The sequence below is a fragment of the Pasteurella sp. WM03 genome, assembly GCF_004570945.1.
Classification (GTDB): Bacteria; Pseudomonadota; Gammaproteobacteria; order Enterobacterales; family Pasteurellaceae; genus Rodentibacter.
Window position 1 is genome coordinate 1 of the sequence record NZ_SPPO01000010.1, and the last position, 88,440, is coordinate 88,440.

At 39.6% G+C, this 88,440-nt stretch carries 76 protein-coding genes, 1 tRNA gene, 1 other RNA gene and 2 pseudogenes; 48 read left to right on the forward strand and 32 right to left on the reverse strand.

From position 1 onward, the window contains the following. Positions 1-188 precede the first annotated feature (188 nt). The 6 genes from E4T92_RS09375 (at position 189) to E4T92_RS09405 (ending at position 6,540) form a co-directional block, all read left to right on the forward strand. The gene (locus tag E4T92_RS09375; protein ID WP_135094413.1) at positions 189-782 is read left to right on the forward strand and encodes a phage tail protein; all 594 of its coding nucleotides are present in this window, start codon (positions 189-191) and stop codon (positions 780-782) included. Further along, entirely contained in the window at positions 767-1,228 is a 462-nt protein-coding gene (locus tag E4T92_RS09380; RefSeq protein WP_135094415.1) for an enoyl-CoA hydratase, read from the forward strand. The genes E4T92_RS09375 and E4T92_RS09380 overlap by 16 nt, the downstream gene beginning before the upstream one ends. 302 nt (positions 1,229-1,530) lie before the next feature. After that, positions 1,531-2,292 carry a DNA methyltransferase gene (locus tag E4T92_RS09390; RefSeq protein WP_209307351.1) on the forward strand — a complete coding sequence of 254 codons (762 nt, stop codon included), beginning with the start codon at positions 1,531-1,533 and terminating at the stop codon, positions 2,290-2,292. Beyond that, positions 2,270-3,115 carry a hypothetical protein gene (locus E4T92_RS09395; RefSeq protein ID WP_135094417.1) on the forward strand — a complete coding sequence of 282 codons (846 nt, stop codon included), beginning with the start codon at positions 2,270-2,272 and terminating at the stop codon, positions 3,113-3,115. Before E4T92_RS09390 ends, E4T92_RS09395 begins: the two co-directional genes overlap by 23 nt. Before the next feature lie 140 nt (positions 3,116-3,255). Beyond that, positions 3,256-4,389, forward strand: a complete 1,134-nt coding sequence (gene melB, locus E4T92_RS09400) for a melibiose:sodium transporter MelB (RefSeq protein WP_245232449.1) — start codon at positions 3,256-3,258, stop codon at positions 4,387-4,389. 12 nt (positions 4,390-4,401) lie between these two features. Next, the gene (locus E4T92_RS09405) at positions 4,402-6,540 is read left to right on the forward strand and encodes an alpha-galactosidase (RefSeq protein WP_135094419.1); all 2,139 of its coding nucleotides are present in this window, start codon (positions 4,402-4,404) and stop codon (positions 6,538-6,540) included. Between the two features lie 52 nt (positions 6,541-6,592). Here E4T92_RS09405 and yedF read toward each other — a convergent pair whose 3' ends face one another. The 18 genes from yedF to E4T92_RS09495 form a co-directional block, all read right to left on the reverse strand. Then, positions 6,593-6,862 carry a sulfurtransferase-like selenium metabolism protein YedF gene (gene yedF / locus E4T92_RS09410; protein WP_005696304.1) on the reverse strand — a complete coding sequence of 90 codons (270 nt, stop codon included), beginning with the start codon at positions 6,860-6,862 and terminating at the stop codon, positions 6,593-6,595. 32 nt (positions 6,863-6,894) lie between these two features. Then, complete coding sequence (gene yedE / locus E4T92_RS09415) at positions 6,895-8,118, reverse strand: selenium metabolism membrane protein YedE/FdhT (protein ID WP_135094421.1); 1,224 nt, start codon at positions 8,116-8,118, stop codon at positions 6,895-6,897. Between the two features lie 357 nt (positions 8,119-8,475). Next, on the reverse strand, positions 8,476-9,051 hold the full coding sequence (locus tag E4T92_RS09420; protein ID WP_135094423.1) for a lipoprotein HlpB: 576 nt from the start codon (positions 9,049-9,051) through the stop codon (positions 8,476-8,478). Between the two features lie 109 nt (positions 9,052-9,160). After that, positions 9,161-9,478: a c-type cytochrome gene (locus tag E4T92_RS09425; protein ID WP_135094425.1), complete on the reverse strand. Its 318-nt coding sequence runs from the start codon at positions 9,476-9,478 to the stop codon at positions 9,161-9,163. 18 nt (positions 9,479-9,496) lie between these two features. Further along, a complete protein-coding gene (locus E4T92_RS09430; RefSeq protein WP_135094427.1) occupies positions 9,497-9,979 on the reverse strand; it encodes a TlpA disulfide reductase family protein in 483 nt (160 codons plus the stop codon). After that, the gene (locus tag E4T92_RS09435) at positions 9,969-10,640 is read right to left on the reverse strand and encodes an ABC transporter ATP-binding protein (RefSeq protein WP_059365300.1); all 672 of its coding nucleotides are present in this window, start codon (positions 10,638-10,640) and stop codon (positions 9,969-9,971) included. Before E4T92_RS09435 ends, E4T92_RS09430 begins: the two co-directional genes overlap by 11 nt. A 52-nt stretch (positions 10,641-10,692) precedes the next feature. Further along, complete coding sequence (locus tag E4T92_RS09440; protein ID WP_135094429.1) at positions 10,693-11,826, reverse strand: FtsX-like permease family protein; 1,134 nt, start codon at positions 11,824-11,826, stop codon at positions 10,693-10,695. After that, positions 11,816-13,144 carry an ABC transporter permease gene (locus E4T92_RS09445; protein ID WP_135094431.1) on the reverse strand — a complete coding sequence of 443 codons (1,329 nt, stop codon included), beginning with the start codon at positions 13,142-13,144 and terminating at the stop codon, positions 11,816-11,818. Before E4T92_RS09445 ends, E4T92_RS09440 begins: the two co-directional genes overlap by 11 nt. A gap of 2 nt (positions 13,145-13,146) precedes the next feature. Further along, positions 13,147-14,553: a Fe-S-containing protein gene (locus tag E4T92_RS09450; protein ID WP_135094433.1), complete on the reverse strand. Its 1,407-nt coding sequence runs from the start codon at positions 14,551-14,553 to the stop codon at positions 13,147-13,149. Positions 14,554-14,668: 115 nt separating this feature from the next. Then, entirely contained in the window at positions 14,669-15,187 is a 519-nt protein-coding gene (locus tag E4T92_RS09455) for an iron transporter (protein WP_077541969.1), read from the reverse strand. A gap of 23 nt (positions 15,188-15,210) precedes the next feature. After that, the gene (locus E4T92_RS09460; RefSeq protein ID WP_135094435.1) at positions 15,211-17,106 is read right to left on the reverse strand and encodes an FTR1 family protein; all 1,896 of its coding nucleotides are present in this window, start codon (positions 17,104-17,106) and stop codon (positions 15,211-15,213) included. Between the two features lie 161 nt (positions 17,107-17,267). Further along, the gene (locus E4T92_RS09465) at positions 17,268-18,215 is read right to left on the reverse strand and encodes a ribose-phosphate pyrophosphokinase (RefSeq protein WP_077541971.1); all 948 of its coding nucleotides are present in this window, start codon (positions 18,213-18,215) and stop codon (positions 17,268-17,270) included. A gap of 17 nt (positions 18,216-18,232) precedes the next feature. After that, on the reverse strand, positions 18,233-19,150 hold the full coding sequence (gene ispE / locus E4T92_RS09470) for a 4-(cytidine 5'-diphospho)-2-C-methyl-D-erythritol kinase (protein ID WP_135094437.1): 918 nt from the start codon (positions 19,148-19,150) through the stop codon (positions 18,233-18,235). Then, positions 19,150-19,770 carry a lipoprotein insertase outer membrane protein LolB gene (gene lolB / locus E4T92_RS09475; RefSeq protein ID WP_135094439.1) on the reverse strand — a complete coding sequence of 207 codons (621 nt, stop codon included), beginning with the start codon at positions 19,768-19,770 and terminating at the stop codon, positions 19,150-19,152. The genes ispE and lolB overlap by 1 nt, the downstream gene beginning before the upstream one ends. Positions 19,771-19,836: 66 nt before the next feature. Next, positions 19,837-21,087: a multifunctional CCA addition/repair protein gene (locus tag E4T92_RS09480; RefSeq protein ID WP_135094441.1), complete on the reverse strand. Its 1,251-nt coding sequence runs from the start codon at positions 21,085-21,087 to the stop codon at positions 19,837-19,839. Between the two features lie 48 nt (positions 21,088-21,135). After that, a complete protein-coding gene (locus E4T92_RS09485; protein WP_077541975.1) occupies positions 21,136-21,759 on the reverse strand; it encodes a TIGR04211 family SH3 domain-containing protein in 624 nt (207 codons plus the stop codon). A 208-nt stretch (positions 21,760-21,967) separates the two neighbouring features. Beyond that, positions 21,968-23,230, reverse strand: coding sequence for an inorganic phosphate transporter (locus E4T92_RS09490; protein ID WP_077541976.1), 1,263 nt, complete (start codon positions 23,228-23,230; stop codon positions 21,968-21,970). A 25-nt stretch (positions 23,231-23,255) separates the two neighbouring features. Continuing rightward, positions 23,256-23,936: a TIGR00153 family protein gene (locus E4T92_RS09495; RefSeq protein ID WP_077541977.1), complete on the reverse strand. Its 681-nt coding sequence runs from the start codon at positions 23,934-23,936 to the stop codon at positions 23,256-23,258. A 295-nt stretch (positions 23,937-24,231) separates the two neighbouring features. Between E4T92_RS09495 and E4T92_RS09500 the strand changes: the two genes are divergently transcribed. From E4T92_RS09500 to E4T92_RS09525, 6 genes are all read left to right on the forward strand, one after another. Further along, entirely contained in the window at positions 24,232-25,305 is a 1,074-nt protein-coding gene (locus tag E4T92_RS09500; protein ID WP_135094443.1) for an inorganic triphosphatase, read from the forward strand. Positions 25,306-25,363: 58 nt separating this feature from the next. Further along, positions 25,364-26,740, forward strand: coding sequence for a DNA repair protein RadA (radA, locus tag E4T92_RS09505; protein ID WP_135094445.1), 1,377 nt, complete (start codon positions 25,364-25,366; stop codon positions 26,738-26,740). 247 nt (positions 26,741-26,987) lie between these two features. Then, entirely contained in the window at positions 26,988-27,461 is a 474-nt protein-coding gene (lrp, locus tag E4T92_RS09510) for a leucine-responsive transcriptional regulator Lrp (protein ID WP_135094447.1), read from the forward strand. A 3-nt stretch (positions 27,462-27,464) separates the two neighbouring features. Continuing rightward, the gene (locus E4T92_RS09515; RefSeq protein ID WP_135094449.1) at positions 27,465-30,272 is read left to right on the forward strand and encodes a DNA translocase FtsK; all 2,808 of its coding nucleotides are present in this window, start codon (positions 27,465-27,467) and stop codon (positions 30,270-30,272) included. 160 nt (positions 30,273-30,432) lie between these two features. Further along, positions 30,433-31,011: an outer membrane lipoprotein chaperone LolA gene (lolA, locus tag E4T92_RS09520; RefSeq protein WP_245232450.1), complete on the forward strand. Its 579-nt coding sequence runs from the start codon at positions 30,433-30,435 to the stop codon at positions 31,009-31,011. A 62-nt stretch (positions 31,012-31,073) separates the two neighbouring features. Beyond that, a complete protein-coding gene (locus E4T92_RS09525; RefSeq protein WP_135094453.1) occupies positions 31,074-32,414 on the forward strand; it encodes a replication-associated recombination protein A in 1,341 nt (446 codons plus the stop codon). A gap of 28 nt (positions 32,415-32,442) precedes the next feature. Here the strand turns inward: E4T92_RS09525 and E4T92_RS09530 are convergent, their stop codons facing one another. Next, positions 32,443-32,883: an ester cyclase gene (locus tag E4T92_RS09530; protein WP_077541984.1), complete on the reverse strand. Its 441-nt coding sequence runs from the start codon at positions 32,881-32,883 to the stop codon at positions 32,443-32,445. Between the two features lie 324 nt (positions 32,884-33,207). Here E4T92_RS09530 and E4T92_RS09535 point away from each other — a divergent pair, with 324 nt between their 5' ends. Continuing rightward, positions 33,208-34,104 (forward strand): DMT family transporter, encoded by an 897-nt coding sequence (locus E4T92_RS09535; protein ID WP_135094455.1) that lies wholly within the window; start codon positions 33,208-33,210, stop codon positions 34,102-34,104. A gap of 281 nt (positions 34,105-34,385) precedes the next feature. Here the strand turns inward: E4T92_RS09535 and E4T92_RS09540 are convergent, their stop codons facing one another. The 3 genes from E4T92_RS09540 to E4T92_RS09550 all read right to left on the reverse strand — a co-directional run bounded on the left by E4T92_RS09540 (position 34,386) and on the right by E4T92_RS09550 (position 40,083). Beyond that, complete coding sequence (locus tag E4T92_RS09540) at positions 34,386-36,146, reverse strand: ABC transporter ATP-binding protein/permease (RefSeq protein WP_135094457.1); 1,761 nt, start codon at positions 36,144-36,146, stop codon at positions 34,386-34,388. 57 nt (positions 36,147-36,203) lie between these two features. Further along, positions 36,204-38,378 (reverse strand): TonB-dependent receptor, encoded by a 2,175-nt coding sequence (locus E4T92_RS09545; RefSeq protein ID WP_135094459.1) that lies wholly within the window; start codon positions 38,376-38,378, stop codon positions 36,204-36,206. A gap of 310 nt (positions 38,379-38,688) precedes the next feature. Then, positions 38,689-40,083 (reverse strand): MATE family efflux transporter, encoded by a 1,395-nt coding sequence (locus tag E4T92_RS09550; RefSeq protein WP_135094461.1) that lies wholly within the window; start codon positions 40,081-40,083, stop codon positions 38,689-38,691. Positions 40,084-40,125: 42 nt separating this feature from the next. Between E4T92_RS09550 and E4T92_RS09555 the strand changes: the two genes are divergently transcribed. Further along, positions 40,126-40,737 (forward strand): riboflavin synthase subunit alpha, encoded by a 612-nt coding sequence (locus E4T92_RS09555; RefSeq protein ID WP_135094463.1) that lies wholly within the window; start codon positions 40,126-40,128, stop codon positions 40,735-40,737. 117 nt (positions 40,738-40,854) lie between these two features. Here the strand turns inward: E4T92_RS09555 and E4T92_RS09560 are convergent, their stop codons facing one another. Next, positions 40,855-41,460, reverse strand: coding sequence for a DedA family protein (locus E4T92_RS09560; protein ID WP_077541990.1), 606 nt, complete (start codon positions 41,458-41,460; stop codon positions 40,855-40,857). Positions 41,461-41,670: 210 nt separating this feature from the next. Between E4T92_RS09560 and rplY the strand changes: the two genes are divergently transcribed. After that, on the forward strand, positions 41,671-41,958 hold the full coding sequence (gene rplY / locus E4T92_RS09565) for a 50S ribosomal protein L25 (protein ID WP_077541991.1): 288 nt from the start codon (positions 41,671-41,673) through the stop codon (positions 41,956-41,958). Between the two features lie 148 nt (positions 41,959-42,106). On the opposite strand, the gene ssrA is transcribed toward rplY, so the two are convergent. Then, positions 42,107-42,471: a transfer-messenger RNA gene (gene ssrA, locus E4T92_RS09570) on the reverse strand. A 108-nt stretch (positions 42,472-42,579) separates the two neighbouring features. Here ssrA and E4T92_RS09575 point away from each other — a divergent pair. From E4T92_RS09575 to E4T92_RS09665, 19 genes and pseudogenes are all read left to right on the forward strand, one after another. Next, positions 42,580-43,074: a hypothetical protein gene (locus E4T92_RS09575; protein ID WP_135094465.1), complete on the forward strand. Its 495-nt coding sequence runs from the start codon at positions 42,580-42,582 to the stop codon at positions 43,072-43,074. A 115-nt stretch (positions 43,075-43,189) separates the two neighbouring features. After that, a pseudogene (gene dinB, locus E4T92_RS09580) lies at positions 43,190-44,257 on the forward strand (DNA polymerase IV). Positions 44,258-44,298: 41 nt separating this feature from the next. Further along, positions 44,299-44,835, forward strand: a complete 537-nt coding sequence (locus E4T92_RS09585; RefSeq protein ID WP_135094467.1) for an elongation factor P hydroxylase — start codon at positions 44,299-44,301, stop codon at positions 44,833-44,835. A gap of 160 nt (positions 44,836-44,995) precedes the next feature. Beyond that, entirely contained in the window at positions 44,996-46,078 is a 1,083-nt protein-coding gene (gene prfA / locus E4T92_RS09590) for a peptide chain release factor 1 (protein ID WP_135094469.1), read from the forward strand. A 53-nt stretch (positions 46,079-46,131) separates the two neighbouring features. After that, positions 46,132-46,587, forward strand: a complete 456-nt coding sequence (locus tag E4T92_RS09595; RefSeq protein ID WP_135094471.1) for an RDD family protein — start codon at positions 46,132-46,134, stop codon at positions 46,585-46,587. Further along, positions 46,587-47,477, forward strand: coding sequence for a peptide chain release factor N(5)-glutamine methyltransferase (prmC, locus tag E4T92_RS09600; protein WP_135094473.1), 891 nt, complete (start codon positions 46,587-46,589; stop codon positions 47,475-47,477). The genes E4T92_RS09595 and prmC overlap by 1 nt, the downstream gene beginning before the upstream one ends. Next, positions 47,464-48,267 carry a SirB1 family protein gene (locus E4T92_RS09605; protein ID WP_135094475.1) on the forward strand — a complete coding sequence of 268 codons (804 nt, stop codon included), beginning with the start codon at positions 47,464-47,466 and terminating at the stop codon, positions 48,265-48,267. Before prmC ends, E4T92_RS09605 begins: the two co-directional genes overlap by 14 nt. 12 nt (positions 48,268-48,279) lie before the next feature. Continuing rightward, positions 48,280-49,134: a 3-deoxy-8-phosphooctulonate synthase gene (gene kdsA, locus E4T92_RS09610; protein ID WP_135094477.1), complete on the forward strand. Its 855-nt coding sequence runs from the start codon at positions 48,280-48,282 to the stop codon at positions 49,132-49,134. 186 nt (positions 49,135-49,320) lie between these two features. Continuing rightward, positions 49,321-50,268 carry a 2-hydroxyacid dehydrogenase gene (locus tag E4T92_RS09615; protein ID WP_135094479.1) on the forward strand — a complete coding sequence of 316 codons (948 nt, stop codon included), beginning with the start codon at positions 49,321-49,323 and terminating at the stop codon, positions 50,266-50,268. 1 nt (position 50,269) lies between these two features. Next, positions 50,270-51,451, forward strand: a complete 1,182-nt coding sequence (locus E4T92_RS09620) for a lipoprotein-releasing ABC transporter permease subunit (protein WP_135094481.1) — start codon at positions 50,270-50,272, stop codon at positions 51,449-51,451. Positions 51,452-51,454: 3 nt separating this feature from the next. Next, positions 51,455-52,141, forward strand: a complete 687-nt coding sequence (lolD, locus tag E4T92_RS09625) for a lipoprotein-releasing ABC transporter ATP-binding protein LolD (protein ID WP_135094483.1) — start codon at positions 51,455-51,457, stop codon at positions 52,139-52,141. Further along, positions 52,138-53,388: a lipoprotein-releasing ABC transporter permease subunit LolE gene (gene lolE, locus E4T92_RS09630; protein WP_135094485.1), complete on the forward strand. Its 1,251-nt coding sequence runs from the start codon at positions 52,138-52,140 to the stop codon at positions 53,386-53,388. Before lolD ends, lolE begins: the two co-directional genes overlap by 4 nt. Before the next feature lie 106 nt (positions 53,389-53,494). Next, positions 53,495-54,580, forward strand: a complete 1,086-nt coding sequence (gene aroG / locus E4T92_RS09635) for a 3-deoxy-7-phosphoheptulonate synthase AroG (protein ID WP_135094487.1) — start codon at positions 53,495-53,497, stop codon at positions 54,578-54,580. 193 nt (positions 54,581-54,773) lie between these two features. After that, a complete protein-coding gene (araC, locus tag E4T92_RS09640; protein WP_077544060.1) occupies positions 54,774-55,631 on the forward strand; it encodes an arabinose operon transcriptional regulator AraC in 858 nt (285 codons plus the stop codon). A 148-nt stretch (positions 55,632-55,779) separates the two neighbouring features. Beyond that, positions 55,780-56,754, forward strand: coding sequence for a substrate-binding domain-containing protein (locus E4T92_RS09645; protein WP_135094490.1), 975 nt, complete (start codon positions 55,780-55,782; stop codon positions 56,752-56,754). A gap of 51 nt (positions 56,755-56,805) precedes the next feature. Next, entirely contained in the window at positions 56,806-58,299 is a 1,494-nt protein-coding gene (locus E4T92_RS09650; protein WP_135094492.1) for a sugar ABC transporter ATP-binding protein, read from the forward strand. Then, positions 58,280-59,230, forward strand: coding sequence for an ABC transporter permease (locus tag E4T92_RS09655; RefSeq protein WP_135094494.1), 951 nt, complete (start codon positions 58,280-58,282; stop codon positions 59,228-59,230). The genes E4T92_RS09650 and E4T92_RS09655 overlap by 20 nt, the downstream gene beginning before the upstream one ends. 10 nt (positions 59,231-59,240) lie before the next feature. After that, positions 59,241-60,182: an ABC transporter permease gene (locus tag E4T92_RS09660; RefSeq protein WP_135094496.1), complete on the forward strand. Its 942-nt coding sequence runs from the start codon at positions 59,241-59,243 to the stop codon at positions 60,180-60,182. A 14-nt stretch (positions 60,183-60,196) separates the two neighbouring features. Continuing rightward, positions 60,197-61,795 (forward strand): FGGY-family carbohydrate kinase, encoded by a 1,599-nt coding sequence (locus E4T92_RS09665; RefSeq protein ID WP_135094498.1) that lies wholly within the window; start codon positions 60,197-60,199, stop codon positions 61,793-61,795. A gap of 315 nt (positions 61,796-62,110) precedes the next feature. Here E4T92_RS09665 and E4T92_RS09670 read toward each other — a convergent pair. Further along, positions 62,111-62,187 (reverse strand) — tRNA-Val (locus tag E4T92_RS09670). 227 nt (positions 62,188-62,414) lie between these two features. On the opposite strand from E4T92_RS09670, the gene pyk reads away from it, so the two are divergent. The 5 genes from pyk to malT all read left to right on the forward strand — a co-directional run bounded on the left by pyk (position 62,415) and on the right by malT (position 71,159). Next, complete coding sequence (gene pyk / locus E4T92_RS09675) at positions 62,415-63,851, forward strand: pyruvate kinase (protein ID WP_077542027.1); 1,437 nt, start codon at positions 62,415-62,417, stop codon at positions 63,849-63,851. A gap of 175 nt (positions 63,852-64,026) precedes the next feature. After that, positions 64,027-65,433 (forward strand): replicative DNA helicase, encoded by a 1,407-nt coding sequence (locus tag E4T92_RS09680; RefSeq protein WP_077542028.1) that lies wholly within the window; start codon positions 64,027-64,029, stop codon positions 65,431-65,433. A gap of 9 nt (positions 65,434-65,442) precedes the next feature. Beyond that, positions 65,443-66,525: an alanine racemase gene (gene alr / locus E4T92_RS09685; protein WP_135094500.1), complete on the forward strand. Its 1,083-nt coding sequence runs from the start codon at positions 65,443-65,445 to the stop codon at positions 66,523-66,525. A gap of 33 nt (positions 66,526-66,558) precedes the next feature. After that, complete coding sequence (gene pgi / locus E4T92_RS09690) at positions 66,559-68,208, forward strand: glucose-6-phosphate isomerase (protein ID WP_135094502.1); 1,650 nt, start codon at positions 66,559-66,561, stop codon at positions 68,206-68,208. 254 nt (positions 68,209-68,462) lie between these two features. Continuing rightward, positions 68,463-71,159 carry an HTH-type transcriptional regulator MalT gene (malT, locus tag E4T92_RS09695; RefSeq protein ID WP_135094504.1) on the forward strand — a complete coding sequence of 899 codons (2,697 nt, stop codon included), beginning with the start codon at positions 68,463-68,465 and terminating at the stop codon, positions 71,157-71,159. A gap of 169 nt (positions 71,160-71,328) precedes the next feature. On the opposite strand, the gene malM is transcribed toward malT, so the two are convergent. The 3 genes from malM to malK all read right to left on the reverse strand — a co-directional run bounded on the left by malM (position 71,329) and on the right by malK (position 74,761). Further along, entirely contained in the window at positions 71,329-72,213 is an 885-nt protein-coding gene (malM, locus tag E4T92_RS09700; RefSeq protein ID WP_077542032.1) for a maltose operon protein MalM, read from the reverse strand. 61 nt (positions 72,214-72,274) lie between these two features. Further along, positions 72,275-73,546, reverse strand: coding sequence for a maltoporin (locus E4T92_RS09705; RefSeq protein ID WP_135094506.1), 1,272 nt, complete (start codon positions 73,544-73,546; stop codon positions 72,275-72,277). Positions 73,547-73,618: 72 nt separating this feature from the next. Next, positions 73,619-74,761: a maltose/maltodextrin ABC transporter ATP-binding protein MalK gene (gene malK / locus E4T92_RS09710; protein ID WP_135094508.1), complete on the reverse strand. Its 1,143-nt coding sequence runs from the start codon at positions 74,759-74,761 to the stop codon at positions 73,619-73,621. A gap of 383 nt (positions 74,762-75,144) precedes the next feature. On the opposite strand from malK, the gene malE reads away from it, so the two are divergent. The 3 genes from malE to malG all read left to right on the forward strand — a co-directional run bounded on the left by malE (position 75,145) and on the right by malG (position 78,944). Beyond that, entirely contained in the window at positions 75,145-76,332 is a 1,188-nt protein-coding gene (gene malE / locus E4T92_RS09715; protein ID WP_135094510.1) for a maltose/maltodextrin ABC transporter substrate-binding protein MalE, read from the forward strand. Positions 76,333-76,492: 160 nt separating this feature from the next. Beyond that, complete coding sequence (malF, locus tag E4T92_RS09720; protein ID WP_135094512.1) at positions 76,493-78,043, forward strand: maltose ABC transporter permease MalF; 1,551 nt, start codon at positions 76,493-76,495, stop codon at positions 78,041-78,043. Positions 78,044-78,053: 10 nt separating this feature from the next. After that, entirely contained in the window at positions 78,054-78,944 is an 891-nt protein-coding gene (gene malG / locus E4T92_RS09725) for a maltose ABC transporter permease MalG (protein ID WP_135094514.1), read from the forward strand. 107 nt (positions 78,945-79,051) lie between these two features. On the opposite strand, the gene E4T92_RS09730 is transcribed toward malG, so the two are convergent. Genes E4T92_RS09730 through E4T92_RS09740 form a run of 3 tightly spaced genes read right to left on the reverse strand, consistent with a single transcriptional unit; the run spans position 79,052 to position 82,271 of the window. Next, on the reverse strand, positions 79,052-79,795 hold the full coding sequence (locus tag E4T92_RS09730; RefSeq protein ID WP_135094516.1) for a YdcF family protein: 744 nt from the start codon (positions 79,793-79,795) through the stop codon (positions 79,052-79,054). Further along, on the reverse strand, positions 79,792-80,751 hold the full coding sequence (locus tag E4T92_RS09735) for a polysaccharide pyruvyl transferase family protein (protein ID WP_135094518.1): 960 nt from the start codon (positions 80,749-80,751) through the stop codon (positions 79,792-79,794). Before E4T92_RS09735 ends, E4T92_RS09730 begins: the two co-directional genes overlap by 4 nt. Next, positions 80,748-82,271, reverse strand: a complete 1,524-nt coding sequence (locus E4T92_RS09740) for a polysaccharide biosynthesis protein (protein ID WP_135094520.1) — start codon at positions 82,269-82,271, stop codon at positions 80,748-80,750. The genes E4T92_RS09735 and E4T92_RS09740 overlap by 4 nt, the downstream gene beginning before the upstream one ends. Before the next feature lie 115 nt (positions 82,272-82,386). On the opposite strand from E4T92_RS09740, the gene E4T92_RS09745 reads away from it, so the two are divergent. From E4T92_RS09745 to E4T92_RS09770, 6 genes and pseudogenes are all read left to right on the forward strand, one after another. Continuing rightward, a complete protein-coding gene (locus E4T92_RS09745; RefSeq protein ID WP_167754052.1) occupies positions 82,387-83,160 on the forward strand; it encodes a glycosyltransferase family 25 protein in 774 nt (257 codons plus the stop codon). After that, positions 83,161-84,357: a hypothetical protein gene (locus tag E4T92_RS09750; protein ID WP_135094522.1), complete on the forward strand. Its 1,197-nt coding sequence runs from the start codon at positions 83,161-83,163 to the stop codon at positions 84,355-84,357. After that, positions 84,350-85,231, forward strand: coding sequence for a glycosyltransferase family 2 protein (locus tag E4T92_RS09755; protein ID WP_135094524.1), 882 nt, complete (start codon positions 84,350-84,352; stop codon positions 85,229-85,231). The genes E4T92_RS09750 and E4T92_RS09755 overlap by 8 nt, the downstream gene beginning before the upstream one ends. Before the next feature lie 14 nt (positions 85,232-85,245). Further along, positions 85,246-86,049 carry a glycosyltransferase gene (locus E4T92_RS09760; protein ID WP_167754054.1) on the forward strand — a complete coding sequence of 268 codons (804 nt, stop codon included), beginning with the start codon at positions 85,246-85,248 and terminating at the stop codon, positions 86,047-86,049. A 17-nt stretch (positions 86,050-86,066) separates the two neighbouring features. Next, positions 86,067-87,170: a lytic murein transglycosylase gene (locus E4T92_RS09765; RefSeq protein WP_228063596.1), complete on the forward strand. Its 1,104-nt coding sequence runs from the start codon at positions 86,067-86,069 to the stop codon at positions 87,168-87,170. Positions 87,171-87,374: 204 nt separating this feature from the next. Beyond that, positions 87,375-88,131, forward strand: a pseudogene (locus tag E4T92_RS09770) (POTRA domain-containing protein); the annotation flags it as partial. Positions 88,132-88,142: 11 nt separating this feature from the next. Here E4T92_RS09770 and E4T92_RS09775 read toward each other — a convergent pair. Then, a partial coding sequence (locus E4T92_RS09775; protein ID WP_135094528.1) for an IS1595 family transposase occupies positions 88,143-88,440 on the reverse strand: 298 nt, incomplete at its 5' end.

The window sequence follows — 88,440 nt, forward strand, 5'->3', positions numbered from 1 at the left end:
GTTGGGTCAATTTCCCGATTGCTTTTCCGAATAGCTGCTTTTCCGTTGTGGGGACACAAGGTGAGGGAAGAAATTACGAGCCATATATCATCACCAATATTAGCAACACCAAGTTTTATCACAAAGGGAAATTTGAGGGCGATGCCCAAAATGCGCACTGGATTGCGATTGGACGATAAGGAGGATTTATGTATTTTTTTGACGACACTCTCAATGCATTTTTAGTTGAGGGTATCCACAACATCCCTGAAAGTGCGGTAGCAGTGTCAGAGGCAGAATATGACGACCTCATCACTAAACGTGATGCCGGTTGCGAGCTTTACATTTCAGACGGCAAAGTTAAATCCACCCCGCCACGTCCGTCTGCTGAATATGATTGGGATGGTAAAAACTGGGAGATTTCAGCGGAAAAACTGACCGCACTTTTAACCGACCGAAAAACAGCGTTATTGCAACACATTGCGGATAAAACCGACCAATTAAAAGCACAGTATTTGCAGGGCTATTCCCAAGCTGAAATTGATAGTTTTTATCGGCAGGAACGTGAGGCACGGGGCGAATTACCGTTAATGTTGTTGACCGAACTATTCGAGGGGCGGGACGATTTAGCCAATATCGAGCAACTCAAGGAAAAAGTTATCGAAAAAGCGGATTTGTTTGCAATCATTATGGGAAAAACCTTTGCCATTAAGCAGAATTTTGAAACCCATATCGAACAAGCCCAAACCTTAGAAGATCTGGAAAACATTAGTAAGGAGATTGACCAATGGCAATCTATTTAGCCCTTTACAAAGGCAAAGCAAAAAATCGCTTTGAACGCTTGCAAGACAGTATTATTCGTTTTTTCACAAAAGGTGAATATTCGCACTGTGAATTGGTCGTTGAGCGACAAGAACAATGGGGGCAATACGATTACCGCCCTGTTTATGATTGTTACAGTTCAAGCCCACGTGACGGCGGAGTGCGTTGCAAGCGAATCAATGTAGCAGACAGCACCAAGTGGGATTTAATCCCGCTAGATAACATCACCGAGCCCCAAATCAACGCCTATTTTGACCGCACTTCGGGCGCAAAATACGATTGGTGGGGCGTGTTGGGGATTGTGTTTGGGATTAAACAAAAACGCTCAAAATATTTTTGCTCGGAATGGTGTTTTAATGCGATTAAAAACAGTAACAATGGATGGAGGTTTAGCCCAAATGACTTAGCAATTATTTTCAAAAAGTGAAGACGGCGACACAGTGGGTGCAGCAACACCCATTGTGCCGGCTACGCAATCCTAGCTTGCATATAGCCATCTGCCGCCTGCCTCGCGAGGCGTGCGGATTTTAACAAAACCATAAAAAGTGGGAAATGCTGATATGCAAAAATTAAAAGAAATCCGGTGCAAGTGCTGTAAAAAACTACTAGCACGAGCAGAAAATGTACAACGCCTAGAAATTAAATGCGTGCGTTGTAAAACCTTAAACCAATTTTAACTAATTTGAGTATCGGAGCACCCGGAGTGCCGGAATGCCATAGGAGAAAACTATGGCAAAGAAAAAAATAATTGTTTGGGCTTTGTTTGATAGTGGTAACGGGTGTTATACCCAAGCGGCTAAAGCCTTCCCTCAAATGCGAATTTATCCCATTGGCATTGATATTAAGCGAAAAAATCAGCATTTTATCTCGCTTAACTTAGCTGATTATTCCCGTTTATTCGGCAATCACACCTTATTTAAAACATTAGACCGGCTACCAAAACCGGATGTCATTCTAGCTAGTCCGCCTTGTGAGAGTTGGTCACTTGCCAGCGGAATGAAAAACGGTAATGCCTGTTGGCGACAGATAAAACCTACACCAAGTCATTTTCGCATCAGAAAGCGTGCCGATTACACCAAAGCCCGATTTAATTACGACCGCTCTTTTTTAAATCGGATAAATGGTGAACTGTGTATTTATAACACCATTGAAATTATCAAGCGTTATCAACCCAAGATTTATATTATCGAAAATCCCGCTTTCGGTCGAATATGGGATTACATTGAGCATATTCTAGGCTTTGGTATCCCCTTTGATAACCTGACTTATTACAGCGACTATGGCTACATTGTGAAAAAGCCAACCAAGTTTAAAAGCAACATTTCATTGCGATTAAGCCGTCAGGGATTTCCTTCTAAAGTGACATGGGAAATGTTTAGAGGGGATTATAACGAGCGTTCTAACATCCCTCTTGCCCTATTAAAAGAAATCTATCCACAGATTATTCAATATTTACAGGACAGTACAAATGACACAAAAGAAATTATTTAAACAAGCCCCTCTCCCGTTTGTCGGTCAAAAACGGATGTTTTTGAAACATGTTGAACAAATCCTAAATGAAAATATCTCCGATGATGGAGAAGGCTGGACAATTATTGATACGTTCGGCGGCAGTGGTTTACTTAGCCATACCGCAAAATGCCTCAAACCTAAAGCGAGGGTGATTTACAATGACTTTGATGGCTATGCAGAAAGATTAGCGCATATTGATGACATCAACGCCTTGCGCGCCCAACTTTTCGACACAGTTGATAATGTTACGCCTAAAAATAAGCGAATGCCTAAGGAAGTGAAAGCAGAATGCATCAAAATCATTCAAGATTTTGAGGGCTATAAAGACTTAAATAGCCTATCAAGTTGGTTGTTGTTTAGCGGCAATCAAGTCAGCACACTGGATGAGCTATTTAGTAAAGACTTTTGGTACCGCATTCGGCAAAGTGATTATCCAAAGGCTGACGGTTATTTAGACGGCGTGGAGGTGATTAGAGAATCATTTCATACACTACTTCCTAAGTATTCAGATAATCCGAAAGCTCTGTTTGTGTTAGATCCACCGTATCTTTGCACAAAGCAAGAAAGCTATAAGCAAGCGGCTTATTTTGACTTGATTGACTTCTTGTGGTTAATACATCTGACCCGCCCACCGTATCTCTTTTTTAGCTCAACGAAAAGCGAGTTTACCCGATTTATTGATGCAATGATTGAGGATAAATGGCAAAACTGGCAGGCATTTGAAGATTATGAACGAATAACGTTACAGACAAGAACGAGCCACAACGGCAAATATGAGGACAATTTGGTTTATAAGTTTTAGTCTTTAAAATTTAAACGCCCTTTAATGATGATTTAAAGGGCGTTTTTGTTTCTCATTTTTAGTGAATTTTAACCACTAAAAATGAGAAATTTACAAGGCTTTAAATTTCCCATTCTTAGTGGTCAAGTTTCCCAAAATTCGTGAGCGGCAACAACTCTATTTCACTTTTTTCTCTTTTTTGCGCGGACTATTTCTCTGGAACGGCACTTGTTGTTTACATTGCGGTTACCTATATTCTTTGGGGGATGACATATACCCTGATGGATATTCCGTTTTGGTCTCTTACACCGACTTTAACCCTCGATCAGCGGGAACGTGAAGAACTTGTACCTTATCCGCGTTTCTTTGCCAGCCTTGCCGGTTTTGTGACTGCCGGTGTGTGTATGCCGTTTGTGGATGCCGTTGGGGGAGATGACAAAGGTTTTGGTTTTAGAATGTTCACGTTAGTGATTATTGCCTTCTTCGTAGCTTCAACGATTATTACCCTCATTAATGTCAAAGAAAAATATTCTTCCGATAACATTGAAGATGCCGGTTCACAGGAAAAAGTCCCGCTTAAAACGTTGGTATCGCTTATTCCACGCAACGATCAACTTTCAAGTTTGCTTATCATGGCACTTTGCTACAACATCGCAGGTAATATAATTTCAGGCTTCGCTATTTATTATTTCACCTATGTGGTAGGTGATAAAGAAATGTTCCCATACTATATGTCTTATGCAGGCATTGCGAATCTCGCCATCATAATTTTATTCGCCCGTTTGGCAAAATTTTTCTCACGCCGAACTTTATGGATCACCATTTCAGTCAGCTCCATTATTAGTTGTGCTATTTTGGCTTATACCGGTCTTGCTAATTATCACAGTATTTTCTTGATTATCCTTGCCGGTATTTTTATGCAAATCGGTAGTGCATTGTTCTGGACATTACAAGTGATTATGGTGGCGGATACCGTAGATTACGGCGAGTTCAAACTCGGTATCCGTTCTGAAAGTATTGCCTATGCCGTACAAACCATGGTGGTGAAAGCCGGCTCTGCTGTTTCCGCTTTCTTAATCGGTGTGTTATTGACGGCAATTGATTATGTGCCGAATGAAGCTCAAAGCGAATCAACCTTGTTTTATATGAAAGTGATTATGATAGGGTTACCAATTTTCTTCTATCTCATTAAATTATTCGTCTATTTCCGTTATTACAAACTGCACGGTGACTTACTCGCTAAAGTCAATATCACCTTGTTAGACAAATATCGCAAAGTTGAAACAAAATACTAAGAGGTGCATTTTATGTGTTCACAATTCGTTCGCTTACAAAGCAAAGACACAGACTTGATTTTACGTACAGAACCGGCGGAGATCCTCTATTTTGGCAAACGCCTTGAATTGAATGAAATTACCGAATCCGATCTAATAACCATTGAACGTGGTGTAGCAAACGGTAGTCTTGATGTGGATATTCCTATTACTCTAGCGGCAGAAAATGGCAGGGGTTATTTCGGTGTTTCAGGTATAGAAGGGCATCGTAATGGTTATGATTGGGCGCCGGTGTTTATTACTAAAAAGATCACAAAAACCGACCGCTCTTTAGTGTTGGAAATGGAAGATCGCATTGCAAAACTAGGCTTTAAAGCAGAGATTGAAACCGATGAAAATGGCGTGTTTAAATTCCGTCATATCTTAACCAACTTAGGGGAAGGTGAATTTACCTTAAACCGCTTCGCCGTTACCTTACCGGTGCCTGAATATGCTGATGAAGTACTCAGTTTCTATGGTCGCTGGTGTCGCGAATTACACGAGAATCGTATTTCACTCAAACATGGTGCCTTTACCCAAGAAAATCGTCACGGACGTACCTCCCATGAATACGCGCCGAATCTGATTTTGGGAACACCACACTTTAATCAACAGCAGGGGAAAGTATGGGGATTCCATCTTGCTTGGTCGGGAAATCATCGTATTCGCGCCGATGTATTGATCGATGGTCGCCGTTTCGCTCAATTGGAAAATCTTTATTTTCCGGGAGAAATTCAGCTTAAACAAGGTGAAAGCCATAGCACGCCTTGGCTCTATGCCGTGTATTCGGATGAAGGACTAAACGGGATGTCCCGCCAATTTCACGATCACGTTCGCCAACATATTTTACATTTTTCTAATCCTGTTCGTCCGGTACATTTGAATATCTGGGAAGGTGTAACTTTTGATCACCATCCAAAACATATTATTGCAATGGCGGAGAAAGCGGCGGAAATGGGCGTGGAGCGTTTCATCATTGATGATGGTTGGTTTATTGGGCGCAATGATGATTTCGGAGGTTTAGGCGATTGGTATCTAGACGAAGAAAAATATCCGAACGGTTTAAATGAAGTCATTAATGCCGTGAAAAAACTCGGTATGCAATTTGGTATTTGGGTGGAATTGGAAATGATCAACAAACCGACCAAACTTTACCAAGCACATCCGGATTGGTTATTACAATTAGAGGGGTATGAGCAACCGGAAGAACGCCATCAATATGTATTGGATCTCACTAAACAGGAAGTCTTTGATTATTTGTTAGAGCGTATGGATTGGTTACTTGGTAATCACGAGATTGATTACATCAAATGGGATCACAACCGCCGTCTTGTTCAACCGGGGAGCGAAGGTCAAGCCGCAGTGGTGGCGCAAACCAAAGCCGCTTATCGTTTATTTGATGAATTACAAAAACGCTATCCACACGTTGAAATCGAAAGTTGTTCATCGGGTGGGGCACGTATTGACTATGAAATCTTAAAACGTTCACAACGTTTTTGGTCATCGGATAACATTGACGCTTACACCCGCCAACAGATTCACCGTGGTATGAGCTATTTTTATCCACCTGAAGTCATGGGGGCACACATTGGCGGTTCGCCTTGCCAAACGACGCATCGCCGTTTTTCTATTGATTATCGTGGTTTGACGGCATTATTTGGGCATATGGGGGTAGAGCTTGATCCGGTGAAAGAAAGCCAGGAAGAACGAGCCGGTTTTGCGAAATATATCGCTTTACATAAGCAGCTTCGCCCATTACTACATAGTGGTGATGGATTCCGTCTTGATTATCATGATGATAAGACCCTAATTCATGGTGTGGTGGCAAAAGATAAATCACAAGCCGTAGTCCTTGTAAGCCAACTTGATATGCCGGATTACAAACAGATGGGTAAACTTCGCTTACCATATTTGCAAGGTAATGCAACTTATCAAGTAAATGTGCTCGCGATTCCCGATTATATTCGTGAGGGAAAAGCGGGACATTTAATGAAAGTTTTCCCACAATGGTTGCGTGATTGTTTTGATAGTAAAACCGTCACTATCCGCACTGAATGGCTTGCAAATGCAGGTTTAACCATTCCGGTGTTAGATCCGCAAAGTGCGATGTTATTGGAGTTTAAAAAGTTATAGATAACGAAAGTGCGGTCGATTTTGACCGCACTTTTTATGTTTCGGGAATTTATTATCTCTGAATTAAATATCTCAACTTTGTGCCATCTTGTTCAACGCTAAGGAGTGTATAACCATGGTTTTTGGTATCCACCGGAATATTGTTGATGGATTGGGCACAATCACTTAATAATTCCAGAATCTCGCCTTTTTGTAATTGTGGCATGGTTTCAAGCATCACAATTGCCGGATAAGGGCAAGGCTCGCCTAAGGTGTCAAGGGTGTAATCCGGAGTGATGTCTTTCGGATCTTTATCTAATTTTTGAACAACGGTAAATGCCATAATAATTCCTTTTGTTGATGAATGAATAAGAATTAACAACCACAAGATGGTTGTGTCGTTGCTGCAATTTTTGCCTTGGCTTTTGCGAGGAAACGGCGTTCCCACCAAACCACGGCAATTAAGCAAAGGATCAATAGAGCATAGTTTACTAATAATCCGCCTACCGGGCCGAAAGATTTAAGTAGGTTCAATTTTTCGTAATCTAAGGCAAGAGCAAGGGCTATGTCATCCCAAGCATAGGCAAGATAAGTGGAACCGATGACATTGCCTAGCCCTACCCACATAAAGTGAACTTGCCCTTCCATTGAACGATACATCCAACCGGTTTCGCAGCCGCCGGCTAGTACAATACCAAAGCCGAATAATAATCCACCGATAATCGCATTTGGGCCAGCCCACATGATTTTGGGTGAAACCCCTAATTGGATATAAGAGAAAACACCAATTGTTCCCACCATAATGCCGAAAATAATCGCTTTTGCCATATAAGCACGGCCGGTTACCCATAAATCACGGAAAGCGGAGGTAAAGCAAATTTGTGCGCGTTCAATTAATAAACCGAATGCTAAGCCGCAAAACATAGCGAAACCTAATTTTATGGAGTGGGTCATTACATAAAGTGAGGCGATGAGATAGGCAAAGAAAATCACCATACCTATCCAAAAACGGCGGGAAGCTTGCTTGGGATCGGTTTCTTTTAATTTTGTTGCCCCTTTCTTGAGTTCTAGTTTGACACGAAATATTGGGAGTAAGGTGAATTTTACGCCAAAATAAGTGCCAATTGCTGTGGCGATAGTGAAGAACCAAGCATGAACAGAAAATTGAGGAATACCGGTGAAAAGTGAGGCAAGGTTACAGCCCATGGCAAGACGTGCACCGAAGCCGGCTAATGCACCGCCGATTAGGGCTTGAACAATACGGCGTTTATGGGGTTGATTGCGCCATTTTACGTTATTTGCCCATAGCGCAGCGGAAATACAGCCGGCGAACATTCCTAGAATCATCACACCGTCAATACGGCTAAAAATGGTTCCTTCCATTCCGATAATTTTATAATAGCTCCATTCGCTCACATCTACTCCTAGGGCTTGTAAGGCGTGTCCACCCCAGCGAGTGAATTCTCCCGTTACCGCCCAGTAAGTACCTGTTATACCGAAATAATAGGCTGAAAGTAAACCTGCTGCGATCACGGCTGCGACAGGATTCCAATATTTAATAAGATAGTTTTGTTTGAATTGTTGCCAAATCTCTAACATAAGTTCTTAAATCCTTAAGAAAGTTAATGATTTGCAAGCAAAGGTATATGATGAAAAATAGAATTGAGGATCCAATCAGATTTGTTCATTTCCTATACACAAACTTGCGATATATAAATGAATATGCTGTTAAAGCGCTGAGAGTATAAACAAAAACATGAGGGAAAACAATGTGCCGGATGAGTTATATTCGAATGAATCGGAAAACACCATTTGGCATATTTAGAAACTCATATGATTTATTGAATAAACAAAGAATGACTTCAATATTAGACCGACAGTAATGTAAGTTGGAATTTAAAATACTGTCGGTAGAATGCGTGAGAAAATTAATTTTCGTTACCTGAGTAAGTAAGATTATTTTGCAGCCGGTGCTTCTGTGCTAGAGGCATCTGGTTGAACAGGAGCTGGATTAAATTTAGCTTCAATTTGTGCGCCAAGTTCCGCTAAAGATTGCATTTTGTTTTGCAATTCCACCGCTTTTTCAGCGTAGGCTTTTTGATCCGCTTCGGTTTTCACGTTTGCTTGAGCAACCAATAATTGGCTCGCAAGTGTCAATACTTCTTTGGTTTGATTTTTTGCGTTGCCAATTAAATCAGATTTCACATCAAGCGCATCTAAACTCGCAATGCTGGCTTGAACATTTTTATTAAACGCTTCAATGGCGGCTTTGGCTTTATTTTCATCTTTCGTTTCAGCGGCAGCATTTAATTCCTGTTGCAGTTTTTGCTGATTTTGAGCTTGTACTGCACCTTGTTCTTGGTTCCAGGCAATTAATTTTTCGTAATCTGCTTTTTCTTGCGCTTCCACACTCATCGCCGGTGCTGTTGTTTCAGCCGGTTTAGGGGTATCTGCCGTTTTGTCTGCCTTATCACAAGCAGTTAAAAATAAAGCAAATAACGCAGTTGCAGTAATTTTTGCTAATTTGTTCATAAAAAATAATCCTTTAAGTTGAAGATTAAAAAGTATTTCTTGGATAATAAAATCCACGAATCCCTGAGACTGTTTATTTTCAGATTAGTTTAAAAAATTTTCAAGAAATTTATTTTAGTGTAGGGACAAACTCAGATAAGCCTTTGATTTCTTCTTCGGTTAAACGCTGTTTTGCCGGATTGCCGGCGCCGATAATATTTCCCTTTTTACGCTCAAAAAGTGCGGTTGAAATTTCCTCTGTTTTTAATTGATTGATGATTTTCGATTCGCCCATTGCCGCTTTCTCGCCTTTTTTCCCGTGACAAGTGGCGCAGGAGCGTTTGTAAATTTTTTCTGCTTTGATGAAAACCGGATGATTAGCGGTCTCGGCTTGAGCAAAAAAAGTAATACAGAGCAAGCCTACGAGAAATAAATGAAGCCCTTTCATTGATGATCCTTTTAACTGTTATTTTTTGAATAATTTATCCAATTCTTCCTGTGGAATTTTACCTTCAAATTTAGCTTGAATATAGCCTTTATCATCAATGATAAAAGAAGTCGGCGTACCCACTAATTGATATCGCTCGGCGGTGATTTTCATTTGATCTTTAATCACCGATTGGGTGAGTTGATGTTTGGCAACTACGGCATTGGTGTCCATATTTTCACCATCAACATTGATGGCGATGAGTTGGACTTTATTTGGATAGGCTTCATTAAGCTGCTCGAATGTTTTTAGTTCCGCCATACAATGACCGCAGGTTTCCGACCAAAAGGTGAGTAATCGGGTGCCTTGCCAATCTTTTAAGTTTACTTGCTTACCTTGTAGATCATAGGCGGCAAGTTCCGGTGCAGCGTTACCGAGAGTTGCTTTTTCTTCTTTACAAGAAACGGTGCTGAAAATGACCGCACTTAAGCAGAGTGATTTGAGTAAAAGTTTAATGTTCATTTCGTTCTTCCCGTAAAAACTTACCGTGTTGAAGATAAATGGTACGATCAGTGAGTTCGCCCAGTTCCGGATTATGGGTCACCATGACAATGGTTCTCCCTTGGCGGTTTAATTCTTGTAATAAGTCTAAGATTAATGCCTCATTTTTTTCGTCCAAATTACCGGTGGGTTCATCGGCAAAAATAACAGGAGGCTGATTGACAAGGGCACGGGCAATGCAAACGCGTTGCTGTTCGCCGCCGGAAAGTTGGCTTGGTCGGTGATCCATACGATGTCCTAATCCTACTTGTTCTAACACCGCTTTTGCCGCCGCTTCGTCAATGACACTGTGATAATGTTGGGCGAGCATCACATTTTCAAGGGCGGTTAAATAGGGAATTAAATGGAATTGTTGGAACACCAAGCCGATTTTCTCCGCACGAAAACGTTGACGACCTATTTCATCTAATTGAGCGGCATCAATACCGGCTAAAATAACGTTTCCTTCACTGGCGGTATCCAGACCGGTGAGAATGTTCATCAAGGTCGTTTTACCTGAGCCGGAGGCGCCCATAATAGCAACAAATTCGCCCTGTTTAATTTGAATATTAATATCTTCAAGTGCGGTCACTTGACCGAAGCGTTTATATAAATGTTTTGTTTCGATAACAAATTGAGTCATAGTTTTCTCTTTCATTTTGTTAGGCGATTTTTTCTCAACCCATGCCTTAGATTTATTCACCTTTTAATACATTCGCTGTCTGAATACTTAATGCACGACGTGTTGGTAGGATAACGGCGATAAATGCGACCAACAAGGAGAGCATAATAGTGATAGGGAAGACAGGTAAACGCATATCAATGTAAGATTTAAAGACCGTTAAGCCTAAAATCTGAGCGAGTAAATAACCAAATATTAACCCGACTAAAATGGCACAAACGGCAATAATAAGAATTTCTGTACAGATTTGCTTAATAATATCCGACTGTTTTGCCCCTAATGCTTTTTGTAGGGCAAATTCTTTGGCACGTTCGCCGACAATCGCGATCAAGGTGGTGTTCACACAAAGTGTAGCCAACACTAAAATCACTAAAGATATGAGTCCCATTAGCCCTTTGATTTTATCTAAAATTTGCCCTTCCGAGGCGGAAACTTTACGGATCGGGCGGGCAGTGAGATCTTGATATTGTTGCATAATATTTTCTGCAAACTGATCGACCTGACCCAGTTCATTTCTGACATTGAGTAGCGCATTGTTAGCAAGCCCTTCTTTTTCCAACCAATTCTGCGCAAAATCAAGATTGACGATGAGCATATTATCTGTGGCATCACCGGCTTCTACAATGGCTTTAATGGTGAATTGATGTTTTTCTACCGCATTTTTTGACAGTTGTAGTTTATCGCCGATTTTTAAATTGAGACGTTCGGCAAGAGTTTTACCAATCATGGCATTGCGATCATCAAAATTCACATTAATGGCAGAACCACTAATTTGCCAATAAGGGGCTAAAACCCGCATATCTTCAAATCGAACGCCCACAATAACGATTTTTTCCAATTCACTGCGTGTTACGCCGTAAAGATAGGGGCTGGCGGCGGTGATTAATCCCTGTGGCGCTTGTTGTAAAATATCATCAATTTGACTCACAGAAATCATCTCGCCTTTTGTCGAACCGATATAGAAATTGGCACCAAAGGTACGAAGTTCTTGGCTCATTTTGGTGTTGATATCGAAATAAACGGCCGCCATGGCGGTAACAATGCCTGCTCCCACCGTTAAGGCAGTGAAAATAATCATTACCCGTTGTACACGCAGACGCAGTGCACGGAAAATTAATCGCCAAAACATATTGTTATTATCTGCCATAAAGCACCTCAACGGGATAAAGTTTGGCAATACGATGAGCTGGGAACCAAGTACCTATAAGGGCAATCAATATTGACAGTACCAGTACGCAAGGGATCACGATCCAAGCAAAACTGAGCGGTACGCCAAAGAGTGTGAAACCAATAAATTTTGCCAAGCCCCAACCGGCTAAACATCCCAAGATACCGCCAATCAATGCACTTAATACGGCTTCGCAATAAAACAGCAGAACGATCTGCCATTGGTAAGCGCCCAAGGCTTTCATTAAACCGATTTCTTTGCTTCGTTCAATGATGCTGGAACTCATCAGCGAGGCTATGCCCATTGCCGCTGCAATTAATGCCGCAAGCGTGACGACTGAGAGTAATAACTGAATTTTGCTGATGACCACACCCTCGGAGGCGGCAACTTGCCAGATAGGACGCACAATCGCACCGGAAATGGCTTCTTCCAGTTGATGGGAGATCGAAGAGACATAGGCGGTGCAGTACCAACGGTCATACTCTTCCGCATCAAGGGCATCGGTATTGGCGCGCGCTTTACGGGAGAGGGTATTTTCCGGTACGGTGAGGGCGGACACTTTCACCGATTGGACTTTTCCTTCCAAACCCAGTAGGGCTTGGGCTGCACTTAACGGCATAATAAGCTGATTATCTTCCGTTCCGCCTGTGGTTAAAATACCTTGAATTTTGACTGCACGTTGAGCGGAAAACTCTTTTTCTTGATAGCTTAAATGAAGTGTATCGCCAATTTTCCAGTCGTTCATTTTGGCAAGCTGCGTGCCTACAAGAACAGGAATGATTTCACCGAAATTGTCATTTTCATCATTTACCCAGTTGCCTTGCACCTGCCAATAGGGGCTGATAATACGTTGCCCGGTGTGATAATCTTCTTCATCGGGAATCGCAATGTTGTGATCGAAAAAGGTGCCTAGAATTGAAACGGAGTCCGAAAGTGCGGTCGATTTTTCTGCTGTTTTTATTACATTAACAGTTGCCGTTAATTGAGGGGCAAAGCCGACAATATTATTACGCCAGAAAATATCTTTAATGTTTGGCAGCTCTTTTTCATCAATAAAATCTTGACCGGAAAGGGCGATATTCGTATTGAGTTCATCCGGTAAGGCAGCATTACTTGCCGGTTCAATCAAAATATTCGCGCCGTAAGATTTTAGTTCTTTTGCCATTTTATCGCCAATATCTATAGAAACGGCGAGTAAGGCGGAGACTAAACCGGCTGCTAAGAAAATGGTGACAATGGCTAATAATTTTCGCTTAATACCAAAACGCCAAGATTGAAATAACATTCTCACTAACATTGTTATTCCTCTTCTCCATTTTCATTGCTGAGGTATTTTTCAGGGTTATTGCGGAACAGTTCAAGATTTTCTTCATTTTCAAAGAAATAAGTACGGTTCTCAAAGCTGTATTTATGTTCCGTTTGGGTGTTTTTTAATTTTTTGCCACTAATCGGATCTTGCACCTCGATTTCTACGATAGTGCTGAATAAATTAAGCCCGTCTTCCAATGACGCGCGGCGAATAATAAGCTCATTTTCTGTTTGTTGCCAATCTTCAATCGGTACGGGATTACATCCCCCCGGTTTGCCAATAGACGGAATGAACATATGTACGCCACAGCCCACACAGACTACCTGATTTCCCTGCATTACATAGCCTTGATCACCGCATAATAAACAGGCATCAAAGACGGCGGCAAGACTGAGTTTATTCGGTTGACGATTAATAATAAAAAAGCGTACGGCTTTGCCGTCATCAGCAATCCAGACAAAACGATGGAGTTTTCCGTCTTTCACTTGCTCAATAGGAATACGTACTTGCTGGGCTTGATCGAGTGTAACAGGAATGGCTTCGGACAGCTGTGGTGGGCGTGAAGCAACTTGTTCCCAATAAATCTGAGCCGTTGCGATGAGTATCATCGCCAATGTCCCCCAATAGATAAGACGTTTTGATACTTGCGCTAATGCCAATTTTTTGCGTTTTTCTATGGGATCTTGTTCAATTTTGGCTTGGAAAGTCCGTTTAACATGAGTTTGAAAGATGAAAATGCTTAGGTTTATGAACATAACCGCAAGGCAGATAACATTAAGCCAAGTCGTGACAGCCCCTGATTTTGCGGCAAAACTTAACCGCACTTTGGTGAGCTCAATGAGCTGTAATTTCATGAAAATAAGTAATAATTCGCCCGCCAGTGGTATCACTAAGGCGAACCAAAGCATAAAACTCAGCGAAAAAAGTGCGGTGGATTTTCCTTTTGTTTTTTGCTGTTGTTTAAGTAAGAAGTAGAGCCATGTTGATACGGCAAAAGATAAAATGACACCAAAAATAACCGCACTGAGATTCAAAATAAAATCGGTATTAATAATATCCGTATTGGTAAGCGCGGTGATATTGGGATCTTTTGCCCAAGTCGCACCTGCAATCAGCATTAAGATAAATTGCCAACAAAGGGCTAGTTTGGTTGAATTTGTCCATTGACTGAGGGCAAAAAGTAAGAAGGAGATTATAAAAATAATGGTAAGAACAAGATTGGCTACTTGGCTATTTGGCAGCCCAAGACGCAGTATAACACCGCTTATTAATCCAAAAAGACTCAGCCAAATGCTCGTTTTTACAGAGGGTACAGCGGGTTTTATTGCCCAAGAGGCGCCGAGTAAAATTGAAATAGGTAAGAGCGATTGAAGCAGAAAAACGAAAAAGTAAGTCATAAGTTAAAAAATATCATCGTGATAAAATATGTTGGCACAACATATTATTTTGTTAAATATCTATGAAGCATAGATTTGTGCGTGAATATAAACTATTCACGCACGTTGCAAAGGATTATTTAATCCCTGTGAATTTGAATTCATAATTCACATCGAAAGGTTTCCACCAACGACCTACGCCGGTTTCACTATCTGTGTGACGGTGTAAACCTGCTTTTGATGGTGGATCAATATGATAGGTTAATTTGTAGTTACCCACACCCATCATTTTTACGTTTGCACCATAATGTGGGCCGTCACCGGCAACCATTGGCATAAATGTCCCTTCTTGTTTTTCGCCCGTATCGGTATTAACTAAGGTGTAATTGATAGTAAGATAAGGCATCCATTCGCCGTCACCAAATCCGTTTTTATTCCCTTTCACTGCGTGGATATCCGCTTCTAAGTGAATGTCGGATTTTGCAGCTGGTAAGCCCATGCCACGAGGTTCCATATCAATGGGTTTCAGATAAACGGCAGCAATTTCCATATCATTCATTGTCACGGCTTCGCCGATTGGATATTCGGTAAAGGCTTGTGCGCTTGCGGCAAATAAACCGGCGGTAAGTGCGGTCGCAATCAGTACTTTTTTCATATTAGATCTCCTGAGATTAAAGATTATGCTGATTTTTTACTTTGGTATTTCATAACTACTAAAGCAAAAAGAGCAGCGATGATTAAAATGCCTTGTGGAATGAGGGTTTCTAGATAAGGGTAAATACCCAACCACGAAATTTCCGGTATGCCGTTCATTAATGTTGGCTCAAATAATTTCCCTTCAATTAGTTCCAAGACCGATTTGCCGGCAAAGACAAATGCCATCGCATACAGAAATGTGCCGGTGAACATAAAAAATGGTTTAAGGGGAAGTTTTACCACGCTATAACGCATAATGAAATAGCAAATTGCCAGTAGCAATACACCGATGAGGAACCCGGCAAAAAGATAAGCTAAACCGACCGCACTTTTGGCATCACTTGCCAAAGCGTAATAGAACAAGACGGTTTCCGCCCCTTCGCGATAAACTGCTAAAAAGCTGGTGAGCCATAAACCGGCTAAAGAGCCAGCGGTTAATGCCGTAGAAAGTTTGCCTTCTAAATAACGCTTCCAATTTTGCGCTTCGACTTTGGAAAGCAGCCAGTAACTCATCATAAAAAGCATCACAACGGCAATCATCATTGTAAAACCTTCTAACAGCTCCCTGTTTTGACCGGAATTTTCAAAAATAAGTTGGAAAATAAAGGCGGTGACAACACTTGCGCCCAAGGCGGCATAGATAGACTGGCGAATTATCGGCAATTTGTCTTGATGATTATTTTTGACGAGGTATGCCACAATAGCAGCGACAATGAGTAAGGCTTCCAAGCCTTCACGTAGAATGATTAACAGACTGTATAAGAATAATGACCAATCACTTTGTTCTCCGCCTTGCAACATTCCAACGGCTTTGGATAAATTTTGGGCTAAGCCCTCTGCTTGGGGTGGTAATTTGTCTCCTTGATTGGCTTTCATTAAGCTGACCATTCGTGTGAAATAGCCTTCAATTTCCGCTTTGAAATTACTATCACGAGAGCCGATTTTATTTTCCATTCCACTGTTTTCAAACACATCAAAATAGGTATCTTGCACGGCAAGAATAGCTTTTTTCTGTTCACCTTTTTCATAAAGTGAAATAGCTTGTTGAATACCTTGATTGACTTGATCAGCAATTTTTTGCCAATCTTGTTGTATATTTTCCGCTGATTGTGCCGTATTATCTTGTTGATTTTGTTCTTCACGGGTGGTTGGTAACGCTGGCAATAATTCCTCAATATCTTGTAGAAGGTTCGTACTTTGATAGGCGATTTCCGTCATTTGATCCGTTTGTTCGCTTAAACGAATTAAATTGTAGAATTGTTGATTGATGGCGGCGGATTGTTCGGAAGAACGATGAGTGCGTACCGCCATTTCCATTTCTGAATTTTTATAGCCGTCATATTGTGCTTGCTGAAAGGATTGTTTAGCTTTGGCGAAATTGCCTTGTTCATAAGCCTCAATGGCTTGCGCTACTAAATCATCAATGGTTTTAAAACTTTGTTGCCAGTAAGGCAAAATCTGATCATTTTGATAGACGCTGTGTTGTCCGTCTGCATTAAGTTGATGACCTTCTGCTAGGGCGGGTAATACCTCCTGTAACGCCTGTTTTAACCCGTTAATTTTGGCTTGAATTTCATCTAGGGACTTACCTTCTCCAATCATTTTACGAATTTCGCCAAAGGTGGATTCCATTTGATAGCTTTTTTGAGCGGAAAAATTAATACGAATCGGGCCTTCTAAATTTTCAAAGACTTCAAAATACGCCATCTGAACTTCAGTACGAGCATCATCAGGATTATTTTGTTGAAGGAGTGCGGTTGTTTTGTCTAACCGTGTTGTAATATCCGCCACCCATTGTTGATAGTTATCTTGTGCTAAAACGAGTTGAGAAAAGAAAAAAGTAAATAATACTGCGCCACAACGCACAATACGCAACATTGAAATCTCCAAATGCAATTCATTCTTATTTCTGAGTATTATCCTATAATAAGAAAAAATCTCAACTGTGATTTTATTATTTTGTGATGTCGGTCAAGTTTGGGACAGAGGTGAAAACGAAAAGTGCGGTCAATTTTGACCGCACTTCCATTGATAGATTATTAACTAAACATTGCAGAGATGGATTCTTCGTTGCTGATACGACGAATAGCCTCGGCAAGCATTGAAGATAGGGTGAGAATACGCACTTTTCCAAGGGCTTTCATTTCGGCTGAAAGTGGAATAGTATCGGTAACCACAATTTCATCAATAGCGTCACTTGCCAAATTTTTCGCAGCCGAGCCGGAGAAAACAGCATGGGTTGCATAAGCAAATACGCGTTTTGCACCACGTTCTTTGAGGGCTTCCGCCGCTTTGCATAATGTACCGCCGGTATCAATCATATCATCTACAAGAATACAATCACGTCCTGCAACATCCCCAATAATATGCATAACTTGTGCGACATTTGCATGAGGACGACGTTTATCAATAATTGCCATATCGGTATCGTTTAATAATTTCGCTACCGCACGGGCACGTACCACACCACCGATATCCGGAGAAACGACAATTGGATTTTCAAGATCGGTCTTTTTCAAAATATCGTGAATCAGCACCGGTGAGCCGAACACGTTATCAACCGGCACATCAAAGAAACCTTGGATTTGTTCTGCGTGTAAATCGCAGGTGAGGACTCGGTCGATTCCCACCGTGGAAAGCATATCTGCCACCACTTTAGCGGTGATAGGTACACGGGCTGAACGTACACGACGATCTTGACGTGCATAACCGAAATAAGGAATCACAGCAGTGATACGGCCAGCAGAAGCACGGCGTAAAGCATCCACCATCACGATTAATTCCATTAAATTATCGTTGGTTGGCGCACAGGTTGATTGGATGATAAATACATCTGCCCCCCGTACATTTTCATTGATTTGAACTTGAATTTCACCATCGCTGAAACGACCGACTGTCGCATCGCCAAGAGAAATGTATAAACGTTCTGAAATACGTTTTGCAAGTTCAGGTGTTGCATTACCCGCGAAGAGTTTAATGTCTGGCATTTTGTTATGACCTCAGGTTAAATTGTAGATGAGTAAGGGAGATTGTAGTGTTTCAACAGTTGATGTAACGGCGAAACATTGAGTCCTTTCGCAACAAAACCGAATAGTTCTTTTGGTTTTTGTTGAAAGCATGCTTGAGCATCTGCTTCGTTATCAAATTCAGCGAATACGCAAGCACCGGTTCCAGTTAATCTTGCCGGCGCATATTGTAGCAACCAGTTCAGGGCTTTTTCAACGTCTGAATAGTGATTTAGCACAATTTTTTGGCAATCGTTTTCGTAGGGCGAATGGAGTAGGCTGTCTAAAGTTCTTTTAGGTGTGTTGCGCGGTAAATTAGGATCACTGAAAATTACAGCGGTAGAAATTGAACTTTCCGGTTTTAATATTACAAACCATTTTTCGGCAGGGGAGCAGTAAGTGATTTTTTCGCCTACACCTTCAGCAAAAGCAGCGTGACCATGTACAAAAATAGGCACATCCGCCCCCAAGTTCAATCCTATTTCAGCCAGTTTATCAAGAGATAAATTGGCACCCCAAAGATAATTTAAGGCAACCAGTGTGGTTGCTGCATTGGAAGAACCGCCACCGACACCGCCTCCAATAGGAAGAATTTTATCTAGATGAATGCTGGCACCCTTTGTGATGTTAGCTTCTTCTTGTAAACGTTTTGCTGCTCGGTAAATTAAATTATCTTCGGGTTTTAAATGGGGAATATCCGGTGTGATAATAATGTCGCTATGTTGTTCACAAACTTCAATTTCAAGCCAATCGCCGAAATCAAGAAATTGGAATAGAGTTTGCAGTTCGTGATAACCGTTTGGGAGTTTAGCGTTGATGTAAAGGAATAAATTAAGCTTTGCTGGACTTGGAAAACGTTGAGGTTTTCCAAGTAAAGGTTGTGAAGAAAGTGCGGTCGAAAATTGATATGTTTTCATTAAAATATCCACTCGTCCACGCGAATTTTTAGAGTTTGAGCGGTGTTTTGGTTTTTTAGTAAAATATTTTCCGGCATGGAATTTTCAGCATGATAAGTTAAATAATCCGCTGTCCAAATCGAACCCTCAAGGGGATAGCTAAATGCACCAAGTCGATGATTCATCCCGACTTTATAATCGGCATTGGCGGCAGGTTGTCCTTTCAGCCAATAAGCGAGATGTTCTAAGGGAATATCCATACCGATCATTTCTTGTAACAATAATTTTGCATTGCGTGCGGATTGTCGATTGCCATTGTTATCCGAAATCGTCATTCCTTTTGCATTCATTTCAATTAATAATGTAGATTTGCTAATTAAAGAATAGAGTTTGAGTGTATAGGATTGTGGATTTTGATATTGCCATTCAAAACGACTGGAAAAACGTTCTGTTGGGCTAATATAACCAATTTGCCCCTTGGCACGATATTGTTGGATTTTTTCTATTTTTTGCAAATGTTGTTGCCATGTCACATCAGTTTTATCAAGGTACTGCACATTGGTGGGGCGTTCAGCATCTAATGTGCAGGCAGTTAGAATCGTTGTGATAAAAAGTGCGGTTAAAAATTTTAATGATTTCATAGATTATGTTTAGTCAAAAAATTGTGGCTATTGTAAGAGCTCATCTCTATTTAGTAAAGCCTGTTTTTATTGAGTTTGATAGGCTTTTTTCATCTCTCTGATTACGTCGATTCGACGACGATTTAATTCATCCCGAATCCCTTGTTTTTCAAATCCGTCTGCAATCACTTGTTGTACATCCACTTTTTCAGACGCTTTTAATAAGGCGTTGATATAATCCCGTTGTGGGTATTCCCGCATTTCAAAACCGGTTCTCCCTCTTGTATCGGCAAGGCAAACTAACAGGAATTCTTGGAAACGTTGCGGTTTTCGCCATACATCAAAACGGTTAAACAGTTTCATCAGCGTTTCCGGACGAAGTTCAAAGGCTTTGTGAATATGAGTGTGATATTCACAAGTGAGTTCAGCAAGTTCTTGATAGTAATTGGGTACTTTTAACCGTTTACAAAGGCTGCGGGTTGGTTTTATGCCTGCTGATTCATGTCCATAATGATGAGGAAGGATTTCTTTGGGCGTGAGGGCTTTGCCCAGATCATGACAAACAGCTGCAAAACGAACCGCACTTTGATTGAGTTCAGGATTATTTTCTGTGAGTTTTACCGCTTGTTGCAACACTAACATTGTATGTACAAAGCTATCAATTTCCGGATGATGTTGTGGTGGATTGGGTATGCCGTAAAGGGCATTAAGTTCAGGGAAAAGGATTGTCAAAGCATCAATTTGATGTAGCACGTCAAAATAAATTTCAGGGTGCTTTTCATTTAATGCCTTTTCTGTTTCAAGCCAAACACGTTCTGCCGTTAAATGTGATAGTTCGCCACTTTGTGTCAGATTTTTCATCAATCGGAGGGTTTCCGGTGCAATTTTAAATCCCAACTGATGGAAACGTGCGGCGAAACGGGCGACACGTAAAACCCGTAAAGGATCTTCTGCAAATGCCGGAGAAATATGACGCAAGATCCGTTTCTCTAAATCCTGTTTACCATGATAGGGATCGTGAAGATTGCCTTGTTTATCCTGTGCCATAGCATTAATGGTGAGATCTCGGCGAATAAGATCTTGTTCTAGCGTGATATTTTCTGAAAAATCACAGATGAATCCGGTATAACCATTGCCTGATTTTCGTTCTGTTCGAGCAAGAGCATATTCCTCTTTAGTTTTGGGATTGAGAAAAACAGGGAAGTCTTTACCAACTTGTTGATAGCCTTGTGTCAATAAGTGGTCGGGGGTAGCGCCCACAATCACCCAATCGCGATCTTTTACCGGTAAACCGAGTAATTGATCTCGAACCGCACCGCCAACTAAATAGATTTTCATTGATTTTCCTCAAAAAGAAGCACCGAACTTGTGCTCGGTGCTATCAAATTATGCCCAACCGTCACGACGTTTACGTCTTGGTAAAATATGAGGGATAATTAGGCCGAGTAATAAGCCTACACCAAGCACAGAACCGCCATAAATAAACCATTGGATAGCGATTTCACGTTTTCCGACATCAAGCATGGCTTCAAGGTCACGATTTTTATTTTTGACGATCTCTAATTCGCGTTTGAGTTGGGAATTTTGTTCTAATAATTCGCTACTTTGTTGCTCCGATTGTTTGGTACGACGTTGCATTTCCACTGTACGTTGTTGCCAATCATTGTCTAGGTGATTGAGTTTTAATGTTAATTCTTGAATTTGTGCTTTTAATTTGGGATTTTCTAATTTGCTGCTTGGGGTATTGCTTAATTCAGCGGTTAAAATCCAAGCTTCACGATTTTTGCTATCACGAATGAGGCTGTATTTACCTTGTCGTTCTAGCACATTAACCTGTTCTCCCGATTGAATCGCACCGGCAATTTTAAATTGATCGCCGGCACCACGGCGAAGATAGGTATTTAGATTTTCTGTGACATATTGGGTTTCGGCATAGGCGGAATTGATTGCTGCGCCGAGCAAAACAGTTGAGAGTAAAAATTGAGTTAGTATTGAGGAGATTTTTGGCATAGTTATCCTTTAATTGTTTTAATTCACTTTGGTACAGACATTAATTAAGAAGGAAAGTGCGGTTAAATTTCACCACACTTTTTATTAGTACGGAATGATGTAATTGTTACACAAACCTGATTTCATGACTATTGACAGGGATACATATAATGTATCCCTACATTTCGTTGAAATTCCTAATTTTGTGTATTTGTTACATCATACCCTATTAGTGAAAAATTGCCCGTAAGATATAGAAAATCACGATAGCAAAGAAAGCCCCTGCCGGTAGGGTAACAATCCATGAGCTAATGATATTACGAATTACCGTCAAGTTTAAGGCGGCAATACCGCGGGCAAAACCGATACCTAAAATTGCGCCGACAAGCGTTTGTGTGGTAGAGATTGGTAAACCCGTACCGGAAGCGACAACTACGGTCATTGCGGTAGCAAACTGAGCCGCGAAACCACGACTTGGCGTTAAATCTGTAATACCTGATCCTACCGTAGCCATTACTTTTTGCCCCATGGAAATTAATCCCACTGCAATACCTAATGCGCCTAATGGGAGTATCCACCACGCTAATGTACCACCAGAAACGATTTTGCCCCCTTCATCAACAATGGAGACAACGGCTGAAAGTGGCCCGATTGCGTTTGCCACATCGTTAGAACCGTGAGCGAATGCCATTGCACAGGCGGTTAGGAGCATTAAAATACTAAATACTTTTTCAACGGCGCCGAATGTACCTTTTGTTGCTGATTGAGCGAAGGTTTTACTACGGAAATAGAAGTGGAAGAAAATCATACCGACGAGGCTGATAGCCAATGAAATTGCTAAGGTTTCACCGTTAGAAAGATGTAATCCAACATGTTTTAAACCTTTTTTCATTGTCACGATACAGAGCACAAAGATGGTGACACCCATGTAGTAAGGCCCATATTTTTGTGCGTTTTTAAGGGGTTGGTCAGTATCAAAGATGAGTTTTTGTGTGCTAGCAAAAATCGCATAAGCTAAAACCCCGGCAATCACAGGCGTAACAAACCAACTTCCGACAATGCTACCGATGGTTGACCAATCCACTGAGCCCGGGCCGATAGTCACACAAGCAAAGCCGAGAATAGCACCGATAATGGTATGTGTGCCGGAAACCGGCCATCCCATTTTAGTTGCGATAAATAACCATGCGCCGGAAGCAAAGAGTGCGGAGATCATCCCGAGGGCGAGAATGTCCGGTGTATCGACAAATTGCATAGGATCAATCACACCACTTTTAATGGTCTCTGTCACTTCACCACCGGCAAGATAGGCACCTGCTGACTCAAAAATTAATGCGATAATAATCGCTTGTTTTGCGGTAATCGTGCCTGAACCTACTGAGGTTCCCATAGAATTTGACACATCATTGGCGCCAATACCAAACGCCATAAAAAATCCAAACACAGCGGTGATCAACACCAACCATGTACCATACTGATTAATTATTTCCATAGTCTTTTTCCTATGTATATGAGTTTTATGAACGCGCTAACATTAATTCAATACGTGAACCGACACGTTGTGCTTGGTCGGCAAGGACACCTACCCACTCAATAATTTTATATAAGAACATTACATCAATCGGATTGTAACGGCTTTCAATGGTATAAAGCATTTTTCGTAGTTTAATTTGCATTTGATCGGTATCGTCTTCAATGCTATCCAATTCCTGAATCATATTGTTGACTAACTGTAACTCACGACCTTTAAAGCCGGTTTCTAATAATTTATCCATTTCTTCAATCACCAAATGGGCTTGATGAATGGAATCTAAACTACGGCGAACATAGTTCAAAAAATCTTCTTGCATTTCTTCCGGGATACCAAACTGGCGACCAATCATCCGACCGGCAATATCTTTGGCGAAGTTTGCAAGTTTGTCTTGTTGTGTGACTAATTCCAATAAATCGGTACGATCGATGGGTAAGAATAAACCACGCGGTAATTTCAAACGAATTTCACGTTTGAGACTATCCGCTTCACGTTCGCGTTGAGAAATTTCTAAACGCACGCTTTCTGCATTTTCCCAATCTTTTGAGAAGGTTTTTTCAAAAAAAGGAATCAAAAGATCGCAACATTCTGTCACTTTGTCGGAATGTTTCTGCAAAGGTTTTAATGGTGAGTGGGCAAATAATCCAAGAATATTATTCATTGCCATATCTCATTTACTCCATAACAGGGGGTTGAAATTCGTGCGCATATTACCTGATTTTTATTTGAAATAGAATTGATTTTATAGATGGCGGTTATCGGGTTATTGATTAATATTTTATGTATATCTCTAGAAAACATTCATACAAGAACGGTTTGAATAAGCATTTTCTGAAATATTATGGATAAAAAAAGTTTTTATTTCGTTATTATCAAGTAGAAGGGAAGTAACACAAAAAACCTTGATTTATTTACATTTACTTGTATATTTAACCAGTTAAATTAATAAAGGATTTATCCTCATGACCAATGAAGTTGAACTCAAACTTGCTGTTTCTCCGGAAATATTTCACTTACTTGAAAAACATCTACAACAATTTAATCTATTAGGATGTAAAAATATTGATTTAGGGAATACTTATTATGATTATCCCGATCATTTTCTTGCTAAGCAAAAGATGGGATTACGTATTCGTCAAGAAAATCAAACCTTTACATTAACCCTCAAAACTAACGGAAAAGTCCTAGGCGGTTTGCACGAGCGTCCGGAATATAATTTGTCGCTGGAAGAAAAAGAAACGCCGACAAATGAACAGCTACGGAATTTGTACCACTTTGAGCAGTTACCCAATGCGCCATTAAATGCCATATTCTCTACGGATTTTAACCGCACTTTTTGGTTAGTTGAATTTCGAGATTCCAAAATTGAAGTCGCCTTTGATCAAGGGGAGATTGTGAGCGACGGGCATTCACAACCTATTTGTGAAATTGAGTTTGAATTAAAAGAAGGGAAAGTCAGCGATCTTTTCTATTTTGTGGAAGATTTGCCCGTTTTGAGCGATATTTATTTTAGCAGTGCGAGCAAGGCGAAGCGTGGCTATCAACTTAGTAGCCCCATAGTTTTAACGGATTGGCTAGATAAATGGCGTGATTTTTTGAACAAAGATAGAGAAGAAAGTGCGGTAGATTTTAACGCAAAATTTCACCGAATTTTAAAAATGGAGCAAGCATTGGTGGAAGAAACCTTGTCTTTAGCGCCCTCGTTTTTTAGCCAAGATTTTATGAAAACCGTGGAACGGGTCGGGGCATTTTTCAATTTGTACCATTATTACGATGAAAATAAGACATTGTTTGAGCAGGTATTAGAACAGAGAAACAAAGACTCGGTAGAAGATGGTATATTGCAACAGTTGCTTGAAAGTAATCAAAGGTTTCTTGACGATATTCAGGCTTTGATTCGTTTTCACAGTGAAACCAAGGATAATGAAAAAACTATTGAAAAATTGACCGCACTTTTTAAGACACGTTTATATTTTGAACGAATGATTCAGTTAATGCGTTTATCGGTATCGGGCGAATCAAGCCTGTATCATTAAAAAGTATCGCTATTCGATATTGCGTGTTCAAAACAGTTTTATTTGATGGAGAAATACCATGGCGAAAGCCCCTAAAACGGCTTATGTATGTAATGATTGTGGTGCAGAGTTTTCCCGTTGGCAAGGGCAATGTTCTGCTTGCAAAGCGTGGAATACCATTAGCGAAGTACGGTTGATTTCTGCGGTAAAAAGCAAAAATGACCGTTTCAGTGGTTATGCCGGTGAAACGCAGGCAAAAATTCAAACGCTGTCAGAAATTAGTTTGCAGGAAACGCCACGATTTACCAGTGGATTTAAAGAGCTTGATCGTGTACTGGGCGGGGGAATTGTACCGGGCAGTGCGATTTTGATCGGGGGGCATCCCGGTGCCGGAAAAAGTACCTTGTTGTTACAGGTGATGTGTGGTTTGGCTCAAAAAATGACCGCACTTTATGTGACGGGGGAAGAATCCTTACAACAAGTGGCAATGAGAGCGAATCGCTTAGGTTTACCGAATGATAAACTCAATATGCTTTCTGAAACTTCGGTAGAGCAGATTTGTAATCTTGCCGATCAACTCAAACCACAAATTATCGTGATTGATTCTATCCAAGTCATGCATTTGGCTGATATTCAATCTTCGCCCGGTAGTGTGGCGCAAGTGCGGGAATGTGCTTCTTTTTTGACACGCTATGCGAAAACCCGACAAGTAGCGATTATTATGGTGGGGCACGTGACAAAGGACGGCACACTTGCCGGCCCCAAAGTGTTGGAACATGCCATAGACTGCTCCTTGCTTTTGGAAGGGGAGGCGGATTCCCGCTATCGTACCCTACGTAGTCATAAAAATCGCTTTGGGGCAGTGAATGAACTGGGCGTATTTGGTATGACGGAACAAGGTTTACGTGAGGTAAAAAATCCATCAGCGATTTTTCTTAGCCGTGGTGACGAGCAAACATCGGGTAGTTCTGTGATGGTATTGTGGGAAGGGACACGCCCGTTATTGGTTGAAATTCAAGCCTTAGTGGATCATTCTATGTTGTCAAATCCACGTCGTGTTGCGGTAGGGTTAGAACAAAACCGTTTGGCGTTATTACTTGCGGTACTGCATCGCCACGGGGGATTACAGATGGCGGATCAAGATGTATTTGTTAACGTTGTAGGTGGGGTGAAAGTCACGGAAACCAGTGCGGATTTAGCCTTATTACTTGCACTAATTTCCAGTTTTCGCAATCGCCCTTTACCACAAGATTTAGTGATCTTTGGTGAGGTAGGACTTGCCGGTGAAATTCGTCCTGTACCGAGTGGGCAAGAACGTATTAGTGAAGCAGCAAAACACGGATTTAAACGTGCCATTGTACCTTTTGGCAATAAACCGAAAAGTGCGGTCGAAAATATGCAAGTTTTTACGGTGAAAAAATTAGCGGATGCGTTAGCGATTCTGGATAATTTCTAGAAATTCATTGTCATACTGAAAACTTCGGCAAAATCAATTAGAATACCTTGCATAAATAATCGGTATTATGTAGCAAGCACACAAAAGTAGGAATTTCAATGAAGTAGTAGGGACACACTGTGTGTCTGATAGTAACATATTGAAATAATTTGATTTTATAAAGGACATAGGCAGTGTATCCCTACAATTCCAAAATTAGGTTTATGCAACTGCTACATAATGCCGTAAATAATGGGGACAAAACAAAATGGAAAAAAAGAAGCCGCTAGATGCGATTGATATTAAAATCCTTAATGAACTACAGCGCAATGGCAAAATTTCAAATATTGACCTCTCCAAAAAAGTTGGATTATCACCGACCCCTTGTTTAGAACGGGTAAAACGTTTGGAAAAGCAAGGCGTGATTATGGGCTATCGTGCCTTGCTTAATCCAGAGTTACTTGATGCGCCACTTTTAGTGATTGTTGAAATCACACTTGTTCGTGGTAAACCTGATGTATTTGAAGAATTTAATGCAGCGATTCAAGCCCTTGATGAAATTCAAGAATGTCATCTTGTGTCCGGTGATTTTGATTATTTATTGAAAACTCGGGTGGCAGATATGGCGGCTTATCGAAAATTATTAGGCACAACACTACTTCGTTTACCCGGTGTGAACGATACTCGCACCTATGTTGTGATGGAAGAAGTCAAACAAACTAATTATCTTGTTTTAAAATAAAAAATGATTAAACAAATTACTGAACGATTTACACCGAAACAATATCTCGCTGAATTGATTTTAGGCTTGATCGCACTTTTCGGTTTGTACATGATTGTGGCTTGGTCAAGCTATACACCACTGGATAATTCTTGGTCAACCGCAAGTTTTCAAACCGAAACCATTAATAAAGCCGGTACTTTTGGTGCATGGTTAATTGATGCGTTTTTTGTGTTTTTTGGCTATATAGGCAATTTACTTCCTTTTTTGATTTTTCTTATCCCTACGTTTTTGTTGAAAACAAAAGCGGTTCGCTTTTTATCTGTGACTAAAATCTTGCTACGAAGCTTTGGTTTTATCACTTTAGTAATTGGGTTAACCATGGCAGTCACCTTGTTATTTTCTAATACCAATTATTATTTATCCGGTGGGGTGTTAGGCGGTAGTCTTGTCGTATGGCTTTATCCAACTTTAGGAAAATTTGGCTGTATTCTACTGGGTTTTACTCTCACCATTGTGGGGTTTATTTTTTGTTCAGGCGCTTCTTTGATCCGCCTTATTATCCGTTTTTATCATTGGTTGACGATGAAAAATGACAATCCACGGGATATAGAACAGTCTTCAACATCCGTTGAGGAGCTTGAACAAATTGTGATTCAAAAGCCGGAATCTTTGGTGATGAACAGAGATAATGGTACAGAAGAACCGGTTCAAAGTGGGGAAAAACATTTAACAGCGAGTGAGGATGCTGAAACGCCTCTTGTTCAACCGGAAACGCTGATTAATATCAGTGGTTTGTCACCATCAATGACGCGCCCTTCTGACTCCAAACAAATGACATCTGAATTTCACGAAAATTTTGATGCTTTCAAAGCTGAAACCTTTGATGAATTACCGAAAGTAAGCATTGCGGCTTATGGTGAAGCCACATTTCAGCCATCTGTTTCGATTTGGCAAAACACAAGCCAACAACACCATATTGAAGAAGAACAAAGTACGGCTGATTTTTCCTCGGTTTCTAAATTAAATGAGCCCACAATACCGACGGTCACGCTCGCCCCGGCTACGCAAAATTCATCATCACAATTGACCGCACTTTCTGATGAAGTGAATGATGAAATGGATGATTTGGCACGTCAATTTGCTGAGCAAGAGCAACAGCGCCTTGCAGAAATGGAAGCCCGTGCTAAAGCCTTAAATGCAGAAGAAACATTAAAAGTCATTTTAGCAGAGCCACAAACCGCTATTCAAAGCACACAAGAGAAAGAAACTGCACCGATTTATAAGCCTTATGGCGATTCATTGATTCATCCGGCATTCCAACAACCGACAACGAAACGTGAGAAACCGACTACGCCGTTGCCGAGTTTGGATTTATTGGAATATCGTCCAACACAAGCACAAGATATTACTAGAGAGGAAATTCACAATATCTCGCAACGTATTGAGCAGCAGCTTCGTAATTTTAACGTCAAAGCGGTGGTGAAAGATGTATTGGTCGGGCCGGTGGTCACACGTTACGAGCTTGAATTACAACCGGGAGTGAAAGCCTCAAAAGTGACAAATATTGATACGGATTTGGCACGTGCGTTGATGTTCCGTTCTATTCGTGTCGCAGAAGTGATTCCGGGTAAACCCTATATTGGTATTGAAACACCGAATGCCCACCGTCAAATTGTGCCGTTACGTGATGTATTAGACTGCAATGAATTCCGTGATTCTAAAGCGCTTTTACCGATGGCATTAGGGAAAGATATCAGTGGTAAACCTGTTGTGGTGGATTTGGCGAAAATGCCTCATTTACTGGTGGCAGGTTCAACGGGTTCCGGTAAATCGGTTGGCGTGAATACTATGATTTTAAGTTTGCTTTTCCGTGTTCAACCGGAACAAGTGAAGTTTATTATGATTGACCCAAAAGTTGTAGAACTTTCTGTCTATAACGATATTCCACATTTGCTCACGCCGGTTGTTACCGATATGAAAAAAGCGGCGAATGCATTACGTTGGTGTGTCGATGAAATGGAACGCCGCTATCAGCTACTTTCCGCTCTTCGTGTACGAAATATTGAAGGGTTTAACGAAAAAATTGATGAATATGAAGGCATGGGAATGCCTGTACCGAACCCAATTTGGAAACCGGGCGATACGATGGATCAAATGCCATCGGCACTGAAAAAATTAAGCTATATTGTAGTGATTGTCGATGAATTTGCCGATTTGATGATGGTGGCTGGGAAACAAATCGAAGAATTTATTGCCCGTCTTGCTCAAAAAGCACGAGCAATTGGGATTCACTTGATATTAGCAACACAACGTCCGTCAGTAGATGTAATCACCGGATTAATTAAAGCGAATGTGCCAAGCCGTATTGCCTTTACGGTGGCAAGTAAAATTGATTCCCGTACGATTTTGGATCAGGGCGGGGCTGAAGCCTTATTAGGTCGTGGCGATATGCTTTATTCTGGACAGGGATCATCCGATCTGATTCGTGTTCATGGTGCATTTATGAGTGATGATGAAGTGGTACGTATTGCCGATGATTGGCGTGCCCGTGGAAAACCGGATTATATTGACGGCATTTTGGACAGTGCAGATGAGGAAGAAAGTGCGGAAAAATCAGCAGGAAGCAGTGGGGAACTGGATCCGCTATTTGATGAAGTGATGGAGTTTGTTCTCACAACAGGCACCACTTCTGTTTCTGCCCTTCAACGTAAATTCAGCGTAGGCTTTAACCGTGCTGCCAGAATTATGGATCAAATGGAAGAACAAGGCGTTGTGAGTGCCATGCAAAATGGTAAACGTGAAATTCTTGCACGTCGTCTGGATTATTAATTTCTCTTTTAAAAAGGAAAGTAAAATGAAAAAAACATCGTTAAAATTATTCACAAACTCGCTCGCTCGTTTGTTCACCTCTCACGAGGCCGTTGGCAAAGCCAACGTTCAAAAAACAACGTTTTTTGTGACCGCACTTGGTGTGGTGGGCTTGGGGTTAATGAGTTTTAGCCCTATCGCACTTGCTGATGCCGCAAGTGAATTACAATCACGTTTAACACGAGTAAATGTATTAAGTGCGGATTTTTCCCAAACAGTTACTGCTGCGGGGGGAAAAAATGTGCAACAAGGGAGTGGGAAAATTCAAATTAAACGCCCGAATTTATTTAGAATGGAGACTAAATCACCACAAGAAACACAAATTATTGCTGACGGCAAAACCCTTTGGTATTACGATCCTTTTGTACAACAAGTGACGGCACAATGGGTGAAAGATGCAGTAAATAATACCCCTTTTGTGTTGCTGACCAGTGATGATAAAAGCCATTGGAATCAGTATTCGGTAACGCAGCAGGTAGATACTTTTGTGTTAAAACCTAAATCAGCGAAAAGTAATATTAAACAGTTTGATATTCGTGTGGATGCCAATGGTGTATTGAAAAATTTCAGCACCACAGAAAAAGACGGACAAACCAACCTTTACGTGTTGCGTAATATTACCAACCAATCTCTCCCTGATAGTTTATTTAGCTTTAATCCACCTAAAGGCGTGGAGTTGGATGACCAACGTAAAAAGTAATGCTTGGGGCGTATTAATTACGCCCTTGATTTTTATTTTAAATGCTTTAATGGGAAAAAATGATGGCGAATCTTGATTTTGATTTTTCGGAAAATGATTTTCGTCCCCTTGCCGCCAGAATGCGCCCGACCAATCTCGATCAATATTTTGGTCAATCACATCTTATTGGTGAAGGTAAACCGCTACGTAAAGCGATTCAAGCCGGTCATATTCATTCTATGATTTTTTGGGGGCCGCCCGGCACGGGCAAAACCACATTGGCAGAAATTATTGCTAATCAAATTAACGCGGATGTTGAACGCATTTCAGCGGTTACCGGTGGGATAAAAGAAATTCGTGAAGCCATTGAGCGTGCAAAACAAAACCGTCTCGCTGCTCGAAAAACGGTTTTATTTGTAGATGAAGTGCATCGTTTCAACAAAAGCCAGCAGGATGCTTTTCTTCCTCATATTGAAGACGGCACGATTATCTTTATCGGTGCAACAACAGAGAATCCCTCTTTTGAATTGAATAATGCCTTACTTTCTCGTGCAAGGGTATATGTGTTGAAATCTTTAACCGTTGATGAAATAGAATCCGTGCTTCAGCAGGCACTACAAGATTCGGCACGTGGATTGGCAAAAGAGCGGTTAATTTTAGAAGAGAATTTATTACGGACGCTTGCTGAATATGCTAATGGTGATGCCCGTCTCGCCTTGAATTGTCTTGAACTGATGGTGGATATGGCAGATGAAACGGAAAACGGCAAAAAAATTGACCGCACTTTACTGAAAACAGTACTGGGCGAGCGTCAAGCCCGTTTTGATAAACAGGGTGATCGCTTTTATGATCTTATTTCAGCTTTGCATAAATCCGTTCGGGGATCAGCACCTGATGCGGCATTATATTGGTATGCACGTATTTTAACGGCGGGTGGCGATCCGCTTTATGTCGCAAGACGGCTGTTAGCCATTGCCTCGGAAGACATTGGGAATGCCGATCCCCGTGCGATGCAAGTGGCACTTGCCGCTTGGGATTGTTTTACCCGAGTGGGGGCTTATGAAGGAGAGCGTGCCATAGCGCAAGCGATTATTTATCTTGCCGTTGCCCCCAAAAGTAATGCGGTTTATACCGCTTTTAATACGGCAAAACAGCAAGCCAAAAACTTACCGGATTATGATGTACCGCCTCATTTACGCAATGCGCCTACTAACCTGATGAAAGAGTTGGGGTTTGGGGTGGAATATCGTTACGCTCATGATGAACCCAATGCTTATGCTGCCGGTGAAAATTATTTCCCTGAAGAACTCAAAGAGACACAATATTATTTTCCGACAAATCGTGGGATGGAAATTCAAATTAAAGAAAAGTTAGAGCGATTACGTGAACAGGATAAAAATGCGGTGAAAAAACGGTACAAATAACAAATGCGTGGATTTCCACGCATTTTTCTTAGAACATACTACGCCCGCTCTCCGTTTTTTCCGGTACAGCTTGAATGACATCCCAGTGCTCTACAATTTTGCCATCTTTATCAAAACGGAAAATATCCACAACTGCCTCACCACGATCTTCATCATTTAACTGACTATGAACATGTAGGGCAACCAAATCGCCATCAGCTAATACACGTTTTACGGTTGCTTTTGATTTTGGATGGGCTTTTAAGAACGGCGTAAACGCGTCAATAAAGGCTTGTTTACCGTCTGCCACGGTTGGATTGTGTTGTAAGTATTCTTTACCGATATATTTGTCACTGGCTTCTTGTAACTTATGTTGATTAAATACCATTTCATAGAAATCAAGCGCAGCGGCTTTGTTTTGTTCCGGTGTTGAAGCAAATAAGCTTGTTGAAAATGCAAAAAGTGCGGTTGTTAAAAGAACTTTTTTCATCAAAACTCCTTCATATTCTATTAAAAAAGCACGCGCATTATAATGAAATTAAATCTTAAAGCTAGTGTGTATTTGGAAATAGACTTTTTCTTCTTATGAAATAATTAAGACCGAAAACTGATTGAATTGCAGATTCTAACAATCAATTCCACCGTACCCTTGAATCTCGATTATTAGCTAAGCTAATTTTACTTACTTGAGGATATGACTGAATTCTTCTTATGCGCTGTTGTATTTCTACACCATATCTACATTTTTTTATTGGTAAAACATAAAAATATCTTATAATCATCAATATTACTTACCTTTATATTAATTTTTCCTATGAGTAATGATTTTCTAATAAGATTTTCTTATGTTTTATTAATGGGTTTTGGCTTTCCTATTATGCGTTATATGAGTATTCATTTTGAAACACTAAATAATAATGCGGTTCGATTTATCTCCGGTGGTTTATTATTTGTTTTTATTTGTGTCTTAAAATATAGGAATGAGTTAGTTAAGTTGTTAAGAGAACCGGCAATCATTTTTTATCTTCTTTTGTTGGCTGTTTTTATGACGGCCAATATGTATTTTTTTATTAATGGTCTTAAATATACTTCGGCTTTAGCGGGTAGCGTTTTTGGTATTATCTCAATGCCTTTAGCCGTTATTATGGCGGCAATTTTCTTTCGAGATGAAAGGGAAAAGGTAAAACAAAAGAATTTTTATATTGGGAGCGCCTTGGCTATCATTGGCTCTTTGCTATTTGTCATTGAGGGAAATAATGCTAGTGGCGGTAACGATTTTATAACGGGTTCACTTTTTTTAGGCACCGCCATATTTATTCAATCTATCCAAAATCTTTTTGTTAAAAAGGTTTCAAAAAAATTAAATGCTGTCGTTATCAGTGCTTTTACCGCTACGTTATCCGGTATTTTTTATCTGATTTTAGCTAAAAATAGCGGCGTTATTTATCAGTTGCAGGATGTGAGTTTCGGTTTATTAATAGGGTTAATTTTTGCAGGAATGTATGGAATGCTAACGGGAATGTTGTTGGCATTTTATATCGTTCAAAAGCAAGGTATTGTTGTTTTTAACATTATTCAATTAACCGTACCTTTATCTACGGCTTTAATTAGTTATGTCACCTTGGGGGAAACCATTTCGGTTTATCAAGGTTTTGGTGCTGCGATAGTTATTGTGGGATGTGTTTTTTCATTGAGAAAAAAGCAGCAATAGAATCAATGAAATTTATTGAAGTTATAAAAGAATCATCAATTAATAAGAGTTTGATAATATTCTATTGGTTTTCTCGGTATTATGTGGCAAATACACAAAATAGAAAATTTATACAAAATATAAGGCGTACTGAGTATGCCCTTTGTTTATAAGCCATTAAAGTTATTGATATTGGATACAAGTCGTGTGTCCTTACACTCACATCAAAATATAGGTTTTGGTAACTGCTGTATAATACCAATAATATGAGAAAGTGCGGTCAATTTTGACCGCACTTTTATCTATACAATACAGACTTCCAATTTCAATTGTTTATTGTGGAATTGATGGAGTGTGCTGCGATGTCCAATACTGAGAATAATCATATTCGGTAAGCGTTCTTTAATGATTTTATAAAGCTGATATTCGGTGGCTTCATCAAGTGCGGAGGTTGTTTCATCCAAGAAAACTACGTCAGGTTTGGTGAGCAAGATACGAATGAACGCGACACGTTGTAATTCACCGGGTGATAAAATGGCTTGCCAGTCGTTTTCTATATCAAGCGCGTGGAGATATTTTTCCAAGCAACAATCACGCATTATATTGATTAAGTCCGGATGATGAGGATTAATGTCCGGATAACAAATAGCCTCACGCAAAGTCCCTTGTGGCATATAGGGGCGTTGCGGTAAAAATAAACTTCCCATACAGGGGTGTTCCGCAATCCCGATAATTTCAAAAGGATAGATGCCGGCAATGGCTTTGAGTAAGGTAGTTTTACCTGTACCTGACGCCCCTTGAATGAGTAACGCATCACCATTTTCAAGTTCTACATTTATGTTATTTAATAAAATGCGTCCTTGTTCGTCTTTTATACCAAAATCTTTTAATGCCACTCGATTGGAGCAGGTATAAGGTTGGGAGATTCCCGACCTATCCAATTCATCTAATTTGGTTATAAAACCATAAAGACGGCTAAGACGTGCCTGATATAAGGTAAATTCTTCATAAAATAACCGGAAGAAAGAAAGTGCGGTCATTAATCGATTAAAGGCTTGCACGGTTTGGTGCATATCGCCCAGTTTGATTTGGCCGCTAAAAAAACGGGGGGCTTGTAGCATTAATGGTAATAGTTTGGCAAAACGGGTAACGCCGTTGTTAAAACCGTCCAAACCAAGCATTTTTAAGACAATCGCCCAACGGTTGCGAATGATTTGAGAAAATTTATCTTTCAGTAAAATTTGCTCTTTCGGCTCACCATGATAAAAGGCAATACTTTCCGCATTATCACGCACCCGAATTAATGAATAACGATAATCGCCGTTGAGTTTTTCTTTATTAAAGTTGAGTTTTATCAATGGGTAGCCAATCCAAACGGACATTAGGGTAGCAAAAATAATAAAGCCATAAATAAAGAACACCACGCCTTTTTCAATAGTCAAACCGAAGATATTTAATACACCGGAAAGTGACCAGAGAATAATAGTAAACTCAATGGTGGTCAGAACAGAATTTATCATTCCCCGCACAATTTGCATGGTGCTGGTGATAAATTCCCGTGCATCCTGTTCAATTCGCTGATCGATATTATCGGGGAGTTCCCGATCATATTTGAGTCGATAATAGTTTTTATTTTCCAGCCAGCGTTTCACTAAAATCCTATTAAGGCTTTTTAACCAACGAATTTCAAAAACTTGGCGTAGAAAATAATCAATAATGGTATGTACCACTTGAATAAGTACTAAAAGTGCGTTGAGTTTAGCAAAGAACCAAAATTTATCTGCATTGAGTTCTTGCATTGAGCTATACAAGCCATTGTAGAAAAAGGAATTGAGCACACTAAACCGTACTTCAAGCAAAATCATCAGGAAAAGCAATAGCAGCATGGCAATCAGTTTAAGTCGGTTTTGCTTGGTAATGGATGGCGAGGCAATTCGCCAAAATTTTTTGCCGAAAATTGTGTGTTTTAATGCTGTCATTGTAAGGGTAACACAGATTATCACCCAAAAAAGTGCGGTCAAAATCCAGTTTAAACTATTATTGAGTTCGGTTTGCCAGTTCATAAATGTTTATCAATGAAAAAAGGGCGAGAGTGTTTCGCCCTGATAAGATTCAATGAATTAGAAGGAATATTCTACGTTAGCCCAATAAGTGCGAGGCATACCTAACACAGCAAAGCTACGATCATAACGGCCGCGTTGAACCTGCCAGTATGATTTATTAAATAAATTTTCTACTCCAAAACGGAATGTCAGGCTTTGTTGCTCACTTAATTTCGCCACGTATTTAGCACCTGCATCAACCGTTGTATAAGATGGAAAGGCAAATTTTTCAGAATAATCTTGATAGGATTTTCCGTAGTATTGAACAGCTGCATTGAGTGTTAAAGCTCTGATAAATGGGGTATCCCATTCAACGGCGGCTTTAGCAATCCAACGAGGGCTTGCCACTTGTGAGCCGTTGATAATCGGACCGGCAAAACTTGGGTAATCAATTAATTTTCCTTGATTGTAAGTGATACCTAAACTTGGGCGTAATGTACTATTTAGCAGATTTCCGTAGATATTTAATTCAATACCGCGGTTACGTTCTTTGCCTTGTTCCTGTCCGGTTTTAGCATGAACACCGGGGCGTGATAATTGGTAAATGCTTAAGGTTGTGGTTGCAAGATCTTTCCAGTTTTTACGCACCCCTAATTCAATTTGTCGGCTAACAACAGGTTTTGCCATAACGCCGGTATCCTCATCAGTTGCACCCGGTTCCAAATCTTCTAAATAATTGGCATAAAAAGTTAAGTTTGGATTAGGTACATAGGCTGCCATCACCATTGGGCTAAAACGATTTTCGTGATAGCGAACATCTCGATCTGGTTTTGCCGGATAAGGCAGGGCGTGTTGCTTAATCCACTGGAAACGTCCGCCGAGTGTTAAACGAACGGTGTTATCAATAAATGAAGCGGTATCTGCAAAGGCGAGGCTGTAACTGGCTAGTTTTTCGTTCGTTGCGCCTTGCGTTACGGCCTTATTGGGCTGCTGGGATGTCATAAATTGCGGATGATAAAGATTAAGATTGGAATAAATATTTTGATTTAAAACCGTCCCCTGATCAAAATCACGTTGGCGTCTTACCGCATCAAATGCTAAATTCCAGTTGTGGTTGATCGAACCGGTTTCAAATTCACCTTGTAATTTTAGATTTCCGCTTGTTGTACGAATATGATAGTCCATCGCTCTCAGTTGTTGTAAACGATATTGTTCGGTATAGGTGGTTTCATCCATCATTCGAACTTGACCGAATGTACCGTAATAGCGTGATTCCATATAACCCAAGCCACCGGATAACATCATGTTATAAGGTAGATCATATTCAAAGGTTCCCATAATGGTTTGATCTTGAGTGGTTTGACCGTTCCAATGCGGCACAAAATTTGTATCACCGTTTGGTGCGCTTGGTAAACGATAGTTTAAGCGCTGAATATCTTGAATACGCGCACGACCGCCATGTGTTGCCCGTTTGGCATACATATAATCAATACCTGCACGGAACTTCTCACCACGATAGTCCAAACCCACAGCCAATTCTTTGTTTCGTTCGTCATAGTTATGGCGTGCCGTATCACCATCACGATATTTCCCGTTTAGGCGGATACCCCATTCTTTATTTGCACCGAAACGGCGACTAAAATCAAAGGTTTCCTGTAAACGATTGTTGCTGTACCAAGCAAAACCAAGTTGATTAATATCTTCATCCGTCGCCCGTTTGGTCTCAACGTTTAAGGAAGAACCGGCGGCACCTTCAGGATCCATTCCGGCGACAGCCGTTGAAGCGCCTTTGATTAATTGAGCGGAGCTAACGGCAGCAGTTGGGGAGTTATAAGTAGAATAAAGCCCTGGTAATCCATTCACCGTAATTTGACGGGCATCCAATTGCAATCCTCGCACATAAATGCCCGATAAGGTATTGGTTTCTCCACCGAAATTCATCACAGAAGAATCAATTTTAGCAATTCCGTCTAAAAGATTACGTTGTTGAGAATTTTCAAAGGCTTTTTCATCGTAGTGAACAACCGCAATAGGTGAAGTAAATGCAGTTTGTCGCCCCAGTAAACTGAGATTAACAATTTCTTTTTGTTTTTCACCGGCCGCTTTGGCTTTTTCTAACTCACTCATGACATTGATTTGATCTAATACGGTTTCGGAATCTAAGCTTGCATCAGATACTTGAGTCTCTGCTAGTGTAGAAACAGATATTCCGGCAAATAGCGCAGTATAAAGAATGTTATGTTTAAACATCATGATTGCTTCCCTTAAAATGAATGAAATAAAAAAGAGTCACAAGTATAACTGAAAATAATTGTTTATCTCAATAAGAATAATTTGTATTTGTTATTAATAAAATATAGAGAAAATTAGTTAGGAGGAAAGTGTAGAAGAAATGACAAAAGCGTGGAGACGTGTGAGAAAAGAGTAATCTCTAAAATTTTAGCCCTCTCTGTTTATAGAGAGAGCTATGGTAAAAATACAATGAAAAACAACCGCACTTTGTTTCTTAATGCTTTGATTTTTCATTAATAAATTGAAAGAGCGCATTTTTAGGCGAATTGCTTTATTTCAGTTTTTCTAATCGAGCCATCAATACATCATCACTCAAACCTTGTATTTTTCTCATCCGATAGAATAATAACACGGCGGCAAAGGTCAGAGAAACGACAAAGGCAATCCAGAAACCTTGAGCACCAATATTTGGGATAAGCAAATCCGTTCGCGCGAGTGTATAGCCCAACGGCACACCGATCACCCAATAGGCAAAAAGGGTGATATAGAGAATGACTTTAGTATCTTTATAACCACGTAACACTCCGCTTACAACGACTTGTATCGTATCTGAAAACTGGTAAATTGCTGCAATAAGCAATAAACCGGCGGCCATACTAATCACAGTTTTATCTGTTACAAAAATGCCTGCAATTTCATAGCGAAAGAATACGGTAATAAATGAGGTGATGAGTGTGACGGTTAAACCAAGAATAATGGCTGAGTAAGCGATATTTTTCGCTTTTTTTGGTGAACCTGAGCCGAGAGCTTGTCCCACTAGAATTGTGGTAGCCATACCAATTGACATCGGAAACATAAAAATAAAGGAACTGGTATTTAACGCAATTTGATGACTTGCCACAATGGTTGCGCCAAGTGGAGAAAGCAATAATGCAGTAATCGCAAAAAGTGCCACTTCACAGCAAAGTGCGATAGCAATGGGTAAACCAAGTTGTAAGAGTTTCTTTAATATCGCCACGTTAGGTTTTTCAATGAGTTGGCTAAAGACTTTTAATTGACGTTCTTGACGATTAAAGTAAGAGTAGCCAATCATCATTAAACACATTGACCAGTTCACGATTGCTGTTGCTACACCACATCCCACCGCCCCTAGTGCTGGCATACCGAGTTTACCGTAAATTAAAATATAGTTGAGTGGAATGTTTAGCATTAGCCCAAGAAAGGTGATGAGCATCGCCGGCTTAGTTTTTGCAATGCCATCATTTAAACAACGAAAATTAATCAGCAATAAATAAGCGGGTAGTCCCCACACCATGGCATGCAGATAGTCTCGTGCAATTTGTGCCATTTGAGGCTCCATTTGCATAAATTGTAAGACAAAGTCACTGTGATAAATAAACAATCCAAGTGGAATACTACTTGAAAGTGCGATCCAAATACCTTGACGGACTTGATGGGCGATACGATGGCGTTGTCCCGAACCATTCAAATAGGAAATAGTCGGAGGTAAGGCAAGTAATAAACCATGCCCGAAGAGAACTAAAGGCAGCCAAATAGACGCACCGACAGAAATGGCCGCCATATCCGTAGAACTTACTCGCCCTGCCATAATGGTATCCACAAGCCCCATTGAGTTTTGAGCGATTTGTGCTAACAGAATCGGAATAGCGATTTTAATTAGTTTTTTAATATCAGCGTGATATTCGGATAAAAGACGAAAATTCATAAGTTTGATATACTATGCAAAAAATTTGATTGAGGAAAATTTATGTTTACAGGAATTGTACAGGGAATTGCCCCGATTCATTCAATAAAAGAAAAGGCACATTTTAGAACACAGGTCGTAAAATTACCACCAGAAATGCAAAAAGGGTTAGAAATTGGTGCGTCTGTGGCAAATAATGGTGTGTGTTTAACGGTAACAGAAATAAATGGTGATTTAGTGAGTTTCGATTTAATGAAAGAAACCTTACGAATTACCAATCTGGGCGAACTAAAGGCAGGTGATTTCGTTAATATTGAACGCGCTATGCAAATGGGCGCTGAAATTGGTGGGCATATTCTATCCGGTCATGTTTATTGTACTGCGGTGATTTCCGACATCATCACAACCGAAAACAATCGCCAAATTTGGTTTAAATTACCGAATATGGAAGTCATGAAATATATTTTAACCAAAGGTTTTGTGGCGGTAGATGGTATTAGCTTGACCATTGGTGAAGTGAAAGACAATCAATTTTGCGTGAATTTGATCCCTGAAACATTACAAAGAACCTTGATGGGGCAGCGAAAAATAGGGGATGTGGTCAATATTGAAATTGATCCTCAAACTCAAGCAATTGTTGATACGGTAGAGCGTTATTTAGCGGCTCGCACTTAAATGTTTTGGGGAGGGACACACTGTGTGTGTCCCTACATGTCGTTGAAGTTTCTGTTTTTGTGCATTTGCTAGATAATATCGAAAAATCTTACTTTTTTTGACCGCTCTTTTATAAAATTAATTTTTCTGTTTTTTCGATTTTTTCCACTTCCAAACTAAGAATAGGGCAACAGCAGCAACCAATATGTAAATAACCATTTGACCCTTCTGTATTTGCTCATGTAGCCAATCTAAATTTCTCGCCCCAAATTCTCCAAGGTACACCCAAATTGGCACAGAAATAATGGCTGCACAGAAATCAATGAACACAAAACGGGCGTAGCTTACTCGACGTGTAATGCCTGAAACCATATAAATTGGCGCTCTTAAGCCTGGGAGAAAGCGAGCGATAAATAGCACCCGATTACCATACTGAGCGAATTTTTCACGTACCATTTTTAAACGTTTTAAGGTGACAATTTTTCTCATTGGTCTGAAACGTAAAATTTTTGTGCCATAAATTCGACCTAGCCAATACATACAGGAATCACCGGCAAGTACGCCGAACATACTGACTAACAACATGACATGGGAATTAATACTTTCGGGATAGAGCCCGGCGATGACACCACCTGAAACAAGGGTTATATCTTCCGGAATAGGAACACCAAAGCCACAGATAATCAAAACAAAAAGTACAGCCCAGTAGCCGTAATCAGTAAAAAAACTAATAAGAAATTCCATTTTTGCCTGCTATTTTCATTCTCTCAATGGGTAAAAATTGGGAGGTATTCTAATCTTTTCTGACTGAATATCCTAGAAAAAGTTTGCCTTGGTGGAGAGGATATTTTATAATCTGCGCCCTCAAAGTCAGGACTTTGGGACAATTCAGGAAAGTTGTTGGGTCGCCTGCAACTTTTTAATTTTTAATCTTATTTTAAAGAGAACATCAAAATGGCATTTAAATTTAACGCTGAAGTTCGTGTAGCGCAAGGTACGGGTGCGAGCCGCCGTCTGCGTCATAATGGTCAAATTCCTGCTATTGTTTATGGTGGTAAGGAAGCACCGGTTTCAATCATCTTAAATCACGATGAACTAAACAATGCACAAGTTCATGATTCTTTCTACTCTGATGTGATTACACTTGTCATTGACGGTAAAGAAGTTGCTGTGAAAGTGCAAGCCATGCAACGTCACCCGTTTAAACCAAAATTGGTTCATGTTGATTTCAAAAGAGTATAATTCAGTATTTATTCTCTTTTAAGCTGATTTTATTCCCGAAATAGCTTTTCTCTTAAAATTAGCTCTCATTATTAGATAATAAAAAAGCCTTGAAGTGAGTATTTTCAAGGCTTTATCGGTTCTTATTGGATTGTGTTAGATTTCAATTTGGTGGAGCTGGCGGGAGTTGAACCCGCGTCCGAAATTACTCTACCTTCAGTACTACACGTTTAGTCGATCTTTGATTTCACTTAAGTATGCGGACAGACACGCTAAACTTAAGCCAGTTTGATTCAATTTAATGCTTCGATCCTCAAACGGCGGCTTCCACACGATCTCGTTTTGGTTTGACTCCGCGTTATCCCCGTCTTACGAGCGGAAGCTAGGGCGCAAAGGCTAAATGCAGGTTATTAAGCTGCTAAAGCGTATTGTTCGTCGTTTGCGACTATTTTTTTGCGGTTTATTTACGAGGCCTACCGCACCTCGACGTGCACCTTGGGCTTTGCTAATCCCGTCGAATCCAGAATCAGCCCCAAATTGGGCGTAAGTTTATCAAAAAAAGATGCGAAGTAAAAGAATCTATTCATAAAGCTTTTTTATTGGGTTAGAATTCGCCCACTTTTTATTGAAAGGAAAAATAGAATGAAAAATTTGACATCTCTTGTTATTGCTTCGATGAGTGCATTATTTTTAGCGATAAATGCTTCTGCTCTTCCTACTAAAAAAGAGGAGGTAAAAGTTGCTACCAAAAAAGAAAGTGTGGCTGAAATGAAGTCTGTTTCACAAGCTGTCTCAATTCATATTGAGAATCGTCAATTAACTGTTGATAATAATGGTCAGGCGTTAGCTGTATTTAAATATGTAGTGACAAATATTGGTAATAAACCCATTTCAGCTATTCAATGGCTCAATGCTTATGTGAGCAAACGTGAAGTGATTCATAATCAAGATATGAAACTGGATCTTACATCACCATTAATGCCGGGGCATTCATTATCAATTAATTTACAAATTCCTTTTGTGCAGATTCAAGAAAAATTCAGACCGATTTTTATGGATTCTCAATCTAGAATTGATGTTTACCCAATTGATCGGATTATTCGTTTTAGTGATAAAAAAGAACTTCACGAACGTTAATCATTTCCTCCTAGCTTAAGCCTGCCAATGTGTAGGCTTATTTTATATGTATGGTTGAACAGTGGTTTTCTTCCCGTTATACTAAACACCTGTTTTTTTAACCGCACTTTGATTTATGTTTTTCACTCGCAAAATTATTCATATTGATATGGATTGTTTTTATGCTTCGGTAGAGATTCGTGATAACCCTGCTTTGCGAGGAAAACCTGTTGCTGTTGGTGGAAGTTCCCGCCAGCGTGGTGTTTTAACAACATGTAATTATGAAGCGAGAAAATTTGGTTTACATAGCGCAATGCCAACCGCACAGGCAGTGAAAAAATGTCCGAATCTTATTCTTGTACCCGTCAATATGCCGTTATACAAACAGGTTTCGTTGCAAATCCATCAAATTTTTCGCCGTTATACCAACATCATTGAACCTCTTTCATTGGATGAGGCCTATCTGGATGTGACGGATTGCGAAAAATGTTCAGGTTCCGCCACTTGGATTGCACAAGAAATTCGCCAAGCGATTTTTGACGAACTCAAACTGACGGCATCGGCAGGTATTGCTCCTCTTAAATTTCTTGCCAAAATTGCCTCTGATATGAATAAACCGAACGGACAATTTGTAATTAAACCGGACGAGGTAGAGGAATTTGTTAAAACCTTGCCTTTAAAGAAAATCCCCGGTGTGGGAAAAATCACATCACAGCGTTTATTAGAAATGGGGCTTGAAACCTGTGCTGATGTTCAATGATTAGATCAAACCGTATTACTCAATCAATTTGGCAAAATAGGCAAGCGGATTTGGGATTTTAGCCATGGCATTGATGAACGGGAAGTGCAACCTTATCGGGAACGTAAATCTGTGGGCGTAGAACGTACGTTGATAGAAAATATCCATCATCTGGAGCAAGGTATTGTGTTGCTGGATAAACTTTACACCGAACTCATTCACCGTCTTGAACGTAGCGTGCCAAATACACCGTTATCCTCATTTCGCAAAATAGGAGTAAAACTTAAATTTGAGGATTTTCAAGTGACCACTTTAGAAAAAACAGGCTTGCCATTGTCATTATCAGGGTTTCAACATCTATTAACTCAGATTTGGCAACGGAGTAAGGGAAAGTCAGTACGATTAATTGGATTACACGTTAATTTACCCGAAGAAAATAAACATGAGCAAATGACCCTTTGGTGATATAATTCGCCCCTTTCTATGGGATAGGTGCTGGAGAAGTAATGGAACATCAACTCGATGATATTATCGCAATTTTTAATCAATGTTTTGAACAAGAATATAATACCCGCCTTGTAAAAGGGGGCGAAGAACCTATTTACATTCCGGCAAATGAAAATGTGCCATACCATGCAATCTATTTTGCACGGGGTTTTTATAGCAGCGCATTGCATGAAATCGCCCATTGGTTGGTTGCCGGCAAAGAGCGCCGTAAATTGGAAGATTTCGGCTATTGGTATGAGCCGGACGGCCGCTCGGAAGCGCGTCAGCGTGATTTTGAAAAAGTCGAAGTAAAACCGCAGGCATTGGAATGGATTTTGGCAACCGCCGCTGGTTTTCGCTATTTTGCCAGTGCGGATAATCTTAATGGTAATCCCGGTGATACCCAACCTTTTAAACAAGCCGTGTATGAACAAGTAAAAAGTTATGCAGAAAAAGGCTTACCAAAACGGGCGGAGACCTTACGAAAAGCCTTGGCGGATTTTTATGGCACGGAAGATCGTATTGATTTGAGCAAATTTGATGTGACGCGTATTTAAAAGTGCGGTTGGTTTTATACGATTATTTATGGCTTCGCCATAATGGTAAAGCCAACGTTCAAAAACTTTGTTTCTTTGACCGCACTTTGCACGCTGTAAATTTTTCCTAAAATCAGCTAGAATGTGTCGGTTTTATTTCTGCTTTAACTTAAGACGATTTATGAAAGATTCCATTATTGCAAAACTTGAAAGTTTAAAAGAACGTTATGAAGAATTAGAGGCATTACTTGGTGATGCCTCAGTGATTAGTGATCAGGATAAATTCCGTGCCTATTCCAAAGAATATGCACAACTTGAAGATGTGGTGAAATGTTTTCATCGCTGGACACAGCTTAATAACAACATTGAAGAAGCGGAAATGTTGTTAGATGATCCGGAAATGAAAGAAATGGCACAAATGGAAATTGAAGAATCCAAAACAGAAATTGAAGAAGTGGAACAGCAACTTCAAATCCTTTTATTGCCAAAAGATCCGAATGATGAATACAACTGCTATTTGGAAATTCGTGCCGGAACAGGTGGGGATGAAGCGGGAATTTTTGCCGGTGATTTATTTCGTATGTACAGCCGCTATGCAGAAAGTAAACGTTGGCGTGTAGAAATGTTGAGTGCGAATGAAAGTGAGCAGGGCGGCTATAAAGAAGTGATTGTAAAAGTGAGCGGTGATGGCGTATATGGTCAGTTAAAATTTGAATCCGGCGGTCATCGTGTACAACGCGTGCCAAAAACCGAATCTCAAGGTCGTATTCATACTTCTGCTTGTACTGTGGCGGTTATGCCGGAATTACCGGAATCAGAAATGCCGGAAATTAATCCTGCCGATTTGCGTATTGATACTTATCGTTCGTCCGGTGCAGGTGGTCAGCACGTTAATACGACAGATTCCGCGGTGCGTATCACCCATATTCCAACGGGGATAGTGGTAGAATGTCAAGATGAACGTTCACAGCATAAAAATAAAGCTAAGGCCATGTCGGTGCTTGCCTCACGCATTGTCCAAGCGGAGCAAGAACGCCAAGCGGCAGAACAAACGGATATGCGCCGTAATTTATTAGGTTCAGGCGATCGTTCCGATAAAATTCGTACTTATAACTATCCGCAAGGTCGCGTTACCGATCATCGCATCAATTTAACGATTTATCGTTTAGATGAGGTGATGAATGGTAAAATTGATGAACTGATTCAGCCGATTATCACCGAATATCAAGCGGACCAATTGGCGGCATTATCTGAAACAAATTAACGAGTAGGGCATCTGATCTCAGATGCTCTTTTTTACTTTTAGGGAGCAATAAAATGTTAGTTGAAAATCCAAAGGATCAAAAAGTGCAAGATGCGGAATTTTCTTCATTTTCCCAAACTTCACAGCCGGTGTTGGCGAGCCGTTTTAAACGCTGGCTTGCCAGTATGATTAACGGCGTGATTTTATGGGCTATATTAACGATCGGCTTTATATTTGGAGACTTTACCGGATTTCTTTCTATCTTGTTGTATTTAGGTTTACAGATCTATTTTATGAAAACTTACGGGCAGACAATGGCAAAACGTTGGCTAGGATTACGTGTTTTTGATTATCAAACCCAACAGCCGATAGTGTTTGGCAAATATATTGGGCGTGAGCTGATTGATCAATTGCTTGCATGGACAAGTTTTTTAATCCTTATCAGTGGAATTGTCGCGCTTATACGTGATGATCGTCGCTCTTTAACCGATTTAGTGATTGGTACTGTAGTAGTTCAAGACAAAAAATAATGAATTATCGACAATGGTTGAAACAAGCCTCGGAAGCCTTAAGTCAAGCCAATCCTGATGAAAACGGCAAAACTGATGCCTTGGTGTTATTACAATTTGCCACCGGAAAATCCCGTACACAAATTTTAGCTTTTGATGAAACGGAGATTGATGAAAAAGTGCGGTCAAATTTAACCGCACTTTTGGCTCGTCGTTTAAAGGGGGAGCCCATTGCCTATATTTTAGGTGAAAAAGAATTTTGGTCATTATCATTAAATGTGTCTAAAAGCACCTTAATCCCTCGTCCTGACACAGAAATTTTAGTGGAGAAAGCCTTGATGATAGCGAAGGAAAAACTCCAGAAAAATCCACCGTACTTTGCTATATTGGATCTCGGCACGGGAACGGGAGCGATTGCTTTAGCGTTGGCATCAGAATTAATGCCAATTTGTGAAAAACAGCAGACCGAATTAAAAATTATTGGGGTGGATTTGATCCCGAATGCGGTGGAATTGGCAAAATCCAATGCGGAAAAAAATCAACTCAATGTTGCTTTTTTCCAAAGTCAATGGTTTGAAAATGTAGAGGGGAAGTATGATTTGATTGTCAGCAATCCTCCTTATATTGATGAAAAAGATGAACATTTAAATCAAGGTGATATACGCTTTGAACCGCTTTCTGCTTTGGTTGCTTCCGAACAAGGTTATGGGGATTTGCAACATATTATCAAATTCGCACCCGCTTATTTAAAAAATAGCGGAGCATTATTAGTGGAACATGGTTGGCAACAAGGTGAAAAAGTGCGGTCAATTTTCGTTGAAAATCATTGGGAAAACATTGCAACCTTGCGGGATTATGGCGACAATGAGCGCGTGACATACGGTTTTTGGGACAATTATGAAGTATTATAAACGAGCGTTATACGATAAATTTGTGAGCTTTTATCATATTATTTCCGAGAATGAAGGGAACATTGAAGCACAGCTACGCGCTAAAATGGGACATTTGGTACGTAAAGCGCGTAGTGAAATTTCACCGGATTGGGCGGTAGAAGATCGTATTCATCATTTATTACAATTGGTCTATGGTGACTGGGGTTTTCATTGTGATCCTGAACATTATTTTTATGCTCGAAATCTCTATTTACCCTATGTCTTAGAATATCGTGAGGGCATGCCGGTGAGCCTTGGGGCAATTATCTTATACCTTGCGGAAGCCTTAGATTTACCGATCTATCCTGTCAATTTCCCAACGCAATTAATTTTGCGTGCTGAAGTGGATGAGCAAGTGGCATTTATCGATCCTTGGAATGGAAACTACATTTCTCAAGAAAAATTACAGCAGCTTTATGAAGGAGCTTTTGGATTTGGTGCAAAGATCCAATCTGAGGAACTTGATCGTGCAGATATTCAACAGCTCTTTTCTCGCTTTGAACAGCTTGCCAAAAATGCCCTCATTCGTGAAGAACATAATGATATGGCGTTTCGTTATATTGAATCATTAGTTCATCAATCTGATGATCCCCATAATATCCGCGATCGTGGTTTAGTATTGGCTCAGATGGGGGCATATTCCCAAGCATTGAAAGATCTAGAGTATTTTGTCGATAAATGTTCGCAAGATCCCACTGCCGCATTGATTCGGGTACAACTATTAGAACTCAAAGGCGAGATTGATAAAGATCGCCAAGTTATTCATTAAGAAGGAAAACTTATGCAAAATAAATTAGTAAAAATTGGTCATATTGAGTTGGCAAACGACAAACCTTTTGTTCTTTTTGGCGGAATGAATGTACTTGAAAGCCGTGATATGGCGATGCAAGTGTGTGAGAGCTATGTGAAGGTGACAGAAAAACTAAACGTACCTTATGTGTTTAAAGCCTCTTTTGACAAAGCCAATCGTTCATCTATTCATTCATACCGAGGGCCGGGTATGGAAGAAGGTTTAAAAATTTTCCAAGAATTGAAAGCCACATTTGGGGTGAAAATCATCACCGATGTGCATGAAATTTACCAATGTCAGCCTGTGGCAGATGTCGTGGATGTGATTCAACTTCCGGCATTTTTAGCCCGTCAAACGGATCTGGTGGAAGCAATGGCTCGAACAGGTGCCGTGATTAATGTAAAAAAACCACAGTTTTTAAGCCCGGGGCAAATGGGGAATATTGTGGAAAAAATAGAAGAATGCGGTAATGATCAAGTGATTCTTTGTGATCGTGGGACAAATTTTGGCTATGATAATTTAATCGTCGATATGCTTGGTTTTAGTGTGATGAAAAAAGTGTCAAAAGGTAGCCCGGTGATCTTTGATGTAACCCATTCACTGCAATGTCGTGATCCGTTTGGGGCGGCGTCAGGTGGTCGCCGTGAGCAAGTAACGGAGCTTGCCCGTTCAGGTTTAGCAGTAGGAATTGCCGGTTTATTTTTAGAAGCCCATCCAAATCCGAATCAAGCCAAATGTGATGGGCCGTCAGCCTTACCATTGTCAGCTTTGGAAGGTTTTGTTTCACAAATGAAAGCCATTGACGATTTAGTTAAATCTTTCCCTGAATTGGATACATCAATTTAATAGCGAAGTGCGGTTAAAAATAGGAAGGTTTTCTGGATTATTTGTAGGGACACACTGCGGGTGTCCGCTATAAAATATGTGATAATTGGACACACGCAGTCATTTCATTGAAATAACTGTTTTGTGTATTCACTACATAATACCGAAATTTTGATCGCGCTTTTTTTAATAAAAAAGGAGAACATGATGCAAATCGTATTTTTAGACAGTACCGCTATTCCAAAACATATTCCTATTCCTCGTCCAAGTTTTGAGCATGAATGGATTGAATACCCTCATACCTCTGCTGATCAAACTATTGAACGGGCGAAAAATGCAGATATTGTGATTACCAGTAAAGTCATTTTTGATCGTAAAACGCTTGAACAGCTCCCAAAACTTAAACTTATTGCAATTACTGCAACAGGTACTAATAACATTGACTTAATTGCAGCAAAAGAATTAGGGGTTGAAGTCAAAAATGTGACAGGGTACTCCAGTGTCACCGTCCCCGAACACGTAATGGGGTTGATTTTCTCCTTAAAACACAGTCTTGCCGGTTGGTTGCGTGATCAAACTTCTGCCAAATGGGGGGAAAGCCAACAGTTTTGTTACTTCGATTATCCGATTACCGATGTGCGGGGTTCTACCCTTGGTATCGTAGGAAAGGGGTGTTTAGGTTCTGAAGTCGGGCGTTTGGCTAAAGCATTGGGAATGAATGTGCTTTACGCAGAGCATAAAGATATGACAACTTGCCGTGAGGGATATACGCCTTTTAATGAGGTATTAAAGCAAGCGGATATATTGACTTTACATTGTCCATTGACTCAAACAACTGAAAATTTAATCAATGCTGAAACCCTGTCACAAATGAAAAAAGGGGCATTCTTAATCAATACAGGACGTGGGCCTTTAGTGGATGAAATCGCCTTATTAAACGCATTAACAAGTGGGCATTTGGGTGGTGCTGCCTTAGATGTGATGATTAAAGAACCACCGGAAAAAGACAATCCGTTGATACTTGCGGCAAAAACCATGCCAAACTTAATTATTACCCCACACATTGCGTGGGCAAGTGATAGTGCGGTGACGACATTAGTGAAAAAAGTTACGCAAAATATGGAAGATTTTGTCGCACAATTAAACCAAAAGTAATATGAATTTACCCATTTCTCTTTATATTGCCTTACGTTATTGGCGAGCGAAAAGTGCGGATCGTTTTGGGCGATTAGTGACGAGCCTCGCCAGCTTGGGCATTGTTTTAGGTGTGATGGCGCTGATTATCGTACTTTCGGTGATGAATGGACTGGAGGGGTATCAAAAGCAACAAGTGCTTTCCTCCATTCCACATGCCATTATTAGTCAAGAGCAACCAATTTCCACAAAAAAACCGTTAGAAAATCTACCGCACTTTGTGCAAAAAGCCGTACCGATTAACACCACAAAAGTGATTTATCAAACAACTAAAGGCGTGAGTGCGGGGCAGGTGATTGGTGTACAATCCTTTTCTGATGATCCTTTATTAGAAGGCCAAGATCGTATTCCTTTTGAAACTTTATTGCCCACAGGTGAATTTAAATTGATAATTGGCAATCAATTGGCACAAAAACTTGGTATCAATGTTGGTGATAAAATCCGCTTAATGATTACGGAAAATAGCCAATACACTCCCTTTGGGCGCGTGCCGATGCAACGTTTATTTACTGTGAGTGATATTTACTTTGATTATAGCGAAGCATCTGGTTACGAAGCCTTTGCCAATTTATCGGATATTGGGCGATTAATGCGTATTCAACCGGAACAGGCACAGGGCTATCGTTTGTTCTTGACTGATCCTTTTTTAATTACTGAATTACCCGCTTATTTCCCTCAGCAACAAATCACTGATTGGCGTGTACAAAAAGGCGAATTTTTCCAAGCTGTGCGTATGGAAAAAAATATGATGGGGTTATTGATTAGCCTGATTATCGTGGTTGCCATTTCTAATATCGTCACCTCTTTGAGTCTCATGGTGGTGGACAAACAAGGGGAAATCGCTATTTTACAAACCCAAGGGCTGACGAAATCACAAGTACGTTCAGTGTTTATTTACCAAGGGTTGCTCGTGGGGTTGGTCGGTACGTTGATTGGGTCAATATTGGGCATATTGATTACCCTAAACTTGACAACGATCATAAGTGCGGTCAATCCAAACAGTGTTTTTTTGCCTACCGAACTAGGAGCTTGGCAAATTTGCTTTGTTATTGCGTTCTCTCTTTTATTATCTTTATTATCCACTATTTATCCTGCTTATCGTGCGGCAAAAACAGAGCCGGCGGAAGCATTGCGTTATGAGTAAAGTATGAGTCAATATTTATTACAGTGTGAAAATATCAGTAAATTTTATCAAGAAGGTGATGACCAAACTCAAGTCCTAAAAGGGGTGTCTTTTGCCATGAAACCGAATGAATTGGTAGCAATTGTCGGCAGTTCTGGTTCTGGAAAAAGTACGCTTTTACATACTTTAGGCGGTTTAGATCAGCCAAGTAGTGGGGAAGTGTTTATTAAAGGCCAATCACTGCAAAAAGCCTCGGAATCAGAATTAGCGAAATTGAGAAATCAGAATTTGGGTTTTGTGTATCAATTTCATCATTTGATGGCAGATTTTTCAGCTCTTGAAAATGTGATGATGCCAATGTTGATTGGTCGTCAAAATAAAACAGAAGCGAAAGACTGTGCAGAAAAAATGCTCAATGCAGTGGGATTAAGCCATCGTATTTCTCATCGCCCGTCAGCGCTTTCAGGTGGTGAACGCCAGCGTGTTGCCATTGCCCGTGCCTTGGTAAATCATCCAGCTTTAGTGTTGGCAGACGAACCAACGGGAAATTTAGATCATAAAACAACGGAAAGCATTTTCGAGTTAATTCAAGCCTTGAATCAGGAACAAAGTATCGCTTTTTTACTCGTTACCCATGATATGGGGTTAGCTGAAAAATTATCCCGCCGTCTTACGATGCAAGATGGGGTATTAAGGGAAGACGTAGAATGAACACTCCGTTTTTTATTAGCTGGCGTTATCAGCGTGGTAAGCAGAAAAATCCTTTGGTGGCATTGATTGCCAAATTCTCAGCAATTGGCATTGCTTTGGGCGTAGCTGTGCTGATTGTTGGTTTAAGTACCATGAATGGCTTTGAACGGGAATTAAATCAACGCATTTTAGCCGTGGTTCCTCATGCTGAAATTACGGTGAATGAAAATATTCATGAGAAAACGATTAATCATTGGCAAAATCTCGCAGCACGTTTAAAAACAAATGAAAAAATAACCTCACTTTCCCCTTTTGTCAGTTTTACGGCATTGGTTGAGAACGGCAGTAAACTGAAAGTGGTACAGGTAAAAGGCGTGGATAAAACCACACAAGATCAGGTGAGTTCACTCGGAAAGTTTGTCGAGGGGAATGGCTGGCAACAGTTTGAGAAAGAAGGCGGGTTAGTACTTGGTTCCGGTATTGCGAAAGAGCTTGAGATAAAAGAAGGAGATTGGGTTTCCTTGCTGATTTCACAACCAAATGGGGAAGAGCTGCTATCCCAACCTCATCGTGAACGTGTTCAAGTGACAGGTATTTTGCGTTTAGACGGTCAGCTTGATCACAGCTATGCCTTACTTTCACTTCCACAAGCGCAAGAATTATTGGGTTATCGAGCAGACCAAATTACCGGCGTAGAGCTTAAAGTTGCCGATCCTTTTAAGGTTCAAGTTCTCAACTATTCTGAGTTGAGCGATTATCCGCAGTTGCTTTATGTACAAAATTGGATTGCTAAATTTGGCTATATGTATCGTGATATCCAGCTTATTCGTACCGTGATGTATATTGCCATGGTGCTTGTGATCGGGGTTGCCTGTTTCAATATTGTTTCCACCTTGATGATGGCGGTAAAAGATAGGCAAGGCGATATTGCTATTATGCGTACATTAGGTGCAAATAATGGATTTATTAAACGTATTTTTATCTGGTACGGCTTGCAAGCAGGAATGAAAGGGTGTTTAATAGGTATCGTTCTTGGCGTGATTTTGGCGTTGAATTTAACTTCGCTTATTCAAGGCTTAGAATATTTACTCGGAAAGAAATTGCTATCGGACGGCATTTATTTTGTCGATTTTCTTCCTAGCGAGCTTCGTTGGCAAGATGTTTTGTTAGTTTTAGTGGCAGCGTTAGTCTTAAGTCTCTTGGCGAGCTTTTATCCGGCAAGTCGAGCAGCCAAACTTCAACCGGCTCGGGTGTTGAGCAGCCATTAAACAATATTGGAACTTTTACAATGAACTAGTTTACTAGTACAGAAAATAAGTGTAGAGTATTTGCAATTTTCAAACACAATACTTAAAAAATATAAGAGAGTGATGTATGACAAAAGAAAAAATTAAAATCGTCGTCGCAAATGATGATACACGTATCGAAAAGATTGATCAGGTTTTACCGCCTATCGCCCTATTAGAAAAATTCCCCGCTAGCGAAGAAGCAGCGGCACTCGTTAAACAAACCCGCCAAGAAACACATAATATTATTCATGGTAAAGATGATCGATTATTAGTGATTATCGGTCCATGCTCCATTCATGATCCTAAAGCGGCGCTTGAATATGCCAATCGTTTAAAACCCCTACGTGAAAAATATAAAGACAGCCTAGAAATTATTATGCGTGTTTATTTTGAAAAACCACGCACCACAGTAGGTTGGAAAGGATTGATCAATGACCCTTACTTAAATGATACTTATCGTTTGAATGACGGTTTGCGCATTGCCCGTAAATTACTCTCTGATATTAATAATCTTGGTGTACCGTCTGCCGGTGAATTTTTAGATATGATTACACCACAATATGTTGCGGATTTTATGAGCTGGGGGGCGATTGGTGCACGTACTACTGAATCGCAGGTTCACCGTGAATTAGCTTCCGGTTTATCTTGCGCTGTTGGTTTCAAAAATGCGACGAATGGTGGGGTAAAAGTGGCATTAGATGCGGTTGGTTCAGCAGAAGCACCCCATAATTTCTTATCGGTCACTAAATTTGGTCATTCAGCCATTGTTTCTACCAAAGGTAATGAAGATTGCCACATTATTTTACGTGGTGGGGATAAAGGGCCAAATTACAGTGCCGAAGATGTGGCAAAAGTCTGCGCAGAAATTGAAAAAACCGGTCGTGTTCCGCATGTTATGGTCGATTTTAGTCATGCCAATAGCAGTAAACAATTCAAAAAACAAATGGACGTTTGTGAAGATGTCAGCAAACAAATCGCCAGCGGTTCAAAACAAATCTTTGGGGTGATGGTAGAAAGCCACTTGGTTGAAGGTCGCCAAGATTTAGTCAATGGCAAAGCCGCTACTTACGGACAAAGCATCACCGATGCTTGTATCGGTTGGGAAGATACGGAGAGCTTACTCAAGCAGCTGTCTGATGCGGTGATTGCACGTCGCAAAATCAATCCATAATTTCATTTCAGTATATTGGGGCGAATTTCTAGCCCCTTTTTCTTATTCTGTGGTTAATTCATCAGTAATTTCTTTTACTGATTAACAGAACAAATTCGATCGGTTCAAACGCTTACCAAAACATTTTTTATTGCGTTAAAAGTGCGGTTGGTTTTAAATGAGAAATATTTTTTATTAAGGAATCTCATCTTTTATGAAATTTGATGAATTGGACTTGTCAGATGGACGGACTAAATTGGATTTGGTTGCAGGCATTATCCAAATAGAAAAAGGGAATTATCTGGATTTTATCGTTGATCGTCCGGAAGGTATGAAAGGATATATGTTACAACTCACTACCTTTGGACATGGAAAAGTGTTTGATGGAAAGCAATTTTTTTCCGTTAAACGAGGGCAACTTGTACTGTTTCCACCGAATACGCTTCAGCATTACTATCGCCAATCCGAATATCAATATTGGCATTATAAATGGATTTATTTTCATCCCAAACCACGGTGGCTAAAATGGTTGAATTGGACAAATTGTAAGGAAAATATTGGGCGTATTGTTATCAATGAAATGCTTTCTTTTCAAGAAATTAGCCAACTTTTCAGTAAAATTGCACAAGAGTCTGAGTCAAATGATTTGCTTAAAAAGGAAATGAATTCCGGGTTGTTGGAATATTTACTGATGAAGTGTGTTTCAGTGGAGAATATTAAAGATGCTTCACCAATAGATAGCAGAATATTAAAGGTTTGCGATCTAATTTTAGAAAATTTGTCACAAAATTGGAGTGTTGAATATTTTGCTAATCAGGTCTTTTTATCTGAGTCTCGTCTTTCACATTTATTTAAACAATCTCTAGGAATTGGATTGATTCAATGGCGTGAACAGCAACGTATTAGCGAGGCGAAAAAATTGCTTTACTTCTCGAGTTTACCAGTCCATAAAATTGCAAAGTCCTTAGGTTATGAGGATTCTCTGTACTTTTCAAAAATTTTCAAAAAACATACCGCACTTTCGCCCTCTCAATTTCGTGTTGGTGAGTTGAGTGGTGAAATTAAAATGTGATCCATTTCTCACTTTATTGGCTGTAGCGGATTTTTCCATATTCTTAACAGAAAGTTACCTATGCTTTTTGAATTAAATTACTAAGATATTTAATAGCCTTAATTGCTGTTGTAAGTTAAGGAATTATTCATTTTATGAGGAAAATCTTATGAAAAAGCCAACATTCAAACATTTCTTACTTTCCGGTCTTTTTACATTTGCTTGTTGCAGTTCAGCGATTGCAAGTGATGTGGTAAATATTTCAAAAATTGATGGTATGCCTTGGTTTAACCGTATGGCTGAAGGGGTTGTTCAAGCGGGCAAAGATAATCATATTAATGCTTATCAGGTGGGGCCATCAAATACCGATGCTCCTCAGCAGGTGAAATTAATTGAAGATTTAATCGCTAAGAAAGTCAGTGCGATTTCTATTGTACCTAATGATGCCAGTGCATTAGAACCCGTACTGAAAAAGGCCAAACAAAACGGTATTGTTATATTAACTAATGAATCGGTTGGTCAACCGAGTGCTGACTGGGATATTGAAATTATTGATAATACCCAATTTGCAGCGGATTATGTTGAAGAGGTGGCAAAATCATTAGGCGGCAAAGGGGGGTATGTACTCTATGTCGGGAGTTTAACCGTTCCACAACATAACCTTTGGGCGGATCTTTTTGTGAAATATCAAAAACAACATTATCCAGATATGTTTGAGGTAACTAGCAGAATGCCGGTGGCAGAGAATATTAATGATGCCCGTCGTACGACGATTGATTTAGTAAAAGCTCATCCTGATCTTAAAGCGGTCATTTCTTTCGGTTCACAAGGTCCGATTGGAGCAGGGCTCGCAGTAAAAGAAAAACGATTAAAAGGTAAGTTAAATGTTTTCGGTATGATGATTCCTTCACAAGCCGCTTCTTTAATTAAGAGCGGTAATATTACAATGGGGATTACTTATGATCCGGCGAATGCAGGCTATGCTTTAGCAGCAGTGGCGGCAAAAGTATTGAAAGGAGAAAAAATTGAAGAGGGATTGGTCATTCCAAATGTTGGCCAAGCTAAAGTAGATCAAGAGAGAAAACTATTGCAATTCCACAACGTATTGAAGGTAACTCAAGAAAATATAGATAACCTATATTAACTAAAATTCTACCGGGTTCTTTTGAACCCGGTTTCCGCTAAAGGAGATTATATGTCTTTTATTTCAATGCGTAACATTAGTAAAACCTTTAATGGCGTAAAAGCCTTAAATCAGGTTGAATTATCATTAAATTATGGCGAAGCACTTTGTTTAGCTGGGCAAAACGGCTGTGGAAAATCAACATTAATTAAGATTTTATCAGGGGTTTATCAACCGGATCGGGGGGCGGAAATTCAGATTGGCGCAAGTCAATACGATAAACTAACACCGGAAGAATCTATTAACAAAGGTATTCAAGTTATCTATCAGGATTTATCTCTTTTTCCTAACTTGAGTGTTGCAGAAAATATTGCGATGAATACGTATCGCCAATTCGGTTGGGTAAGTTCACAAAAAATACGAGAAATTGCTCGCCAAGCAATTGATAGCATTAATGCGGATTTGAATTTAGATGATCTTGTTGAGAATTTACCGATTGCTCGACAACAATTGGTTGCGATTTGTCGGGCATTGGCACAAAACGCCAAGTTGTTAATTATGGATGAACCAACGGCTTCATTAACTGCAAAGGAAGTCAATCATCTACTTGATGTGGTGATTAAGCTAAAAAGTAAAGGAATTAGTATTATTTTTGTCAGCCATCGATTAAAAGAAGTGATGACGGTATCTGACAGCGTATTAGTTCTGAAAGACGGTAATATGGTGGGTAAATATCCTATTAAAGAGATGGATGAGAAGCGTTTGGCTTTTCTTATGAGTGGATTGGAAATCAATAAAGTGCGGTTAAATTTGCCGGATTTTTCACAATATCCGACAGTACTTGATGTAAGAAACCTGACCCGAGAGCATCAATACCGGAATATTAATTTTTCCATTAAAAAAGGAGAGATTGTGTCTTTAGTCGGTTTACTCGGTGCCGGTAGAACGGAACTTTGTCTGAGTTTATTCGGTATTACACAGCCAACGAGTGGAGAATGTTATTTAAACGGCGAACCAACAAAAATTAACAATAACCGTGAGGCAATTGCAAAAGGGATTGTTTATGTTTCGGAAGATCGAATGAATACCGGCTTGATTATGCAAGAATCTATTCATCATAATATTATTTCAACCATATTTAAGCGCATTATTAATCCTTTTGGAATTATTCAATCACATAAAGCCCGTCAATATACAAATCAACTTATTCAGTCATTAAAAATTAAAGTATCGGATCCTGATCTTCCGGTTAATACATTATCAGGTGGTAATGCTCAGCGGGTTTCTATTGCCAAGTGGTTGGCAATCAACCCTAAAGTGATTATTTTAGACTCACCCACTATCGGTGTCGATGTTGCTAATAAAGAGGGGATTTTTCAAATTATTCAATCTCTTGCAGAACAAGGCATTACTGTTATTTTTGTGACCGATGAAATAGAAGAAGCCTATTATTATAGTCATCGTGTATTGGTTATGAAAAAAGGGGAAATCATTGCAGAATTTATGCCGTCAAATTGTACTGAGCAAGATATCGAGGAACTGGTCTATGAAAAATACGAACAATAAAATCCTATTTATTACATTATTTGTATTATGTACATTACTTAGTTTTTTTACCCAAGATTTTCTTTCTATTGAAAATATTTACGATGTAATCAATAACTATGCGATGTTGATGATATTAGCTTGTGGTTTATTTGTCGTACTCATTTCCGGTGGTATTGATATTTCATTTCCTGCAATAACAATCATCGCCCAGTATATAATGGTTGGGTTAATACAACAATATGATATTGGGTTATTTGGTGTTTTCATTAGTGCCGGTACAGTCGGTATTTTATTTGGATTGATTAATGGCATTATTGTTCATAAATTAAATGTACCTTCAATTATTATTACTATTTCAACACTCAATATTTTTTATGGTGGATTATTATATGTGACTAAGGGTGTTTGGCTGTATGATTTCCCAGAATGGTTTCAGCAAGAGGTTATATTATTTAAACAAACTACTTTAGAGGGATTTGAATATGGATTATCTTTTCAAATTCTTGTTGCCATATTTGCAATATTACTGACGGCTGTAATAACAAATAAATTAACGCTAGGTCGTAAGATTTATGCCTTAGGTGGAAATAAAGAAGCGACTACTAGAATGGGATTCAATTTGCTTTATCTATATTTGGTTGTTTATGGTTATATGGGATTAATGGCTGGTCTTGCAGGTGTTGTACAATCTTATACGGTACAATCAGTTGCACCGGATTCATTACTGGGTTATGAATTAACCGTATTAGCAGCCGTTGTATTAGGCGGCGCAAGTTTATCGGGGGGAAAAGGGACGCTATCAGGAACAATAATGGGGGTGATTTTATTGGCCGTTATTCAAAATGGGTTGAATTTATTAAATATTTCTTCCTATTGGCAGACCGTTATTACGGGTGGCATTATCATTTTAAGTGTAAGTGTCACAGCATTTACACAAAGAAAAAAATAAGGAGAAGAGAATGAAATTGCAATCAGATAATACTATCAAATATCTCTTTCTATTATTCATTATTGCTATCTCAATATTTAGTATTTTAATTCCAGATATATTTTGGTCAATTGCTAATTTTCAATCAATCGCTTCACAAATGGCGGTATTGGGTATTTTAACTTTAGCGATGGCTATCCCAATGCTAACAAGTGGTATTAATCTATCAATTATTGCAACAATGAATGCTTGTGCATTAATCATAGCGTATTTTATTACTAAGCAAGATAGTCTTGGGTATTTATTGATTGGATTGTCCTTAAGTCTGCTGTGCGCTTTTTTAATTGGTCTATTTAATGGTACATTAATTTCTATTGTTAAGGTATCACCTATTTTGGCAACATTGGGAACAATGACATTAATTAATGGATTGAATATTTTGGTGACAAATGGTTCCACTGTTGCTAATTTTCCTGAAAGTTTTCTGTCTATTAGTTCTACAACGTTTTTATTTGTCCCATTTCCCTTAATTATATTTCTATTTTTAGCATTGATTGTCTGGTTTTTACTCGAGAAAACAACAATTGGTAAATCGATTTATTTTATTGGAAATAATGAAAAGGCAACATTTTATTCAGGGATTGATACTAGAAAAGTCATTATTGTTGTTTATATTATTTCTTCTTTACTTTGTATGTTTGCTGCGATATTGATGATGTCAAAATTAAACTCAGCCAAAGCATCTTATGGAGATTCTTATTTATTAATTTCTATTTTGGCATCCGTGTTGGGTGGCGTCAATCCTGACGGAGGAAAAGGGAGGTTAATTGGTATATTGATTGCTTTAATTTTACTACAAATAATCGAGAGCGGTTTAAATATGCTAGGGGTAAGTGGTTATATCACTATGATATTATGGGGAAGTTTACTTATTTTATTTATCTTTTTGCAAAGATATCGTTTATTTAAATGAATCGGGGATAATAAATGCAATATGAAAAAACATTAATTGATACCGGTAATATTGTTATCGGTATTGAATTGGGATCAACCCGTGTCAAAGCCGTATTAATTGATCAAAAAGGGACAATTTTAGCGACCGGTGGCGCGGATTGGGAAAACCATTTAATTAATAATATTTGGACTTACCATCAAGAAGAAATTTGGTCGACATTACGGTCTGCCTTTGAAAATTTACAAATGACGGTTAAGGAGAAATATAGGACGGTAATCAAAACTGCACGAGCCGTTGGTATTAGTGCGATGATGCACGGCTATTTACCTTTTGATAAAGAGGGAAATCAACTGGTACCATTTCGGACTTGGCGCAATAATATTACGTTTACAGCTGCCCAAAAATTAACGGAATTGTTTCAATATCCTATTCCACAGCGGTGGAGTATCGCTCATCTTTATCAAGCTATTTTGAATGAGGAACCGCACCTTGAAAAACTTGCCTATTTAACCACGTTATCCGGTTATATCCACTGGCGATTAACAGGAGAAAAATATCTTGGCATTGGTGATGCTTCCGGTATGTTTCCTATCGACACGGAAACGTCTGACTATAACAAAACAATGTTGGAACAATTTAGCCGGTTAATTGAAAATAAAAATTATGATTGGCACATTGAAGATGTGTTACCACAAGTTCAAGTTGCAGGAAAAACAGCAGGAAAATTGACCGCACTTGGAGCAAAATTATTAGATCCGACAGGGGCTCTACACGCAAATATTCCATTTTGTCCACCAGAAGGCGATGCAGGCACCGGAATGGTGGCAACCAACTGTATTAAAGAAAAAACAGGGAATATTTCCGCCGGTACATCAGCCTTTGCAATGATTGTATTAGAAAAAGCATTATCAAGAGTCTATGCCGAATTAGATATTGTTACTACACCCGCGGGAAAATTAGTGGCAATGGCTCATGCCCAAAATTGTACGACTGATATTAATGCCTGGGTTAACTTATTGGGCGAATGTTTACAAACATTTGGTATCAAAATTTGTACTGAAGAATTATACGAGACGCTATTTCTTCATGCTTTACAGGGGGATACGGATTGTGGCGGATTATTGTCCTACGGATTTTATTCTGGGGAACATAATGTAGGTTTGGAAAAAGGCTGCCCGTTATTTTTGCATCCGGCTAACGCCAAATTTAATTTAGCTAATTTTATGAGGGTTCACTTATATACAGCATTTGGTGCAATGAAATTAGGCATGGATATTTTATTGCGGCAGGAAAAGGTTACAATCACGCGTATTCTTGGGCACGGCGGCATTTTTAAAACGGAAAATGTTGCTCAACAAATATTAGCTTCTGCATTAAATATTCCGCTTGCGACAATGGAGACCGCTTCTAATGGCGGTGCTTGGGGGATTGCTTTATTAGCCAATTTTTTAAGTTACTCAGAAACCTCTTCTTTAGAAGACTATCTGGACAACGATATTTTCAATCAAGTGGAAATCAGCTTAGTTTATCCGGAAAAACAAATCACAGAAGGTTATCAGCAATTCATTGAGCACTACAAACAAGGGATACCAATTATTCAAACCGCAATAGAGCGGGATTTTATCGAGTAAATATGAAAAGATCTGATTAAATTTGATGAGTCATAACAGTAAGGTGAGTATTTCTTGTTAGCGTCAATTATTGATAATTTTAAACAAAGATTGGGCATTGCTAGAGGGGATTATTGTTAAAGAGGGAAGCAGAATACTATTTGTATTGTGTATTCTCTCTGAACAAGTTGGTCAGTATTTGAAATAATACAGAAATCATAGCTATGATGGATAAACAATACTAGATGTATGGAAACGTAAAAAGAAAAAGTAAGAGAAAAGACCGGATAAAACAAAGCCCCGTATTAAGTTGCGCGGGGCTATAATAGGGATATATGGTGCGACTAGCTGGACTCGAACCAGTGACCCCCACCATGTCAAGGTGGTGCTCTAACCAACTGAGCTATAGTCGCTTTGAATGTGGCGGATAATAAACAGTTTTTTTTATGAAGACAAGAAATTTTTTTTATGTTTGTGATGAATGCTAAAAAAATGAGCAAAAATACAGGAAGTTAAGGGGAAAACTCTTTTTTGATTTTGAATTTTTTTAAGCGTATAATGCGCGCCGATTTATTTCGCTCAAATAGGCTTGAGCGAACTTGTTTTATTTTTAATATATCAATATTGACGGAGTAGCATAATGTCTAGAAGACTAAGAAGAACGAAGATTGTTTGTACTATGGGGCCGGCCACTGACCGCGATAACAATCTGGAGAAAATTATCGCAGCAGGTGCAAATGTCGTTCGTATGAATTTCTCACACGGTACACCGGAGGATCATATTGAGCGTGCTGAACGAGTTCGTTCTATTGCGAAAAAATTGGGTAAAACGGTGGCAATTTTAGGTGATTTGCAAGGTCCTAAAATTCGTGTTTCTACTTTCAAAGATGGCAAAATTTTCTTAAATGTTGGTGATAAATTCATTCTTGATGCTGAGTTGCCAAAGGGTGAAGGTAATCAAGATTCCGTTGGTTTAGATTATAAAACCCTTCCACAAGATGTGGTTCCGGGCGATATCCTGCTATTAGACGATGGTCGTGTTCAATTAAAGGTATTGTCAACAGAAGGGGCGAAAGTATTTACTGAAGTGACTGTTGGCGGTCCGTTATCAAATAATAAAGGGATTAATAAATTAGGTGGCGGTTTATCTGCTGATGCATTAACCGAAAAAGATAAGGCAGATATTATCACTGCAGCACGTATTGGTGTTGATTTCCTCGCAGTATCTTTCCCACGTTCAAGTGCCGACCTAAATTATGCTCGTGAACTTGCTCAACAAGCCGGATTAAATGCGAAAATTGTGGCAAAAGTTGAACGAGCAGAAACTGTGGTTGATGATGCGGCTATGGACGATATCATTTTAGCATCAGATGTGATCATGGTTGCCCGTGGTGATTTAGGGGTTGAAATTGGTGATCCTGAATTAGTGGGCGTTCAGAAAAAATTGATCCGTCGTTCACGTCAATTAAACCGTGCTGTGATTACGGCGACTCAAATGATGGAGTCTATGATCAGTAATCCGATGCCAACCCGTGCGGAAGTCATGGATGTGGCGAATGCGGTATTAGATGGTACCGATGCAGTTATGCTTTCTGCCGAAACAGCAGCAGGTCAATATCCGGCAGAGACGGTGGCTGCTATGGCTCGTGTTTGTTTAGGGGCAGAAAAAATGCCTAGCGTAAACGTATCCCGTCATCGTATGGATAAAGAGTTTACCGATATTGAAGAAGCCGTTGCAATGTCTGCAATGTATTCGGCAAATCATATGAAAGGTATTGCAGCGATTATCACTTTAACCCATTCCGGTCGTACGGCATTATATATGTCTCGTATTAGTTCTGGGTTACCAATTTTTGCTTTATCCCGTAATCAAGAAACGCTCAATCTTTGTGCATTATATCGTGGTGTAACGCCGGTATTTAGTGATACTGAGTCACGTAGTGCAAATGGTGCACAAGCTGCAATTGCATTGCTAAAAGAAAAAGGTTACTTAAATTCAGGTGATTTGGTGTTATTAACTCAAGGTGATGAGACGATCAAACACACTAATGTGTGCCGTACTTTAATCGTTGAGTAATGAGCAAATTGAAAGAAAAGAGCGGTGGATTTTTCCACCGTTTTTTTATTGCTATTGCAAGGCATAAAAAATCATCAGATACAAATCTCATAGAAAATTGACCGCACTTTTTTCTTAAATCTCCCCATCATTTGCGGTATTATAGCCACTAATTCTATTGAGTCTCAAAATATCTATGGCATCCCAACCACAAGTTAAATCATCTGATAAAAAAACTGCACAAATTAGCATCCCTCCCCATTCTCTTGAAGCTGAGCAAGCCGTGTTAGGCGGAATTATGTTAAGCAATCAACATTGGGATGGTATTGCTGAGCGCGTGATTGCCGATGATTTTTATACCTTTGCCCACCGCATCATTTTTCAAACAATGGAAGAATTAATGCGGAATCAATCACCTATTGATCTGATTACGCTTGATCAAGCGTTAAAAAATAAAGGGGTGAGTGAGGAAGTTGGGGGATTTGCTTATCTTGCTGACTTGTCAAACAATACGCCAAATGCAATTAATATTTTAGCGTATGCGGATATTGTGCGTGAAAAAGCGATTCTACGTGAACTCATTGCTGTGGGCAATCGTATTGCGGAAAATAGCTATTCCCCTAAAGGGCAAGACATTAAATTGATTTTGGATGAGGCGGAGAGGGAAGTTTTTGCCATTGCGGAAAAACGTAGCACTTCTAGTGAAGGACCGCAAAATGTGATCACTGTGCTACAAAATACAATTGAGCGTATTGATACATTAAGCAAGTTGGAAAATCATTCCGGTGTGACAGGGGTGACAACAGGATTTACGGATCTTGATAAAAAAACAGCCGGGTTACAACCTTCAGATTTAATTATTGTTGCTGCTCGTCCTTCCATGGGGAAAACCACCTTTGCCATGAATCTCTGTGAAAATGCCGCCATGGCAAGTGAGAAACCTGTGCTAGTGTTTAGTTTAGAGATGCCGGCCGAGCAAATTATGATGCGTATGATTGCTTCTCTTGCTCGTGTAGATCAAACTAAAATTCGTACAGGACAAGGCTTAGATGAAATTGAGTGGAATAAAATTAGCAGCGTATTTGGAATGTTTAAACAGAAGAATAATCTTTATATTGATGATTCTTCCGGTTTAACGCCAACAGAATTACGATCTCGTGCACGCCGCGTTTATCGTGAAAATGGCGGATTGAGCCTGATTATGGTGGATTATTTACAACTTATGCGTGCACCGGCATTTTCCGATAACCGTACTTTAGAGATTGCAGAAATTTCACGTTCTTTAAAAGCTTTAGCAAAGGAGTTAGAAGTACCGGTTATTGCGCTTTCTCAGTTGAATCGAACACTTGAACAACGTGCGGATAAACGTCCGGTGAACTCGGATTTACGTGAATCGGGATCTATTGAGCAGGATGCCGACTTAATTATGTTTATTTATCGTGACGAGGTTTATAACGATAATTCCGAGGACAAAGGGGTGGCAGAAATTATTATTGGTAAACAGCGTAACGGCCCGATTGGTCGTGTGCGATTAAAATTTAACGGACAGTTCTCCCGCTTTGATAATCTTGCCGAGCAACGTGAGTATTATGACAATTATTAAGGATAAATAATGAACGTAAAACCGGCGACAGCGAAGATTAGCTCCTGTGCTTTAAAACAAAATTTAGAGGTAATTAAACAAAAAGCACCTCATAGTAAAATTATTGCGGTTGTTAAAGCCAATGCCTATGGGCATGGTGTGGTATTTGTCGCATCGACACTTGAAAATACGGTAGATTGTTTTGGGGTGGCGCGTTTGGAAGAAGCGTTGGCATTGCGATCGAATGGCATCACAAAACCTATTTTATTGCTCGAAGGTTTTTTTGATGAAAAGGATTTGCCAATTCTTGCTGTGAATAATATTGAAACGATCGTACACAATCGTGAACAGCTTGAGGCATTAAAACGTGCAACGGTACCAAGCCCGATTAAAGTATGGCTTAAAATTGATACCGGTATGCACCGTTTGGGCGTAGCCCTTGATGAAGTGGATGAATTTTATCAAGCATTAAAAAAACTTCCTCAAATTCAACCGCACTTAGGTTTTGTCAGCCATTTTAGTCGGGCTGACGAGCTTGAATCTGATTATACCCCACTTCAAATTAATCGATTTTTATCCGTGACCCAAGATAAACAGGGAGAACGCAGTATCGCAGCATCGGGAGGGATTTTATTTTGGCAAGAATCTCATTTAGATTGGATTCGTCCCGGTATTATTATGTACGGTATTTCGCCAACAGATACTGTAGGCGCTAAATTTAACTTAACTCCCGTGATGAATCTCACTTCTTCCCTTATTGCCGTACGAAACCATAAAAAAGGCGAGCCGGTCGGCTACGGGGGAATTTGGACAAGCCCTTGTGATACCAAAATCGGTGTGGTAGCAATTGGTTATGGTGATGGTTATCCACGCGATGTGCCGGAAGGTACACCCGTGTATTTAAATGGGCGTATCGTGCCAATTGTGGGGCGGGTATCTATGGATATGCTGACTGTCGATTTAGGGTGGGAGAGCGAAGATCAAGTTGGTGATGAAGTGATTTTATGGGGAAAAGAATTACCGATAGAGACCGTTGCCCAGTTTACCGGCATTTTAAGCTATGAATTGATTACAAAATTAACACCTCGTGTTATCACCGAATATGTAGACTAAATTTAAAATTAATAAATAATAGAAGGAAATACTATGAAAAATATCAATCCAACCCATACTCAGGCGTGGAAAGCGTTAGAAACGCATCAAACCGAATTGGCAAATGTGACCATTCAAAATTTATTCCAACAAGAAAAGGATCGCTTTAAAGATTATTCATTAACCTTTAAGGATCAAATTTTGGTGGATTTCTCAAAAAACAATATTAATCAACAAACTCTTTCACTTCTTCGACAACTGGCTCAAGAATGTTCGCTGGACAGTGCAAAAGAGGCAATGTTTAGTGGTGAAAAAATTAACCGTACCGAAAATCGTGCCGTGTTACATACCGCACTTCGCAATCGGGCTAACACACCGGTGATGGTGGATGGCAAAGATATGATGCCGGAAGTAAATGCGGTTTTGGCAAAAATGAAGGATTTTTGTCAGCGTGTGATTTCCGGTGAGTGGAAAGGTTATACCGGAAAAGCTATTACTGATGTGGTGAATATCGGGATTGGCGGTTCGGATTTAGGTCCTTATATGGTAACGGAAGCGCTACGCCCTTATAAAAATCATCTTACGATGCACTTTGTTTCTAATGTGGACGGCACACATATTGCAGAGACACTGAAAAAAGTGAATCCGGAAACCACACTTTTCTTGGTTGCGTCTAAAACCTTTACCACCCAAGAAACCATGACAAATGCTGAAAGCGCACGTGATTGGTTATTGGCTTCGGCACAAGATAAAAGTGCGGTCGCAAAACATTTTGCGGCACTTTCTACTAATGGCAAAGCTGTAGCCGAGTTTGGGATTGATACCAATAATATGTTTGAGTTTTGGGATTGGGTAGGCGGACGTTATTCCCTATGGTCTGCCATTGGTTTATCCATTGCGCTTTCTATTGGCTTTGACAACTTCGAGCAATTATTAAGCGGGGCGCACGAAATGGATAAACATTTCCGCACCGCACCAATCGAACAGAATATTCCAACTACTTTAGCCCTTGTGGGATTGTGGAATACGAATTTTTTAGGCGCACAAACTGAGGCAATTTTACCTTACGATCAATATTTACATCGTTTTGCCGCCTATTTCCAACAAGGCAATATGGAGTCAAACGGTAAATATGTAGATAGAAACGGCAACACCATTAGCCATTATCAAACCGGCCCAATCATCTGGGGCGAGCCGGGTACAAACGGTCAGCACGCCTTCTATCAATTAATTCATCAAGGTACAACTTTAATTCCTTGTGATTTTATTGCACCGGCACAAAGTCATAATCCATTAGCGGATCATCATAACAAATTACTGTCTAACTTCTTTGCCCAGACGGAAGCCTTAGCATTCGGTAAAACAAAAGAAGAAGTGGAAGCGGAGTTTGTGAAAGCAGGTAAATCCTTAGATGAGGTAAAAGAGATTGTGCCGTTTAAAGTGTTTACCGGTAACAAGCCGACCAATTCTATTTTGGTGCAAAAAATTACACCGTTCACTTTAGGAGCGTTGATCGCCATGTATGAGCATAAAATTTTTGTTCAAGGCGTGATTTTTAATATCTTCAGCTTCGACCAATGGGGGGTGGAATTGGGTAAACAACTGGCTAACCGTATCCTACCGGAATTAGCGGACAGCGAAAAAGTCTCAAGCCACGACAGCTCAACAAACGGCTTGATTAATCAATTTAAAGCCTGGCGATAAATAAATTGGAGTGAAAAGTGCGGTCGATTTTGACCGCATTTTTAATAAGATATATGTAGTAGTTGTATAAATCTGATTTTTGTTTATCCGAACCATACTAATGGTGGTTATAAAAATCAAACAATTTCAATATATTAAAAGATACCAATGCGGTACCTCTATATTTTTCCTTTTTGCATTTGCTACATAATATTAGTAAATAGAATCTTCTCTTTAGTTTTTAATCCATTCATCATTTAACGAGATAAAATTAGATGTTAATTCCGGCAAAGTTAATTTGTAGCTATCGTTTACAAAACAGTGTGTTGCGCACTTCATTGTTACAATATCTTGATAAATCACATCATTACCCACTTGTATTAGTTCATGCTCCCGCCGGTTATGGTAAAACGACGTTGGTTTCTCAATGGGTTGGAAGACAGAAAAATGTCGGCTGGTATTCGTTGGACGAAAGTGATAATCAATCGGAACGATTTGCGACCTATTTTATTGCAGCGTTAAGGAGTGCGCTTAAGCTAGAGGTTAAAACTGATGAATCTTTACATCGCCAAAAAAATTTACAAACGCTGTTTACTGAGCAACTTGTAAAAATTTCAACTGTTACCGAGCATTTTTATTTAGTGATTGATGACTATCATATTATTGATAATGAAGACATTCATGAGGCTCTAAAATATTGGATTCGTCACCAACCACCTTGTATGACACTGATTTTAATTTCTCGTTCAGTCCCCCCTCTTGGTATTGCCGGTTTGCATGTTCAAGAGCAATTACTGGAAGTGAATAGCCATCAGCTTTCTTTCAGCCATTCGGAAAGTGTAGAATTTTTTCAGTCACGTTTAAATCAGAGCATAGCAACACCGGACATTACCGAACTTTGTGATGATGTTGAAGGATGGCCGACAGCACTTCAGCTTATTAGTTTATCCGCTAAGCAACAGAACATATCTCTTAAAGATGCTGCGAAACGTTTGGCTAAACTTAATAATTTCCATATTAATGATTATCTCAATGATGAGGTACTAAACCGGATTGATCGCAATATGAGGTTATTTATACTTCGTTGTTCAATTTTACGTTCAATGAATGAAACATTAGTTCAACAGGTTACCGGTGAGCTGAATAGCCGGAATAAATTGGAATCTATTGAAAAACAGGGGCTTTTTTTACAACAAATGGATGCTGAGGATAATTGGTGGCGCTTTCACCCATTATTTGCTTCATTTTTGAATCATTGTTGTCAATTAGAACTCGCTGATGAGCTTGATCAGCTTCATGCTAAGGCAGCAAAAGCATGGCTGAAATTGGGATATACAACCGAAGCTTTATACCATTCGGTACAATTAGCAGATCGTGGTATTTTGCTTGATATTTTATCGGAACAAGGTTGGAAATTATTTCATCAAGGTGAACTCAAGCTACTTGAGCAACATTTAGACTATCTGGATGATATAAGTTTTACCCAATCACCTCAATTGATTTTATTAAAAGCATGGTTAGCGCAAAGCCAGCACCGTAATAGTGAAGTAAATGGTATTTTTGGACATTTTGAGCAGGTATTGGCTGATCAGAAAATTCAACTCAGTCAGGCTATTCAGTCTGAATTTAATGTATTACGTGCTCAGGTTGCCATTAATCAGGGAGATGAAAACACTGCCCTTTCTTTAGCTTCCCAAGCTTTAGAGCATTTACCCTCAAATGCGAATTATGCAAAAATTGTTGCTACTTCAATTATTGGTGAGGCTTACCATTGCTATGGTAATTTTAATGAAGCGCTAAAAATGCTCAGAAAAGCCGAAAAAATGGCGTGGAAATACAATGCACCACACAGTATTCTATGGACATTACTCCAACAGTCGGAAATTTTTATTGCGCAAGGTTTCACTCAGGCCGGTTATGATCTTTTGGATAAAGCGGGTGATTTTGTTAAAGAGCATCATTTACAAAAAGTGCCAATGTATGAGTTTTTACTACGTTTAAAAGGACAAATTTTATGGGATTGGTATCATTTAGATAAAGCAGAAGCAATGGCAAATGCCGGTATTAAGGTACTAAATAAAGATGAAGATCGCCTTCAATGTTTAGCGTTACTATGCAAAATATCTATTGTTCGTGGTGATTTGGATAATGCCTCTCGTCTTCTCAAACAGATTATTTATTTGCAAAAAATGAACTGGTATCATCAAGATTGGAATGCCAATGCTAATCAAGTCAAAATCGTGTTGTGGCAAATGCTTGGTGATGTTGAATCTGCAGAGTCTTGGCTTGCTCAAACGCATCGTCCTACTAATGAAAAAAATCACTTTAACCAAATTCAGTGGCGAAATATTGCAAGAGCATTGCTTTTATTAGGACAATATTCAGATGCTGAAGAAATTTTAAATCGAGTGATTCAAACCGCTAAAGAACTAAAACTGACGAGTGACTTGAATCGAGCGCTTATTTTACGAAATCGTTTATATTTTCTTACCGGGGAAAAAGAATTGGCACAACGGGATTTAATTGATGCCCTACAACTTACCCGCCAAACAAATTTTATTAGTATTTTTGTCATTGAAGGCGAAAATATGGCACAACAAATTCGTCAGTTGTTACAAGCTAACATCTTGGATGAATTAAGCGTACATAAAGCACAATTTATTTTGCGTAACATTAATCAGTATTATCGACATAAATTTGCCCATTTTGATGAACAATTTGTCAATAATCTTATTTCTAACCCTAAAGTACCTGAATTATTAAAGATTAGTCCTTTAACCCTAAGAGAATGGCAAGTCTTAGGCTTGATTTACTCCGGTTATAGTAATGAGCAGATTTCAGATGAATTACAGGTGGCAACTACAACGATAAAAAGTCATATTCGTAATCTTTATCAAAAAATCGGTGTATCAAATCGGCATGATGCGATTGCTTATGCAAAAGAACTGCTTCAATTGATGGGCTACGGCTAATTTCTATAATTTTATTTAAAAACTGACCGCACTTTAATTGTAGGTAAGAGTAGGGGGCTCACCTACACAAACCATGATTTTTGTGCGTGGATTGTGCTATTCATACACACTACGAAAATGTACAAAAAAGCCACCTTGTTCAAGGTGGCAATAAAGCAGCAAAAGCGTATTACTTAGAAGAAACTTGTTGTAAGAAAATTTTCCGAGGGGAGGTTAAACCGAGTTTTTCTGCTTCATTCACTAAATTTAGTGCTCGGTTGACATCATTTTGTTTTAGGGCATTGCTCACGGCTTGTTTGAAATAGGCTTCTGTTTCTTTATCCACTGAGGTTATCACCGCTTTACTAGGGTGTTCCTCTTTTACTATGGGTTTTGCCCCAACGGATTGATTTGAAGCACTTTTCTTTCCTGTAAATATCTCCGTCGGAATGCCAATAAAACGTGTTCCATCGGCAGCGGTCACGTTAATATTGATTTCCCCATAAGGGCTGTGTTTAACCTCAATATCTGCAATAGACGGTGGCTGTTTGCCGGTCGCTTGAGCAAAACTTTTGGCTGGGTGAGGAACCATGGTTGTTTTTTGTACATCTTGAGCTGTGGTATAAACCAACAGATAAATATAGTCTTGGTTTGGCGTTGGGGTTAGATTCAATTCTGCAACCAAACGATTAGGCTGTAACCCTCTCTCACCTTTAAATTTAAACTCAGAAGAAGGATAGCGTGCAGCAATATTAAATTGACTATCTAACACAATAGCATTGGGGACAAAGACGTGATCTTTAGTCATTGGGCTGGATATCTGAATTTCCAATGTTCCTTGATTCGCCGGAATACGGTATGTTGCAACAGGGCTTTCCATACCGGCAAATGGCACAATGAAATTCTGTTTTTGCTGTGTGCTTAATGTGGTCGTGACTGTTTCAGAATAGGGGACATCCTTCCAATTTAATTGTGATAACACTGTTGAGTTAATATGGTTTGGTGTTGCAGTGCTTGGCAAAACAACTAACATATTAGCCAATAAAAGTGCGGTAGAAAAAAGCGTTTTTTTCATATTAACCTCATAACTCTAAAAGAAAGGGAGAGACATTTCTCCCCCCTGTAATTTGGCGGGATTACCACCACGCTTCAAATTGAACACCGGCGATAAATTCACTATCTTTAGCTTTATAACCTGCTTTGGTACGCACGTCAGTATTGAACTTATCATTCCAGTGTGCATAGGTACCAAATACTCGGATAGCAGGGCGAGCCCAAATACTTGAACCGGCTTGCCATTGTTGTGCAAGGGTGACTTTGGTGAGATCATTTTTATGACCTGTGGCTTGATCTTTAATGCGATCATAGCCGACTTCCACCAACGAGCTCATCGTATCTGTCCATTTATACATCGGGCGTACACCGGCAGAATACCAAGTTTTACCTTGTTTATTATCCAAGTCTGTTTTTTCATAAATCAATGCATACATCACTTCAATTTTATCCGTTGCAGATACCACCCCTTGGTTAATTAAGCGGAGCATATTACCTTTATTATTGGCAGAACCGCCTTGAGAATGCCCGGTGCTCCAAGAGGTCATTGAATCTGTTGCGTACTGCGCAGTAAATTTATTGAAACCGCCAAAAAATTCATCTTGGGTATGTTCTAAGGTAACCATATAGCCGTTTTTACTTGCGCCTTGCTCTCGGGAGGCATGGTTTTTGGTATGTGAATTGCCATAATCAACACCAATTTCTAAGCGACCATTTTTACTGACTTTTAAATCAGCTAAACGAATATCGAAAACATCATTATAAACGTCTTTGTTTTTATCCTGAGTAGAGTCCCATTTTTGGGTTAGCGGATTATATGTCCAACCATACGCACCGCCTTTCTCTGTATTACGGGTTACCGCAAGAGAGAGTTTACCAAAACCGAGATCAATGTTTTCAACCCCGGCACCGGGACCTGAAATATCCCAATAGTAGAAGTCGTTCATATGGACATCGTGGCGTTGGTAGAAACGTTTACCTGCCCATAATGTTGCTCCCGGTAAACTGTCTGCGAAGTTTTTAAATTGCACGTTGATTTCGCGTAAAGCAGGGCTGGTATCTTCCCAATCTCCTTGTTGATTAACGCTATAAGCCACATTGGAATCTAAATAGAAGGATTTATTGCCTTCTTTGTAAAGCTCTTGTCCAAGTTTAAATTCAGCATAGGTTTCGGCTTCATTCCCTAAACGATACTTAGAACCACCGCCATTGACTGTAAAAGCGGATTGTTCTCCACCGCCGGATGTCCAACCAATACCGGAACGGGCATAACCATGAAAATCAACCGCACTTGCGGATGTGGCTATTAATACGCCTGTAATTGCAGCTGCGAGTAGTGTTTTTTTGTTGTCCATAATAAATCTCTCTTTGTTATTGGTTAATTTAGGATAAAAGTGAACGTGTATGATTTATTACCATACAGATTTTTATACACCGATTTCTTTAAATAGACGGCGACAAGCTGTCCCGTCCTCTTTAAATAAATGACAACGTTCAGGCATAATACCAATTTCAATTTCATCACCTTCTGAAACTAGCACCACATCATTTTGGCGATAAACAAATATCGGTTGATGAATTTCAGGTATTTCAATGTGGATTTGGGTTTCGTGTCCTAACAATTCGACAACTTGAACAATACCACGTAAGCGAACTTCAGCCTGAACAACAGGAATGACATGCTCCGGGCGAATGCCTAAAGATAGCATCTCGCCCTCATTGACGCCTTCACCTTCGACCGGAATCCAGAAATTATGATGATTGGAATCCGGCAATTCCACTTGAACACGCTCAGTTTCTACGGCAGTAACACGAACCGGTAAGAAATTCATTTTCGGTGAGCCGATGAAACCTGCAACAAAGCGGTTTGCCGGATAGTGATAAAGTTCTAATGGTTTACCGACTTGGGCAACATTGGTAGTAATTTGCGGATTATTTCCTAGGGCTTGTAAGACAACAATTTTGTCAGCTAGGGTCATTGCTTCGACTTGGTCATGAGTGACATAAATCATCGTACGACCTAATTTTTTATGTAATTTGGAGATCTCAACCCGCATTTGCACGCGTAGCCCAGCATCAAGATTTGAAAGCGGTTCATCTAATAGGAAAACTTCAGGCTGTGAAACTAGGGTTCGACCGATTGCTACGCGTTGACGTTGACCACCTGATAGTGCCTTAGGTTTACGATCAAGCAAATGGGCTAATTGTAATACTTCGGCAACTTGATTAACGCGTTGATCCCGCTCTTCCTTACTGACTCCGGCTAATTTCAAACCAAAAGACATATTATCCGCTACGTTCAAATGGGGATATAGTGCATAAGATTGGAAAACCATTCCAATTCCACGTTTTGCGGGCTCTACATCATTCATTCTTTTATCGCCAATAAATAAATCTCCGCTTGTAATATCTTCAAGGCCGGCAATCATTCTCAATAATGTTGATTTACCACAACCTGAAGGCCCAACAAAAACAACAAATTCCCCTTCGTTGATTTCTAAATTAACATTTCTTGAAATGTGGATATCCCCATAGGATTTATTGACATTACGCAGTGATACATTGGCCATAACAAAACCTCATTAACATCAATTGTTCTTTTTGGATACACATCATTGCTCATCTCAATAGAGAAAAAATCATCCTTTTATCATTTTTTCGAGGATTAGAAGAAAAAAGTATGACTTCTTTCTTTTTACAGCGAAATTTGTAAATAAAATGCATTTTTTAGTACGTTTTTTGAGTGAGATCATATTTTTTAATTTTAAAAATGTGATCAGTTTCACAAAACAAAAAATTATTAAAAATATTGTAGGATAATTCCTGGGGGCGTAGATAAAGGGATGATAACAAAGGGAAATATTTATTGATAATTTGATCTTAATAAACAAGAAATAAGGTTATCTTTAAACGTTAACGTCCTAATCATTGATAAACTCTCAAGGAGCGTACTATGAGTAAAACATTATTGAAATTCACCTTAACGGCAGTAGCAGGATTGGTATTGTCTTCGTCTGTGATGGCTAAGATGACAGAGGGGAAACTGGTCATTTGGATTAATGGCGACAAAGGGTATAACGGGCTTGCAGAGGTCGGTAAAAAATTTGAAGCCGATACAGGGGTATCTGTTCTAGTCGAACATCCGGATAAATTAGAAGAAAAATTTCCACAGGTGGCTTCTACCGGTGATGGGCCGGATATTATTTTCTGGGCTCACGACCGTTTTGGCGGCTATGCTCAATCCGGTTTATTGGCTGAGCTACAACCAAGCCAAGAATTTAAAGATAAATTTGTCGATTTCGCTTGGGATGCGGAAAATTATAATGGCAAGATTATTGGCTATCCTGTCGCAATTGAAGCCTTATCGCTTATTTATAATAAAGATTTAACGCCTGAAGCCCCAAAATCTTGGGAAGATATTCTAGAGTTAGATAAAAAACTGAAAAAAGAGGGTAAAAACGCCATTATGTGGAATTTGGCAGAGCCTTATTTTACTTGGCCTGTTGTTGCCTCAAATGGCGGTTATGCATTTAAATATGCTAACGGACGTTATGATGCCAATGATATTGGTGTAAACAATGAAGGCTCACAAAAAGGGTTACAGTTTGTTGTCGATATGGTTAAAACTAAAGTCATCAATGCTGATATGGACTATGCTGTTGCAGAAGCAAGTTTTAATAAAGGCGAAACGGCATTAACCATTAACGGACCTTGGGCTTGGGGAAATATTGAAAAAAGTAAAATCAATTATGGCGTGGCAGTGCTTCCAACTTTAAATGGTCAAGCCTCTAAGCCATTTGTTGGGGTGTTGAGCGCTGGGGTGAATGCGGCAAGTCCGAATAAAGATTTTGCTAAAGAATTTTTAGAAAATTATTTATTGACAAATGAAGGCTTGGCAACCGTCAATGCAGATAAACCACTGGGGGCAGTAGCGTTGAAATCCTACCAAGAGCAATTAGCAAAAGATTCTCGAATTGCAGCGACAATGGCGAATGCACAAAATGGTGAAATTATGCCAAATATTCCACAAATGACGGCATTTTGGTATGCAGAGCGTAGTGCGATTACTAACGCAGTATCCGGTCGTCAAGAGGTGAAAGCCGCATTAGATGATGCGAGAGCCAGAATTCAAAAACAATAATCTTATTTCGGGCGGATATCTCACCCGCCCAGTCCGTCTGTGGATATATAAAAAAGTGCGGTCAAAATTATGCTATTTTAGATTCAGTTTTACAGAATAAGTCCGCATTTTTGTATCACTTAAATGTGATAATTAATTTCTCAGCATTTCGAGGTGTATTATGCTAAAAAACATTGATTCCGCTCCATCGAAATTTTCTATTAACCGATTAAAAATGCTATTGATTGGTGCTGTTCTCTTGATCGATTTTTATTTGGTTATGCTGATGTATTCTCGTGGCGAATATTTATTTGCACTTTTAACCCTAGTGATCCTTACATCCGGTGTCTATATTTTTAGTAGCCAAAAAGTCTATGCTTGGCGATATGTTTTTCCCGGAATGATGGGGATGGTGATTTTCATTTTGTTCCCGCTTGTTGCCACGATTGCCATCGCTTTTACTAATTATAGCGGAACAAATCAGCTTTCTTTTGAACGTGCGCTTAATGTGTTGACACAGCAACATTATTTTTCCGGCAGCAAATATGATTTCAAATTATATCCACAATCGGATGAGCGTTTTCAATTGGTTTTGCATAATAAAAATACCGATCAATTTTTTGTCTCTGATAATATTTTATTGACTGACACGCCGGTAAATGTAAGAGAAAAAGCCGCCCCAGAGGGGGAAAGTTCACCCTTAAAAGTGGTAGCACAAAATCGTTCTGCATTACAAGCTATGATGGTCATATTGCCTGATGGAAACGAATTGACAATGAGTTCATTACGTCAATTTTCAGAGCAAAAAATGCGTTATACCTATGATGAAAATACGCAGATTTTAACCAATAATGAAACAATGAAACGTTATCGTGCTAACGATGACAAAGGTTTCTTTCAAGCTATTGATGGGAATGGAAACTGGGAAAATGAAACCCTTGAGCCGGGTTATACCGTGACTACGGGTTTTCATAATTTTATTAAAATTTTTACCGATGAGGGGATTCAAAAGCCATTCATACAAATCTTTATTTGGACAATTATATTTTCTGTATTAACAGTTGTATTTACCGTTATCATTGGTATGGTTTTGGCTTGTATTGTGCAATGGGAAGCATTACAGGGTAAAAGTATTTATCGCTTATTACTGATTTTACCTTATGCTGTACCTGCATTTATTTCCATTTTGGTTTTCAAAGGATTATTTAACCAAAGTTTTGGTGAGATCAATATGATTCTCAATAATCTCTTTGGTATCAGACCAGAATGGTTTAATGATCCCTTACTCGCCAAAATTATGATTCTCATTGTAAATACTTGGTTGGGCTACCCTTATATGATGATCCTATGTATGGGGCTACTCAAAGCTATTCCTCAAGATCTGTATGAAGCCTCCGCAATGGACGGTGCATCAACTTGGCAAAATTTTACCAAAATTACTTTCCCATTGTTACTAAAACCATTAACACCGCTAATGATTGCAAGTTTTGCCTTTAACTTTAATAACTTTGTATTGATTCAGTTATTGACTAATGGTCGTCCGGATATGATTGGCACAACCACACCGGCAGGTTACACCGATCTATTGGTCAGTTATACCTATCGCATAGCCTTTGAAGGTAGCGGAACGCAAGATTTTGGGCTTGCTGCAGCCATTGCGACCCTTATTTTCCTATTAGTGGGCGGGTTAGCATTATTAAATATCAAAGCAACGAAAATGAAATTAGATTAGGAGGATTATTATGGCTATTGTACAACCAAAATCTATGCGTTATCGCCTGTGGGCAACGCACGCTGCATTAATCCTATTCATTTCACTCATTATGTTTCCATTATTAATGGTTATTGGTATTTCGCTACGTCCGGGAAATTTAGCACTGGGCGATATTATTCCTCGCGAAATTTCTTGGGAACATTGGAAGCTCGCCTTAGGGTTTGATGTGGTTCATTCTGACGGTTCTGTTACCCCACCACCATTCCCAGTGCTACTATGGTTATGGAATTCGGTCAAGGTTGCCACAATTACAGCCGTCGGTATTGTCACGCTTTCTACAACCTGTGCCTATGCCTTTGCCAGAATGAAATTTAAGGGGAAAAAAACACTCTTACAGGGAATGCTAATTTTTCAAATGTTCCCTGCCGTGTTGTCACTTGTTGCTCTCTATGCTTTATTTGATCGCTTGGGGCAATATGTTCCGTTTCTCGGGTTAAACACCCACGCAGGTGTTATCTTTGCCTACTTAGGTGGAATTGCTTTGCACGTTTGGACGATCAAAGGCTATTTTGAAACCATTGATGGTTCCTTAGAAGAAGCTGCTGCTCTAGATGGGGCGACACCTTGGCAGGCATTCCGTTTAATTTTATTGCCGTTATCTGTTCCAATTTTAGCGGTTGTTTTCATTCTTTCATTCATCGCAGCTATTACAGAAGTCCCTGTTGCTTCATTACTCTTACGTGATGTCAACAGTTACACGCTAGCAGTGGGAATGCAGCAATATCTTTATGCCCAAAATTACCTTTGGGGGGATTTTGCTGCAGCTGCAGTATTATCTGCTATTCCAATCACCGCAGTCTTCTTGATTGCCCAACGATGGCTTGTGGGAGGCTTAACCGCAGGTGGGGTAAAAGGATAAAAAACTTGATAAATCATCGCCTGATCCATATCAGATGTTATCGGATATGGATCAGGCTTATTTGAATTATAAAAAACAGAACCGCTATAAACCTTCAATATTAGAAATTATTTTTCCTTCCAATAGCCGATCCATTCTTTCAATAGCTGCATATTTTTCGCAATCGCTCCCCCTTGAGGAACAAAATGCATCATAGTTAATTCGTATTCTTTAGGCGTAATCCCTTCGCCGACACTCGCCGGCAATACCTCAAATCCCTGTTGTTGGAAAAGTAGCCTTGCCCGCTGCATATGCCATTCATTGGTCACCAGAATAATTTTATTGATATGCTCTTTTTCCAATATTTTTTTGGTAAACAAGGCATTTTCCTTGGTGGTTAAGGCATTCGGCTCAACCCATTTTGTGGGGATATGAAAGAAGTTTTGTAATTCTTCTGCGGCAATTTTCGCCTCCATTGCACCCGTCGGGCTTCTACCTGTAATGAGAAGCGGTAAGTCTGTTTCTTTTTGTAAATACGCCGCATAGCGTAAGCGTTCAAGCTGAATAGCTGTGGAAGCAAGCGGCGCATAAAGCTCTTTGCTATCCCGCAATCCGCCCCCCAATAACACAATGGCTTGTGCATTTTGGTAGTCGTTGAGTGTTAAATTGTCTTCCGTAATTAAGCTGTCTTTCAAGGTTTGTGCCGTGAAGGGAATGCTCAATATATAAAGTAGAGCGAGCCCAAGAGCGGTCAAAATTCGGCTTAATTTTTTGAAATTGAATTTTGCCAATATCAACGCCAGCAGCCATAAAATTAAAATATTAAATGGCGGTAATATCATTGCAGTGATAAGTTTTTTGAGCTCCATCATTTTTTGTCAATTTCCACAAAATCAATATTTTTTGTCCATAAATGGGCATAGCCGGAATTTTTACCGTAAGCGTTATCGCATACTCGGTTTGGAATTTCCAGTAAGCAGGAGAAAATATGGCCGTGTAAACGGGTGGTGGTTACCTGATCATTTTGTAAAAATACCTCGGCGACGCGATTCACAATACGTTTGGTGTAAGCAAACCAAAATTGATGGAAACGGTTTTTTAACCAAGCCCAATTTTGTTGATGGGCAAATTTACTTATACGCCAACTAAGAGCCAAAACGATACTATCTAAACGGGTGAGAATATCTTCCCAGTCTTGCACATTAGCCTGAGGCGGTAGGGTGGCAAGGATATTTTTTTCCACGTCACTGGCTTCAATATCTTTGCGTAAAAAATAAAGTTGTTTACCGGTGTTGCCTTGTTTTGTCGGCAACGTGTCGTAAAGCTGATGTGCCATATCCGGTGATAATGTCACATTTGAGGAAAATTGTTTGAAACTTTCCGCCGTGCGTTCATCACGGGCAAGTAAGTAACAATCCGCGTGTTGATTGAAAAGTGCGGCTGATTTTTCGAGATTTTTTTGATCTTTAAAATACAGTGTTTGTGGCAAGACAATGATGCGATTATTGGGGAAATGTTGAACCATTGCCTCACGAATTTTTTGATGTTGTGGATAGAGATCGCCAAAGTTACCCCCACCGTGTAATAAAATAGTGGTATTTGGGGTAATTTTTTGTTTTACCTCATTAATATCTATATCAAACTCACAACGTTTTAATGTCACATGGATATGGTGATCTTTAAAAAATTGTTCTGTGCCGTGATAGATCAATAAATCACCCACATTTAAATGCAACGGATAGTCAAAGTAAAACACGTTATTTTTATCTTTGATTAAATCCGCAATGGGATCGAGTTGCTGTTTTAGAGAAATTAATGTTGAATTCATTTTTTTACCTTTTTCAAAATATAGCCAAATAAGAAGGCTTTTTCTGTACGATTTAAACCGATTAATAAAATTATCGCAATCAGCCCAAATTCCAACAATACAGCCTTGGCTAAAAATTCAGGGAAAGTATAAATGCGCTGGGTATCTGACAAGTAAATGAGCCCGATTAAGCAAGCAAATACGATGCCGATATTAAGTAGATATGTGACAAATTCTTTTCGGTTAAATTGAATTTTTTTGTTAATGAAATAGAAACGGTAGATTTGCATGAAAAGTGCGGTGGAAAATCTGCCGATAAAGGCATAGATTGGGTTATAACCGAGGGTAAATAAATAATAGACGAGCGGCATGGTACAAAGATCAATGATTGCAATGACAATATTATATTGCTTAATTTTGTTTGTTCCGATAGCCAACGCCGTCATCCAAAATGATCCCGCCATGGCACTAATCAGTGAACATAACAGGGTGATTTGCACTAATTGTTGCACGTATATTGGTAAATGATCACCTAACCAAAAGGTAAGCAACGTGTGAGGAAAATAAAGTACCGGTGCGGATAAAATCGCAATGAGATAAAAGGAATATTTTGATGTGCCGAGAATAAGTTTTTTATTGCGTTCGTAATCTTTTGCCGCATAAGATTGCACAAGTTGTGGGTTAAATGCCACTTGAAAGTTATTCACAAAGCTATAAATCGCGGTATCTACTTGGGTGGCGATTCCTACGGAAGCATTGACGGTAACCCCAAAAAACAGGTTGATGACCATATTTAAGCCTTGTGTTGAGGCGACATAAGCCGTTTGCCCGAGTAACATCCAACCGGAAAAACTTGCCATTTCCTTTGTTTTGCTAAAATCCTTGTAAAAACGAAAACGGGTTTCAGTGTAAAAAGTGCGGCGGGTAAAATTAACATAAAGCACAAATACGAGCAGGCTCACCCCAAGTAATAATAGGCTATAACTGATTAATTTATCGTATTGTTCAATCTGCATTAAAATAAAGATAGCAGAGAGTTTAAATGCCGTCTCAGTCAAGCCCAGCCACGCATAAAATGACATTCGCTCATGGGCGACAATCATTGCATTGAAGGGAACTTTAATAATTTCAATCAGGGCAATGAGAAGGGCAATTTGATAAACAATATTGGCTGCGTGCATTCTTTCTGTTGGAATATTGAGTTTATGGTTTAAAAACCAAAGCCCCACGGTTTCCGCCAGCACTGCCACGATAAGCATAATAAAGAGATGATTTAAGATACTGATATTAAAAATAATATTGACACGGCTTGAATCATTGGAGGCTTTTTCCACATTAATAAAACGTTGGGTGGTTGCCGTCATCGTACCGTTAAAAAACGAAAACAAAATCACCACGCCCATGACTATGTTGTAAATCCCGAAATCTTCCACGCCCAGCACACGTAATACAACACGTGAAATATAAAGCATTGCACCCATATTAAAGAGCATTCGGATATAAAGAAACAGGGTATTTTTCGCAATGGTTTTATTCGACATGGTGACTGATTTTCGCCTTAAAATTGGTGGGGAATTATAGATTTCTTTAGTATAATCAGCAATCTTTTATGCAACTATTTCTAATCGAATAGATACCATAATTTTAGTTGAGAGAATGATGAATAAATATTTGATTTCCCTAGATAAAGATGAGCAACGTCGTGTGCTTTTCTTTTCGCAGCCCGATACGGCAGATTTTTGTGTCTTTCCCGCCATTAATACCATGCAACGGGAATGGGAAGAATTGGCGAAGCAGTTTGATTTGGCACAATTTGAGCAGCGTTACGGGCGTAAAGTGACGAAAGGCGAAATTGGTTGTACGCTGAGTCATCTTTCTGTGTATCGTTTAATCGTGGAAGATGAATCGGTGGCAGACGATGATTACGCCTTAGTGTGCGAAGACGATGCCTTACTCGCCCCAAATTTCCAACAAAATTTGACCGCACTTTTAAGCCAAAATAATGCCATGCCGATTGTGCTTATCGGGCAATCCAAAATTGCTCAATTTAATGATACAGAGTTGGAAATTAATTATCCGACAACCTTTTCATTTTTGTGCCACAAGGCAGGGGCGGTGGCTTATGCCTATCCCTATAAAAGCTATTTTGCCGGTACGGTAGGATATTTAATCAAAAAATCCGCCGCCCGTGTTTTTCTCAAACTGCTTGAACAAGGCAAACCTTTCTGGCTTGCCGATGACTTTTTATTATTTGAAACGAGATTTGCCTTGCCGAATCAAGTGGTTCGACCGTTAATGGTGATCGAGAATCCAAAATTAGTCAGCAATCTTGAGGCGATTCGAGGTTCTCAAGCCAATAATCTTGCGAAAAAATTGATGAAATATCCGCTGAAAAAAATAATGGCGATTCAGAAAAATTTAGGAAAATAAATGACCGCACTTTTTAATCTTTTCTATATCTATGATCCGTGGTTTTTCCATGTGGTGCGTATGTCTTTTGTGGTTGGCTTGCTTGCTTTGGGCGTGTTGTTTTATCGCTATATAAAGAAAAAAAACACGCAAGGCATTGTGGTGCCAATGGATAGTTTAGCTGTATTGTTAGGGCTAATTTTATTGAGTGTGATTCCGCTACTGATAAATGGCACAAGGGATTTTTCAGTGGTGACTATGTATGTGAAATCACTGATTTTATTTATTTTCGGTATTGGGTTTTATAACGTTTTCTATGTGATACCAAACGGGCAACAGCTGCTTGTGCGTGATTTACAAATCGGGGTTGTGGTGCAATTTGTATTTGGCATATTAGCCTTGTTTGGTGTGTCGTTTTTGGTCGATTTTTTACTTTCAACCAATGCGATTTTGCCTGCACGATTCTATGGTTCGGAGCAGGAATACCGCCTGTATAACATCACGGCGACAGCCTTTTTCCAACTGAGTTTATTTTACTTAATACTATTCCATTTTTTATTAGCGTATAACGCAAAACATAGCAGCATGCCGAGTATTTTGGTGTTTTTGATGCTCTGTATCGGGTTGATTTCCGGTAGAACCTTTTTGTTGCTTTCCGTGGTGAGTATAGCCGTGTATTTTAAATGGCGATATGTCCCATCGTTGATTGCGTTTTTGCTATTGGTGCTGGGATTGGCTTATTTTGCCCCCAAAAATCCTTATGTCGCTCATGCGCTAGAGCCGATCATTAATTTGTTGCACGGCGCCGGTTTTGTGAGTTCTTCTACGGATACTTTAGTCAAAAATCATCTGTTTATGCCGACTTTGAAACAATTTATCAGTGGTGATGGTATGTATATGACAGGGCAGTTAGAGACAGGGCGTTATTACGGTAGTACGGATTCCGGTTTTTTACGCCAAATTTTATATGGTGGCATAGCTTACGCACTGGTTTGTTTTTTTGTCACCTTTTATTTTGTCCGTAAAGTCGCCCTGAATTGGTTTGATGGCAGTTGGAAATTTATTCTTTCCGCTTTTGTGATTCTTACCGCCTGCAATATCAAAGCCGACACCTTCGCCTTTCCAGGCATTATGTTTGTGATGTTGATGTTTTTGTCATTGTTCGGCACTCATGGCAAACAACGCATTTTCTTAGAGAAAGAGGGAAAAAATGTTTAGTATCATTGTGCCGTCTTACAACCGAAAATCGGAAATTCCTGTTTTATTAGAAAGTTTAGGGGAGCAAACCCACAAAGCATTTGAGGTGGTGATTGTTGATGATTACTCGAAAGAGCCAGTTGTGGTGGAGAAATCTTATCCCTTTAAGGTAAACGTGATTCGTAATGAAACCAATCAGGGGGCGGCGGAAAGTCGAAATATCGGTGCGAGAGCCGCATTGGGAGAATGGTTGTTATTTTTGGATGATGATGATCGTTTTGCTGAGAATAAATGTGAGCGATTGGCAGAGGTGATTAACAAACATCCTGATATTAATTTTATTTACCACCCTGCAAAATGTGAAATGGTGAACGAAGGTTTTACCTATGTAACCAAACCGATCCCACCACAAGAAATTAGTGTGGAACGGATTTTGCTTTCCAACAAAATTGGCGGTATGCCGATGGTAGCGGTCAAGAAAGATCTTTTCTTAAAAATAGGCGGATTATCAACCGCACTTCGCTCTTTGGAAGACTATGATTTTCTCTTAAAAGTGATCAAAGAGCCTGATTTCAAGCCTTATATGCTGAGCGAGCCATTGACCTCTTGCACTTTTCACACCAAACGTGCCAGTGTCTCAACGGATACCACCAATACAGAAAAAGCCATTGATTACATTCGTGAGCATTATGTGGAAACACAAGAGCAGGCACATAATTTCAATATTAACGCCAGCTATATTTTGGCTTATCCACATATCATGAACTTATCACGCAAGGCGGCGTATTATTATTTTGATATTTTTAAACAAACCAAAAGTATTAAACAATTAGTGATTGCAATGGTTGTGCTGATTTCGCCGAAACTGGCACTGAATTTGAAACGATTTATGTAATAGAAAGGATAGTCATGAAATTTTCAGTTTTAATGTCTTTATATATTAAAGAAAATCCGCGATTTTTACGGGAATGTTTTGAAAGTCTAGCCGCTCAAACCCATCAGGCGGATGAAATCGTTTTAGTATTTGATGGTGCGGTTACTGAGGAACTGGAAACAGTGGTTTCCGAATTTGAAAAACAGTTACCGTTAAAATTAGTGAAATTACCGCAAAATCAAGGACTGGGAAATGCCTTAAATGAAGGGTTGAAACATTGTAGTCATCAGTGGGTTTTCCGTATGGATACGGATGATATTTGCGTGCCGGAACGTTTTGCTAAACAAGTGACATTTATTGAACAACACCCCGATACCATTATTTTTGGCGGACAAATTGCCGAGTTTGGTGAAACGGTGAATGATATTGTGGCATATCGCAGTGTGCCGACCGAAGCACAGGATATTGTGAAATTTACGCAAAAACGTTGTCCTTTTAACCATATGACGGTGGCATATCAAAAAAGTGCGGTGATAAATTGTGGGGGGTATGAGGATCTGCAAGAGGATTATTATTTATGGATTAAACTTGTGGCACAAGGTCAAGCTGTGGCAAATTTACCGGATATTTTGGTTTATGCTCGGGTAGGCAATGGAATGGTTGGGCGGCGGCGTGGTTTAAATCAGGCTAAAGCAGAATGGCGGTTATTTAAATTAAAATATCGTTTAGGTATTCAGGATTTCGCTTCAGGTTTTTTTATTTTTGTATTGCGATCAGGCTCCCGTTTATTGCCAACTGCCTTATTAAAAGCGGCTTATAATCAATTTTTAAGAAAATAATGTTAAAAGGAAAGCAAATGAAAAAAATCTCGTTATTATCGACCGCACTTTTATCCTGCTTAATTATGGGATGTTCCAGTGTCAGTCAAACAGTATCAGCAAATATTCCTGCGGTGAGCCGTGATGCGGTTTATTCCAAACCCCGTACACAGAATAATTTTAATGATTATGTACAATTTTTAAAAGGCAAAGCGGTAACGGAAGGGGTTTCTCCAGCGACGTTAAATGCACAAAATAATATTCGTTATATAGAAAAAGCGGTGGCGTTAGATCGGGCGCAGGCAGGAAGAACCGTCAAACGTGATCCAAACCAACCGCCAGTGTTAAATCCAAATGGTACAACCAATTACCTCAATAAAGTGCTGACCAATAATAAAGTGAATGTGGCGGAAGAACGTTACTGGGAAGTCCAAGTACCACTTCAACGGGCAAGTCAGCGTTATTGCGTACAACAAGAATATATCCTTGCATTATGGGGAATGGAAAGCAGTTTCGGACATTACCAAGGACGTTATGATGTGCTATCTGCCTTGGCGACTCTTGCCTTTGATGGCAGACGTGAAGCCTTGTTTAGCAAAGAATTTATCAATGCGATGAAAATGTTGGATCGAGATCATATTCAACGTGCCCGAATGTTGGGATCGTGGGCGGGCGCAATGGGGCAAACCCAATTTATGCCAAGTGCTTTCTTAAATTATGCGGCTGACGGTAACGGCGATGGGGCAAAGGATATTTGGACAAATCAATTTGATGCTTTTGCTTCCATTGCAAATTATTTACATACCGTAGGTTGGGACGATAAATTGCCTTGGGGTATCGAAGTGACGTTAACCCAACCCATTGATTTATCCCTTTCCGGTATTGAGAAAAATAAAGCCCGTTCTTTGCGTGATTGGCAAGCTCAAGGTGTGATGCCGTTAAGTTTCAGCGCACAAGAACAAGCAAAACTGACCGCACTTTCCCATACGGATCTTTGGCTTATCCGTCCGGATAAACAGGTAGGGAGAGCATTTTTAGTATCAAATAATTTCCGCACGATTTTAGACTGGAATAAATCTAATTATTTTGCCGTGAGTATCGGAATGTTTGCGGATCGAATTAAAGAAAGGATTGGGCTGTAAAATAGACAGTCTGTTTTCAAGTGCGGTCGATTTTTGTTTGAAATTTGTCGGATTATATGGAAACCAAATTGAACGCACAGTCAAAAAAACATTGTATATATGTTGATGGGATTGCCGTGACTCGCCATCTATTGCGGTATAAACATTAATAAAAAATTGCCTTGTGTGCAATTAAACAAATAAATTCAATCATTTAATCAAAGTATGAAAACAGTATTTAACAAACTTTATACCATTACATTATTCTCAACGACACCATTATGTGTTTTCGCTAATCAACCACCGGAGAATTTCTCCCGCTTAAACCAAATGGATGCACTTCAGCAACAGCGTCAACAGCAAAGTCAGAAGGAGCAAGAGAAAACCCTACAATCTCAGGCTGATGTTCGTTTAGAGACGACAAATGACGAAAAATTGTCCCTATCCGATAAAGAAACCCCTTGTTACCCGATTCATCATATTGCATTGATTGATTATTCAGCGGAACATTCCTCTTCTAAGAGCCAATTCCAATGGGCATTAAATCAAGCCTCTGATGATTTAAAACTCACCCTCCCACATTGTTTTTGGGGGGGAAGGACTTGGGGTTTTGATGAAACAAATTCAAAATCGGATTATTGAAAAAGGATACGTGACGACACGTGTTGTCACACAAGAGCAAGATCTGAAAGGTGGTTCATTAGTGTTAACGATTATTCCCGGCAAAGTCGGGAATATTCTCGTTGAGGATAGTGGTGATATTCCACGTTTTACCCGTTTAAGTGCCTTAACAGGTTTCACTTTTTCAAAAGGTGATCTTTTGAATGTAAGGGATATGGAACAATCCCTTGAAAATCTTAAAAGGGTGCCGACAGCAGAAGCAAATATTGAGTTATTACCTAGCGAGACCGAGATAGGTGTCAGCGATATTAAAATCAGTGATCAACAAGCCTTACCTTTTGGACTTAATTTAGGGGCTGACGTAGATTAGCCCTAAATTTCACACCATTTTCGCAATGTTTTTAACTGCTTTTTTGGTGTACCAAAGTTAAACCGAAATTCACATTCCTTCAAGAATAAAGGAAAACTTTTTCGGTCTATTCCATTATATTTTCGAAGTATCCGCTTAGCTTGACTCCAAAAATTTTCAATTCCATTAATATGGTTTTGTTTCACCGCAAACAACTCTGAATGGTTAATCCGTTCGTGGTGAAATTCGCTTACATCAAGGGCATCATAACTACGATAAGTATCGGTATAAACCCAGCTATCAGGCTTGATTTTCCTTGCT

Coding starts and splice junctions, on each gene's coding strand:
- E4T92_RS09375 (WP_135094413.1), top strand. CDS start 189: ATGTATTTTTTTGACGACACTCTCAATGCATTTTTAGTTGAGGGTATC.
- E4T92_RS09380 (WP_135094415.1), top strand. CDS start 767: ATGGCAATCTATTTAGCCCTTTACAAAGGCAAAGCAAAAAATCGCTTT.
- E4T92_RS09390 (WP_209307351.1), top strand. CDS start 1,531: ATGGCAAAGAAAAAAATAATTGTTTGGGCTTTGTTTGATAGTGGTAAC.
- E4T92_RS09395 (WP_135094417.1), top strand. CDS start 2,270: ATGACACAAAAGAAATTATTTAAACAAGCCCCTCTCCCGTTTGTCGGT.
- E4T92_RS09405 (WP_135094419.1), top strand. CDS start 4,402: ATGTGTTCACAATTCGTTCGCTTACAAAGCAAAGACACAGACTTGATT.
- yedF (WP_005696304.1), bottom strand. CDS start 6,862: ATGGCATTTACCGTTGTTCAAAAATTAGATAAAGATCCGAAAGACATC.
- yedE (WP_135094421.1), bottom strand. CDS start 8,118: ATGTTAGAGATTTGGCAACAATTCAAACAAAACTATCTTATTAAATAT.
- E4T92_RS09420 (WP_135094423.1), bottom strand. CDS start 9,051: ATGAACAAATTAGCAAAAATTACTGCAACTGCGTTATTTGCTTTATTT.
- E4T92_RS09425 (WP_135094425.1), bottom strand. CDS start 9,478: ATGAAAGGGCTTCATTTATTTCTCGTAGGCTTGCTCTGTATTACTTTT.
- E4T92_RS09430 (WP_135094427.1), bottom strand. CDS start 9,979: ATGAACATTAAACTTTTACTCAAATCACTCTGCTTAAGTGCGGTCATT.
- E4T92_RS09435 (WP_059365300.1), bottom strand. CDS start 10,640: ATGACTCAATTTGTTATCGAAACAAAACATTTATATAAACGCTTCGGT.
- E4T92_RS09440 (WP_135094429.1), bottom strand. CDS start 11,826: ATGGCAGATAATAACAATATGTTTTGGCGATTAATTTTCCGTGCACTG.
- E4T92_RS09445 (WP_135094431.1), bottom strand. CDS start 13,144: ATGTTAGTGAGAATGTTATTTCAATCTTGGCGTTTTGGTATTAAGCGA.
- E4T92_RS09450 (WP_135094433.1), bottom strand. CDS start 14,553: ATGACTTACTTTTTCGTTTTTCTGCTTCAATCGCTCTTACCTATTTCA.
- E4T92_RS09455 (WP_077541969.1), bottom strand. CDS start 15,187: ATGAAAAAAGTACTGATTGCGACCGCACTTACCGCCGGTTTATTTGCC.
- E4T92_RS09460 (WP_135094435.1), bottom strand. CDS start 17,106: ATGTTGCGTATTGTGCGTTGTGGCGCAGTATTATTTACTTTTTTCTTT.
- E4T92_RS09465 (WP_077541971.1), bottom strand. CDS start 18,215: ATGCCAGACATTAAACTCTTCGCGGGTAATGCAACACCTGAACTTGCA.
- ispE (WP_135094437.1), bottom strand. CDS start 19,150: ATGAAAACATATCAATTTTCGACCGCACTTTCTTCACAACCTTTACTT.
- lolB (WP_135094439.1), bottom strand. CDS start 19,770: ATGAAATCATTAAAATTTTTAACCGCACTTTTTATCACAACGATTCTA.
- E4T92_RS09480 (WP_135094441.1), bottom strand. CDS start 21,087: ATGAAAATCTATTTAGTTGGCGGTGCGGTTCGAGATCAATTACTCGGT.
- E4T92_RS09485 (WP_077541975.1), bottom strand. CDS start 21,759: ATGCCAAAAATCTCCTCAATACTAACTCAATTTTTACTCTCAACTGTT.
- E4T92_RS09490 (WP_077541976.1), bottom strand. CDS start 23,230: ATGGAAATAATTAATCAGTATGGTACATGGTTGGTGTTGATCACCGCT.
- E4T92_RS09495 (WP_077541977.1), bottom strand. CDS start 23,936: ATGGCAATGAATAATATTCTTGGATTATTTGCCCACTCACCATTAAAA.
- E4T92_RS09500 (WP_135094443.1), top strand. CDS start 24,232: ATGACCAATGAAGTTGAACTCAAACTTGCTGTTTCTCCGGAAATATTT.
- radA (WP_135094445.1), top strand. CDS start 25,364: ATGGCGAAAGCCCCTAAAACGGCTTATGTATGTAATGATTGTGGTGCA.
- lrp (WP_135094447.1), top strand. CDS start 26,988: ATGGAAAAAAAGAAGCCGCTAGATGCGATTGATATTAAAATCCTTAAT.
- E4T92_RS09515 (WP_135094449.1), top strand. CDS start 27,465: ATGATTAAACAAATTACTGAACGATTTACACCGAAACAATATCTCGCT.
- lolA (WP_245232450.1), top strand. CDS start 30,433: ATGAGTTTTAGCCCTATCGCACTTGCTGATGCCGCAAGTGAATTACAA.
- E4T92_RS09525 (WP_135094453.1), top strand. CDS start 31,074: ATGGCGAATCTTGATTTTGATTTTTCGGAAAATGATTTTCGTCCCCTT.
- E4T92_RS09530 (WP_077541984.1), bottom strand. CDS start 32,883: ATGAAAAAAGTTCTTTTAACAACCGCACTTTTTGCATTTTCAACAAGC.
- E4T92_RS09535 (WP_135094455.1), top strand. CDS start 33,208: ATGAGTAATGATTTTCTAATAAGATTTTCTTATGTTTTATTAATGGGT.
- E4T92_RS09540 (WP_135094457.1), bottom strand. CDS start 36,146: ATGAACTGGCAAACCGAACTCAATAATAGTTTAAACTGGATTTTGACC.
- E4T92_RS09545 (WP_135094459.1), bottom strand. CDS start 38,378: ATGATGTTTAAACATAACATTCTTTATACTGCGCTATTTGCCGGAATA.
- E4T92_RS09550 (WP_135094461.1), bottom strand. CDS start 40,083: ATGAATTTTCGTCTTTTATCCGAATATCACGCTGATATTAAAAAACTA.
- E4T92_RS09555 (WP_135094463.1), top strand. CDS start 40,126: ATGTTTACAGGAATTGTACAGGGAATTGCCCCGATTCATTCAATAAAA.
- E4T92_RS09560 (WP_077541990.1), bottom strand. CDS start 41,460: ATGGAATTTCTTATTAGTTTTTTTACTGATTACGGCTACTGGGCTGTA.
- rplY (WP_077541991.1), top strand. CDS start 41,671: ATGGCATTTAAATTTAACGCTGAAGTTCGTGTAGCGCAAGGTACGGGT.
- E4T92_RS09575 (WP_135094465.1), top strand. CDS start 42,580: ATGAAAAATTTGACATCTCTTGTTATTGCTTCGATGAGTGCATTATTT.
- E4T92_RS09585 (WP_135094467.1), top strand. CDS start 44,299: ATGGAACATCAACTCGATGATATTATCGCAATTTTTAATCAATGTTTT.
- prfA (WP_135094469.1), top strand. CDS start 44,996: ATGAAAGATTCCATTATTGCAAAACTTGAAAGTTTAAAAGAACGTTAT.
- E4T92_RS09595 (WP_135094471.1), top strand. CDS start 46,132: ATGTTAGTTGAAAATCCAAAGGATCAAAAAGTGCAAGATGCGGAATTT.
- prmC (WP_135094473.1), top strand. CDS start 46,587: ATGAATTATCGACAATGGTTGAAACAAGCCTCGGAAGCCTTAAGTCAA.
- E4T92_RS09605 (WP_135094475.1), top strand. CDS start 47,464: ATGAAGTATTATAAACGAGCGTTATACGATAAATTTGTGAGCTTTTAT.
- kdsA (WP_135094477.1), top strand. CDS start 48,280: ATGCAAAATAAATTAGTAAAAATTGGTCATATTGAGTTGGCAAACGAC.
- E4T92_RS09615 (WP_135094479.1), top strand. CDS start 49,321: ATGCAAATCGTATTTTTAGACAGTACCGCTATTCCAAAACATATTCCT.
- E4T92_RS09620 (WP_135094481.1), top strand. CDS start 50,270: ATGAATTTACCCATTTCTCTTTATATTGCCTTACGTTATTGGCGAGCG.
- lolD (WP_135094483.1), top strand. CDS start 51,455: ATGAGTCAATATTTATTACAGTGTGAAAATATCAGTAAATTTTATCAA.
- lolE (WP_135094485.1), top strand. CDS start 52,138: ATGAACACTCCGTTTTTTATTAGCTGGCGTTATCAGCGTGGTAAGCAG.
- aroG (WP_135094487.1), top strand. CDS start 53,495: ATGACAAAAGAAAAAATTAAAATCGTCGTCGCAAATGATGATACACGT.
- araC (WP_077544060.1), top strand. CDS start 54,774: ATGAAATTTGATGAATTGGACTTGTCAGATGGACGGACTAAATTGGAT.
- E4T92_RS09645 (WP_135094490.1), top strand. CDS start 55,780: ATGAAAAAGCCAACATTCAAACATTTCTTACTTTCCGGTCTTTTTACA.
- E4T92_RS09650 (WP_135094492.1), top strand. CDS start 56,806: ATGTCTTTTATTTCAATGCGTAACATTAGTAAAACCTTTAATGGCGTA.
- E4T92_RS09655 (WP_135094494.1), top strand. CDS start 58,280: ATGAAAAATACGAACAATAAAATCCTATTTATTACATTATTTGTATTA.
- E4T92_RS09660 (WP_135094496.1), top strand. CDS start 59,241: ATGAAATTGCAATCAGATAATACTATCAAATATCTCTTTCTATTATTC.
- E4T92_RS09665 (WP_135094498.1), top strand. CDS start 60,197: ATGCAATATGAAAAAACATTAATTGATACCGGTAATATTGTTATCGGT.
- pyk (WP_077542027.1), top strand. CDS start 62,415: ATGTCTAGAAGACTAAGAAGAACGAAGATTGTTTGTACTATGGGGCCG.
- E4T92_RS09680 (WP_077542028.1), top strand. CDS start 64,027: ATGGCATCCCAACCACAAGTTAAATCATCTGATAAAAAAACTGCACAA.
- alr (WP_135094500.1), top strand. CDS start 65,443: ATGAACGTAAAACCGGCGACAGCGAAGATTAGCTCCTGTGCTTTAAAA.
- pgi (WP_135094502.1), top strand. CDS start 66,559: ATGAAAAATATCAATCCAACCCATACTCAGGCGTGGAAAGCGTTAGAA.
- malT (WP_135094504.1), top strand. CDS start 68,463: ATGTTAATTCCGGCAAAGTTAATTTGTAGCTATCGTTTACAAAACAGT.
- malM (WP_077542032.1), bottom strand. CDS start 72,213: ATGAAAAAAACGCTTTTTTCTACCGCACTTTTATTGGCTAATATGTTA.
- E4T92_RS09705 (WP_135094506.1), bottom strand. CDS start 73,546: ATGGACAACAAAAAAACACTACTCGCAGCTGCAATTACAGGCGTATTA.
- malK (WP_135094508.1), bottom strand. CDS start 74,761: ATGGCCAATGTATCACTGCGTAATGTCAATAAATCCTATGGGGATATC.
- malE (WP_135094510.1), top strand. CDS start 75,145: ATGAGTAAAACATTATTGAAATTCACCTTAACGGCAGTAGCAGGATTG.
- malF (WP_135094512.1), top strand. CDS start 76,493: ATGCTAAAAAACATTGATTCCGCTCCATCGAAATTTTCTATTAACCGA.
- malG (WP_135094514.1), top strand. CDS start 78,054: ATGGCTATTGTACAACCAAAATCTATGCGTTATCGCCTGTGGGCAACG.
- E4T92_RS09730 (WP_135094516.1), bottom strand. CDS start 79,795: ATGATGGAGCTCAAAAAACTTATCACTGCAATGATATTACCGCCATTT.
- E4T92_RS09735 (WP_135094518.1), bottom strand. CDS start 80,751: ATGAATTCAACATTAATTTCTCTAAAACAGCAACTCGATCCCATTGCG.
- E4T92_RS09740 (WP_135094520.1), bottom strand. CDS start 82,271: ATGTCGAATAAAACCATTGCGAAAAATACCCTGTTTCTTTATATCCGA.
- E4T92_RS09745 (WP_167754052.1), top strand. CDS start 82,387: ATGATGAATAAATATTTGATTTCCCTAGATAAAGATGAGCAACGTCGT.
- E4T92_RS09750 (WP_135094522.1), top strand. CDS start 83,161: ATGACCGCACTTTTTAATCTTTTCTATATCTATGATCCGTGGTTTTTC.
- E4T92_RS09755 (WP_135094524.1), top strand. CDS start 84,350: ATGTTTAGTATCATTGTGCCGTCTTACAACCGAAAATCGGAAATTCCT.
- E4T92_RS09760 (WP_167754054.1), top strand. CDS start 85,246: ATGAAATTTTCAGTTTTAATGTCTTTATATATTAAAGAAAATCCGCGA.
- E4T92_RS09765 (WP_228063596.1), top strand. CDS start 86,067: ATGAAAAAAATCTCGTTATTATCGACCGCACTTTTATCCTGCTTAATT.